The sequence below is a fragment of the Rothia nasimurium genome, from assembly GCF_928391935.1.
In the GTDB taxonomy this organism is placed as follows: Bacteria; Actinomycetota; Actinomycetes; order Actinomycetales; family Micrococcaceae; genus Rothia; species Rothia nasimurium_D.
Map to the genome: position 1 here is coordinate 1 of NZ_CAKMTD010000001.1, position 115343 is coordinate 115343.

At 57.5% G+C, this 115343-nt stretch carries 108 protein-coding genes (1 of these 108 running past the window's edge); 21 read left to right on the top strand and 87 right to left on the bottom strand.

All coding sequences use genetic code 11. From position 1 onward, the window contains the following. Positions 1-304 precede the first annotated feature (304 nt). The 5 genes from L7A15_RS00005 to L7A15_RS00025 all read right to left on the bottom strand — a co-directional run bounded on the left by L7A15_RS00005 (position 305) and on the right by L7A15_RS00025 (position 5365). Entirely contained in the window at positions 305-706 is a 402-nt protein-coding gene (locus L7A15_RS00005) for a cytochrome c oxidase subunit 4 (protein WP_237189154.1), read from the bottom strand. A 2-nt stretch (positions 707-708) separates the two neighbouring features. Beyond that, on the bottom strand, positions 709-2418 hold the full coding sequence (gene ctaD / locus L7A15_RS00010) for a cytochrome c oxidase subunit I (protein WP_237189153.1): 1710 nt from the start codon (positions 2416-2418) through the stop codon (positions 709-711). 10 nt (positions 2419-2428) lie between these two features. Continuing rightward, positions 2429-3304, bottom strand: a complete 876-nt coding sequence (gene coxB, locus L7A15_RS00015) for a cytochrome c oxidase subunit II (RefSeq protein WP_423816699.1) — start codon at positions 3302-3304, stop codon at positions 2429-2431. A 229-nt stretch (positions 3305-3533) separates the two neighbouring features. After that, the gene (locus L7A15_RS00020) at positions 3534-3887 is read right to left on the bottom strand and encodes a HesB/IscA family protein (protein ID WP_237189152.1); all 354 of its coding nucleotides are present in this window, start codon (positions 3885-3887) and stop codon (positions 3534-3536) included. 86 nt (positions 3888-3973) lie between these two features. Continuing rightward, positions 3974-5365 carry a M20/M25/M40 family metallo-hydrolase gene (locus L7A15_RS00025; RefSeq protein WP_237207818.1) on the bottom strand — a complete coding sequence of 464 codons (1392 nt, stop codon included), beginning with the start codon at positions 5363-5365 and terminating at the stop codon, positions 3974-3976. Here L7A15_RS00025 and L7A15_RS00030 point away from each other — a divergent pair. Then, positions 5356-6036, top strand: a complete 681-nt coding sequence (locus L7A15_RS00030) for a DUF3043 domain-containing protein (protein WP_237191691.1) — start codon at positions 5356-5358, stop codon at positions 6034-6036. The two genes, L7A15_RS00025 and L7A15_RS00030, sit on opposite strands and share 10 nt — an antisense overlap. Before the next feature lie 59 nt (positions 6037-6095). Here the strand turns inward: L7A15_RS00030 and L7A15_RS00035 are convergent, their stop codons facing one another. The 12 genes from L7A15_RS00035 to hrcA form a co-directional block, all read right to left on the bottom strand. Beyond that, the gene (locus tag L7A15_RS00035; protein ID WP_237207819.1) at positions 6096-7175 is read right to left on the bottom strand and encodes a quinone-dependent dihydroorotate dehydrogenase; all 1080 of its coding nucleotides are present in this window, start codon (positions 7173-7175) and stop codon (positions 6096-6098) included. A gap of 39 nt (positions 7176-7214) precedes the next feature. Beyond that, positions 7215-7994 (bottom strand): isoprenyl transferase, encoded by a 780-nt coding sequence (locus L7A15_RS00040; RefSeq protein WP_237207820.1) that lies wholly within the window; start codon positions 7992-7994, stop codon positions 7215-7217. Beyond that, entirely contained in the window at positions 7991-8770 is a 780-nt protein-coding gene (gene recO / locus L7A15_RS00045; RefSeq protein WP_237207821.1) for a DNA repair protein RecO, read from the bottom strand. Before recO ends, L7A15_RS00040 begins: the two co-directional genes overlap by 4 nt. 86 nt (positions 8771-8856) lie before the next feature. After that, a complete protein-coding gene (gene leuA, locus L7A15_RS00050) occupies positions 8857-10602 on the bottom strand; it encodes a 2-isopropylmalate synthase (RefSeq protein ID WP_237201239.1) in 1746 nt (581 codons plus the stop codon). A gap of 232 nt (positions 10603-10834) precedes the next feature. Beyond that, positions 10835-12325, bottom strand: coding sequence for an LCP family protein (locus L7A15_RS00055; protein WP_237207822.1), 1491 nt, complete (start codon positions 12323-12325; stop codon positions 10835-10837). 67 nt (positions 12326-12392) lie between these two features. After that, complete coding sequence (locus L7A15_RS00060; protein WP_237201241.1) at positions 12393-13475, bottom strand: GTPase Era; 1083 nt, start codon at positions 13473-13475, stop codon at positions 12393-12395. 202 nt (positions 13476-13677) lie between these two features. Further along, positions 13678-14961, bottom strand: a complete 1284-nt coding sequence (locus tag L7A15_RS00065; RefSeq protein WP_237207823.1) for a hemolysin family protein — start codon at positions 14959-14961, stop codon at positions 13678-13680. A 3-nt stretch (positions 14962-14964) separates the two neighbouring features. Continuing rightward, positions 14965-15471 carry an rRNA maturation RNase YbeY gene (gene ybeY, locus L7A15_RS00070; protein WP_237207824.1) on the bottom strand — a complete coding sequence of 169 codons (507 nt, stop codon included), beginning with the start codon at positions 15469-15471 and terminating at the stop codon, positions 14965-14967. Between the two features lie 2 nt (positions 15472-15473). Beyond that, positions 15474-16568, bottom strand: coding sequence for a PhoH family protein (locus tag L7A15_RS00075; protein ID WP_237207825.1), 1095 nt, complete (start codon positions 16566-16568; stop codon positions 15474-15476). Positions 16569-16765: 197 nt separating this feature from the next. Beyond that, entirely contained in the window at positions 16766-17527 is a 762-nt protein-coding gene (locus tag L7A15_RS00080) for a 16S rRNA (uracil(1498)-N(3))-methyltransferase (protein ID WP_237189556.1), read from the bottom strand. A gap of 23 nt (positions 17528-17550) precedes the next feature. Further along, a complete protein-coding gene (gene dnaJ, locus L7A15_RS00085) occupies positions 17551-18681 on the bottom strand; it encodes a molecular chaperone DnaJ (RefSeq protein ID WP_237207826.1) in 1131 nt (376 codons plus the stop codon). A 53-nt stretch (positions 18682-18734) separates the two neighbouring features. Then, on the bottom strand, positions 18735-19727 hold the full coding sequence (hrcA, locus tag L7A15_RS00090; protein WP_237189558.1) for a heat-inducible transcriptional repressor HrcA: 993 nt from the start codon (positions 19725-19727) through the stop codon (positions 18735-18737). Between the two features lie 167 nt (positions 19728-19894). On the opposite strand from hrcA, the gene L7A15_RS00095 reads away from it, so the two are divergent. Continuing rightward, positions 19895-20761, top strand: a complete 867-nt coding sequence (locus tag L7A15_RS00095) for a DUF3097 family protein (RefSeq protein WP_237212231.1) — start codon at positions 19895-19897, stop codon at positions 20759-20761. A 149-nt stretch (positions 20762-20910) separates the two neighbouring features. Then, positions 20911-21327 (top strand): DUF4870 domain-containing protein, encoded by a 417-nt coding sequence (locus L7A15_RS00100; RefSeq protein WP_237189560.1) that lies wholly within the window; start codon positions 20911-20913, stop codon positions 21325-21327. Between the two features lie 67 nt (positions 21328-21394). Here L7A15_RS00100 and hemW read toward each other — a convergent pair whose 3' ends face one another. Together hemW and lepA are read right to left on the bottom strand one after the other, a co-directional pair. Further along, a complete protein-coding gene (gene hemW, locus L7A15_RS00105) occupies positions 21395-22645 on the bottom strand; it encodes a radical SAM family heme chaperone HemW (RefSeq protein WP_237189561.1) in 1251 nt (416 codons plus the stop codon). Then, the gene (lepA, locus tag L7A15_RS00110; protein WP_237189562.1) at positions 22645-24501 is read right to left on the bottom strand and encodes a translation elongation factor 4; all 1857 of its coding nucleotides are present in this window, start codon (positions 24499-24501) and stop codon (positions 22645-22647) included. Before lepA ends, hemW begins: the two co-directional genes overlap by 1 nt. A gap of 155 nt (positions 24502-24656) precedes the next feature. Here lepA and L7A15_RS00115 point away from each other — a divergent pair, with 155 nt between their 5' ends. Together L7A15_RS00115 and rpsT are read left to right on the top strand one after the other, a co-directional pair. Next, the gene (locus tag L7A15_RS00115) at positions 24657-25355 is read left to right on the top strand and encodes a type II toxin-antitoxin system PemK/MazF family toxin (RefSeq protein ID WP_237189563.1); all 699 of its coding nucleotides are present in this window, start codon (positions 24657-24659) and stop codon (positions 25353-25355) included. Between the two features lie 183 nt (positions 25356-25538). Continuing rightward, the gene (gene rpsT, locus L7A15_RS00120; protein WP_185172890.1) at positions 25539-25802 is read left to right on the top strand and encodes a 30S ribosomal protein S20; all 264 of its coding nucleotides are present in this window, start codon (positions 25539-25541) and stop codon (positions 25800-25802) included. A gap of 90 nt (positions 25803-25892) precedes the next feature. Here the strand turns inward: rpsT and holA are convergent, their stop codons facing one another. From holA to leuS, 6 genes are all read right to left on the bottom strand, one after another. Further along, positions 25893-26906, bottom strand: coding sequence for a DNA polymerase III subunit delta (gene holA, locus L7A15_RS00125; RefSeq protein ID WP_237189564.1), 1014 nt, complete (start codon positions 26904-26906; stop codon positions 25893-25895). Positions 26907-26958: 52 nt separating this feature from the next. Beyond that, positions 26959-27909, bottom strand: coding sequence for a ComEC/Rec2 family competence protein (locus tag L7A15_RS00130; protein WP_237189565.1), 951 nt, complete (start codon positions 27907-27909; stop codon positions 26959-26961). Next, a complete protein-coding gene (locus L7A15_RS00135; RefSeq protein WP_237189566.1) occupies positions 27906-29489 on the bottom strand; it encodes a ComEC/Rec2 family competence protein in 1584 nt (527 codons plus the stop codon). The genes L7A15_RS00130 and L7A15_RS00135 overlap by 4 nt, the downstream gene beginning before the upstream one ends. Further along, entirely contained in the window at positions 29489-30472 is a 984-nt protein-coding gene (locus L7A15_RS10715) for a helix-hairpin-helix domain-containing protein (RefSeq protein WP_336603511.1), read from the bottom strand. Before L7A15_RS10715 ends, L7A15_RS00135 begins: the two co-directional genes overlap by 1 nt. Positions 30473-30627: 155 nt before the next feature. Continuing rightward, complete coding sequence (locus tag L7A15_RS00145; protein ID WP_237189568.1) at positions 30628-31536, bottom strand: DegV family protein; 909 nt, start codon at positions 31534-31536, stop codon at positions 30628-30630. A 105-nt stretch (positions 31537-31641) separates the two neighbouring features. Next, positions 31642-34080, bottom strand: a complete 2439-nt coding sequence (gene leuS / locus L7A15_RS00150) for a leucine--tRNA ligase (RefSeq protein ID WP_237189570.1) — start codon at positions 34078-34080, stop codon at positions 31642-31644. A gap of 261 nt (positions 34081-34341) precedes the next feature. On the opposite strand from leuS, the gene L7A15_RS00155 reads away from it, so the two are divergent. Together L7A15_RS00155 and L7A15_RS00160 are read left to right on the top strand one after the other, a co-directional pair. Further along, the gene (locus L7A15_RS00155; protein WP_237189569.1) at positions 34342-35235 is read left to right on the top strand and encodes an alpha/beta fold hydrolase; all 894 of its coding nucleotides are present in this window, start codon (positions 34342-34344) and stop codon (positions 35233-35235) included. Continuing rightward, positions 35232-36362, top strand: coding sequence for a glycosyltransferase family 4 protein (locus L7A15_RS00160; protein ID WP_237204452.1), 1131 nt, complete (start codon positions 35232-35234; stop codon positions 36360-36362). The genes L7A15_RS00155 and L7A15_RS00160 overlap by 4 nt, the downstream gene beginning before the upstream one ends. Here the strand turns inward: L7A15_RS00160 and L7A15_RS00165 are convergent. The 29 genes from L7A15_RS00165 to hisS all read right to left on the bottom strand — a co-directional run bounded on the left by L7A15_RS00165 (position 36348) and on the right by hisS (position 68563). After that, the gene (locus L7A15_RS00165; protein WP_237188219.1) at positions 36348-38435 is read right to left on the bottom strand and encodes a primosomal protein N'; all 2088 of its coding nucleotides are present in this window, start codon (positions 38433-38435) and stop codon (positions 36348-36350) included. The genes L7A15_RS00160 and L7A15_RS00165 overlap by 15 nt on opposite strands. 14 nt (positions 38436-38449) lie before the next feature. After that, positions 38450-39655 (bottom strand): methionine adenosyltransferase, encoded by a 1206-nt coding sequence (gene metK, locus L7A15_RS00170; protein ID WP_237188220.1) that lies wholly within the window; start codon positions 39653-39655, stop codon positions 38450-38452. A gap of 41 nt (positions 39656-39696) precedes the next feature. Then, positions 39697-40965: a bifunctional phosphopantothenoylcysteine decarboxylase/phosphopantothenate--cysteine ligase CoaBC gene (gene coaBC / locus L7A15_RS00175; RefSeq protein ID WP_237188221.1), complete on the bottom strand. Its 1269-nt coding sequence runs from the start codon at positions 40963-40965 to the stop codon at positions 39697-39699. Between the two features lie 12 nt (positions 40966-40977). Next, entirely contained in the window at positions 40978-41364 is a 387-nt protein-coding gene (rpoZ, locus tag L7A15_RS00180) for a DNA-directed RNA polymerase subunit omega (protein ID WP_237188222.1), read from the bottom strand. A gap of 166 nt (positions 41365-41530) precedes the next feature. Next, positions 41531-42103, bottom strand: a complete 573-nt coding sequence (gene gmk, locus L7A15_RS00185; RefSeq protein WP_237188223.1) for a guanylate kinase — start codon at positions 42101-42103, stop codon at positions 41531-41533. A gap of 9 nt (positions 42104-42112) precedes the next feature. Next, positions 42113-42427 carry an integration host factor, actinobacterial type gene (mihF, locus tag L7A15_RS00190; RefSeq protein ID WP_237188224.1) on the bottom strand — a complete coding sequence of 105 codons (315 nt, stop codon included), beginning with the start codon at positions 42425-42427 and terminating at the stop codon, positions 42113-42115. Between the two features lie 230 nt (positions 42428-42657). Then, on the bottom strand, positions 42658-43506 hold the full coding sequence (gene pyrF, locus L7A15_RS00195; protein WP_237188225.1) for an orotidine-5'-phosphate decarboxylase: 849 nt from the start codon (positions 43504-43506) through the stop codon (positions 42658-42660). A 2-nt stretch (positions 43507-43508) separates the two neighbouring features. After that, positions 43509-46814, bottom strand: coding sequence for a carbamoyl-phosphate synthase large subunit (gene carB, locus L7A15_RS00200; protein WP_237188226.1), 3306 nt, complete (start codon positions 46812-46814; stop codon positions 43509-43511). A 14-nt stretch (positions 46815-46828) separates the two neighbouring features. Beyond that, positions 46829-47992 (bottom strand): glutamine-hydrolyzing carbamoyl-phosphate synthase small subunit, encoded by a 1164-nt coding sequence (gene carA, locus L7A15_RS00205; RefSeq protein WP_237188227.1) that lies wholly within the window; start codon positions 47990-47992, stop codon positions 46829-46831. 55 nt (positions 47993-48047) lie between these two features. Continuing rightward, on the bottom strand, positions 48048-48572 hold the full coding sequence (locus L7A15_RS00210; RefSeq protein ID WP_237188229.1) for an ABC transporter permease: 525 nt from the start codon (positions 48570-48572) through the stop codon (positions 48048-48050). A 25-nt stretch (positions 48573-48597) separates the two neighbouring features. Next, positions 48598-49908 (bottom strand): dihydroorotase, encoded by a 1311-nt coding sequence (locus tag L7A15_RS00215; RefSeq protein ID WP_237188230.1) that lies wholly within the window; start codon positions 49906-49908, stop codon positions 48598-48600. Between the two features lie 18 nt (positions 49909-49926). Further along, positions 49927-50910 carry an aspartate carbamoyltransferase catalytic subunit gene (locus L7A15_RS00220; RefSeq protein ID WP_237188232.1) on the bottom strand — a complete coding sequence of 328 codons (984 nt, stop codon included), beginning with the start codon at positions 50908-50910 and terminating at the stop codon, positions 49927-49929. Positions 50911-50914: 4 nt separating this feature from the next. Then, entirely contained in the window at positions 50915-51526 is a 612-nt protein-coding gene (gene pyrR / locus L7A15_RS00225; protein WP_237207829.1) for a bifunctional pyr operon transcriptional regulator/uracil phosphoribosyltransferase PyrR, read from the bottom strand. A gap of 167 nt (positions 51527-51693) precedes the next feature. Beyond that, positions 51694-52104, bottom strand: coding sequence for a transcription antitermination factor NusB (gene nusB, locus L7A15_RS00230; RefSeq protein ID WP_237188236.1), 411 nt, complete (start codon positions 52102-52104; stop codon positions 51694-51696). Between the two features lie 5 nt (positions 52105-52109). Further along, positions 52110-52673, bottom strand: a complete 564-nt coding sequence (efp, locus tag L7A15_RS00235) for an elongation factor P (protein WP_237207830.1) — start codon at positions 52671-52673, stop codon at positions 52110-52112. 204 nt (positions 52674-52877) lie between these two features. Next, positions 52878-53972 carry a 3-dehydroquinate synthase gene (gene aroB / locus L7A15_RS00240; protein WP_237188240.1) on the bottom strand — a complete coding sequence of 365 codons (1095 nt, stop codon included), beginning with the start codon at positions 53970-53972 and terminating at the stop codon, positions 52878-52880. Next, complete coding sequence (locus L7A15_RS00245) at positions 53969-54589, bottom strand: shikimate kinase (RefSeq protein WP_237188242.1); 621 nt, start codon at positions 54587-54589, stop codon at positions 53969-53971. The genes aroB and L7A15_RS00245 overlap by 4 nt, the downstream gene beginning before the upstream one ends. A 2-nt stretch (positions 54590-54591) precedes the next feature. Further along, entirely contained in the window at positions 54592-55806 is a 1215-nt protein-coding gene (gene aroC, locus L7A15_RS00250; protein WP_237188243.1) for a chorismate synthase, read from the bottom strand. 102 nt (positions 55807-55908) lie between these two features. After that, the gene (locus tag L7A15_RS00255; protein WP_237188244.1) at positions 55909-56835 is read right to left on the bottom strand and encodes a shikimate dehydrogenase; all 927 of its coding nucleotides are present in this window, start codon (positions 56833-56835) and stop codon (positions 55909-55911) included. After that, entirely contained in the window at positions 56836-58056 is a 1221-nt protein-coding gene (gene mltG / locus L7A15_RS00260; RefSeq protein ID WP_237188245.1) for an endolytic transglycosylase MltG, read from the bottom strand. Next, positions 58046-58561, bottom strand: a complete 516-nt coding sequence (gene ruvX / locus L7A15_RS00265; RefSeq protein WP_237188276.1) for a Holliday junction resolvase RuvX — start codon at positions 58559-58561, stop codon at positions 58046-58048. The genes mltG and ruvX overlap by 11 nt, the downstream gene beginning before the upstream one ends. Positions 58562-58589: 28 nt before the next feature. After that, positions 58590-61277, bottom strand: a complete 2688-nt coding sequence (alaS, locus tag L7A15_RS00270; protein ID WP_237207831.1) for an alanine--tRNA ligase — start codon at positions 61275-61277, stop codon at positions 58590-58592. A 45-nt stretch (positions 61278-61322) separates the two neighbouring features. Next, a complete protein-coding gene (locus L7A15_RS00275) occupies positions 61323-61766 on the bottom strand; it encodes a peptide chain release factor 4 (RefSeq protein ID WP_237207832.1) in 444 nt (147 codons plus the stop codon). Next, positions 61754-62164 (bottom strand): DUF948 domain-containing protein, encoded by a 411-nt coding sequence (locus tag L7A15_RS00280; protein WP_237188248.1) that lies wholly within the window; start codon positions 62162-62164, stop codon positions 61754-61756. Before L7A15_RS00280 ends, L7A15_RS00275 begins: the two co-directional genes overlap by 13 nt. Positions 62165-62421: 257 nt before the next feature. Further along, complete coding sequence (rpsD, locus tag L7A15_RS00285; RefSeq protein WP_083091092.1) at positions 62422-63054, bottom strand: 30S ribosomal protein S4; 633 nt, start codon at positions 63052-63054, stop codon at positions 62422-62424. 279 nt (positions 63055-63333) lie between these two features. Further along, a complete protein-coding gene (locus L7A15_RS00290) occupies positions 63334-64737 on the bottom strand; it encodes a replication-associated recombination protein A (protein WP_423817285.1) in 1404 nt (467 codons plus the stop codon). A 10-nt stretch (positions 64738-64747) separates the two neighbouring features. Further along, positions 64748-65182 (bottom strand): D-aminoacyl-tRNA deacylase, encoded by a 435-nt coding sequence (dtd, locus tag L7A15_RS00295; protein WP_237207833.1) that lies wholly within the window; start codon positions 65180-65182, stop codon positions 64748-64750. Between the two features lie 136 nt (positions 65183-65318). Then, a complete protein-coding gene (gene aspS / locus L7A15_RS00300) occupies positions 65319-67091 on the bottom strand; it encodes an aspartate--tRNA ligase (RefSeq protein ID WP_237188250.1) in 1773 nt (590 codons plus the stop codon). A 119-nt stretch (positions 67092-67210) separates the two neighbouring features. Continuing rightward, a complete protein-coding gene (gene hisS, locus L7A15_RS00305; RefSeq protein ID WP_237188251.1) occupies positions 67211-68563 on the bottom strand; it encodes a histidine--tRNA ligase in 1353 nt (450 codons plus the stop codon). A gap of 312 nt (positions 68564-68875) precedes the next feature. On the opposite strand from hisS, the gene L7A15_RS00310 reads away from it, so the two are divergent. Then, complete coding sequence (locus L7A15_RS00310) at positions 68876-70162, top strand: DUF349 domain-containing protein (RefSeq protein WP_237188252.1); 1287 nt, start codon at positions 68876-68878, stop codon at positions 70160-70162. Positions 70163-70550: 388 nt separating this feature from the next. Continuing rightward, the gene (locus tag L7A15_RS00315) at positions 70551-71099 is read left to right on the top strand and encodes a type IV toxin-antitoxin system AbiEi family antitoxin (protein WP_237207834.1); all 549 of its coding nucleotides are present in this window, start codon (positions 70551-70553) and stop codon (positions 71097-71099) included. A 55-nt stretch (positions 71100-71154) separates the two neighbouring features. Here the strand turns inward: L7A15_RS00315 and L7A15_RS00320 are convergent, their stop codons facing one another. From L7A15_RS00320 to L7A15_RS00365, 10 genes are all read right to left on the bottom strand, one after another. Then, entirely contained in the window at positions 71155-73533 is a 2379-nt protein-coding gene (locus L7A15_RS00320) for a RelA/SpoT family protein (protein ID WP_423817286.1), read from the bottom strand. A 158-nt stretch (positions 73534-73691) separates the two neighbouring features. After that, positions 73692-74759 (bottom strand): protein translocase subunit SecF, encoded by a 1068-nt coding sequence (secF, locus tag L7A15_RS00325; protein WP_237207836.1) that lies wholly within the window; start codon positions 74757-74759, stop codon positions 73692-73694. Continuing rightward, positions 74752-76464, bottom strand: a complete 1713-nt coding sequence (secD, locus tag L7A15_RS00330) for a protein translocase subunit SecD (RefSeq protein ID WP_237207837.1) — start codon at positions 76462-76464, stop codon at positions 74752-74754. Before secD ends, secF begins: the two co-directional genes overlap by 8 nt. 82 nt (positions 76465-76546) lie before the next feature. Beyond that, entirely contained in the window at positions 76547-76882 is a 336-nt protein-coding gene (gene yajC, locus L7A15_RS00335; RefSeq protein ID WP_237201278.1) for a preprotein translocase subunit YajC, read from the bottom strand. A 120-nt stretch (positions 76883-77002) separates the two neighbouring features. Further along, positions 77003-78040 (bottom strand): Holliday junction branch migration DNA helicase RuvB, encoded by a 1038-nt coding sequence (ruvB, locus tag L7A15_RS00340; RefSeq protein ID WP_237207838.1) that lies wholly within the window; start codon positions 78038-78040, stop codon positions 77003-77005. A 39-nt stretch (positions 78041-78079) separates the two neighbouring features. After that, positions 78080-78685 carry a Holliday junction branch migration protein RuvA gene (gene ruvA / locus L7A15_RS00345; RefSeq protein WP_237201279.1) on the bottom strand — a complete coding sequence of 202 codons (606 nt, stop codon included), beginning with the start codon at positions 78683-78685 and terminating at the stop codon, positions 78080-78082. 49 nt (positions 78686-78734) lie between these two features. Continuing rightward, positions 78735-79406 (bottom strand): crossover junction endodeoxyribonuclease RuvC, encoded by a 672-nt coding sequence (ruvC, locus tag L7A15_RS00350; RefSeq protein ID WP_237188260.1) that lies wholly within the window; start codon positions 79404-79406, stop codon positions 78735-78737. Positions 79407-79433: 27 nt separating this feature from the next. Further along, on the bottom strand, positions 79434-80192 hold the full coding sequence (locus L7A15_RS00355) for a YebC/PmpR family DNA-binding transcriptional regulator (protein WP_237188261.1): 759 nt from the start codon (positions 80190-80192) through the stop codon (positions 79434-79436). 138 nt (positions 80193-80330) lie between these two features. Beyond that, entirely contained in the window at positions 80331-81110 is a 780-nt protein-coding gene (locus L7A15_RS00360; protein ID WP_423817287.1) for a type 1 glutamine amidotransferase, read from the bottom strand. Then, entirely contained in the window at positions 81107-82396 is a 1290-nt protein-coding gene (locus L7A15_RS00365) for a MurT ligase domain-containing protein (RefSeq protein ID WP_423816899.1), read from the bottom strand. Before L7A15_RS00365 ends, L7A15_RS00360 begins: the two co-directional genes overlap by 4 nt. Before the next feature lie 565 nt (positions 82397-82961). Here L7A15_RS00365 and L7A15_RS00370 point away from each other — a divergent pair. Then, positions 82962-83594, top strand: a complete 633-nt coding sequence (locus L7A15_RS00370; RefSeq protein WP_237207839.1) for a hypothetical protein — start codon at positions 82962-82964, stop codon at positions 83592-83594. Between the two features lie 16 nt (positions 83595-83610). Here the strand turns inward: L7A15_RS00370 and L7A15_RS00375 are convergent, their stop codons facing one another. The 3 genes from L7A15_RS00375 to L7A15_RS00385 form a co-directional block, all read right to left on the bottom strand. Next, the gene (locus tag L7A15_RS00375; protein WP_237201283.1) at positions 83611-84156 is read right to left on the bottom strand and encodes an HIT family protein; all 546 of its coding nucleotides are present in this window, start codon (positions 84154-84156) and stop codon (positions 83611-83613) included. Between the two features lie 114 nt (positions 84157-84270). Next, positions 84271-86130, bottom strand: coding sequence for a carboxylesterase family protein (locus L7A15_RS00380; protein WP_237212232.1), 1860 nt, complete (start codon positions 86128-86130; stop codon positions 84271-84273). Between the two features lie 214 nt (positions 86131-86344). Next, positions 86345-87430, bottom strand: coding sequence for an NADH:flavin oxidoreductase/NADH oxidase (locus tag L7A15_RS00385; protein ID WP_237207840.1), 1086 nt, complete (start codon positions 87428-87430; stop codon positions 86345-86347). Positions 87431-87531: 101 nt separating this feature from the next. Here L7A15_RS00385 and L7A15_RS00390 point away from each other — a divergent pair, with 101 nt between their 5' ends. Beyond that, positions 87532-88026, top strand: a complete 495-nt coding sequence (locus L7A15_RS00390; RefSeq protein WP_237207841.1) for an FBP domain-containing protein — start codon at positions 87532-87534, stop codon at positions 88024-88026. A 101-nt stretch (positions 88027-88127) separates the two neighbouring features. Then, on the top strand, positions 88128-88259 hold the full coding sequence (locus L7A15_RS10645) for a hypothetical protein (protein WP_272878634.1): 132 nt from the start codon (positions 88128-88130) through the stop codon (positions 88257-88259). A 118-nt stretch (positions 88260-88377) separates the two neighbouring features. Here L7A15_RS10645 and L7A15_RS00395 read toward each other — a convergent pair whose 3' ends face one another. From L7A15_RS00395 to L7A15_RS00410, 4 genes are all read right to left on the bottom strand, one after another. Then, positions 88378-88629 carry a type II toxin-antitoxin system prevent-host-death family antitoxin gene (locus tag L7A15_RS00395; protein ID WP_237207842.1) on the bottom strand — a complete coding sequence of 84 codons (252 nt, stop codon included), beginning with the start codon at positions 88627-88629 and terminating at the stop codon, positions 88378-88380. 99 nt (positions 88630-88728) lie between these two features. Further along, positions 88729-90012 carry a carboxylesterase family protein gene (locus L7A15_RS00400; protein WP_237207843.1) on the bottom strand — a complete coding sequence of 428 codons (1284 nt, stop codon included), beginning with the start codon at positions 90010-90012 and terminating at the stop codon, positions 88729-88731. Positions 90013-90076: 64 nt separating this feature from the next. Next, positions 90077-90628 (bottom strand): hypothetical protein, encoded by a 552-nt coding sequence (locus L7A15_RS00405; RefSeq protein WP_237207844.1) that lies wholly within the window; start codon positions 90626-90628, stop codon positions 90077-90079. 27 nt (positions 90629-90655) lie between these two features. Then, on the bottom strand, positions 90656-91150 hold the full coding sequence (locus L7A15_RS00410; RefSeq protein WP_237207845.1) for a hypothetical protein: 495 nt from the start codon (positions 91148-91150) through the stop codon (positions 90656-90658). Between the two features lie 445 nt (positions 91151-91595). Between L7A15_RS00410 and L7A15_RS00415 the strand changes: the two genes are divergently transcribed. Continuing rightward, a complete protein-coding gene (locus L7A15_RS00415; protein WP_237212233.1) occupies positions 91596-92357 on the top strand; it encodes a DEAD/DEAH box helicase in 762 nt (253 codons plus the stop codon). A gap of 148 nt (positions 92358-92505) precedes the next feature. Further along, entirely contained in the window at positions 92506-92676 is a 171-nt protein-coding gene (locus L7A15_RS00420) for a hypothetical protein (protein WP_237207847.1), read from the top strand. A 375-nt stretch (positions 92677-93051) separates the two neighbouring features. On the opposite strand, the gene L7A15_RS00425 is transcribed toward L7A15_RS00420, so the two are convergent. From L7A15_RS00425 to L7A15_RS00450, 6 genes are all read right to left on the bottom strand, one after another. Beyond that, positions 93052-95172, bottom strand: a complete 2121-nt coding sequence (locus tag L7A15_RS00425; protein ID WP_237207848.1) for an AAA family ATPase — start codon at positions 95170-95172, stop codon at positions 93052-93054. 47 nt (positions 95173-95219) lie between these two features. Further along, positions 95220-97229: a threonine--tRNA ligase gene (thrS, locus tag L7A15_RS00430; RefSeq protein ID WP_237207849.1), complete on the bottom strand. Its 2010-nt coding sequence runs from the start codon at positions 97227-97229 to the stop codon at positions 95220-95222. Between the two features lie 115 nt (positions 97230-97344). Next, a complete protein-coding gene (locus L7A15_RS00435) occupies positions 97345-97941 on the bottom strand; it encodes a DUF1648 domain-containing protein (protein ID WP_237201294.1) in 597 nt (198 codons plus the stop codon). 98 nt (positions 97942-98039) lie between these two features. Then, a complete protein-coding gene (locus L7A15_RS00440; RefSeq protein ID WP_237208116.1) occupies positions 98040-98945 on the bottom strand; it encodes a DNA-methyltransferase in 906 nt (301 codons plus the stop codon). Positions 98946-99618: 673 nt separating this feature from the next. Then, on the bottom strand, positions 99619-100593 hold the full coding sequence (locus L7A15_RS00445) for a hypothetical protein (RefSeq protein ID WP_237207850.1): 975 nt from the start codon (positions 100591-100593) through the stop codon (positions 99619-99621). Then, entirely contained in the window at positions 100594-101313 is a 720-nt protein-coding gene (locus L7A15_RS00450; protein WP_237201297.1) for a DUF6318 family protein, read from the bottom strand. A gap of 408 nt (positions 101314-101721) precedes the next feature. Here L7A15_RS00450 and L7A15_RS00455 point away from each other — a divergent pair, with 408 nt between their 5' ends. Both L7A15_RS00455 and L7A15_RS00460 read left to right on the top strand, forming a co-directional pair. Next, positions 101722-102027 (top strand): ArsR/SmtB family transcription factor, encoded by a 306-nt coding sequence (locus L7A15_RS00455; RefSeq protein WP_237201298.1) that lies wholly within the window; start codon positions 101722-101724, stop codon positions 102025-102027. After that, on the top strand, positions 102024-102347 hold the full coding sequence (locus tag L7A15_RS00460) for a hypothetical protein (protein WP_237189597.1): 324 nt from the start codon (positions 102024-102026) through the stop codon (positions 102345-102347). Before L7A15_RS00455 ends, L7A15_RS00460 begins: the two co-directional genes overlap by 4 nt. Positions 102348-102539: 192 nt before the next feature. Here the strand turns inward: L7A15_RS00460 and L7A15_RS00465 are convergent, their stop codons facing one another. Further along, on the bottom strand, positions 102540-103247 hold the full coding sequence (locus tag L7A15_RS00465) for a fumarylacetoacetate hydrolase family protein (protein WP_237207851.1): 708 nt from the start codon (positions 103245-103247) through the stop codon (positions 102540-102542). A gap of 303 nt (positions 103248-103550) precedes the next feature. Here L7A15_RS00465 and L7A15_RS00470 point away from each other — a divergent pair, with 303 nt between their 5' ends. After that, positions 103551-104054 (top strand): GNAT family N-acetyltransferase, encoded by a 504-nt coding sequence (locus L7A15_RS00470; RefSeq protein WP_237207852.1) that lies wholly within the window; start codon positions 103551-103553, stop codon positions 104052-104054. A gap of 53 nt (positions 104055-104107) precedes the next feature. On the opposite strand, the gene L7A15_RS00475 is transcribed toward L7A15_RS00470, so the two are convergent. The 3 genes from L7A15_RS00475 to L7A15_RS00485 are packed head-to-tail and all read right to left on the bottom strand — an operon-like array spanning position 104108 to position 106604. Then, positions 104108-105091 (bottom strand): SOS response-associated peptidase, encoded by a 984-nt coding sequence (locus tag L7A15_RS00475; protein WP_237207853.1) that lies wholly within the window; start codon positions 105089-105091, stop codon positions 104108-104110. After that, a complete protein-coding gene (locus L7A15_RS00480; protein ID WP_237201302.1) occupies positions 105091-105783 on the bottom strand; it encodes a lipoate--protein ligase family protein in 693 nt (230 codons plus the stop codon). The genes L7A15_RS00475 and L7A15_RS00480 overlap by 1 nt, the downstream gene beginning before the upstream one ends. After that, positions 105783-106604, bottom strand: a complete 822-nt coding sequence (locus tag L7A15_RS00485; protein ID WP_237207855.1) for a GNAT family N-acetyltransferase — start codon at positions 106602-106604, stop codon at positions 105783-105785. Before L7A15_RS00485 ends, L7A15_RS00480 begins: the two co-directional genes overlap by 1 nt. 227 nt (positions 106605-106831) lie before the next feature. On the opposite strand from L7A15_RS00485, the gene L7A15_RS00490 reads away from it, so the two are divergent. The 4 genes from L7A15_RS00490 to L7A15_RS00505 all read left to right on the top strand — a co-directional run bounded on the left by L7A15_RS00490 (position 106832) and on the right by L7A15_RS00505 (position 109780). Further along, positions 106832-107227 (top strand): hypothetical protein, encoded by a 396-nt coding sequence (locus tag L7A15_RS00490; RefSeq protein WP_237207856.1) that lies wholly within the window; start codon positions 106832-106834, stop codon positions 107225-107227. A gap of 724 nt (positions 107228-107951) precedes the next feature. After that, positions 107952-108191 (top strand): hypothetical protein, encoded by a 240-nt coding sequence (locus L7A15_RS00495; RefSeq protein ID WP_237207857.1) that lies wholly within the window; start codon positions 107952-107954, stop codon positions 108189-108191. Between the two features lie 519 nt (positions 108192-108710). Continuing rightward, a complete protein-coding gene (locus L7A15_RS00500; RefSeq protein ID WP_237207858.1) occupies positions 108711-108863 on the top strand; it encodes a hypothetical protein in 153 nt (50 codons plus the stop codon). Between the two features lie 683 nt (positions 108864-109546). Continuing rightward, entirely contained in the window at positions 109547-109780 is a 234-nt protein-coding gene (locus L7A15_RS00505) for a hypothetical protein (RefSeq protein ID WP_237207859.1), read from the top strand. Positions 109781-110067: 287 nt separating this feature from the next. Here the strand turns inward: L7A15_RS00505 and nrdF are convergent, their stop codons facing one another. The 6 genes from nrdF to L7A15_RS00535 all read right to left on the bottom strand — a co-directional run. After that, complete coding sequence (nrdF, locus tag L7A15_RS00510) at positions 110068-111042, bottom strand: class 1b ribonucleoside-diphosphate reductase subunit beta (protein ID WP_237207860.1); 975 nt, start codon at positions 111040-111042, stop codon at positions 110068-110070. A gap of 165 nt (positions 111043-111207) precedes the next feature. Further along, complete coding sequence (locus L7A15_RS00515; RefSeq protein WP_237207861.1) at positions 111208-111711, bottom strand: MarR family winged helix-turn-helix transcriptional regulator; 504 nt, start codon at positions 111709-111711, stop codon at positions 111208-111210. Between the two features lie 183 nt (positions 111712-111894). Further along, the gene (gene nrdE / locus L7A15_RS00520) at positions 111895-114075 is read right to left on the bottom strand and encodes a class 1b ribonucleoside-diphosphate reductase subunit alpha (protein ID WP_423817288.1); all 2181 of its coding nucleotides are present in this window, start codon (positions 114073-114075) and stop codon (positions 111895-111897) included. Then, on the bottom strand, positions 114039-114488 hold the full coding sequence (gene nrdI / locus L7A15_RS00525) for a class Ib ribonucleoside-diphosphate reductase assembly flavoprotein NrdI (protein ID WP_237189612.1): 450 nt from the start codon (positions 114486-114488) through the stop codon (positions 114039-114041). The genes nrdE and nrdI overlap by 37 nt, the downstream gene beginning before the upstream one ends. Positions 114489-114557: 69 nt before the next feature. Further along, positions 114558-114791, bottom strand: coding sequence for a glutaredoxin-like protein NrdH (gene nrdH, locus L7A15_RS00530; protein ID WP_237189613.1), 234 nt, complete (start codon positions 114789-114791; stop codon positions 114558-114560). Positions 114792-115291: 500 nt separating this feature from the next. Beyond that, positions 115292-115343 carry the 3' portion of an App1 family protein gene (locus L7A15_RS00535; protein WP_237207862.1) on the bottom strand. Its footprint extends 1034 nt past the window's final position, so the window shows 52 of its 1086 coding nt (coding positions 1035-1086); its start codon lies off the right edge, out of view; the stop codon is at positions 115292-115294.

Genomic DNA, 115343 nt, shown 5'->3' on the forward strand with positions numbered 1-115343 from the left:
GCCGTCCTGTGCCGTCCTGTGCCGTCCTGTGCCGTCCTGTGCCGTCCTGTGCCGTCCTGTGCCGTCCTGTGCCGTCCTGTGCCGTCCTGTGCCGTCCTGTGCCGTCCTGTGCCGTCCTGTGCCGTCCTGTGCCGTCCAGCGCTTCTCTCCCCCACCCCCCCCACAACCAGTCGAGGACGGCAGCCTGCCTCCTCGCTACCGCAGCTATCCACTCCCAAAAGTCAGTAATACAAAAAACTCCGGGCCACTGCTTCTTCAGCAATGGCCCGGAGCCTTATGTCACCCTTGGGTGATTCACTAGGTTTTAGTGGGCGTGATCCCCACGGTTGTATTCGTATACCCAACCCAGCACTGCTGCTGCAGCGAAGGGGATAGCAACCAGAACGATCCACCAGTCAATGGCAAGACCGACAACAACGATGGTGCATGCAACACCGATGAAGAGGGGCCACCAGGACCAGGGTGAGTAGAAACCGTAGTCGCCTGCTGCATCTGCGATTTCACCCTCAAGGTTTTCATAGGGCATATCGGGGTGCTTCTTATCTGTGAACTTCAAGAAGTAGTACAGGAAGAGGCACATAACTGCGGTAGCCAGGATTGCGGGGAAACCAGCCCACTCTTCAAAGTGAGTCATCAGGCCGTAAACAATCCCAACGGGAATCAGGAAGACTCCGATCAGGCCGAAGATGTTAGCAAGTAGTTTCATGCTTAGGCCTCCTTGCGGTTTGCTGCCTGACGAGCTGCCACAGCGATATCCAGGTTGGTGGACAGTTCGGGGTGGTGCAGGTCCAGGGCAGGACGCTCTGAACGGATACGGGGCAGGGCAGTGAAGTTGTGACGCGGGGGCGGGCAGGAGGTAGCCCATTCGAGGGAGCCACCGAAGCCCCAGGGGTCATCAACCTCAACGGTCTTGCCGTGGCGGGCAGTGATCCACAGGTTCCAGAACCAGGGAATCATGGAAACTGCCAACAGCATTGAGCCGAAGGTTGAGAGCTGATTCATCCAGGTGAAGCCATCCTCTGCCATGTAGTCAGCGTAGCGACGGGGCATACCATCGACACCGAGCCAGTGCTGGACCAGGAAGGTCATGTGGAAGCCGATGAAGAGAATCCAGAAGTGGATCTTGCCCAGACGCTCGTTCAGCATCTTGCCGGTGAACTTGGGCCACCAGAAGTAGAGAGCTGCGAACATACCGAAGACCAGAGTACCGAAAATGACGTAGTGGAAGTGGGCCACAACGAAGTAGGAATCTGACAGGTGGAAGTCCAGCGGCGGGGTTGCCAGGATAATACCGGTGATACCACCGAAGAGGAAGGTAATCAGGAAGCCGAATACCCACAGCATGGGGGTTTCAAAGGTGATGGAACCCTGCCACATGGTGCCGATCCAGTTGAAGAACTTCACACCGGTCGGGATACCAATCAGCATGGTCATGAAGGAGAAGAAGGGAAGCATGACCGCGCCGGTGACGTACATGTGGTGGGCCCACACGGTAACTGACAGAGCCGCAATCGAAATCGTTGCAAAAATCAGACCCTTGTAACCGAAGATGGGCTTACGGGAGAAAACGGGAATGATTTCAGAAACGATACCGAAGAAGGGCAGAGCCAGAACGTAAACCTCGGGGTGGCCGAAGAACCAGAAGAGGTGCTGCCAGAGGATGGCGCCACCGTTTTCAGGGTCAAAGATGTGGCCACCCAGGCGGCGGTCCATACCCAGAGCGAAGAGAGCTGATGCCAGCGGGGGGAAGATCATGATGATCAAGATCGCGGTGATCAGGGTGGTCCAGGTGAAGACGGACATACGCCACATGGTCATACCGGGGGCACGCATGCAGAGGATGGTGGTCAGGAAGTTGACGCCACCCATGATGGTGCCGAAGCCCTGAAGGGCAAGACCGAAGATCCAGAGATCGCCACCAACGCTGGGGCTGTAGGTGGTGCTATTCAGCGGTGCATAAGCGAACCAGCCGAAGGAAGCAGCACCCTGGGGGGTGATGAAGCCTGCGATTGCAACCAGGGATCCGAAAAGGAAGAACCAGAATGCAAGGGAGTTCAGGCGGGGGAAGGCAACGTCGGGGGCACCGATCTGGAGGGGTACGAGGACGTTAGCGAAACCGGTAAACAGAGGAGTACCGAACATCAGCAGCATCAAGGTGCCGTGCATGGTAAACAGCTGGTTGAACTGTTCCTTGGTTTCGAGGAACTGCATACCGGGGCTAAAGAGCTCGAGGCGCATAAGCAGAGCCATGACACCGGCGAAGCAGAAGAAAATAAACGCTGCAATCAGGTACATGTACCCGATTGTCTTGTGGTCGGTGGAGGTCAGCCAATTGACGATGATACGTCCCTTGGACTTAGGAACCACCCGCGGAACAACAGAATTGGTTGTTTCCGCTGTGTACTCAAGAGTAGTCACGGTCTACCTCTTACTGGTTGGTGTTCATGTTGGGGTTACGGTTGTACTCATCACCCAGGCGACCTTCCTGGCCTGCGTCGCGCAGTGACTGGATGTAAGCGTCATAGTCCTCCTGGCTGACAACTTCAACGTTGAACAGCATTTCGGAGTGGTACTCACCGCAAAGTTCAGCACACTTGCCGGCGTACATGCCGGGCTCAGAGCCGGTAGTGAAGTGCATGGTGTTGGTCATACCGGGAACGGTATCCCGCTTCTCAAGGAAGGCAGGGACCCAGAAGGAGTGGATGACGTCACGAGACTTCAGTTCCAGGGTGACAGTGGAGTCGGTGGGGAGGTAGAGGGTGGGAAGAGTCTCTTCGACGCCCTCGCGGCCTTCCTTATCGAGACGAGCCTGGACACCAGCGAAGTAGACGTTTTCGTCCAGGTAGTTGAAGTCCCAGGCCCACTGCTTGCCGTATACCTCGATGGTTACATCTGACTGGCCGTTCTCACCCTTAGGTGCAGTGATCTCTCGTTCTGCACGGTCTGAGAAGGTAAAGAAGCTGACAATCAGGATGATGGGGATTGCAGTGTAAAAAATTTCAAGGGGCAGGTGGTAATTGACCTGGCGGGGGTAGCCGGTTTCGTACTTGCGGCGACGGTAGGCGATGATGCACCACAGCATAAGACCCCAGGTGACCAGACCAACTGCCAATGCAGCGATCCAGGTACCAATCCAGAGGTCCATGATTGTATTTGCGTTATCGGTTACACCACGCTTTGTGGGCAGCCAGCCCACCGATGCCTGTTCTGAACAACCGGTCAATAGCAACGCAGAGACTGCGGTGACAGAGGCTGCTGCCTTGCCCTTTAGTCCCATGCTGCTGGTTCGATGCTGCGAACTCACAGACGGCCCTTCCTGTAGCGATGTGCGTGTCACCTGGTGCCGTGTGTGGACAGCATTAACCCAGGTGTTAAATCTTTCAATACGAGCTTACCCTCATTTGGGCTACTCCGCTGACAATCTGTCATCGAATTGACGTGTCATTACACAAGTATTTCATTTCTTCTTCCAAAACGAGAAGGGTGGGGTCAGCATGTGCTGATCCCACCCTTCTGGTGCTTGTTGATTGAGATTAGTGGAAGGAGTCTCCACAAGCGCATGATCCCTGAGCATTGGGGTTGTCGATGGAGAAACCCTGCTTGGAGATGGTGTCCTCGAAGTCGATGGTAGAGCCATCAAGGTAGGGGACGCTCATGCGGTCTACGATTACCTCGACGCCGTCAAAGTCGCGGACGGCGTCCCCGTCCAGGACACGCTCGTCGAAGTAGAGCTGGTAAATCAGGCCTGAGCAGCCACCGGGCTGGACGGCGATGCGCAGGCGCAGATCGGTGCGGCCCTCTTGTTCCAGGAGGGTGCGAACCTTGTTTGCTGCTACATCGGTGAGTTGGACGCCGTGGGTGGGCAGCTCTTCGCGGGTTTCAGTCATGTCTTTTCCCTTTCAGGTTGAGTATTGACTCCATCTTACGCTTGTTCGGTAGTGTGGTGCGACTTGTTCACCGTCACCTTAAAGCCCTAGGCGGTGTGGGCGGCAGCTAGCATGAGTGCCTCGGCGAGGATGGCTCGTTTGAAATCGGGGATGTAGAGGGACTCATTGGCGCTGTGGGCCCTGGTATCGGGATCCTCGATGCCAGTGATGAGGATGTGGGCGTCCGGGTAGACCTCGGTGAGGTTGGCGATGAATGGAATAGAACCTCCCATGCCGGTGGTTACGGGCTCCACTCCCCAGGCTTCTTCTAGGGCGGCAAGGGCCAGTTGGGCTCCTGAGCCAGAGAGGTCAGCTTGGTAGGGTTGGCCTGAGTCTACTGCCGTATAGGTGACTTCTGCCCCCATGGTGTTGTGCTGGGCCAGATGTTGTGCCAGGGCCTCATGTGCCTTCGCTGGGTCCTGCCCAGGTGCTAGTCGGACGCTGATTCGCGCCTTGGAGCGGGCGGCAATGGTGTTGGAGGATTCTGCAACCGAGGTGATATCCATGCCAATGACTGAAATTGCAGGCTGGGCCCAGAGACGCGAGGAGATAGATCCGCTACCTGCCAGCTTCATGCCGGGCAGGATTCCTGAATCAGCCCGGAAATCAGCTTCAGGGTATTCAACGTCAGGTGTAGGTGCAGATACCAATCCTTCAACTGTAACCGTACCTTCAGAGTTATGGAGGGTTGAGAGCAACCGGACGAGGACGGTGGGTGCGTCCATGAGGGGGCCACCGAACATACCTGAGTGGACGGAATGGCTACTGACCCTAACCTCAATATCTCCACTGGCTACCCCACGCAGGCCTGCGGTGAGGGCAGGTACCCCTGCCTTCCAGTTAGCCGAGTCTGCAACCACAATGTAGTCGCCGGCCAGCTTGTCGCGGTAGGTATGGAGGAAGGACTCAAAGCTGGGGGAACCTGCTTCCTCCTCCCCCTCAATAAAGAGGGTGACACCAACCTTGAAGTCGTCCCCTAGAACCTCTTGGACGGCCGAAAAGGCAGCGAGGTGGGCCACGATACCGGCCTTGTCGTCGGCTGCCCCTCGTCCGAACAGGCGATCGCCCTTGAGGGTGGCTTGGAAGGGTTCAGTCTCCCACAGGGAGAGGTCACCAGCAGGCTGGACGTCGTGGTGGGCGTAGAGCAGGAAGGTGGGGTAGCCTTCTGCGGCTTTCTTCTGGGCAACAACAGCAGGCATTCCTCGTTTGCCGTCGCCGTATTCTGCCGTCAAAATCTCAGCAGTCTCAAACCCTGCCTCAAGGGCTAGGTTCCTGACCAACTCGGCGCTCCGGTCTACCTGGGTCAAGTCAAAGGATTCCCAAGCCACTGATGGAATAGCGACGAGGTCAGTTAGGGTTTTTAGGTTTGCCTCGAAGCGTTCATCGATAAATTGGGCGAGGCTATCTTTTGCGTCAAAATTAAAACGTGATGTGGTCATACATCTCAGAATACGCCGTGACTTCTGTTCTATCCAGGTTCGCGGTTATCCTTAACACTGTGTTTGGACGAAATAAGAAATCAGTTGAGACTGAGGCGGCTTCAACTACCGTAGCTGCTGAATCAGTTGTAGAAACCCAGAACCATAAGGGGCACGGCTACACCGCCCCCAAGGGGCGCCCCACCCCCTCACGCAAGGAGCGGGAGGCTGCCCGTCGCACTCCCCTAGTTCCTGCAGACCGTAAGGCTGCTAAGGAGGCCCAGCGGGAGGCTGATCGGGAGTTCCGGGCTAAGCAGCAGATGGCCCTGCAGACCGGCGACGAACGCTACCTCCCTGTCAACGACCGGGGCCCCCAGCGTCGTTACATCCGTGACTATGTTGACGCCCGCTTTAATGTCGGTGACTTTATGCTGATTATCCTGCTGGCCATCTTTATTGTCGGCCTCTTTACCCGGGCTTTCCAGCAGTACACCGTCTTGGCTATGTGGGCCTTTATCCTGCTCTGGGTGATTGACTACTTCATCCTCTGGCGGGGCCTGAAGAAGAAGCTGACCGAGAAGTTCGGTTCTATTGAACCCCGTTCTGGTTTCTATGCCTTTAACCGGTCTATGATGATCCGTCGTTTCCGCCTGCCTAAGCCTCAGGTTAAGCGCGGCGAATACCCCCAGTAAGCTCCTTTTCCGCTTGTATCAGGGTGGGGCCAACAGAGGTTGGCCCCACCCTCAATGTTTTAACGGATCAGCTGCTTGAGCTTGCGGTTGATGTGGGCTGCCCAGAAGGGGCCCTCATAGATAAAGGCTGAGTAGCCCTGGACGAGGTCGGCCCCGGCTTCTAGACGTTCGAGCACGTCTTCTGCCGTGGTTACCCCACCTACAGAAATCAGAGCAAGACGACCCTCGATGATGGAGGAGAGGAGACGGAGCACTTCAAGGGAGCGGTCCTTGAGGGGGGCGCCGGAGAGCCCCCCGGCTCCGATACTTTCTACCTTGTCCTGGGAGCTGGTGAGGCCCAGCCCCTGGCGGGCAATGGTGGTGTTAGTGGCAATAATTCCGTCCAGTCCGAGGTCGAGGGCCATATGTGCAAGGTCGCGGATGTCCTCGTCGGCCAGGTCAGGGGCGATTTTGACGACCAGGGGTACCCGCCTGTCGGTCACTACCCTATCGGCTTCTTCGCGGACGGCTGTGAGCAGCGGACGGAGTGTTTCAATGGCCTGGAGGTCGCGGAGGCCGGGGGTGTTGGGGGAACTGACGTTGACGACGAGGTAGTCGGCCTGGGGGGCTAGGACCCGGGTGGAAATAAGGTAATCTTCAACTGCATGTTCAAGGTCTACGACCTTGGTTTTGCCGATATTAACACCGATAATAGGCCGAATCTTACCCTTATATTCAGCTTCAAGGTCTGCCCGGGCTGCCGCTACACGCGGCCCCACCGCGGCCGCCCCGTCGTTGTTGAAGCCCATCCGGTTGATGATGGCCTTGTCGTCTACCAGGCGGAAGAGACGGGGCTGGGGGTTGCCCGGCTGGGCCTGGCCTGTGACCGTCCCAATCTCAACATGCCCAAAACCGAGGTTGCCGAGGGCAGAAATGGCTGTGCCCCCCTTATCGAAACCGGCTGCAATCCCAAAGGGTGAGGGGAACTCCAACCCCATGACCTGCCGGGCTAGAGAGGGGTCAGGGGCAAAGAACTTCTGCCCCAGCCGGGTGAACCCGCTCGCACGCATGGCCTTGACCCCCCACATACCCAGGTGGTGGGCTTTTTCTGCGTCCATAGGTTTGAAAAAGAGATTGAAGAGGGTGGGATAGATTCTCATGGGTTGCACTTTCCGTGGGTTGATAGCGGGCAGGGAAAACTAGGGTTGGGCTACCTTATCGACGGCTCCACCGTACCTGCGATCACGGCGAGCATACTGCTCCACGGCCTCCCACAGAACGGTGCGATCAACGTCCGGCCACAAGACGTTCATAAAGACCATCTCAGCGTAGGCGCTTTGCCAGAGCAGGAAATTTGAGAAACGCTGCTCCCCCGAGGTTCGCAAGAAGAGATCAACATCGGGGAGGTCAGGTTCGTCCAGGTATTTCTGGAATAGCTTTTCAGTCACCTGCTTGGGCTTCAACCTGCCGGCTGCGACGTCCTCGGCAATCAGGGCCGCAGCATCAGCGATTTCGGCCCGACCCCCGTAGTTCACGCACATGGTCAAGGTACACAGGGTATTGCCCCGGGTCTCTTCCTCGCACCGTTCCAGCAGGTTAATGACTGACTTCCACAGTTTGGGCCGGCGGCCAGCCCAGCGGATACGAACCCCCCAGCTCTTGAGAGTTTCCAGCTGGCGTTCTAGAACTTCAGACGAAAAACGCATGAGGAAGGCTACCTCATCAGGGCTGCGGCGCCAGTTTTCCGTCGAAAAAGCGTAGGCAGAGACGTAGGGAATACCCATCTCTATAGCCCCGGCGACGACGTCCAGGAGGGCGGCCTCCCCCGCCCGGTGCCCCTCGTTGCGAGGCAGGCCCCTCTCATTTGCCCAGCGGCCGTTACCGTCCATCACCACTGCAACATGCTGGGGGATGAACTTAGCAGGGATAGCAGGGGCGGTGACACCACTGGGGTGGGGGTAGGGTTTGACCGGTTTCATACGGTAAGGGGTTCCTTTTCAAGGGTCGTCAGGGTCTTGAGGCGGCGTTCTAGCTGCCACTGTACATAGTCAATAATAAGGTGGGTTACCCGGACAGTTTTGGCAGAGGAGGGTTGCTGATCTATGTCAGGCCACCTGCCAGCAGCAAGATCAGCCAGGTAGGGAATAAAGTCCGGCTCGCAGGGGCCCAGGCCCCCGAACCGTCCCGTCCTGGCACAGGGACCACACATTACCCCGACCTCGGGGCTGAAATACTGGAGATCTCTAGTTTCACCACAGGAGCCGCAGGCGGTGATGGCCATACTCCACCCCGCCAGGTGCATAGCCCTCAGTAGGTAGGAATCAAGGACGCGGTAGGGGTGGTGGGTGCCCCGGGCCAGGGAAGAGAGGGCCCCGGCCAGCAAGGAAAACTGTTCCCGGGTGCGCTCCTGCTCATGGTTAAGAATCTGCTCAGCGGTTTCAGCAAGCACAGCGGCAATGGTGTATCTGGTGTAATCCCCCAGTATCGGTGCCAGATAGGCCCTCCGGGTGACCACCTGGTTGATGGTTGCAAGCTTCTGCCCCATTCTCGCAGAGACATCCACCAGCATAAAGGGCTCAAGCCTAGCCCCAATTTTTGAACTACTCTTTCGAACCCCCTTGGCCACAGCATGAACTATACCCAGGCTCGGCGTACACAGAATAATGATTCGATCGTGCTCCCCCAAATCCTGGGTTCTTAAGACAAGAGCGCTATCACGGAAGGACTTGTCCGTCGATAGCGCAGCAGGTGTCATAAGATATCGTGCCCTTGGGTCTTGAGTAACTCGTGTGGGTAAGCCCCGCAGGCTCCCAGTACGGGGCCTGCGAGGCTTATCAGGTGTTAGGCCTTCACCGAATCCCGCAGGGCTCGGTTGACGGCAGAAATCATTGCCTTGAGGGAGGCACGGGTCGTTGAACTATCGATGCCGATACCCCACAGAACCCGACTACCTACCGCTGCCTCAATGTAGGAGGCAGCCTGGGCATTTGCGGCCGAAGCCAGGGTGTGCTCCGAGTAGTCCAGGACGCGCACGTCCACGCCCTCCTGGGCCAGAATAGCCTGCAGGGCCTCAATGGGGCCGCTACCCTGGGCAACCCGGTTATAGGTGTGCCCATCAATATTGAGGCCTACCCGCATGGTAGTAGCGCCGTGCTCCTCAGAATCAATCGACAGGGACTCAATTCGGTACTTACCCCAACGGTTATCAGAAGAAGCAGAGGGCAGGTACTCGTCGGCAAAGATATCCCACAGGGCCTTGCTCTCGACCTCGCCGCCCTCGGCGTCCGTGCGGGCCTGAACAATGGCAGAGAACTCCTGCTGGGCCCGCTTGGGCAGATCCAGGCCAAAGTCCTTCTTGAGCAGGTAGGCAACGCCACCCTTACCTGACTGTGAATTCACACGAATCACAGCCTCGTAGGAGCGGCCCAGATCCTTGGGGTCAATCGGCAGGTAGGGAACAGCCCACACCAGCTCGTCCACGGTCTTACCCTGCTCAGCAGCGTCCTTTTCCATGCGCTCGAAGCCCTTCTTGATGGCGTCCTGGTGGGAGCCAGAGAAAGCAGTGAAGACCAGGTCTCCACCGTAGGGGGAACGCTCGTGGACGGGTAGCTGGTTGCAGTACTCAACCGTCCGACGGATCTCGTCGATGTTAGAAAAATCGATTTCGGGGTCGATGCCCTGGGTGTAGAGGTTCAGGCCCAGGGTCACCAGGTCGACGTTGCCGGTGCGCTCGCCATTACCAAAGAGGCAACCCTCAATGCGGTCTGCCCCGGCCAGGTAACCCAGCTCGGCTGCCGCAACTCCGGTACCGCGATCATTGTGCGGGTGCAGGGAGAGGACGACGTGTTCCCGGTTGGTCAGGTGACGGCTCATCCACTCCACGGAATCGGCGTAGACGTTGGGGGTGGCCATCTCGACGGTGGCGGGCAGGTTGATAATAACCTCTTTACCTTCGCCGATACCCAGTTCGTCGGTGACAGCATTGCAGACCCTTACCGCATACTCCAGCTCAGTGCCGGTGAAAGACTCTGGCGAGTACTCGTAGGTGATCTTGGTGTCGCCGGTCATCTGCTCTTCGTACTTCTTGCAGAGGCGGGCGCCGGTGAGGGCGATATCCAAAATGCCGTCCTGGTCCTGGTTGAAGACTACGCGGCGCTGGAGAACAGAGGTGGAGTTGTAGAAGTGGACGATGGCCCGAGGTGCCCCGTCAATGGCTTCAAAGGTCTTCTGAATCAGGTGCTCGCGGCACTGGACCAAGACCTGAATGGTGACGTCGTGAGGGATGTGGCCGTCTTCAATGAGGGTGCGAACAAAGTTAAAGTCAGTGGCAGAAGCTGAGGGGAAACCAACCTCAATCTCCTTGTACCCCATCTTGACCAGCAGTTTGAACATGGCCAGCTTACGTTCGGTATCCATGGGGTCAATGAGGGCCTGGTTGCCGTCACGCAAATCAACAGCACACCAGCGGGGGGCCTTAGTCATGGTCTTATCAGGCCAGGTGCGGTCCGGCAGGGAAACCTGAATCTGCTGCTCAAAGGGCAGATACTTGTGGAAGGGCATGGGTGAGGGCTTCTGATAATTTTTCATTGTTTTACCTTCGATACAAAAAGTGCATTTATCCAGCCGGGCAACACTAACCCGTAAGAGAGTTACACCCGGCAGGCTCCCTTACGGCAGATAAGTAGTTCTAGTGTCATCTCACTCATATCTTCAAAGTATCACGCTTACCCCGGCTCAGTGGTAAGAAAGCACGATAAGTCCATCATCTGAATGTATAGAGTGGCTGGGGTCACCGAAATGAGGTGACCCCAGCCTTGGTTTAGTAGCTGAAGAAAGCCTGTTGACAGGTTTCCTGGGCTGCTGTCTGGCCGCTTGCCCCACCAGTGATAGCGGTGTCGTTCTGGCTTTGAACAGTGTCAGATTCTGCCAGGTCTGAGCCGATCAGCAGTGAGATTCCGAATACCTGATCGGAAGGAATCAGCTGTTTGATTCCGAAGATATCTGCGATTGCCTGGGCCTCTGCTTCATAACCGTAGGGGTAGTACAGAAGGGATTCAGTGTATACAGTGCCCCCTTCTTCTGCAGTTACCTGAATGAACCCAGCCTGTTCAAGGACTTGCACCAGGTCGCTGGCCCGGCCATCGACTCCGCTGCCGTTGCTAAGAAGAACAGGCAGGCTGTATTCCAGGTGGGGTTCTTCGGTAGCAACCTCAGTTTCAGGTCCTGTAGCCTCTGCTTCCCCGCTGGGAGCTGGGGCTGGTTCCTCAACCAGGGACTGGTCGTTTTGCAGTTTCTCGAAGAAGGCATCAGCTTCGGCAGATAGTTGAAGCTTGTTAGCGTCGTAGATATAGGGCTCATGAGGGACGGTGGCAAAAACGACCTTACCCAGATCGGCTTGCGCAAAAACAGTGCCCAGACTGACCAAGTTGCTGAGCTTAGTCAGTTCCTTATCAATCGTTGCGTTCTGAGTGACTGCCTCAGCAATACTGTAAAGCTTAGCTGGGTTACTCAAAGTTCCTTCGGCTTTAACTTTGCGAAGCAAGGACGCAAGGAAGCTCTGCTGGGCCTGGATACGGGCGGTGTCGCTGCCGTCGCCAAAACCATGTCGAGAACGGAGGAAAGCTAGGGCCTGTTCACCTTCGACAGATGAAACACCTGCTGGGAGTTTCAGGCCGCTGTAGGGATCATCAATTTCCTGGTTAACACAGACCTGAACCCCACCTACTGCACTGGAGAGGGCCTTGACTGCATTGAAGTCAACCAGCATGAAGTGATCTACCGCAACACCGGTGATATTACTGATTGTGGACACGGTACACCCGGGCCCGCCGCGCCCGAGGGACTCATTAATTTGGGTGTCAGCCGAAGCGGGAAAGACCTCACCAGTTTCAGGATCTTTACAGCGAGGAATATCCACGATCAAGTCACGGGGAAAAGAGATGACGTTGATGTTAGATCTATCTTCACTGACCTGGACCAGCATCATCACATCGGACCGAGCACCAGCTGCCACGTCCTCAGCTGTGCCGTAGCTGCTGTTTGACCCCTGGCGGGTATCAGAACCAATGACCAGGATATCCAGGGGGCCATTAGCAAGGTCGGCTGAGAGCTCCCCAATATTCAGTTCAGCTGTCTGTACATTCGATCGGAGGCGGAGCAGGGCGAAGCCACCTAGGGCTATGGCAATCCCGAGTACAGCAATACAGGAAAGGGCAACCCATTTGAGAATGCGTGATTGAACGGGGCTATTTCGCAGGTGTTTTCCCTGAGGACGCAGGTGTTCTGGTGCGTCCTTGTATTGATCTGCCATCTCTGCAGTGTCTCCGAAATCTTAGGGGTGGATCCGGGCTGTCGAAATCCTGGGCTACGCCTGGTCGCTAGAAACCAAGTTTCCCAAGCGCCCTGGGATCCCTCTGCCAGTCTTTAGCTACTTTAACATGAATAGATAGGTAAACCTTAGTTCCCAGGAGGGCTTCGATGTTCTTCCGAGCTACTTGGCCAATTTCTTTCAGGCGGGCCCCGCGCTTGCCGATGATAATGCCCTTTTGGGAGTCACGCTCCACGAAAAGGTTGACGTGGATATCAAGCAGGGGGTTATCCTCGCTCCGGCCCTCCCTGAGTTCCATTTCCTCGACCGTCACGGCAACGGAGTGGGGAAGCTCGTCCTGGACTCCTTCCAGGGCTGCTTCGCGTACTAGCTCGGCGACGAGGGTGGCTTCGGGTTCGTCGGTCAGCTCACCGGTTGGGTAGAGCGGGGGCGAATCAGGCAGGTAGGAGGCTAAGAGCTTGGCGACCTCTTCTACCTGGTAGTCTTTCACGGCAGAGACGGGGATAATATCTGCCCAACCACCACGGCCGTCGTTCACGGGCGCTTGAGGGGAATTGTCCTTACCACGCTGGGCTGCAGGTCCACTCCCCTTCCTGAAGGGCAGGTCCTCACCAGCCTTTTTACGCTCCTGCCTCTCCCGACGCTGCTTACGGGCAGCCCGCTCGGCACTCATGATCTCATCACCAAGAACTGACACAGCAATCAGCTGTTCTGCCAACTGCTCATGGGACACCTTATCGGCTTTTGTCACAATAGCAACGATCGGCTTATTGCCTGAAGCAGCAAGCTGCTGGGCAATGTAGCGGTCACCCGGACCAATTTTTTCATCTGCAGGAATACAGAAACCAATGACATCAACCTCAGAGAGGGTTTGTGCCACCATATCGTTGAGTCGCTCCCCCAACAGGGTACGCGGACGGTGAAGGCCGGGGGTATCAACTAATACCAGCTGGAAATCGTCGCGATGGACAATACCACGAATGGTATGACGGGTAGTTTGCGGCCGATTCGAGGTGATAGCTACCTTCTGACCCACCAAAGCATTCGTCAGTGTGGATTTGCCAGCATTCGGCCGGCCAACAAGTACAGCAAAACCGGCGGTGTAGTTATCTGGGAAGGACGCAAATTCCACGCAACACTCCAGGGATCATAGGCAATATTTCGTTACGTTTACTCTACAGGGTAACACTGGAGCTCCCTATACTTGACGTGCCACCAGGGCTGTTCCGGGAGGTAACTCTCACTCAAGCCCACTCAGAAACTTCGTTGAATCAGGGACAGATAAAGAGCAAGCCCCCAAACCCTATCAGGTTCAGGGGCAAAGGACTCGGTGTTTAGTCCTGCTCTGAAAGTAGGGTGTCGGTACTAGACCTGGGCTCGGCCCACACCTGGAGGGTGCCGATCTTGTTCCGACGTCCACGGGATCCAATTGCCTTGATATGGATACCCTCTACCTCTACCTCACTACCGATGATGGGAACCCGACCCAGATGTTTGGCGAGCAGACCGCCTACCGTATCCACCTCGTCGTCCTCAAGCTCCCGGCCAAACAGCTCCCCGAGCTCCCAAATACCTAGGCGGGAGCTAATCTTGAAGGTGCCGTCCTCCTGCATAGAAATCTCAGGTTTTTCCTGGTCAAACTCATCAGAAATATCGCCAACCAGCTCCTCAATGAGGTCCTCAAGAGTGACCAGGCCAGCTGTGCCACCATATTCGTCAACCACGATGGCAACGTGGGTTGATTCCCGCTGCATTTCCTTGAGCAAATCCATGACCCGTTTCGACTCGGGCTCAAACCTGGCAGGACGCAACAACTGGGCGATGGTCGCTCCCCCGGGCTCAGCCCTCAAGGCCGCCATAGCGTCCTTCAGGTAGAGGAAGCCGCGCACGTCGTCAAAGGAATCCCCCAGCACCGGAACACGAGAATAACCAGACCGCAAAAAGAGGGAGACGGCGTCATCGACCGATTCATCGATATCCACGGTGACCATATCGGCCCGGGGCACCATGATGGAGCGGATCCTCGTTTCATCCAGCTCAAAAATGGACTGGACCATCTCGGCCTCGTCGTCCTCAATAGCCTCAGAGGAGCTCGCCCGATCCACAAACTCCAGGATCTCATCTTCCGTAAAAATGCCGGTCACCTGAACAGAGTCGCGGGGACTGAACTTGCGGGACAGGGAGGTCAGCACTGAGGAGAATGGACGAGTCAAAACACCCAAGCCGTAGACCAAACCAGCCATCCGGGAAAAGACCTGGACATGCCGGGTACGGCCCAGGAGCCTAGGGGCCACCCCAAAGAACACAAACACCAGCACCGTCATCACCACAAGAGTGGTCAAGACAGACAACCAGGTACGGTTAAAAATCCCCTGGATCACCAGGTAGAAGCAGACAATGGCAGAAACCTCAGCCAAGACCCGCCAGATACGCAAAGACCTAAAGTATGGCTCCGGATCAGACAAAACATCCCGGATCCCCCGCGACCCAGCCTCCTCAGCCAACCGCTGGGCCTCAGACCGAGGCAGGTAGGTATAGGAGGACTCCGTCGCCGTAAGCAAATAACCCAACAGGACTAACAGGAGAACGGCCAGCCCAAGCAAAACAGAAGTCAGCATGAACTAGTGCCTCGTCTCAACAGGAGCAGGGCGGCCCAAGAAGTCCTCCAAGATGGTGCGCTGGATCCCAAACATCTCAGCCTCCTCCTCGGCAGTAGCATGATCATAGCCCAGGCAATGCAAAATACCGTGGGTAGTCAGTAGACAGAGCTCATCTAAGGTGGAATGTCCCGCCTCAGCCCCTTGACGGGCCGCTACCGGAGGACACAGCACAATATCACCCAGGACGCCAACAGCCAACTCCTCATCCGTACCGGGAGTCAGCTCGTCCATCGGGAAACTCATCACATCCGTCGGACCGGGCAGGTCCATCCAGTCACGATGAATACGCTCCATCTCCTCCTCACCCACAACCGCAATCGACAGCTCAGTCTCAGGCGAAACTTTCATATGGGCAAAAGCATGGGCCACCAGCTTTTCAAGAACCTCAGTATCGACAGCCTCGAAAGAAGCCCGTACAACATCAGAAGCAGCGTCGCTCAGCTCTTCAATCTCAAACTCAATATTCATGCCTAAGCTTCCTTCTCCAACTCAATACCCGACTTCTGCAAAAGCTTCTCAGCAGCAGCCTCTATCGTCTGCTTCTTCACCTTACGCTGGCGGCGGCGCTCCATGGCAGACTTATCTTCATCCCACCGGTCATAGGCAGACACAATATCTGACACCAGGGAATGACGCACCACATCCTCAGCCTGCAGGAGGGCAAAGTGGATGTCATCAATACCGTCAAGAATCTGCCGGATCTGCTTCAAACCCGACGCCTGACCACCCGGCAAATCAACCTGGGTCACGTCCCCGGTAATCACCATCTTGGACCCAAAACCCAGGCGGGTCAGGAACATCTTCATCTGCTCCACCGTGGTGTTCTGCGCCTCGTCCAAAATAATAAAAGCGTCATTCAGAGTACGGCCGCGCATATAGGCCAGCGGGGCAACCTCAATGGTGCCAGCCTCCATCAGGCGCGGAATCGTCTCTGGATCCATCATGTCGTGCAGGGCGTCATAGAGGGGACGCAGGTAGGGGTCAATCTTTTCATTGAGGGACCCCGGCAAAAAGCCCAGGCGCTCGCCAGCCTCAACAGCAGGGCGGGTCAGAATAATGCGGTTGACCTCCTTAGCCTGAAGGGCCTGAACAGCCTTAGCCATCGCCAGATAGGTTTTACCGGTACCAGCTGGCCCGATACCAAATACCACGGTGTTGGCATCGATGGCGTCCACATAGGACTTCTGATTTATGGTCTTGGGTCGAATATTCTTACCCCGGGAGCTCAGAATATTCTGGCTAATTGCGGTAGCCGGGTGGCTCAGGCTGGCAGTCATCATGGCGATAATCCGCTTGACCACCTCAGCGGTTACCTGGGTATCTTTCTCGACCAGAATCGTCATTTCGGCCAGGAGTCGGACGGTGGTAGCCACGGTTTCTGACGGGCCCGTCACCACGACGTCCAGGCCCTTGGGCCGGATCGAAAGACCAGGGAAGGCCTGCTCAATCAGGCCAATATGGCCGTCGTGGGGGCCTAGGACAGCCACCATTTCCTGGGTGGAAGCGAATGAAAAAGTACGGGCAACAGACAGGGGACGGCTGCTGGCAGAAGTTGCTGTTGTCATAGGTGCCCTCTCGGGCTTTCAGAGCTCCTTGAATCAGTGCGCTAGTGCATTCCTGCACTACTTTACCCCTAGCCCTGCACCTTTGGGGCAACTTTTGCGGTCAGTGATATTGCCGCCCAGTGAAGTTCAGGTAAGCAGAACCGGCCCCGTCCTACCGGGGGGGGCAGGACGGGGCCGGTAGAGCTAAGTGCCTGGTGTTACCACCGGCCCAGGGCACAGTTGAGGGCTGAGAGGGCAGCGGCCCCGGCTGTTGAGCTGCGGAGTACTTCTGGGCCCAAAAGGACGGTCTTGGCCCCAGCCTGGGTGAGCACATCTAATTCGCGGGGACTAATCCCGCCCTCTGGGCCTACGAGAACATAGACCTCCTGCACGGCCGGGGAAAGATGGACCTGCAGGGCCTCGGTGAGGCGGTAGTCAGCGTCCTCATGCAAGACCAGGAAGAGAGCAGTATCTCCCAGCTCTTCTGCCAACTCAGCGAGGTCAGCTGTTGAGTGCTGGTCATAGACCGGGGGTAGGACGGCCCGGCGGGACTGCTTGGCCGCAGCCCTCACCGTATTCTGCCACTTGGTACGAGCCTTGACGGCCCGCTCCATCTTCCAGCGCACAATCGAACGGTCAGCGGACCAGGGGACAATACCGTGGGCCCCCAGCTCCGTGGCCATTTCAATCGCCTGAATATCCCTGTCCCCCTTCGCCAGCGCCTGCACTAGGTAAAAGGACACCCCCTGTTGGTCCTGGGTGAGAGACAGAACAGTCAGCACCAGCCCATCCGGGGTAATCTCCTGCACCTGGGAGACAGCCCGGTTGCCCAGGCCGTCCACCAGGTCGATTCCCTCGGCCACCTCAGCCCGCTTGACCGTCCGGGCATGGTGCCCTTCCTCCCCCACTAGGCAAAAAGTTGAACCTACCTCAAGGGAACCCATTTCATCGGGTTCAATGTAGTAGACAGGGTTGCTCATGGGTCTCCCTCGGGGAATCTAGGTTAGTTGCTGAGATGGTCTTTCAGGCGGGAGAAGAAGCCCCCCTGCTTGTGGGTGACGGTTTCGCTGACCTTGAGGTCTTCCCCGCGTAGTTCAGAGAACTGCTTGAGGAGGGCCTTCTGCTCGTCCGTCAGGTGGGTTGGGGTGCGTACTTCAACCTGCACCCGCAGGTCGCCGCGCCCGCCTCCCCGTAGTCGGTTCACACCGAGATCTTTGAGGGTAATCACATCACCTGACTGGGTGCCAGTAGGGATCTGAATCTCCTGGGGGCCGTCAAAGGTTTCCAGGGTAATGGTGGTACCCAGGGCCGCAGCTGTCATGGGTACGCCAACGGTAGCTACCAGGTCGTCGCCGTCGCGGCTGAAAGTGGGGTCAGGGTTCACACGCAACTCAACGTAGAGGTCGCCGTTGGGGCCACCTGCGGTACCGGCTTCGCCCTGACCAGCCAGGCGGATCCGGGCGCCGTTGGTGACGCCAGCAGGGATCTTAATGGTTAGGGGCTTGCGCTCCCGCACCCGGCCCTCCCCGTAGCACTCAGCACAGGGGTGCTTAATGACGGTGCCAAACCCACGACAGGTGGGGCACTCAACCGGCTGCACAACGGTGCCCAGAATCGACTGAACCTGACGCTGCATGTAGCCCTGCCCCTGGCAGGTATCACAGGTTTCGGGGTGGGTACCCTCAGCGGTGCCCTCCCCCTGACACAGGTCGCAGGTCACCGCCGTATCAACGGTGATGGGCTTATTGGTGCCAAAGACCGCGTCCTTCAGGTCAATCTTGACGTTGATCAGGGCGTCCTGGCCCTGGCGCATCCGGCTCTGGGGGCCACGGGGGGAAGCATTGAAGAAGGTATCAAAGATATCCTGGAAGCCTCCGAATCCGCTGAAGCCTGCTCCAGCTCCCCCGAAGCCACCTGCGGTTCCGTTCTCGTTGCCTGTCTGGTCGTAGATTCGACGCTTTTCAGGGTCAGAGAGAACGTCATGAGCCAGGGAAACCCGCTTAAACTCTTCTGCGGCCTCTTCTGAAGGATTAATATCGGGGTGAAGCTGCCGGGCCTTTTTACGGTAGGCCTTTTTGATCTCTTCAGGGCTGGCGTCGCGTGAAACGCCGAGTGTTTCGTAGTGGCTACTCACCGGGTCTTTTTCCTTTGGTTGATCGTTGGGTGTTGTCTTTTACGGTTGAAAATCTAGTGGGAGTCCAGCATCTTGGACAGGTAGCGGGCTACAGCGTTGACCTTAGAGAGGGTGCTGGTGTAGTCCATGCGGGTCGGGCCGACCACCCCGAGGTGGGCGGTACCACCGGGCCCGTAGCTACGGGCCACAACAGCTGCTTCTGCTAGGGATTCTTCCCTATTTTCTGACCCGATACTGACGGCGAATCCTCGCTCGTCGTGGTCGAGGTCGGCAAGCAGCTTGAGAAGCACAACCTGCTCTTCCAGGGCGTCGAGGACAGGCGCTATGCTCCCCCGGAAATCCACGGTTGCCTGGGCCAGGTAGGCGGTCCCGGAGACGAGTACCTGTGAGGAGGTGCCCTCCTGGGCCAGGTGGCGGAGGGCCGCAAGTACCTCCAGGGTCAGGACGGGCGCCCCAGCCGGGGCTTCTGCCTTGGCCAGGGAGGCTAGAGGCTGGTTCGCGTAAAGTTCTAATAGAACCGGCCTCATATCAAGGAGGTGATCTGGTTGGTGCTGGACTGTCACTGAGCGTTGGGTGACCCTGCCCGTGCTCGTAATCAGCACCACCAGCACCGTCTGGGACGACAAAGACACCAGTTCAATATGGCGGACTGACTCAGAGGGCCCGGACGGATACTGAACCATGGCCACTTGCTGGGTCAGGGAGGAGAGTAGGCGGACGCTGGTCCTCATCATCTCGTCGACGCTGTCAGCGCTCTCAAGCAGGGTATGAATCGCCCGTTTCTCAGCGGCGGAGAGGGGTTGCAGGGCAGAAATCTGATCAACGAAAAGCCGGTAACCCTGGTCTGTGGGGACGCGGCCTGCACTAGCATGAGGGGCCCTAATCAGGCCCTGTTCTTCGAGGGCAGCCATGTCATTGCGAACGGTAGCACTGGAAACACCGAGCTGGTGCCGTTCCAGGAGGGTCTTTGAACCAACCGGTTCGCGGGTGTGCACATACTCCTCCACGATGGCCTGCAAGACCTGCAATCGTCGTGGGTGGTTCATGGCACCTCCTCTTCTTCCGTTAGAACTCGCGAGGCCCAACCCGGCCTCATCCTTTAGCACTGTAGAACCACGAGTGCTAAGTCACCCCTTAACTCTAATACCACTACTCTAGAATCAGAACTCGGTACGCTCTAGGCTAATGAGACGACGAAAGGACCTACCCACAGATGGATTATCGGGATACCTGGGCACAGGCAGACCTCTCACGCCACCATCGGACGGAACTCCCCCGCGTCGCGGTCAAACCCGGCTTGGTTTTAGAAGACCTCGCCACAGGCTATGTCGGTGCCGTCATCCAGCTGGGAAGCGTCAACGGCCAGCGCGTCGTCGGGCTAGAAGACCGCCACGGCCGGGTCAAACGATTCCCCCTCGGCCCCGGCTTCCTACTCGACGGGCGTCCTATCAACCTGGTAGAACCACCCCGGCCCACCCGTACCCCCGACCGACAGGTATCCCGCTCCGGCTCCATCGCTGTCGCAGACGCCCCCGCCCGCACCGCCCGGGCCAGCCGAATCTGGGTTGAGGGTATCCACGACGCAGAGCTCATCGAAAAAGTCTGGGGCCACGACCTCCGCGTGGAGGGGATCGTCGTCGAACCCCTCCACGGTATCGACGACCTAGCCACAGCCGTCGCCTCATTCAACCCGGCCCCCCACCGCAAACTAGGGATCCTCGTAGACCACCTCACCCCCGGCAGCAAGGAAGAACGCCTGGCCCAGCAGGCCATGACCGTACCCGGGGCAGCTCAAAACGTCCTCATTGTGGGCCACCCCTTCGTTGACATCTGGCAGGCTGTTAAACCCCAGGTCCTCGGGCTCGACGCCTGGCCGACAGTACCCCGCGGCGAAGACTGGAAAACCGGTATTCTGCGCCGGTTCGGACGCCCAGCAGACAGCCCCGAAGACGTCCGCGCCGGCTGGGACTCTATACTCACGAGGGTCAATACCTACACCGATCTTGAACCAACCCTCCTCGGCCCCGTCGAACATCTCATCGACTTCGTTACCCTCGACCCGTGTACCCCAGCCCACTAAACAAGACATGTGACCAACACTAAGTTCACAGAACATTTTTTGTCCCTCAGAACTAGTGTGTCTCACCCGCCCGAGCACTAGAATTGAACAGAGTAGCCGGCAGCTACACCATCACTCGTCTTTTACACAACTCGAAGAGAAAAAACCCTTTGAAGACCGCAACGTCACCCAAAACCAGCTCCTACCGAGGAACCCCAGCAACCGCCTCCCACCTCTCTGTCACCGCTGACCGCAACATCGCAACGGCAGCCCACTTCGGCGGCGTCCTAGGGTGCGCCCCCGCCGCAGTCATCTACTACCTCTACCGAGGCCGCGGCCCCTTCACCGAACAGGAATCCCGGGAGGCCCTAGACTTTACCCTGCTCCCCACCCTGGTCATCGTCCTGGCTATTCTGCTCAGCAACCTGCCCGCCGTCGGTGGCTTCTTCGGCCTGCTCGCAGCCCTCACCTGGACCTACCTGGCTGTCTCAGCCCTCATGGCTGGCTTCCAGGTCACCCGCGGTAACCCCTACCAGTACCGCTTCAACACCCGCCTCTTCAGCACTATTCTTGCCCGTCGTAAGTAGGCTCACACCCAAGGGACGAGAAGGGCCCGGCTACCAGCTGGTAGCCGGGCCCTTATATTTCTTTAGCCTAGTCATCGATATCTGGGAGGAGCTCCCGGGTGACAGCGTCGCCCAGGAGCCTGCCTTGGAGGGTGAGCTGGACGCGGCCGTCCCGGCGGGCCTCGGGTTCAATGAGACCCTGCCCCTCCAGCCAGTCTAGGGAGGAGGTTAACCGGTTTTCATCTGCCCCCTGGGCCAGGCGGGAAATATCCAGGCCGTCAATGACCCGCACCTGCAGCATAATGTCCTCAAACCTGCGGGTCTGCTCCCCTAATACCTCGCGGGCAGCGGCCGGGCTTTGACCAGCCCGCACCCGGTTGGCATAGGGTACAGGGTGCTTGAGGTTCCACCAGCGGGTACCATCCACATGAGAGTGGGCGCCGGGGCCAATCCCCCACCAGTCCTGATTACGCCAGTAGGCATAGTTATGGCGGGAACGAAACTCCGGTGACCTGGCGTAGTTGGACACCTCATACCAGTGGTAGCCGGCCTCCGTGAAAATCTGCTCAGCCAGCAGGTACATATCTGCCATCAGGTCCTCATCGGGCATGGCGTAGTCGCCCCGCCGGATCTGGGCAGCTAACTTGGTGCCCTCTTCAACGATGAGTGAGTAGGCAGAAATATGGTCGGGGGCGTAGGATACCGCCGCCCGTACCGACTGCTCCCACTGGGATAGGCTCTCCCCCGGCGACCCGTAAATAAGGTCAACCGACACCTGCAGCCCAACCTCTTTAGCCCAGGCAACCACCTTGGGAACATTGGCCGGAGTATGGGTGCGGTCAAGTACCTCAAGCACCTCTGGGACAACAGACTGCATACCGAAAGATACCCGGGTAAAGCCCCCGGCCTTTAGCGTCTCAAGATCCTCACGGGTTACTGAGTCTGGGTTAGCCTCGGTCGTTACCTCAGTACCCTCTTCTAGGCCAAACAGGTCAACCGCTTCGCGCAGAATCTTCACCAGGTCAGCAGCGGGTAACTTCGTAGGGGTCCCGCCCCCAAAAAAGACCGAAAACAAGGCACGATCCGGAGCACCCGACTCCCGCAAAACCTGCCGGGCAAAACGCAACTCGGCGATGGCGTCCTCAGCATAGGTGCCCAAACCCACCCCGTTGCCGAAGTCCTCCGTGGCATAGGTATTGAAATCGCAGTAACCGCAGCGCACTGAACAAAAAGGCACATGCACATACAGGGAAAAATCACGCTCCAACAGGCGGACGGCAGAATCGAGAGGGATTCTGCCGTCCAAGGGTGCCGGAGCGCCTAAAGGCTGGGCAGGCATTACTTCTTAGACTTGTCCTTGCCTTCTTCACCGGAAGACAGGGCAGCAATGAAGGCTTCCTGGGGAACCTCAACACGGCCCACCATCTTCATACGCTTCTTACCTTCCTTCTGCTTCTCCAGCAGCTTACGCTTACGCGAAATATCGCCACCGTAGCACTTAGACAGAACGTCCTTACGCATAGCGCGGATATTCTCACGGGCAATAATGCGGGAGCCAATCGCAGCCTGAATCGGCACCTCGAACTGCTGACGAGGGATCAGCTCGCGCAGCTTACCGGTCATCATCACGCCGTAGGAGTAGGCCTTATCGCGGTGGGTAATGGCCGAGAAAGCGTCGACCTTCTCACCCTGCAACAGAATGTCGACCTTGACCAGATCGGCCTCTTCCTCACCGTCAAACTTCCAGTCCAGAGAAGCATAACCGCGGGTCTTGGACTTGAGCTGGTCGAAGAAGTCAAAGACAATTTCGGCCAGGGGCAGGCGGTAGCGCAGTTCAACACGATCCTGGGAGAGATAGTCCATGCCGCCCATGGTGCCACGGCGGGACTGACACAGCTCCATAATCGCACCCACAAACTCGTTCGGGGCAATGATGGTGCAGGCAACCATAGGCTCGCGAATGGTAGCGACCTTACCCTCGGGGAACTCGGAGGGGTTGGTGACTCGCTGGGCATTACCAGCTTCATCGACCACGTCATAAATAACGTTGGGGGCAGTAGAAATCAGGTCGAGGTTGAACTCGCGTTCCAGGCGCTCACGCACGATTTCAAGGTGGAGCAGGCCCAGGAAGCCACAGCGGAAACCAAAGCCCAGGGCCGCAGAAGTCTCGGGCTCATAAATCAGGGCGGCGTCGTTGAGCTGCAGCTTATCGAGGGCGTCACGCAGGGCCGGGTAGTCAGAGCCGTCAATCGGGAAGAGGCCCGAGAAAACCATGGGCTTGGGATCCTCATAGCCACCCAGCTCTTTTGCGGCAGGCTTGTGGGCACCGGTAACGGTATCACCCACGCGGGACAGGCGGACGTCCTTCACCCCGGTAATCAGGTAGCCCACCTCGCCCACGCCCAGGCCGTCCGTCGGCTTGGGCTCAGGGGAAATCACGCCAATCTCAAGCAGCTCATGCTCAGCACCGGTAGACATCATCTTAATCTTCTGGCGGGGCTCCAACTTGCCATCCACCACACGAACATAGGTGACCACACCACGGTAGGAGTCATAGACAGAGTCAAAAATCATGGCGCGAGCAGGGGCATCAGCCTGGCCCTCGGGTGCGGGCAGCAGTTCAACGATACGGTCAAGCAGCTCGGGTACACCCTCACCGGTCTTACCCGAAACTCGCAGAACGTCCTCGGGCTCAACGCCAATCAGGTTAGCCAGTTCCTCGGCGTACTTATCGGGCTGGGCTGCCGGAAGGTCAATCTTATTAAGCACCGGAATAATGGTCAGGTCATTTTCCATAGCCAGGTAGAGGTTAGCCAGGGTCTGAGCCTCAATGCCCTGAGCCGCGTCAACCAGCAGTAGGGCACCCTCACACGCAGCCAGAGAACGGGACACCTCATAGGTAAAGTCAACGTGGCCGGGGGTATCAATCATATTGAGGGCATAGTTAACCCCATCAACCTCCCAGGGCATACGCACAGCCTGAGACTTAATGGTGATACCGCGCTCACGCTCAATATCCATGCGATCCAGGTACTGGGCCTTCATCTCGCGCGGAGTAACTACCCCGGTAGCCTGCAACATGCGGTCTGCCAGGGTTGATTTGCCGTGGTCGATATGGGCAATTATGCAGAAATTGCGGATGACAGAAGGGTCAGTAGCCGACGGCTTGGGCGGGTTGGTCGCCAAGGGTGACACGTGTGTAAGGTCCTTTCACGACTGGCTCAAGCTCTCAACGAGCCCTACAAGTCTCTGACGATAGAAATCAGTTAACCAGTTTCTCATACTTCCCCGGTGCGTGTCTGCCCGCGCGCCGGGTCAAACCGTTTATTGTAGTGACCATGAAGATCAATATGCGTACAGTGACCCAGATTCTTAACCTGGGCGAGAGAATTTTCCGCGAATGGAATAAGTACCAGAAGCAAAAGGAACGCGACCAGCGAGCTGCCGGCCAGGCCTCCCATCGCACAGAACAAAAAACCCGAGGCAGCCGCACCACCCAGGACGGCAATTTCGGCACCTTCGGCAGGTCCTCCCAACCGACCTCGACCCCCCAGGGCGGCAGCCGTCCTACCCCTCCCTCCAACCCCTACGCCACCGGCTACCCGGCAGGCTTCCCCGGTTCCCAGACCGGTCAGGCCACCAGCGGAAGCTGGGAACAAGGGGGCTACCCCGGCGACTACTTCGGCTCCGTCGACTTCAGCTACTCCCCCTCCCTCGACGGCGACGCCGACCCCGGCGAAGTCGTCTGGGCCTGGGTACCCTTTGAAGAGGACTACAGCCAGGGCAAGGACCGGCCTGTACTTGTCATCGGCCGTGCCGGTGGCTATCTCCTGGGGCTCATGCTCACCAGCAAGGATCACTCCAACTCCCGCACAGCTGACCCCAACTACCTGGATATCGGCACCGGCGTCTGGGACAAGGAAGGGCGGGACTCAGAGGTCAAACTCAACCGGGTTATCCAACTCAGCCCCACCGGAATCCGCCGAGAAGGCGCCATTATGGAACGGGCAACCTTCGACTACATCGCCGAAGCCTACCGCCAACGCTAGGAAAATTGTTGCTTATATCTCTGCCCTAAGTCAGAGCTGAGCTGATAAAGTTAACCCTTGTGTGTCCGATGGTCATCGGGCACTGCTGATCCGGTTGCCATAGGCATCCCCACGCCGCTCAGTCGATGACCGGTCAGCGCAGCCCTCACCGACCAATTAGACAAAAACAGAAAGTTTTTAATCGTGGCTAACATCAAGTCCCAGAAGAAGCGCATCCTCACCAACGAGAAGGCTCGCCTGCGTAACAACGCAATCAAGTCAGATCTCAAGACCTCCATCCGTAAGGTCAACGAGGCAGTTGAAGCTCAGAACGTTGAAGCAGCAACTGAAGCTCTTCGTGTTGCGAACCGCAAGCTGGACAAGGCTGTTTCTAAGGGTGTTCTGCACAAGAAGAACGCAGCTAACAAGAAGTCCGGTCTGACCGTTCTCGTCAACAAGCTTTCCTAAGTTCTATATTCCGGCCCCTCTAGCCGGCGTCTAAGAGCGAAGTGACGCAAGGCCCCTCCTTTCTGTGAAGAATGGAGGGGCCTTGTGCTTTTAGTGGCTTCTGGAGGCCTGCGCTATAGACAGGACAGCCCGTTCAAGGGGATAGAGGGGGTCAAGGTTCTCTCCCTTGAGTTGGGCATCTGTATCAGCCAGTAGCCCTAACAGGTGGGCAAGGTCTTCTGGGGAGTAGCGCCTGGAATCCCGCTGGGCTGCCTCAACCTGCCAGGGGGCCATCTTGAGCTCTCCGGCCAGCTGGTTGGAGTTGCCCCGCGTGCCATGGACCTTCGCGATATTCCGAATTTTGAGGGCCAAGGCCCCCAGCAGAGGGATGGGGTCGCTCCCTGTATCCAGGGCCTGCCTCAGAAGTTTGATGGCCTCCCTGGCGTTACCTGCTACCGCGGCGTCTGACACCTTAAAGGCGGTGACCTCGGTCCGTCCTCCAAAGAAACGGTCAATGGTTTCCGGGGTTATCTCCCCCGACTCGTCCTCAGCCAACTGGCGGATAGCTGCAGCCAGTTCGGCCACGTCGCTACTAGCTGCAGAAAGGGCTGAAGCGGCCGACGGCTGCACAGTTCTACCTGCAGCCCTGAATTCGTGGATCACGAAATCAAGGCGATCACGCTCGTTTTTGAGAGCCTTACATTCAACGAGGGGGTATTGTTTTGACGCTTTGACGGCGTCGATCAGTTTCTTCCCTCGTGCACCACCGGTGTGGTGCAAGATGACGAGGGTAGAATCATGGGGGGAATCCAGATACTGCAGGGCGTCCTTGAGGAAGGCCTCGTTCATCGAGGCTACGTTTTCCACCTCAATGATTTTAGGCTCATCGAAAAGGGAGGGGCTGGCCATTACCTCAAGTTGCCCAGCACGATAGTCTTTTGCGTTGAGAGTTGATAGTTCAAAGGAACCAACTGCTTCTTGAAAGAGGTGACGTAGCCGGGTCTTTGCTCTCTGGGCAAAATACTCTTCAGGTCCGTGGAGCAGGATAAGGGGGGCCAGCTGTACCGTACGCCAGGCTGAACTGGAGGACGAGTTTGCTGTATTACGAGGTGAACGGGCTGCCATGGTACTCCTTCTTCGAGTTACCATCTTGTCAGATATTTTCGATTTCTGCAGGTTATGAGGAGGTGGAGACGCTCAGACCCCCTACCGTGTGAGTGACAGCGATATGGCCACTCTGGTCGGTTCGGACAGTAGGTATCTTCCGCTGAAGAAGATAATCTGTGATGTCGGGATGCGGGTGGCCGTAGCTGTTGTTCGCCCCCACTGGTATCAGGGCAAGGTCAGGACTGCTTGCAGAAATAATATCCGTACCGCTGCCGCTTGCACCGTGATGAGGAATCTTGAGTACATGTGCATCCAGGCTGTTCGATTTCCCTGTAAGGAGCCTGTGGGCAGCGTCTGCTTCAAGGTCACCTGTGCTCAAAACTGTCAGGGGAAGACTATCACCTACTACTGCAGGAATCTGCCAACGAATGACTAGGGAAGAGTTATTGATGTCCTGGTTGTCTTCAATGGGTAGGGCATGGTGTGGGGGCCATAAGACCTCCCCCAGAGCCTCAGAGTGACGACCAGCAATCCTGGTGGCTCCTTGGTCACCTGCAGAGAGTCTGGTGAGGTTGTTCTTTTCAGAAATACCAGGGGTTTTGGACGTATCAAACTGTTGAGTTACCACAACATGCTTGGGTTCATAGGTATCTAGCACGTATGTGTAGGCCCCGTAATGGTCAGCATGGGCGTGGGTGATGATGAGCGCCTCCACTGTGTCAACGCCTGCCCATTTCAGGCAGGACGCAAGGGCCTGGGCATCCTTACCCGTATCGAGCAGGTAGGCAGAGCGGTCCCCAGCACGAATGAGGTGGGCGTCACCCTGCCCAACATCGCAGGAAATCCACTGCCAGGTTGGCGGGGCCTCACCAGCTCGTCCAGGGAGTAAGGTACTACCCAGGAGGAGACAACACACCGCAAGAGCTACCACGGTACCCACCCAGAATAAACCTCGATGTGCCTGCCTTTTCAACGAGGCTTTCACCGCTCTTCTGCTACTGCGATACTGGCGATGTTTCATACAGATTCCCCCTGATACAGACGCGGCTGACGTTGGGGGCTCTGACGGCACATTCGTGCATCTGCCCACCAGATACAACAGCTCAAGACAATCACCAAGCTGGTGATCAAAAAAAGATTGACTGGACTAGCCTCTACTTCTACGGCACTGTTAGGTAGAGAAGAGACCCATGCAGCGATATTAATGAGGAGGGACGTCCCCCATTGACCTAGACCTAACATGAACTCAAGAACTGGTTCGGGCGCCTGGGCTGTGTAGCAGGCTAGAACCACGAGACCCACCAGGGTGATGGGGGCAACGAGTGGTGCGGCGAGGAGATTAGCCAGGACCGTATAGGCATAGATGGAATCTGAGAGCACCATAATGACAGGAGCGCACCAGAGCGAGGCTGCCAGAGGTATCGTGATGAGATCAGCTACAGCAGGAGGAAGAAGGCTGCACACTATCCGGGTCATGGCCGGGGCTAGGAGAAGTATGGATCCTGTTGCAACTGCAGAGAGGGAAAAACCGAGGTCACTTGCATACGAGGGGTCATAAAACAGAAGACCAAGAATGCATGTCGCTAGATAGCCTAGGCTGTTGGAACCATGACCGAAAAGGAGGCCAAGAGCTCCAACACTCCCCATGACCCAGGCTCTCAGGACGGACCCGTCCGGCCCAACCAAGACAATATAGGATGTTGAGGCCAAGGCACCCACCGCAATCAGAACATATCGCTGGTCAACCAGCCTGGACATGAGCCGGTAGGCTAAAACAAAAATGAGGGTGATATTTGCACCAGATACAGCGGTCAGATGAGTTAGTCCGGCTGTTCGCATCTCAGCTTTAGTTTGTTCAGTCATACTAGAGTCATCCCCGTAGGCGAGGCCCAAGATGAGGGCCGTATCATCTGCCCCGACAATTCTTTGGGCGTACCTGTTGAGGTCATCCTTAAGGTGAACTATAGGATCCGCAGAAGGGGCTGAGCTGATACTGAAGGCCTGGCCACTTACCGAATAATAGGTACCTTTCACAGCCAGCTTGCCCACTGCGCGAACCCTGTCACCCGGCATGAAGTTTTGGTGTGAGTACACAAAAATTCTGGCTTTTACATGGTGCTCGTCCTGCCCAGCAGTGAGTACCTGGGTGGTGAGTTCAGTCTTAAAGCTGCCATCTCGTGCTGGAGCAGAACCCTCCACAATCCCTGTGACCCGGACTGTACTCCCGTTCAGGGCATCCATGACCGTCCACAGGTAATGGTAGCCCCTGGAGTGAATTAGACTCCCTTGAAGCATCACCACAAGAATAGACAGCAGAAGGACACGGTTTATGTGCCCTATGAGGGTATGAGCGCGACCGTGACAGCACCAGAACTGGTAGCAGCAACACATCACCCAGAGGAGCAAGGTTATTCCAAGGACGAATAGGAATACCTTCAAGCCATATGTTATCCACACTAGGCAAGCTAACCACATGAAACATGCAGGAAGGATCAGTCTGATATCCAGGAAAAGAGTCTGGCTTCTAGCCCTTCTCATGCTGTCGTGTCTCAGGTCAGTCCACTGCTCCTGGGAGTGGGCCAACAATTCCGCGGCGTTCATCAGACTGTGACCTTGTCTCGAAGCTGGGCAAGCGTGGCAGGGCCAATACCTGAGACCTGATCAAGTTCATCAACATGCTGGAACCCTCCGTTTTCCTCCCGCCAGGAAATGATAGACGCTGCAAGAACAGGGCCGACTTTGGGAAGAGTTTGTAGCTCTTCACTAGAGGCAGTGTTGAGATTAACCAGCCCAGGAGGTGCCGCTGGATTCACTATCTCTGGTGCTGATACGGCCCCCACCCCTAAAGCCGGTTGAGAACCAGCTTCGCCCAGGGCAGGAATATAAATCTGAACCCCATCCTGCGCCGGCTCAGCAAGGTTGACAGCTGCCTGCTGAGCATCAGGCAACAAACCGCCTGCTAGCTCAACAGCGTCATTAACTCGGGCCCCTGCAGGAACCTGATAAATACCAGGATTTGCCACGGCCCCTGCAACGTGAACCACGATACTAGCTTGCTCAGATGATTCCGGGGAGGTTCCAGTACCTTTGACACTAGAATCAGTGCCAGGGCTCCCAGAAGCCATAAGTAGGGAAGGCTCTTCTGCCCTATCAGGACTATCTGCTCCTGCAGTCCCGGTACTATCAGAAACAGGAATAACGGTAGCTTGGGGATCTGAGGGTTTGAGCACACCCCATAGGGTCACACCGGCAAGTAACAGAGCAAGCACGAGAAGAGACCCTACAGGCACCCGCCACCGAACATGACGCTGATGAGGGGGCTCAGGCAGCGAAAAATCCTCCTGATGTTCACCCAGCACTGTATTGAGTAGCTGCCGATGCCTGGGCCTATCCCCCGAAGCATCCAGACCACTCAAGTCCCTGCGTCGGGTCACGTCTGAACCGCGAGAAGCTACCAGGTAAGAAACCTTGGAATCTCCCAGCTCATCAAGATGCAGATGATCTTCACCGGCCTGCCTCCTAGGCACCTCGCCCGCAGGAGAATCAACGTTCCGAGAATCACCACTATGATTTGAAAAGCTCATGGCCCCAGGCTACGTTCAGCCAGTATTAGCTACCACAGGGAGGAAGGGTTGTGGAAAGAGCTCCACGGCTCCCACCAGTACAAACAAGGTAATTCACTAAAAAATGGTGAACCTTTGAGCACCATTACGCGCTGGGAACAACAGGGCCGAGAAGGCTAGTACACAACAGTAGCTAAAGCTCCCAGACCAGCATGCGCTGCAAGCACAGGTGGCAGCGGGCTGAGGTAGGCTTCGTCCGCAATGTCACCTAAATCGGCCTTCAGCTGATGGGCCTGCTCGACATTCCCGCTGTAATGAATCGCCACTACACGGCCAGAACGGCGGAACAGCTCCTGCTGATCCCCAGAAGAAAAAACCACCTCCTCGGGAAGCTCACCATCTCTTGACCCCGATTCCTCAACCGTCAAAGAGATCAGCCGCTCAATCGCCCTAGGCGTCGTCCGGGGACGTTCCACATACATCAAACGCCCATCAACAACCGTGGCAACCGGACGGATCTGAAACATCTGACCCACCATAGCCAAAGCAGGATTAACCCGCCCTCCCCTTTTGAGGGCGTCCAGCGTCGGAATAAAAAAATATAGAGACGCACCGGCACAAAGCTCTTCAGCAAGTGCTGCAGCCCGCTCGAGATCGTCCTCAACAGAAAGCACCTGGTACAAACGGCGTACAGGCTCCCCCAAACCCATAGCCAGGCTCAAAGAGTCAACAACAGCCACAGGTATATCAACTGTCCGGGCTGCCAACCGAGCCGCTGAAACAGTGCCAGATAATTCACTAGAAAGGTGAATCGAAATAACAGCCTGAAAACCCTGGGCTGCCAATTCTTCATATGCATCAATTAAGACGCCAGGAGCAACACCGGAGGTTGAAACCTGTTCCCCCTGAATATGAGCCATCGCAATGGCCTCGTCAAGCTGCTCCCGGCTCAAATCATGGGTTGGGCGCTCGCCAATCATCACAGGGAGCTCAAGTTGCAGAAACCCCCCAGCTTGGGTCATCTGTTGAAGCAGGGAATCAGGTAAAGCTGAAGACGAATCGGTGACGATAGCAATAGTACGCACAGGGTTACTTTACCGTGAATTCACATCATTCACAGCGCATAAGACAAAGGCAAGGCCCAGCTCCTTGAGGGAACTGGGCCTTGTACTGGAAGTCAGTCTTGCAGACTAGATCACGATATTGACCAGCTTGGGGGCGCGGACGATTACCTTACGAATCTCAGCGCCACCCAGGGCCCGCTGTACGGCCTCGGAGCCCAGGGCCAGGGCCTCAAGGTCAGCCTCAGAGATATCCTTGGCTACTTCCAGACGGTCCTTGACCTTGCCCTTGATCTGCACAATCGCGGTGACGGTATCATCAACCAGCTGGGCAGGATCAACCGCTGGCCAGCCCGCAGTCAGTACGGGGGTGTCATGGCCTAGCAGGTGCCAGGCGTCCTCAGCGGTGTAGGGGGCGTAGAGGGAGAGCAGGATGGCAATGGCTTCAGCAGCTTCGCGGACGGCCGGGTCGGCAGCACCTGCCCCGGAGTCAATGACCTTGCGGGTTGCGTTGACCAGCTCCATGGTCTTAGCCACGGCAACGTTGAACTTGCCGTTTTCAACCAGGGTATCGACGTCGTGGACGGTGCGGTGTACCAGCTTGTGCAGGTCAGCATCGCCGCTTGCTCCGTCCACGCCCACCTCGCTAGTGACGTCCTGGGCAATGCGCCAGGCGCGGGCCAGGAACTTCTGCATACCTGCGGGGGAAACGTCAGCCCAGTCGACGTCGTCCTCGGGCGGGGAGGCGAAGACCATGACGGTGCGGACGGCATCGACACCGAACTTATCGAGCTGCTGGCCCAGGTCAACACCGTTACCCAGTGACTTGGACATAGCCTTACCCTGGTTGAGCACCTGGCCCTGGTTCATCAGGGCCTTGAAGGGCTCAGAGTGTTCAATCAGGCCCAGGTCGCGGATGACCTTGGTGAAGAAGCGGGCGTAGAGCAGGTGCAGAATCGCGTGCTCAACACCGCCGATGTACATGTCGACCTGGTTCCACTTCTTCATCTGCTCGGGGTCGAAGATAGCCTGGTCGTAATTTGGTGAGACGTAGCGCAGGAAGTACCAGGAGGAATCCACGAAGGTGTCCATGGTGTCTGAGTCGCGCTTGGCGTCCTGACCGCAGACGGGGCAGGGTACGGTATTCCACTCGGTAGCAGCGGCCAGGGGTGACTGTCCCTTGGGTGCCAGGTCTTCACCGGCCAGGTTGTCGGGAAGCAGGACGGGCAGCTGCTCTTCCGGAACCAGCTGTTCACCGTGCTCTTCACAGTGGATGACGGGGATGGGGCAGCCCCAGAAGCGCTGGCGGGAGAGCAGCCAGTCACGCAGGCGGAAGTTGACCTTGCCGGTGCCCACACCCTTTTCTTCCAGCAGCTCGATAGCCTTGGAAATACCCTCAGCCTTATTCAGGCCGTCCAGGGGGCCGGAGTTAATGTGGACGCCGTCGCCGGTGGTAGCGACACCAGTTTCTGCCGGGTCGTCCTCCCCGGTGTCGAGAACGGTGATGACGGGAATGTCGAACTTACGGGCGAAGTCCAGGTCACGCTGGTCGTGGGCGGGAACCGCCATCAGGGCGCCGGTTCCGTAGTCGGCCAGGGCGTAGTCAGAGGCCCACAGGGGCAGCTTATCGCCGGTCAGGGGGTTGATAGCGTAACGGCCCAGGAAGACGCCGGTCTTCTCACGGTCAGTGGACTGGCGATCAATCTCAGACAGGACCTTAATCTCTTCACGGTAAGCCTCCAGGGCTGCCCGCTGCTCGTCGGTTACCAGGTCAAGGGCCAGGTCAGCGTCAGCAGCAACAATGAAGAAAGTAGCACCGTACAGGGTATCGGGACGGGTAGTGAAGACATCCACGGTGGTGGCGGGCTTGTCACCTGCAGCCTCAACCTCAAAGGTCACCTCAGCACCCTCAGAGCGTCCAATCCAGTTGCGCTGCATAGCGAGCACGCGGTCGGGCCAGTGGCCCTCCAGCTCCTTCATGTCGTCCAGCAGTTCCTGGGCGTAGTCGGTGATCTTGAAATACCACTGGTTCAGGGACTTCTTGGTCACCGGGGTGTGGCAGCGCTCGCACTCGCCGTTGACTACCTGCTCGTTGGCCAGCACGGTCTGGTCCTTGGGGCACCAGTTGACCTGGGAGAACTTACGGTAGGCCAGGCCCTTCTTGTAGAACTGCTGGAAGAGCCACTGGGTCCACTTGTAGTATTCGGGGTCAGAGGTGTGCAGGCGGCGGGACCAGTCGGTCATTATGCCGTAGCGCTTGAAAGAGCCGGCCTGGGTCTCGATGTTCTTATAGGTCCATTCTTTGGGGTGGGTGTTGTTCTTGATCGCCGCGTTTTCTGCCGGTAGGCCGAAGGAGTCCCAGCCGATGGGGTGCAGCACATCAAAGCCCTTTTGCTTCCAGAAGCGGGCGGTGACATCGCCAATGGCGAAGGCCTCAGCGTGGCCCATGTGGAGGTCGCCGGAGGGATAGGGGAACATGTCCGCAACGTAGCGGGTTTCCTTGCCCTCCTCGTTGGTGGGTTCGAAGACCTTAGTTTCTTCCCAGTAGGGCTGCCACTTGGCTTCCATGGTGCGGAAGTCCCAGGTGGTCTCGTTCTGTTCGGTAGGTTCTACCTCTGCAGTCAAGGTGTTTCCTGTCTGTTGGTGAGCCGTGGCCGTGTGGTTGTGGGCGCACGGGTAGTTAAGTATCTGTAGTTTGCTACCATTTTACCCCGCTTCAGGGTTTCGTGCCTGTTGTAGATTGGTGGGTGAGAAGGACGCGGGGGCCTGGCCTTCCGGGGTATGGTGGGTAGGGCGTGACTTTTGTTCCGGTAGATTGTGGGAGTTTCTGTGGTTGAAAGTGTTTTTGAACCGGTGCCTGTTTCTTGGCCCTCTGGTGATATGCAGGAGGCCTGGGTGGGCGGTACCCGGGCCCGGTGGTGGGAATATGGCAGGCAGGACGGCGACGTCCTCGTCCTGGTGCATGGTTTCAGGGGGGACCACCACGGGCTTGAGCTCATTGCAGCCGGTCTACAGGACTACCGAGTTCTGATACCTGACCTGCCGGGTTTCGGGAAAACTGAACCTATTGCCGGCGCTGAGCACGGGATTTCAACCTATGCCGCCTGGCTTCTTGATTTTATGGAGCAGGTTGTCAACACCCCGGTTCACCTGGTGGGCCATTCCTTTGGGTCTATTGTGAGCTCTTATGCGAGCCTGGCACGGCCCCAGGCTGTAGAGCGGCTGACCCTCATTAACCCTATCTGCCAGCCTGCCCTGGAGGGTGATCAAAAGGTCATGAGTAAGTTAGCTGAAGCCTACTATGGGGCCGGAGCAGCCCTACCTGCCCGGCTGGGCTTCAGCCTGCTTCGCTCCCCTCTCATTACGCGCTTGACCAGCGAATTCATGATTAAAACCAAAGACCCCAAAACCCGGGATTTTATCAACGGCCAGCACGCAGCCTACTTTGGGGCCTTTGCAACCCGGGAGGCAGTGCTGCAAGCCTACCGGGCCTCAATCTCTTCAACGGCAGCCGACTACACCCCGTCCCTCCCCATGCCGGTACAGATGATTGTGGCTGAAAAAGATGATTTGGGTACCTTGGATCTCCAACGACAGATGGCGAGCCAACTGCAGAGAGGCCGGTTTGACCTTATCCCCGAGGTCGGCCACCTGATTCACTACGAGACTCCCCTCCGCGCTGCCCGCCTGATTATAGACTTCCACCACCAGGAGAACCTGTGAAACTCATCGTTGACGCCCGCTATACCCGTCTCGGCTTCCACGACGGAATCAGCCGGTACACTGCCTCCCTCCTCACCGCCCTCAAGAACCTCAAAGACAAGGGTCACCCCGAGCTACCGGCACACTTTGAGCTGGTCATGGCAATTCACAACGAACGCCAGCTGGATATGCTCCCCCGGCTCCCCCACGTCCTGATCTGCTCCCCCACCTCCCCCCAAGAACCTGGCGCAGCCCTGCAGCTCAACGCCTTTTCCCCGGACGTGGTCTTCTCACCCATGCAGACTCTGGGCTTAGGTGGGCTGGGCCGAAAGTTCAAGCTGATTCTGACCCTGCACGATTTGATTTACTACAGCCACCCCCAGCCCCCGGGCTTCCTCCCCCTCCCGGTGCGGGCAGGCTGGCGGGTCTTCCATACCACCTACGCCCCGCAGCGCTACCTGCTCAACCGGGCCGACGCCGTGGCTACCGTATCTGAAACCACCGCAGCCCTGATTCGGGAGAAGAACCTTACCACCAGGCCCCTTACCGTCATACCGAACGCCCCCCAGCCCGGCTCCCTCATGGAGCTCGAACAAGCTCTAGAAGGTGCCCCCCAGCGCAACAGGGACCTGCTCTACATGGGTTCCTTTATGCCCTATAAGAATGTAGAAACCCTACTCAGGGCCATGAAATACCTCCCTGACTACCGGCTTCACCTGCTATCAAAGATTGCTCCGGCCCGTGAGCAGGAACTGGCTCCTCTGCTCGGTGAGAACGTCCAGCTCCACCGGGGGGTATCTGAGCAGGAGTATCGGACCATGCTGGCCCAGGCGGCTGCCCTGCTCACGGCCTCCCGTGATGAGGGGTATGGCTTGCCTGTGGTTGAAGCCCAATCAGCTGGCTGCCCCGTCGTGCTCAGCGATATTCCAATTTTTAGGGAAATTGCCCCCTCGGCCCCCTACGCCCCGGCCGACGACGCCTACGCTTTCGCCCAGGCCGTCCGCGCCCTCGAAGATAGCCAGTACCAGCAGCAGGTCATCACCCAGGGCCTGCAGGACGCAGCCCGCTACAGCTGGGAGGCCAGCGCCCTGACCCTGATCCGCACAGCCCAGGGCTTGCTTGCCCCGGATACCTCAGAGAATATCTAGCCCGTCACACCGGATCTGCACCGGCTCGCTCTTTTTCAAGGCAGACAGGGAGGCCTTGACCGACCGCAGATGGCGGGTTAGCTGGTGGCCCTGGGTGTAGGTAAAGAATATGATTGCCCGATAGAGTTGGCCCTCGGCCTCCCCCTCATAAAAACCAGAGGGATCGATCAGGGGTACAGGCCCGCTGATGTGAATGTCCTCGGGTAGGTCTAGGGCCTCACAGAAGGTTGAGACAGCTGTCTCGCTTCCGGTAATGGCGGCGGTGCGGACGGCTGGGGGCAGTCCAATTTCATGACGTTCGTCCAACTCCCAGAGGGCATAGCCCATGGGGTCCCACCGAACTAAGGCTTCAAGGGTCGGGGACGGGCTGGCCGTGGTGACCACCTGCCCGCCCTGATGGAAGGGGCGGACGAGGGCGGCTGCGTTGAACCAGCGACGCAGGGCTGATTCTGGGGCACGCAGGGAATCGAACTGAAGCATGCGGTCAGCGTCCAAGAGCAGGGCCGCGGCGTACCCGCCCGGGGCGACCGGCTCCCCACCCGGGGTAGCAATGACCAGGGCAGGTTCGGGGCCGATGGTGGGCCTGATATTTTCACCGCTTGAAGTAATCACAGGTACATCGGGGAAGGCCCGCCCCAGTTCTTCTGCCGTCCGGAGGGCACCTACCATGCCGCTGCGCCAGCGGTCATAGTGGCACTCGGTGCAGTGCCAGGAGTGGGCCAGGTGGCCACACCAGCCACACTGGGGGGTGCTAGTACCTGATGTGAGAGTCAGGGGTCCGTGGCAGTCGTCGCAGCGGGCAGCGAATCGGCACCGCTGGCAGGACAGGGCCGGGATGTAACCGGCCCGGGCAACCTGGATAAGCACAGGGCCTCTGGTCAGGGCCTGCTGGGCTACGGTAAAGGCCTGGTGGGGAATACGGGCAATAGCAGCTAGCGGGTCACGGGCCAGCTGGTAGTCGTCGCCCGTAGGCAGGACGCGGGGTGAGTGGCTCCTGAGCGTAGTCCGGTCTGGACGCAGGTGGCTTGCCCAGCGGGTTCGTACCAGCCGTGCAGCCTCACTGGAGACAGCATGGCTCAGGAACAGGGCAGCGGTCTTCTCCTGGGTGGCCCTGAGCAGGAGGACGTCGCGCACCTGGCAGTAGGGGGCCCTCTGCTCAACTAGGTTAGAGTCCCCGTCGTCCCAGCAGGCAACCAAACCCAGGTTGGTGACCGGTGCGTAGGCTGCTGACCGGGTTCCAATAACAATACGGACGCGGCCGGTGAGGGCCTTGAGGAAGTTCTGGTACCTGGGTGTTGGCTTATCTGAGGCAGTGAGCCGGGCGTAGGCACCCGGCCCGACGACGGCGTCCAGGGCCTCACTGAGCCGGTTGAGGGCTTTATGATCAGGGACCACAGCCAGGGCACCTCGGCCTGTATGAGCCGTAGCGACCAGGGCCGCAGCCAGAAGTTTCTCCCAGGGCTGGGCCAGCCCCTGGGGTAGGGCTGTCAGGACGGCCCGGGCCTCGGCCCCGGCAAGGAGGTCATCGCAAAATTCGGGGCCGTTGATGTAATCCTGAAACCCCTCCAGCAAGGACTCGTCCAGAGGGTAGTCACATTCGACTTCACCATCGAGGGCCTGCTCACCCTCTTCAAGGCGGGCTACCCGGGGAGGGATAGCCAACCGCAGGACGTCCGGCACCAGCCCCGCATACCGGTCAGCCAGGGCGTCGGCCAGGTCAAAAATCTCAGGCCGAACAACCCGCACCGCAGAAACCACCTTATGCAAGGGCACAAGCCGGGCCGGAGAATCAGACCGCTCAACCCTTTCACGCAGCCAGCCGCCCACCTCGCGTCCGCCAAATTTCACCCGAACCCGAACCCCCGGCTGGGCCAACTCATCCCAGCGGGCAGGAACCGTGTAATCAAACAGACGGTCCAGGTGGGGCACATGAGAATCAATATGAACCCGGGCAATCGGCCTGACCACAGCAGCGTCCTCCTCAGCCGTAGAGCCCAGGAGGTGGGGGGCAGGTACGTCGAATCCCTGCAACAAATCAAGTTGCAGGGATTCGTCATCAGGTGCCATGGTCATAGGGCCATTGTAGCCTAGAGTCCAGCAGCCGCTTTCAGCTCGTTCACCCGGTTGGTCCGCTCCCAGGTGAAATCGTAGTCTTCACGACCAAAGTGGCCGTTAGCTGCAGTCTTAGCGTAGATAGGACGACGCAGCTCCAAATCACGAATAATCGCGAGGGGGCGCAGGTCAAAGACCTCCCGGATAGCGCTTTCAATGGCTGAAACCGCTACCTTTTCGGTGCCAAAAGTCTCAACATAGATACCCACAGGAGCTGCCTGGCCGATAGCGTAGGCAACCTGCACCTCAGCCCGGTCAGCCAGCCCAGCAGCCACGATGTTCTTAGCAACCCAGCGCATAGCGTAGGCTGCCGAACGGTCGACCTTAGACGGATCCTTACCTGAGAAAGCGCCACCACCGTGACGGGCCATACCACCGTAGGTATCCACAATAATCTTGCGCCCAGTCAGACCGGCGTCGCCCACCGGGCCACCCTGCACGAACTGGCCAGCAGGGTTGATAATGAACTTGGCCTGGGACGCATCAAAATCGAAGCTGGCAAGCACAGGTTCAATCACATACTGCCGGATATCAGCATCCAGCTGCGCCAGGTCGTAGTCAGCCGCATGCTGGGTCGAAACAACCACGGTGTCAATCATGACCGGCTTGAAATTCTCGTCGTAGCCCAAGGTGACCTGGGTCTTGCCATCCGGGCGCAGGCCGGGCAGGGTGCCGTCCTTACGAACCTTAGTCAGCTGCTCAGAAAGGCGGTGGGCGACATAAATCGGAGCAGGCATCAGCACATCGGTCTCATTGGTGGCATAACCAAACATGATGCCCTGGTCGCCCGCGCCCTGCTTATCGAGTTCGTCAGCAGCAGTACCCTGACGAACCTCAAGGGAGTTATAGACACCAGAATTGATGTCCGGTGACTGCTCACCGATAGAAATGGATACACCACAAAACTCGCCGTCAAAGCCCTGGGTAGAAGAATTGTAGCCAATACCCAGAATGGTTTGACGCACAATCTTAGGGATATCAACATAACCGCGGGTAGTTACCTCACCGGCAACCATCACCTGGCCTGTCGTCACCATAGTCTCCACAGCAACGTTTGAATGCGGATCCTCAGTGAGCAAGGCATCAAGAATTGCATCAGAAATCTGGTCGCAAATTTTGTCGGGGTGGCCTTCAGTCACTGATTCACTAGTGAAGAGGCGAAGGTTCTTGTATTCAGTCACGGTATTACTGTACTTCTCTCAGTCGGAAGGAGCCTAAAAGATTAAAGAGTATTGATTTGTTGCGCTATGTGAAGCAACACCCCGCGGGCAACTTCATACTTACTACCACTAAACTCGATAGCAGAGTCAGCTGTCCTCGATAGCAGGTGTATTGTGTTGTGATCCGTGCCGAAACCAACGGTTTCGCTCACAGTATTGACTGCCAGGAAGTCACACCCCTTCCGGGCAAGCTTTGCCTGCCCGTACTCTAGTGGCGACGATGTGTCGTCCCCGGTTTCCGCCGCAAATCCCACAATCGTATGGGGCGAAGAAGCAGGATTGACCTGACGGTGCTGCACGGAGTCCTTGAGAATATCCGGATTTCGCACCAGCCGTATGACGGGGTCCTGGCCAGGGTCCTCGGTTTTCTTAATTTTAGAAGCAAGATATTCAGCAGGCCTAAAGTCCGCAACAGCCGCCGCCATCACCAGGACGTCCGTCTCACCCATGTGGGCAAACACAGCTTGCTTGAGCTCGTCAGCACTAGAAACTCGTGTGACCTGATGGAGCCCCTGGGGAAGCTCTACCTCGATATGGGCCGCAATCACATGAACTTCAGCACCCAAATCAAGGGCAGCTTGAGCAAGGGCAATGCCCTGCTTACCCGAGGAACGGTTCCCCAGGAACCTGACAGGGTCCAAGGCTTCGCGGGTACCCCCAGCAGTAATCAAAAAATGTTGTGAAGCAAGCGGTTTAGTTTCTGCTTGAGCGACTGCAGAAGTTATCGCAGCATCCTGGCCCTGAAACCAGCCCAGCACCTCAAGCGCTTGAGCGTAAATGTCCTCAGGCTCCGGCAGGCGGCCAACTCCTGAATCAGGGCCCGTCAAACGACCGACCGCAGGTTCAATAATGTGATAGCCAAAACCCCGTAACGTCTCAACATTCTTCTGGGTCGCCGGGTGCTCCCACATCTGTGTGTGCATAGCAGGAGCCAGAATCACGGGTGCATGCGTGGTTAACACGGTTGCAGACAACAAATCGTCCGCTCGGCCCATCGCCAACCGGGCCATGAGGTCAGCAGTTGCAGGGGCAATCACTACAGCATCTGCTTCTTCGGCCTGGCGCACATGATTGACCTCAGGCACCCGCTCAAAAACGTCAACGGATACCGGGTTGCCGCTGAGGGCTTCAAGGGTCGGCTTCCCCACGAACTTTAGAGCTGCCTCCGTCGGGATCGCAATGACCTCGTGACCGGCCTTACCAAAAAGGCGAAGGAGCATCGCAGCCTTGTACGCTGCAATGCCCCCTCCAATACCTATGACTACTCGCATGGATAGACTAGGCTAAGCCTGTTCAACATCGTCTGCATCGACATACTCAACAAAGGGTTCGTCGATGTAGAAATCGCTGTCTGAGAGGAAGGCGCTTTGCTCTTCGTCATGGACGAGGGTTCCGTTTTCATCAAAGATGCCGTCCTTGATATGACGGGCCTCAATCAAACCTTCATTAATCTCACGCATTGCAACAGAAAGTGACTTTTCGTTGGGTTCAGCGTCTACCAAAGGACCTACGTGATCGTACAGATTCTCGTGAAGCTGAGAATAATAAGCATTGATCTGGCGGGCACGACGGGCACCAAAAATAACAAGACCGTACTTTGATTCAGCCTTTTCAATCAGGGCGTCTGCGCTGGGATTGATGATGCCTTCATCGTTGTATGCGTGTGCCACTTCTTCTCCATCTAAAAATTCTACTGTGTCACCGCCCAGCGGGCAGGCGGCATAAAACTCTATCTATACTATCTGGCAGGTCATTTTTTGTCACGCATAAGGCGGTGACGAACGGGTGCTTCACCCCTTCATCACCGCCTACAGACCTAATCAGGTTTTATGGATCTTAGTCAATCAGGCCCATCAAACGGACAATCTCCTGAGCTGCTTCTTCCACGGTTTCATTCACCACGGTGACATCAAATTCAGGCTCAGCGGCAAGCTCAACCTTAGCGGTCTCCAAGCGGGCTTCCTGTTCCTGCTTTGATTCGGTTCCTCGGCCCACCAAACGATTGACCAGCTCATCCCAAGAGGGAGGTGCCAAGAAAATCAACTGGGCTTCAGGCATCGCATTACGAATCTGGCGGGCACCTTGAAGATCAATCTCTAGAAAGACGTGCTTCCCTGCGTCAAGCTGCTTCTGAACCATCGACCGGATCGTCCCGTATTTGTAAGAATTATGGACAGTAGCCCATTCGAGCATCTTCCGGTTCTCAATCATGGAATCAAACTCTTCGTCAGAAACGAAGTAGTAGTGGACGCCGTCGACTTCACCTGGTCGAGGATCACGAGTCGTGGCTGACACAGAAAACCACACCTGGGGGTAGTTCTCCCGGATGTAGGCGGATACAGTTCCCTTTCCTACAGCAGTCGGGCCTGCGAGTACAGTGAGTTTAGGTGCAGTTTTCTGGTCTGCCATGGGTGTCCCCTATCGATCGAGCAGGTTAATCAGGGCCTTGCGCTGGTGGATGCCCAGACCGCGAAGGCGGCGTGATTCTGCAATGTTAAGTTCTTTAAGAATATTTTCAGTGCGGACCTCACCTACGCCGGGAAGGGAAGTAAGCAAATCAGTCACCTTTAGTCTAGCGACTGCTTCGTCGGCATCAGCGCGCTTAAGAACTTCAGCAATAGTGATTTTCTTATTTTTTACGGCGTCCTTGATTTCAGCACGGGTGACACGAGCTTTCTTTGCCTTTTCACGGGCTGCAGCGCGTTGTTCTTCGGTGAGGGGCTGGAGTGGCATGGTTCTATTCCTTCTGTGCGAGATGCCTGACGGCACAATAGGGTGGATTAGTCGAAGATTCGTCCGCATCTGAGGTGCGTCAGTGGGGGAAAGAAATGTGGACTTTTCTACGAACTAACAATTTCAAAATAGCATGTCAGACATGGTTAAGGAAGAGTATTACCTACTCATGACACCCCTGAATGTGGAAATTGGTGGGAAATCTAATGATTTCCCACCAATTTCATTCTTTAAAGCGTCCGCTGAGCCTGCATCAGCTGGTCACGGGCTTTTTCTGCGGCTGTTCTGAGACCGGTGGTGGTTGGTCCAGCAGCAAGAACTCCCCGGCTTGAATTGACCAGGATCTGCTTCTCTAATCCTTCAAAGACCCGATACAAGTCTTGGGCAGTTGCTCCTTGGGCCCCAAACCCAGGTGCCAGGATTGGCCCGTTGAAGGAGCCTAGGTCAATATGTAGTTCGTGCAGGGCGTCCTTGACAGTTGCGCCAACAACTAGACCGCAGGGTCCCATGTGGTCCCAGGTGCGTTCAGTGTTTTCAGCAATAGCGGAACGGACAATGGAACCTGCTACAGAGTCTTTTCCGCCAACGTGCTGGACGGTCTTACCCTCAGGATTAGAGGTGAGAGCCAGGACGAAGGTTCCCCTCCCCTGCTGGTCTGCAAGGTCGAGGGCCGGACGCAGGGACTCGAACCCGAGGTAGGGGCTTAGGGTCACAGAATCTGTAGCCAGGGGGGAGCTTGCTCCTAGCCAGGCGTCCGCATAGGCGGCCATAGTCGAGCCGATATCACCGCGCTTAGCGTCAGCTACTACCAGAATCCCTGCCTGGGCAGCGTCCTGGTGGAGTTTTTCCAAGACTGCAAGACCGGCCGAACCGTGGCGCTCAAAGAGGGCTACCTGGGGCTTGAGGGCGGCGGCAACGGGGCCGCAGGCCTCAAGCACAGTGTCAGCGAAGAATTGCAAGGACGCAGGCGTATCAGCTAGGCCCCAGCTGTCAAGGAGACTTGGGTGGGGGTCAATGCCCACGCAGAGGGGCCCCTTCTCCCCCATGGCCGCAGCAAGGCGGTCACCAAAGCCGGTCATGCTTAGGCCTCCCGAGCTTTCAGGGCTGCTTCAATCGAAGCGCCGTGTTCCTGCAGGCTCATGACGTCCCAGCTGTATTCGCGCAGGGCGTTGATACCCTGAACGGCTGCACCGAACTCAGAGACAGTGGTCATGATGGGGCAGCCCACTGAGGTGGCTGCAGCACGGATCTCGTAGCCATCGCCACGAGCCTGACCGCCGGAGGGGGTGTTGAAAATCAGGTCGATGTCGCCGTCGCGCACCATATCAACGATGGATCGCTCCCCGTCCTTGGTTTCCGCAATCTTGGGAACAACCAGGGACTCCACCCCATTGCGGCGCAGGACTTCTGCGGTACCGCCGGTGGAGACAATCTCGAAGCCCAGTTGCTGCAGCATCTTCACGTAGATGATGGAGTTGCGCTTATCGCGGTTAGCAACAGAGACGAAGACCTTACCCTCGGTCGGCAGCTTAGAACCGGCAGATGCTTCTGCCTTAGCGAAGGCAGTATCGAAGTGACGGTCCAGGCCCATGACCTCACCGGTTGAGCGCATTTCGGGGCCGAGCAGGGAGTCAACCACGATTCCCTCGGGGGTGCGGAAACGGCTGAAGGGCAGCACAGCTTCCTTGACCGCGATAGCAGTTTCAGCAGGCAGGGTGGCCCCGTCCATGTTTGCGGGCAGGTAGCCTTCGGCCTTGAGGTCGGCAATGGTCTTACCGGTTCCAATCAGAGCCGCAGCCTTAGCCATCTGCACGCCGGTTGCCTTAGAGACAAAAGGCACGGTACGAGAAGCGCGGGGGTTGGCTTCAATTACGTAGAGAATTTCAGAAGCTACAGCGAACTGAATATTGATCAGACCGCGTACACCAACACCGGCGGCAATCTTGTAGGTTGCCTCCTTGACCTGCTCGATGACGTCCGGGCCCAGGGTGATGGGAGGCAGGGTGCAGGCTGAGTCGCCAGAGTGAATGCCGGCCTCTTCGATGTGCTCCATGACGCCGCCCAGGTAGAGCTCTTCGCCGTCAAAGAGGGCGTCGACGTCGATTTCGACGGCGTCCTCAAGGAACTTATCGATCAGAGCGGGCTGGGAGGGTGAAACCTCGGTAGCGTTCTCCAGGTAGCGGGCCAGCTGGGCTTCGGAGTAGACAATCTCCATACCGCGTCCGCCCAGAACATAGGAGGGGCGCACCAGCACGGGGTAGCCGATTTCGTCCGCAATCTTCTTGGCGTTCTCGAAGGTGTAGGCGGTGCCGTTCTTGGGAGAAATCAGGCCAGCTTCTTCCAGCACGCGGGAGAATTCGCCGCGGTCTTCGGCCAGGTCAATCGCCTGGGGTGAGGTGCCCAGAATCGGGATGCCTGCTGCCTTGAGTTCCTGGGCCAGCTTGAGCGGGGTCTGGCCACCGAGCTGCACGAAGACGCCCAGCAGGCCACCGGTACGACGCTCAGCCTCAACAATTTCGAGCACGTCTTCCAGGGTAAGGGGTTCGAAGTAGAGGCGGGTGGAGATGTCGTAGTCGGTTGATACAGTCTCGGGGTTGCAGTTGACCATGACGGTCTCGTAACCGGCCTCGCGCAGCACCATGGAGGCATGGACACAGGAGTAGTCGAATTCGATACCCTGGCCGATGCGGTTGGGGCCGGAGCCCAGAATCATGATTGAGGGCTTATCGTGGTGTGCTACCTCGTCCTCCTGGTCGTAGGAAGAGTAGTGGTAGGGGGTGAAAGCCTCAAACTCGGCTGCACAGGTGTCGACGGTCTTGAAGACGGGGCGGATGTTCAGGGCGTGGCGGATACCGCGAACTACGGCCTCATTCATGCCGAGGATTTCACCGATCTGAGCGTCGGAGAAACCGTGACGCTTGGCCAGGCGCAGGGTGCGTTCATCGAGGGTCTTTGAGGCGGCGATTTCTGCGGCGACCTCGTTGAGGAGTACCAGCTGATCGAGGAACCAGGGGTCGATGGCGGTTGCCTCGTACATCTGCTCGACGGTAGCACCAGCCAGCAGGGCTCGCTGGACCTGGAAAATACGGTCGGTGGTAGCAGTCTTAGTCTGCTCAATCAGGGCGGCCAGTTCATCCGCACCCAGCTCAGGGTTATTAAAGCGGAACGTTGACCCCTTCTGCTCCATGGAGCGCATGGCCTTCTGTAGGGCCTCGGTGAAGTTGCGGCCCAGGGCCATGGCCTCGCCCACCGACTTCATGGTGGTGGTCAGGGTGGGGTCTGCTGCCGGGAACTTCTCAAAGGCAAAGCGGGGAACCTTGACCACGACGTAGTCGAGGGTGGGTTCGAAGGAGGCCGGGGTCTTCTGGGTGATATCGTTGGGGATTTCGTCCAGGGTGTAGCCCAGGGAGAGCTTGGTGGCGATTTTCGCAATCGGGAAGCCGGTTGCCTTAGACGCCAGGGCAGACGAACGAGACACGCGGGGGTTCATCTCGATGACAATGACGCGGCCGGTTGCCGGGTCGATGGCGAACTGGATGTTGCAGCCACCGGTATCTACACCGACCTCGCGAATAACGTTGATGGCGATGTCGCGCAGCTTTTGGTATTCGCGGTCGGTAAGGGTCAGGGCGGGGGCTACGGTGATGGAGTCGCCGGTGTGCACACCTACGGGGTCGAAGTTTTCGATGGAGCAGACGACAACCACGTTATCGTTCTTGTCTCGCATCATTTCCAGCTCGTATTCCTTCCAGCCCAGGATGGATTCTTCGAGCAGGACTTCGCTGGTGGGGCTGTACTGGATGCCGGCACCGGCAATTCGGTGCAGGTCTTCTTCGTTGTAGGCCATACCTGAGCCCAGGCCGCCCATGGTGAAGGAGGGACGTACGACCATGGGGTAGCCAAGTTCCTTGGCGGCTTCTAGGGCTTCTTCCATGGTGTGGACGATGACGGAGCGGGCTGATTCGCCACCCGCACGTTCAACGACGCCCTTGAAGGCCTCGCGGTCTTCACCCAGGTTGATAGCTTCGATATTGGCGCCGATCAGTTCTACGCCGTACTTGTCGAGAATGCCCTTTTCATCGAGGGCAATAGCGGCGTTGAGGGCGGTCTGGCCGCCGAGGGTAGGCAGAATTGCGTCTGGCTTTTCCTTGGCGATAATTTTTTCGATGACCTCGGGGGTAATCGGTTCGATGTAGGTGGCGTCGGCAAATTCGGGGTCGGTCATGATGGTGGCCGGGTTGGAATTGACCAGGATGACGCGCACGCCTTCTTCTTTCAGGACGCGCAGGGCCTGGGTGCCGGAGTAGTCGAACTCGGCGGCCTGACCGATGACGATCGGGCCGGAACCGATGACCAGGATTGAGTTGAGATCGTTACGCTTGGGCATGGTTGGTGAGTTCCTTAGTTCTTCTTCTCGAGCATGAGGTCGATAAAGCGGTCAAAGAGGTAGGCGGCGTCGTGGGGGCCGGCGGCAGCTTCGGGGTGGTACTGTACCGAGAAGGCGGGAATGTCCAGGCAGCGCAGGCCTTCGACCACCTGGTCGTTGAGGCCCACATGGGACACTTCGACCCGGCCGAACTCGGCGTTGGGGGCGGTGACGGCGCCGTCCAGGGGGGCGTCGACGGCGAAGCCGTGGTTCTGGGCGGTGATTTCTACCTTGCCGGTGGTGCGGTCCATGACGGGCTGGTTGATACCGCGGTGGCCGAAGGGCAGCTTGTAGGTGCCGAAGCCCAGGGCGCGGCCCAGCAGCTGGTTGCCGAAGCAGATACCGAAGAAGGGGGTTCCGGTACGCAGGACGGATTGCAGGAGCTGGACCTGGTCGTCCGCAGTTGCGGGGTCGCCGGGGCCGTTGGAGAAAAACACGCCGTCGGGGTTGAGGGCGGTGATGTCCTCCAGGGTTGCACTGGCGGGCAGCACATGGACGCGGACGCCGCGCTCAGCAAAGCGCTTGGGGGTCATGGCCTTGATACCCAGGTCGAGGGCGACCAGGGTTGCCTTAATCTCGCCTTCCCAGCCCAGGTCGGCTGGCTCAACAACGTAAGCCTCTTCAATAGAAACCGAGTCAGCCAGTTTCTGGCCCTTCATTTCGGCTGACGCCTGGACCTTAGCCACCAGGTCTGCCAGGGGGAGTTCGGCCTCGGCCCCCGTGAAGATACCGGCACGCATGGAACCGGCGCTCCGTAGGTGGCGGGTCAGGGCTCGGGTGTCAATACCCTGAATGCCCACAATTCCCTGCTCGACGAGTTCTTCATCAAGGGAACGCTCTGAACGCCAGTTGGAGGGGCGGCGGGCGGCGTCGCGCACAGCGTAGCCTGCAACCCAGATTTTGCGGGATTCGGCGTCCTCGGTGTTGACGCCGGTGTTGCCAATGTGGGGGGCGGTTTGGACGACGATCTGGCCGGCGTAGGAGGGGTCGGTGAGGGTTTCCTGGTAGCCGGTCATGCCGGTTGAGAAAACCGCTTCACCGAGGGCCTGGCCGTCGGCCCCGTAGCTTTCGCCACGGAAAACGGTTCCGTCTTCAAGGACGAGGACGGCTGCACGAGAGTTGAGTGCTTGGTGAGACATTCACACACTTCCTGTTGGTGGGTGGTCAGTTCCGGTGGGCCCGGTTGCTTGATGTTTATGGGGTTGCTGGTAGGTGGGTTTCAGCCTGGGGCGCAAGCTGCACCATGGTGTCGTGAAGGACCTTTTTGTCTGCCGCATACTGGGTTCTAAAACCGGTGTCCACAGCAGTGCCGTTGAGCGTCCAGGAGAGGACGAGCAGGCCGTCCTTTTCGACGAATTTTCCGCTCATTCCGGCTTCGGTGCGTACGGCGATGATATCGGTGGCGGGGATCCAGAGGTCCTGGGCCCCGTCGCGGGCGATAATGACGCCGTCCTCAAAGACGAAGAAGGTGCCGGTTGCCTTGACTCCCAGGGTGTTGGTGGCGATTCGGTCGAGCCAGTCGCCCATGACGGTGGTTGCAATGTAAACCCCGGGAACGGCGAGTAGGGATTCGGCGTCATCGTACTTGGCGGGGACTTCAGCAAGCTGCCCCACCCCGGCCTGGCGGGCCTGGCGCCTCGTCCAGCCTGCCCGCATAGCCCAAAATATGAGGACGCAGAGTAGGGCAAGAATCAGGGTGGGTATCAGCTTCTCAGTCACGGTCTTCTCCTACCAGTGTTCCGGGTTAGTCCTGGGAGACGGGGGTGTTGAGTTTACCCTCAAGCACCGTGGGGTGGCCACCGAAGAAGGTGGCGACGACGGCGCCGGGCACTTCCAGCCCCCGGTAGGGGTTGTTTTTGCCCTTGGTGGCCTGGCTTGCGGGGTCGATGACGCGGGTTGCAGCAGGGTCGACCAGGACCAGGTGGGCGGGTTCCCCCGCTGCCAGGGGGCGGCCCTGATCTTCTGCCAGACCGATTTCTGCCGGCTTGCTGGACATAATGCGGGCAACGTCGGCCCACGTAATGTAGCCGGTATCAACCAGGGTCTTCTGGATGATGGACAGGGCCTGTTCCAGGCCGGTCATACCGTTTGCGGCGCAAGCCCACTCACAGTCCTTGGACTCGGCCGGGTGGGGGGCGTGGTCGGTACCGATGATGTCGATAATGCCGTCGGCAACAGCCTGACGTAGGGCCAGGACGTCCTCTTCGGTACGCAGGGGCGGGTTGACCTTGTAGACGGGGTCGTAGGTACGGACCAGCTCATCGGTCAGCAGTAGGTGGTGGGGGGTGACTTCGGCGGTTACCTTAATGCCGCGTTCCTTGGCCCAGCGCACAATTTCTACCGAACCCTTGGTGGACAGGTGGCAGATATGCAGGCGGGAGCCGACGTGTTCAGCCAGCAGCACGTCACGGGCGATGATGGATTCTTCAGCAACCGCAGGCCAACCAGCCAGCCCGAGCTCTGCTGACACCTTACCCTCGTTCATCTGGGCGCCAACCGTCAGACGGGGCTCCTGGGCGTGCTGGGCAATGACGCCGTTAAAGGTCTTGACGTATTCCAGGGCCCGGCGCATGAGGGCCGGGTCCCAGACGCACATGCCGTCGTCTGAGAATACCCGCACCTGGGCGCGGGACTCAGCCATAGCCCCAATATCAGAGAGGCGCTCCCCCGCCAGACCAACAGTGACAGCGCCGATAGGCTGTACCTTAACCCAGCCGGAGTTCTTCCCCAGCTCATAAACCTGCTCCACCACACCGGCGGTATCAGCAACAGGGTTGGAGTTAGCCATGGCAAAGACGGCCGTGTAGCCGCCCAGGGCAGCGGCACGGGTGCCGGTTTCGACGGTTTCGGCGTCCTCCTGGCCGGGCTCCCGCAGATGGGTGTGCAGGTCAACCAGGCCCGGGAGGGCAATAAGCCCCTCGGCCTCAACAACCTGGGCGGCAGCGTCCTCAAGGTTCTGGCCAATCTCGGCAATCAGGCCGTCCCGAATGAGAATATCGGCGGTAGTCTCCCCCAGCAGGGAGGCACCCTTAATCAGGTAGGAAGTGGTAGTCATCATCTTCTCTTTCATCGCTTAATTGCCGGGGTAGAAGTCGTTGGCGGAGCCGCCGGTCATGAGCAGGTAGAGCACCGCCATGCGGACGGACACCCCGTTAGTGACCTGGCGGAGAACCCAGGATCGAGGGGAATCGGCCGCCTCAGCACAAATTTCCAGGCCACGGTTCATAGGGCCGGGGTGCAAGATAGCAGTTTCATGGGCCTGGGCATCAAGACGGGCAAACCGTTCCGGAGTCAGGCCCCACAGGCGGGAATATTCCTCAGAGGAGGGGAAGAAGGCCGCGTTCATACGTTCTTTTTGAATACGCAACATCATGACGGCATCAACCCCAGACTCAATCACGTCATCCAGGTTGTAGAAAACCTCTGCCGGCCAGTTATCAATATCTACCGGGAGCAGGGTGGGCGGGGCAACGAACTTGACGGTCGCCCCCAGAGTGGACAGCAACCAGAGGTTGGACCGGGCCACACGGGAATGCAGAATATCTCCCACAATGGCAACCCGCATACCCTCTAGGGTGAGCCCACGGGTAGCAACGCCCTCGACCTGGGCCTTGAACTGGCGCAGGGTCATGGCATCCAGCAGGGCCTGGGTGGGGTGGGCGTGGGTTCCATCGCCCGCATTGAGGACGGGAACATCAATCCAACCAGCCTCAGCTAGACGCTGGGGGGCCCCGGAGGCTGAGTGGCGGATCACGACAGCATCAGCGTTGATAGCTGCCAGGGTCTGGGCGGTGTCCTTGAGGGATTCGCCCTTAGAAACTGAAGACCCCTTTGCCGAAAAATTGATGATGTCTGCTGAGAGGCGCTTCTCTGCGGCCTCAAAGGACAGGCGGGTTCGGGTGGAATCTTCAAAGAAAAGGTTGACGACGGTTCGCCCCTGCAGGACGGGTAGTTTCTTGACTTCCCGCTGGCCAACTTCACCCATATAGTCGGCGGTATCGAGGATGTTCAGGGCGTCTTCTAGGGTGAGGTCCTTGGTGTCTAAGAGGTGACGCATGCGCCTACTCCCCCTTCTCGTTGCTTAGGTTAGCCGGGGCAATAACCACACGATCTGCAACCGCATCGGTTTTTTCAAGCAGGACCTGGACTGATTCATCAGAACTGGTAGGTAGGTTCTTGCCTACGTGGTCTGCCCGGATTGGGAGTTGGCGGTGGCCCCGATCAACGAGGACGGCCAGGCGGACGACGGCGGGCCGTCCGTAGTCCTTGAGGGCGTCCAGGGCTGCCCGGATGGTGCGGCCTGAGTAAAGGACGTCGTCGACCAGAACTACGTTTTTGCCGTCGATGCCGGTGGCTGGGAGCCGGGTAGGCTCCGGGGTTTTACCGGGCTTGGAACGCAGGTCGTCCCGGTACATGGTGATGTCCAGCTGGCCCAAGGAATAGGTGGGATTGAAGCCCGGATCTGTGTGGGCGATTTTTTCTGCCAACCGTTGGGCTAGGGGGAAGCCTCGGCGCGGAATACCCAGTAGAACCAGGTTCTCGCTGCCCTTGTTGGCTTCTAGAATTTCGTGAGCGATTCGGGTGAGGGCCCGATCGATGTCGGCTGCTTCAAGAATGACCCGCTGGGTCGCTTCAGCCGAGCTGGGTGTAGATACACCGGTGGTGTCGGTCATGTGCCGGCCTCCTTCCCCGCCTCACAGGACGGACTTAAAGGTTGCTGTCACACCTCAATGTATCATGTTCCGCCTCGCCCCGGTGGAATTTGAGACACATGTCAGTAGGTACCACTTAAAACAGAAAAACCCACCAGTTAGGTGGGTTTTTCCGATTTAGATGGTACCTAAGCGAGGAGGGTGGGCTTAACCTGACGGAGACGGTCCAGCAGACCATTGACGAACTTAGGAGAATCGTCAGTGGAGAGCAGACGCACCAGCCCGGTTGCCTCAGAGATGGCAACAGCGTCGGGAATCTCGTCGTTAAAGAGCAACTCCCAGGCGCCCAGCCGGAGGGCTACCCTATCAACACTAGGCATACGGTCCATCGTCCAGTCCTGCGCGTAGGTTTCAATGTACTCACGGATCTCTTCGTCGTGGTCGCGGACGCCACGCACAATCTGCTCCGAGTACAAGGAAATCTGGGCTGAGGTGTAGACCCGGCGACGGGTCAGGACGTCAATGACGTCCTCCCCCCGCTGGTCAGCCTCAAACAGGACCTCGAGGGCACGAAGTCGAGCTTTAGTTCTTGAATTCACGATACTTAGTCGTTGACGCGACCCAGGTAGTCACCGGTGCGGGTATCAACCTTCACCTTAGTACCGGTTTCCAGGAAGAGGGGAACCTGAATCTCAGCGCCAGTCTCAACGGTTGCAGGCTTGGTGCCACCGGTTGCGCGGTCGCCCTGCAGGCCGGGCTCGGTGTAGGTGATTTCCAGAACAACCGAAGCGGGAAGTTCAATGTAGAGGGGGGAACCCTCGTGCATAGCGATGGTTGCAGTCTGATTTTCGAGCATGTACTTGGCGGCGTCGCCAACGGTAACCTCGGGAACGTTGATCTGGTCGTAGGTCTTCATGTCCATGAAGACGTAATCGGTGCCGTCCTGGTAGAGGTACTGGTAGTCGGAACGGTCAACAGTTGCAGTCTCAACCTTGGCGCCAGCGTTAAAGGTCTTGTCGACGACCTTGCCGGAGGTTACGTTACGCAGCTTGGTGCGGACGAAAGCGCCACCCTTGCCGGGCTTGACGTGCTGGAATTCGATGACGGACCACAGGTTGCCGTCAATCTTGAGTACGACACCGTTCTTAATGTCTGCGGTAGTAGCCAAGAGAGTCTCCTCTAGAATGTTTAGTTTTCAATAAGCTTTTCGGGGTAAACCGTAGAACAGTCTACCGGGTTCTGGCAGGGTTTGGCAGATTAGTTGGCGTGTTTCACACCCTACCGGCTCCCCCCTCGTCCGCCCCTCTAAACAGGCAGGGGTTCCCACAGCGCGGTGGGAACCCCTGCTGGAAAAGTCGGTAGCCGGGTGAACCTAGTCAGCGATTTCCTGGTAGGTCATGAAGAGAATAGAGTCGTCTGGAACCTCGTAGATTCGAGGACGGCCCAGGCCCTCCAGGACCACGAACCGCAGCATATTGCCCCTGGCCTTCTTATCCCGACGCATGGTCTCAATGAGCTTAGGCCAGCGATCTGCCGGGTAGCTGGTGGGCAAATCCAGGGCGGCACAGATTGAACGGGTCCGCTCTACGGTAGCCTCATCAAGGTAGCCTGCTGCCAGGGAAAGCTCAGCTGCAAAGACCATGCCGACGGCAACAGCCGCCCCGTGACGCCACTGGTAGCGTTCAGCGTGCTCGATGGCGTGCCCCAGGGTGTGTCCATAGTTCAGGAACTCCCGGCGTCCGCTCTCCTTTAAATCATCGGATACGACCTCAGCCTTGACCCTGATGGATCGTTCGATCAATTCCCGCACCACAGCAGACTGGGAATCACGGATCTCCGTAGGGTTAGCCTCAATCAGATCAAGAATCACAGGGTCAGCTATGAAACCACATTTAATGACCTCAGCCATACCCGTCAGCAGCTCATGCTGGGGTAAGGTCCGCAGAACACCCAGTTCGCACAGAACCGCAGCAGGAGGGTGGAAAGCCCCAACCAGGTTCTTCCCCTCGGCAGTGTTAATGCCGGTCTTACCGCCCACAGCAGCGTCCACCATGCCCAGCAGGGTGGTCGGAATGTGAATCACCTTCACGCCCCGAAGCCAGGTTGCTGCGACAAAGCCGGCCAGGTCAGTGACAGCTCCGCCACCCACCGAAATGATGGCGTCGGTGCGGGTAAAGTCGTTCTGGCCTAAGACCTGCCAACAGAAGGCGGCAACCTGAATGTGCTTGCCCTCCTCCGCGTCAGGAATCTCTGCCGAATAGGCCTCATAGCCGGCAGTTTTCATCTGATCCATGACCAGCTCACCGGTTGATCGCAGGGCCCGGGGGTGAATCACGAGGATCCGCTGGGTTCGATTACCCAGGATCCCGGGAATTTCACCCAGCAGGTTATGCCCCACAAGAACGTCGTAGTTCTCGCTGGGCTGGGTGCCGGTTACAGAAATGACGGTATTGGCTACGTCAGTCACGCTTGCTCTTTCCGTTGGGAGATAATGAAGTTCTGAATTTCTGCGGCCATATCAGCAATACCCCGGCCCCCACAGGCATTGAGGGTGTAGCTTGCTAAGGACTCGTACCGCTCCTTGCGGGTTTCGAAGATTGCTGTCCATCGTTCAACCGGGTTCGGCTGAAGTAGGGGGCGGGTTTTGCTGTTTTGAATACGCGGGGCTACGGTTTCAGCGTCCACCTGAATGTAGATCACCGTTTCACCCTTCAGCATGTCCGCAACAGCAGGTGTCATGGGTGCTCCCCCACCCAGTGAAAAAATGGTGTTGCGGCGGGCCGGGGAGGTGAGGACGTCCTGAATCACCTCGGCTTCAATTCGACGAAACTCTGCCTCACCCAGGTCTGAAAAAAGTTGGGCAACTTCACCGTATTTCTCGACGATGAGGTGGTCAGAGTCTAAGAATTCATAGCCGTAAAAGCGGGCCAGGTGGGAACCTATATAGGACTTACCAGCTGCCATGGGGCCGATGATGACCACTGGCCTGGTTCGTTCTATATAGGTTTCCTGCACCTCGCGCACCTGGTTGGGCCCCAGGGCCTCCGTCATATCGATCGCGTGGTGACGAGATCGGGCGGGCATGGTTAGGCATCCCACCCAGCGACGTTTGACTCCCAGGCTAGGGAGGCGGGGATAGCCTCTAGGTAGGAATCCATGTTACGGCGGGTCTCGGTGATGGAGTCGCCACCAAATTTTTCAAGGGCGGCTTCTGCCAGGACCAGGGCAACCATTGCTTCTGCGACAACACCTGCAGCCGGTACAGCGCACACGTCGGACCGCTGGTGGTGGGCGCGGGCGACCTCACCGGTTGAGGTATCAATGGTGGCTAGGGCCTTGGGGACGGTTGCAATCGGCTTCATGGCTGCACGAACCCGGAGCAGATCACCGATAGTCATGCCGCCTTCAATGCCACCGGCCCGGTTGGATACACGCTGGACGCCGTTTTCTCCGGGGACGATTTCGTCGTGGGCCTGGGTGCCGGGGCGCTTGGCGGTTTCGAAACCATCGCCCACTTCAACACCCTTAATAGCCTGAATACCCATGAGGGCAGCGGCCAGTCGGGCGTCGAGACGGCGGTCCCAGTGGACGTAGGAGCCAAGTCCAGGGGGCAGGCCGTAGGCCAGGACCTCAACAACACCACCGAGGGTTTCACCGTCCTTGTGGGCCTTATCGACGGTAGCGACCATAGCCTCTGAGGTGGCTGAATCGAAGCAGCGCAGGGGATCGGCGTCGAGGTAGGCGACATCCTTGGGGGTAGGACGGGGGGCGTCGGCAGGAGCAGCGGTTCCGGCAATGGCGGTGGTATGGCTAACGAGCTGAACGCCCAGGGCCTTAAGAATCTGGGCCGCTACTACACCTAGGGCGACGCGGGTGGCAGTCTCACGGGCACTTGCACGCTCAAGCACAGGCCGGGACTCATCAAATCCATACTTCTGCATACCGGCAAAATCAGCGTGACCAGGACGCGGGCGGGTCAGTGCAGCGTTTCGGGCCCGGCCTTCAATCAGGGCAGGATCTACAGGGTCAGATGACATGACATCAACCCACTTAGGCCACTCAGTATTGGCGATCTCAATAGCAACAGGGCCGCCCTGGGTCTTGCCGTGACGGACACCCCCGAGAATGCGGACGCGGTCCTCTTCAAACTTCATTCGCGCCCCACGGCCGTAACCTAGTCGGCGGCGGGCCAGGGCGTCACGAACCATCTCGCTAGTTAGTTCTACACCGGCAGGTACACCTTCAATGATTCCGACTAGTGCTTCGCCGTGTGATTCACCGGCTGTAAGCCATCGCAGCATCTCAAACCTCTTAACAGTCTCAGGAGTCTTCTCTTATCCCTTAGATTTCCAAAAATACACCCTGATAGCAAACCAGGGGTTCATCATTCGGGAGGAAATTTTTTATATGGTGAGCAGGCTAGGGTCCCAAATCATCTGGGGTACATAATCTGTAGCAGGTAAGCCGACTGCCTCCCTCATAGCCTGCAGAACAAGCTCCTGGCGAGGGAGCGGCTCATGGACCGGGTGGTTCACAAAGAGTTTTACCTGGTCTACCGCCTGGTACATCAACATTTCAAGACCGCTAGTGATCCTCCCGCCACGGGATTCCCAGTCCAGGGCAAGAGCTGAGGGCCAGGGGTCATAGGAAACATCAAGGAGGGTCCCAGCTGTTTCCCCAGCTGCTTCTTCCATCAGATGGTCAGCTGCCCCCGAGGGAAGCGTAGAAACAGTGACATCATGGCGGGTATAGCAACTACCGAAATCATCAAGATGGCGGAAATGGAGAACCACTCCCAAACGGTCTGCAGCGGCACGGACAGAAGCAGCTCGGCTAGCATCCCGGACATACACCGTGACGCTTGTTGCCCCCAAGCAACGCAAAGCAGCCAAGGCCGCAGTGGCCGTCCCTCCCCCACCTAAAATAGCCGGGTGCTCAACGGCACCCGAAAAGCCAGCATTACCCAAGGCATTGACGATACCTGAGACGTCCGTATTATGCCCCTGGGCCGAAACCTGGCCTTCACCAGAAGAAACCCAGTAAACGGTATTCACTACCCCCACAGCTTCAGCGAAAGGGGTCAGGGCATCAAGGTATGAGATAACAGCACTTTTCAGCGGCATCGTCACAGAAAAGCCCTGAGTTGAAGGATCAGAACCCTGCTTCCTAAAAACTTCAGAAAGCTGCTCTTCAGTAGTATCAAGGGCAGAGTAAGACATCTCAAGCCCCAAGGCCTGATAGGCGGCCTGATGCAAAAGCGGCGATTTACTGTGCTTAATGGGATGCCCCAAGACATAGGCCTTGGGGCAAACCGGAGAATGATGACTCATTTACTGGCAGACTTCCTTATGATCCTCGCAGAACTGCTCATACACCTTAACATTCTTCTGATGCTCAGCGTAGGTCTCGGCAAAGAGGGTTTCACCGGTGAACAAATCTACAGTAACCCAGAAGTAGTAGTCGTTGTCCTCCGGATCAGCTGCTGCCTTAATTGCTGCTGCACCCGGCGAACCGATGGGGCCAGCAGGCAGACCCTTGTAGTAGAAAGTGTTGTATTTGTTGGACTTATCATTCTTTTGCTCTGTTGAGATGTGATAGCTCTGGATACCCAGGCCGTAGGCAACAGTAGCGTCCGACTGCAAGTAACCGCTAGTTTCACCGTCGGGGTTGTTGAGACGGTTCTCGATAGCACCAGCAATGGGGCCGTAGTCCTTTTCCATGCCTTCAAACTCAAGAATTGAAGCAACGGTCAGAACATGGAAGATACGGTCGTCGCCGAATACCCCGTCAGCTTCAAGTTGCTTCTTGGTGTTATCCACCATCATCTGAAGAATTTCATGGGCGGTAGCGTCCTTGGGGAACCTGTATTCACCAGGGTAAAGGAAACCTTCAATGGTGGGGAACTGGGAAGGAATCCCAAAACTTTCAACATCCGTTGACAGGGTCTTGAATTCCTGGGAGCTGATGCCTGTACCAGTGGCTAGGGCTTCAAAGGTCTTGTCCATACGCCAGGTACGGGCCACAGCAACGTAGTTAGTGTTGGCCTCATCGAAGCGCAAGAGTTCTTCCAAGACCGCCTGGCTACTCATTTCTTCCTGAAGCTTGTACTCACCAGGCTGGAAGAAAACATCAGGGGCAGTTTCATTGTAGGCCTTCAGGAACCGTTCGGCGTTAGCAATGATTCCCTGTTCCTCCAGGGAATTTGCAATGGTACCGACAGCAGCGCCATCGGGAATGGTGAAGGTTACCTCAGTTCCGTTCCCCGAACCAGCATAGTCCTTGCGTTCAAACCAGCCGAGGCGAGGGCTAATAATTGCGACCACGAGCACCAGGGCTACGAGGAAAACTAAGCCAGCTGACACGACGAAGTTGCGACTACGGCGACGGGTGCGCTCCCGCTCTTCCTTTGTGAAAGTTTCGTCAGGGTCGGCAGCGAAGAAACCGTCGAAACCTTCGGCTTCCGGTGCCCCGAACAGACCCTCAAGGTCAGTTTGCTGGTTCTGGGTTCGGGGTTTGCGCGGCGGGCGGCTAGAACTCGAGTTACTTGTCATTCGGGTTCTCCGTTTCGTCGGTTGAAAGTGTGGGGGCTGCGATGGTGGGAGCAAGAACGACCTGTTCCCCAGCAAGATGTTGACCGGCCTTGAGGGTGTCGAGAGCATGTTGGAGGATGTTGACCGCGGCAACCTGGTCAACCATAGTCTTAAAGTCCTTGCTAGAGACTCCTGCTTCATGCAGGGAACGATGGGCGCTTACCGTGGTGAGGCGCTCATCGATGAGCCAGACCGGGATAGGGGTTCCTTCGGCGGCTAGTTCTTCAGCCAGGGCCTGGGCATACTCACGTGCCATATGGGTTGAGGGGCTGTCTCCCCCGCGCATGGTTTTGGGAAGCCCAACAAATACTTCAGTGACTTCGTTGACTTCTAGGAGCTTGCGAAGCACCCGCCGGTCGGAGTTCTTTTTCAGATCACGACGGAGGGTTTTGAGGGGGGTTGCGAGTATGCCGTCGGGGTCGCACAGGGCCAGGCCGACGCGGGCATTACCCACGTCGACCCCCATGCGGCGGCCTCTGGTGAAGGTCACTGGGTTAGGCTCCCAGGTCAGAAATCGCTGAGCGGATAGCGGTGAAGGCTTCGTCAATCTTGGTGGCGTCCTGGCCGCCGCCCTGGGCGACGTCGTCCTTACCGCCGCCACCGCCGCCGAGCACACCAGCAGCGACGCGGACGAGGGCACCTGCCTTAACACCGGCGTCACGGGCGGCCTGGTTGGTGGCAACCAGAATAACCGGGCGGCCGTTGTTAACACCGGCAACAGCTACGGTAGCAGCGTCCTCACCCAGGCGGGAACGAAGGTCAAGAGCAAGTTCGCGTACGGCATTGGCGTCCAGCTCACCAGCATTGTGCAGCAGGGTGCGGACGGCACCGACCATTTCTGCGGTTTCGGTCAGCTTACCGGCCTCAGCCTGCAGCTTCTCCTTGCGGAGCTTAGCCAGTTCCTTTTCTGCTTCCTTGAGCTTGGCCAGGGTCTGGTTGATCTTCTCGGGCAGGTCAGCAGATGACTGGACCTTCATCAGGCCCGTCAGCTGGTTAACCAGGGTACGTTCTGCTGCCAGGTGGTTGAAGGAGTCCAGGCCAACCAGGGCTTCAACACGGCGGTTGCCTGAACCCACGGAGGCTTCAGTGAGCAGGGTCAGGGAGCCAATCTGGGCGGTTGAACCGACGTGGGTACCACCGCAGAGTTCGCGGGAGAAGTCCCCGCCCATCTCAACGACGCGGACGGTGTCGCCGTACTTCTCGCCGAAGAGGCTCATTGCGCCCAGCTTCTGGGCTTCTGCCAGGGGCATTTCGCGGGTGATGGTTTCAAAGTTATCGCGAATGGCGACGTTGGCGACCTCTTCAACTTCCTGCTTGGCAGCCTCTGAGAGGCCCTCGCCCCAGGCGAAGTCGAAGCGCAGGTAGCCTTCCTTGTTGAAGGAGCCGCGCTGGGTTGCTTCCTTGCCCAGAACCTGGTGCAGGGCAGCGTGGATGATATGGGTACCGGAGTGGGCCTTTTCGCCGTCCTGACGGCGCTGGACGTCCACCTGGGCGACGACGGGAGTGCCAGCAACCACTTCACCCTCGCGCACGACAGCACGGTGGACGGACAGGCCCTTGACGGGCTGCTGGACGTCTGAAACGTCAATGGTGAAGCCGTTACCAGTAATAACGCCGGTATCAGCTGCCTGGCCACCTGCTTCAGCGTAGAAAGGAGTCTCGTCTAGGACGATCTCTACCTTCTGGCCAGCAGAAGCTGCAGGTACAGAGACGCCGTCAACCAGGATGGCTCGCAGGGTGGTTTCGGTCCGCAGTTCGTCGTAGCCGGTAAAGACGGAGCCGCGTTCGTCGGCCAGTTCGCGGAAGACGGAGAGGTCGGCCATGCCGCCCTTCTTGGCCTTGGCGTCGGCCTGGGCACGGTGGCGCTGTTCTTCCATGAGGGCACGGAACTGGGCCTCATCCACCTTGACGCCGGCCTCTTCTGCCATTTCCAGGGTCAGGTCGATGGGGAAGCCGTAGGTGTCGTGCAGGGCAAAGGCGTCTGCACCAGAAACCTCTGACTTACCGGCAGCCTTAGCTGAGGCGACGGCCTCTTCCAGGCGGGCGGTGCCAGATTCGATGGTCTTGAGGAAGGCCTTTTCTTCGGCGTAGGCAATGCGGGAGATGCGCTCGAAGTCTTCGGCAACGTAGGGGTAGGCGCCGGCCATGGCGTCCTTAGATGCCGGGAAGAGGACGGGCAGGCAGGGCTCGGTAACGCCCAGCAGGCGCATTGCGCGGATAGCTCGGCGCATAAGGCGGCGCAGGATGTAGCCGCGACCCTCGTTGGAGGGGGTTACACCGTCAGCAATGAGCATGAGGGAGGAGCGGATGTGGTCGGCTACCACACGCATCCGGACGTCGTCCTCGTAGCCTTCGTCGTTTGCATTTTCGGAGCCGTGGTACTTCTTGCCGGAGAGCTTGGCTGCGGCATCGAGCACGGGGCGTACCTGGTCGGTTTCGTAGAAGTTCTCTACACCCTGCAGGAGCATAGCCAGGCGCTCTACACCTAGGCCGGTGTCGATGTTCTTCTTAGGCAGGTCGCCGAGGATTTCGAAGCTGTCCTTGCCGGTGCCTTCGCCACGCTGGTACTGCATAAAGACCAGGTTCCAGATTTCGATGTAGCGGTCATCGTCAGCAGCCGGGCCGCCTTCCTTGCCGTACTCGGGGCCACGGTCGTAGAAGATTTCAGAGTCGGGGCCAGCAGGGCCGGGCTGGCCGGTAGACCAGTAGTTCTCGGCCATGCCCATCTTCTGAATACGCTCGGCGGGGAACTTAACGTCATTGACCCAAATGTCGTAGGCCTCGTCGTCGCCCTCGTAGACGGTCACCCAGAGACGCTCAGGGTCCAGACCGTAGCCTCCGTCTTCGATGGAGGAGGTCAGCAGCTCGTAGGCCCAGGGAATAACTTCCTTCTTGAAGTAGTCGCCGAAGGAGAAGTTGCCTGCCATCTGGAAGAAGGTACCGTGACGGGCGGTCTTGCCGACCTCGTCGATATCAAGGGTACGAATACACTTCTGGACGCTCACAGCACGGGAGAACTCAGGGGTTTCACGGCCCAGGAAGTAGGGAATGAAAGGAACCATGCCCGCGATGGTGAACATGGCGCCGGGCTCGTTTGAAACGAGTGAAGCTGAGGGTACAACGGTGTGCCCGCGCTTTTCGAAGAATTCGATCCAGCGCTTTGAGATTTCCTGTGAGAGCATCGAGGCTTTCTTCCTTCGGTTGGTGTTTAAATCTAGTGGTCTCGCCTAGGCGAAAAAGTCTTTTCCAAGCTCAGCATCACGTTGGAGCCTGTGGTGGGTTGGTGAGGTTGATTCTGGGGTGTTACGGGCCTCAAGGACGGGTCCGGAGTCATGAGCCTCCAGGGGAGTCCAGGTATCGAGGGAACCGGGCCGGTCCTCCTGGGCCTGCTGATCGAAGCGGGCTCTCAGCTCTTCCTCTTTTTCATCCATCCCGGCCTTGACCGTTGCCGCAAAGCCAAGGGCCTTGAGGGCTACCCCCTTGAGGGGCTGGCCGTACTTGGAATCAAAGAATTGAGCCATGGGTCCGTCTTCTGCCACAAATTTTTGCATGGTGCCCGGTTGTTTGAGGGCCAAATCTGAACCGGGTTCTTGTACCACCCGGGCCCGGGAGGCAAGGTAGCCTACCGCCACTCCCCCGGCAATCAAGGCCAGATTTTTTAGGAGTCCCATGTGGAGCCCTCCTGACGGGTCGGGGCTGCACCCTGGGACCCGGTGGACTGGGAACCTGACCCCTTCACAGCCTGCCTCAAACCGTGGGAGAAGGCCGCAACCTTAATGAGGGGCTGGCCAACAGTTGAGGTAACAAGCGACGACAGGGCCGAGACATTAGCCGAGGCATCAGAAACATTGCTGGTGATGGTATCGACCTTATCAATCTGAGCATTAGTGCTCGCAACGGTCTTCGTGACTTCTTCCAGCAAGGGCTGGGTCTCCTGATTAAGTGACCTGATCGTGACCGTCAGCTCATCAAAAACCTTGCCGAGCTTAAGGATGGGAACAGCCAGAAGGGCAACCAAAATAGCGAATACACCGGCCGCGATAAGGCCCGCAATGTCTGCACCGCTCACTGGTACCTGCTCTCTGGCGGGCATAACCCACCTCTCAAAGGACACGATTTGATAACAATCTTACTTCACCCAGGGGCTATAAGGGGATTTTTTGGGGCCACTTTCCCCGGTCTGCCCTATCACACACACCCCCGGGGCAGTCCAAGCAGGCGATCCGCTGGCGTCCTGGCCCAAGACCTGACCCTTAAAAGGGCGACCCGCCCACCCGAAACCACCGGAGGTGGCAGGGGTGAACGGGTCGACTAAGCTTGGCGGGATTAGGCCAGGCGTGAGTAGTATTCAACGACCAGCTGCTCTTCGCAGGTGACGGGGATTTCTTCACGCTTGGGGGCGCGCTCAAGCTTAGCGTGGAGCTTCTCGATCTCTACGTTCAGGTAAGCAGGAGTGTCGGGCAGGACGTCCTGGTGTGCGCCGGTGGCTGCAACCTGGAAGGGTGCCATCTTCTCGCTCTTGGGGTGAACGTGGATCAGCTGGCCGGGCTTGACGCGGAAGGAGGGGCGGTCAACGCGGATGCCGTCTACCATGATGTGGCGGTGGACAACGAGCTGACGTGCCTGAGCAATGGTGCGAGCGAAACCTGAGCGCAGGACGAGGGCGTCCAGGCGGGTTTCCAGAATCTCGACCAGGTTCTTACCGGTCTGGCCCTCGATGCGCTTGGCTTCGAGGTAGGCGCGACGCATCTGAGCTTCACGGATGTTGTACTGTGCGCGCAGACGCTGCTTCTCGCGCAGCTGTACCGCGTAGTTGGAGTCAGCCTTCTTGCGGCTGCGGCCGTGCTGGCCGGGGCCGTAAGGACGACGCTCGAGGTACTTTTCTGCCTTGGGGGTCAGTGCAATGCCGAGGGCGCGTGACTGACGCACGGTACGGCGGGTACGGTTGTGGTTTGCCACAGTTCGTATTCCTTTTCTTTAGCGGTTGGCACGGTCCTGCGTGGAACCTTCACCTTCTGGTGCTGTGCCATTCTTCTGGTGGACTGGCCTCCGGTGGGCCGCCCACGGTTTGGGCGGTGGAGAGTGTAGAGCAGCCGCACTCTAGTCACTACGAGCTACCCGGTGATCAGGGGGACCTGCGTTTTGGGTAGTCTGCCAGCCAACTGTCTAGCCTACCGGGCTTGGGCGGTTTTGTCAGTATTCTGTTTCAAGGCTGGTGGTGGGCTTGGGCACAGGGCTCTAGCCGTCGGGGGTTTCGCGGAGGGTACGAATGCGCCTGAGCCTCTCCCCTAGCTCTTTTTCTGCGCCGAAAACGGTGGGCCGGTAGTAGACGGTTCCACGGAGTTTGTCGGGGGCGTAGGTTTGGCGGGCGACCCCGTTTTTCTCGTCGTGGGGGTAGATGTAGCCTTTCCCGTGTCCCAGGGCTGAGGCGCCGGGGTAGTGGGCGTCGCGCAGGTGGAGGGGTACGGGGCTGGCCTTGCCTGCCCGGACGTCGGTCAGGGCCTGGTCGATGGCCCGGTAGACGGCATTGGATTTGGGGGCGGACGCCAGGTGGATGGTTGCCTGGGCTAGGTTGAGTCTGGCTTCGGGCAGGCCGACGAGCTGGACGGCCTGGGCGGCATTGACCGCAGCGGTGAGGGCGGTGGGGTCGGCCAGGCCGATGTCTTCACTGGCGTGGACGATGAGGCGGCGGGCGATAAACCTTGGGTCTTCACCTGCTTCGAGCATGCGGGCCAGGTAGTGCAGGGCCGCGTCTACGTCCGACCCCCGAATCGACTTAATAAAGGCGCTGGTGACGTCGTAGTGCTGGTCGCCTTTTTTGTCGTACCGCAGCAGGGCCTGATTGAGGGCCTGTTGGGCGTGGTCTGCTGTCACCGGCAGGGGCTGGTGGACAGAATACTCCACACCAGCTGCTTCAGCCTCCCCAAAAGCTACAGCTGCTGCTGCCTCCAGGGAGGTCAGGGCCTTACGGGCGTCCCCGGCTGCGAGTTTGACCAGGTGCTCTGCGGCTTCTTCTTCGAGATCGATATACCCGGCAAAGCCCCGGGAGTCGGTGACGGCCCGAGCAACCAGCTGGGCGATATCAGCGTCCGTGAGGCCCTGGAGGGTCAGCAGGATAGAGCGTGACAGCAGGGGGGAGATGACCGAAAAGGAAGGGTTTTCGGTGGTTGCCGCTACCAGCACCACCCACCGGTTTTCGACTCCCGGAAGCAGGGCGTCCTGCTGGGCCTTGGTAAAGCGGTGAATCTCGTCGAGGAAAAGGACGGTCGTCAGCCCGCGCAAGTCCCGGTCCTCCAGGGCCTGTTCCATGACCGCACGGACGTCCTTCACCCCGGCTGTAATAGCAGAGAGCTCTACGAACTTGCGACCGGCTCCCCCGGCAATCACGTTAGCCAGGGTGGTTTTGCCCGTTCCAGGCGGCCCCCACAGAATGACGGACGAGGGCCCAGCCAATCCCCCGCTCTCCCCGGCAAGCACCCGCAGGGGGGAACCAGGGGTCAGCAGGTGCTTCTGCCCCACGACCTCATCGAGGGTACGCGGACGTAAGCGGACCGCCAGGGGGGCCCGCTCCCTGCGGGTTCTCACCTCCTGGTTTTCGGCGTCAGGGGCAGTATCGTCCAGGTAAAAAAGGGAGGGTTCCACGGCCACCACGCTAGAGGGAATCGGTATCGAGAATCAGGGTGACAGGACCGTCATTGGTCAGGCTCACCTGCATATTGGCGCCGAACCTACCTGTTTCCACGGTAACTCCCAAGTCACGCATGGCCTGCACATAGTCGTTGAAGAGGGGCTCACTCACGGGGCCGGGGGCTGCCGCAGACCAGGACGGACGCCGCCCCCGCTTGGCGTCCCCGTAGAGGGTAAACTGGCTCACCGCCAGCACCGGGGCCCCCTCGTCCAGCACCGACCGCTCCCCCGGCAAGAGCCGCAGGTTGGCGGTCTTTTCTGCCAGTTTGGCAACCTGGGCGGGCCCGTCAGTATGGGTTATACCCACCAGCACCAGCAGGCCGGGCCGGTCAATGGCCCCCACCGTTTCGCCGTCCACGGTGACGGACGCTGAGGTGACCCGTTGAAGAACTGCGCGCATGGGTGCTCCTGATATCTTGAACCTGAAACCTGTTGTCTAGCCTACCAACTAGACCAGAAAAGACCATCTAAATCAGAAATACCCACGAGCCTCGTGGGTATTTCTGATTTAGATGGTACCTACCGGGAAGGGGTGGTTACTTGTCGCCGTCCTTCTTGGGCTTGAAGTCCACACCGGCTTCTTTACGCTGCTGGGCAGTGATAGGTGCAGGTGCTGCGGTCAGCGGGTCGTACCCGCCACCGGTCTTGGGGAAGGCAATGACGTCACGGATAGAATCAGTGCCGCCAATCAACTGCAGGACGCGGTCCCAACCGAAGGCAATACCGCCCATGGGGGGCGCACCGAAGCTGAAGGCCTCCAGCAGAAAGCCGAACTTCTCCTGGGCCTCTTCCTCGGTAATACCCATGACCTTGAAGACACGTTCCTGCACATCACGCTGGTGGATACGGATTGAACCGCCACCGATTTCGTTACCGTTGCAGACGATGTCGTAGGCGTAGGCCAGGGCCTCGCCGGGGTTCTCGTCGAAGGAGTCCAGGTACTCAGGCTTGGGTGAGGTGAAGGCGTGGTGCACGGCAGTCCAGGCGGAGTGGCCCAGGGCGACGTCGCCGGACGCGGTGGCGTCAGCAGCTGACTCGAACATGGGGGCGTCCACAACCCAGACGAAGGACCAGTCGCCGTCCTTAATCAGGCCGGTACGGTGGCCAATCTCAACGCGGGCAGCACCCAGCAGGGCGCGGGAGGCCTTGGCCTCACCGGCTGCGAAGAAGATGCAGTCACCGGGCTTGGCACCAGTTGCCTCAGCCAGGCCCTCACGCTCAGCGTCGGTGATGTTCTTGGCGACGGGGCCGGTCAGCTCGCCGTCCTCCTGGATCAGGACGTAGGCAAGACCCTTGGCACCGCGCTGCTTGGCCCATTCCTGCCAGGCATCCAGGGTGCGGCGGGCCTGGGAGGCGCCGCCGGGCATCACAACGGCACCGACGTAAGGAGCCTTAAAGACGCGGAAGGTGGTGTCCTTAAAGTAGTCGGTCAGCTCGGTCAGCTCCAGGCCGAAGCGAAGGTCGGGCTTGTCAGAGCCGTACTTCTCCATGGCGTCCTTGTAGGTAATACGCTCGATGGGGCGGGGCACCTTGACGTCAATCAGGTTCCAGACGGCCTCAACGATACGCTCGCCCAGGTCGATGATGTCTTCCTGGTCAACGAAGGAAGCCTCGATATCCAGCTGGGTGAATTCGGGCTGACGGTCAGCGCGGAAGTCCTCGTCGCGGTAGCAGCGGGCGATCTGGTAGTACTTCTCAATGCCACCCACCTGCAGCAGCTGCTTGAAGAGCTGGGGTGACTGGGGCAGGGCGTACCAGGAGCCGGGTGCCAGGCGGGCGGGAACCAGGAAGTCACGAGCACCTTCGGGGGTGGAGCGGGTCAGAGTCGGGGTCTCAACCTCAGTGAAGTTCTGACCGTGCAGGACCTCGCGGGCGGCCCGGTTAGCCTCTGAGCGCAGGCGCATGAGGCGGGCAGGCTCGGGACGACGCAGGTCGAGGTAACGATACTTGAGACGGGCTTCTTCGCCCACCTCAACGTGCTCGTCAATCTGGAAGGGCAGGGGCGCTGAAGTATTCAGGACCTTGGTTTCCTTGACCATGACCTCCACCTCGCCGGTGGTCAGGTTCGGGTTCTCATTGCCCTCGGGGCGGCGGGTTACTTCACCTACAACCTGCAGGACGTATTCGTTGCGCAGGTGCTCGAAGTCAGCCTCATTGTGGAAGACCACCTGGGTGACGCCTTCGCGGTCACGCAGATCGACGAAAGCAACACCACCGTGGTCGCGGCGACGGGCAACCCAGCCAGCCAGGGTGACGGTTTCTCCAATGTTCTCAGCGGTCAGTTCGCCAAGGGTATGAGTGCGTAGCACTGATTTCCTTTCGATGGGATACGGGGCCTTACTCTGGCACCGTACGTCATGGTGTTCCCGATTTTACCGTGTTTCTGCCGGGCAGAACTGGTGGTCCGGGTGTGAGTTTTTGGACGCCTTTAGGCGGTGGGCAGGATTCGAACGGTGAGATCTTCTGCCGGAGGAGCCCAGGAGGACGGGTCGGCGGCTACCTGTTCGCCGCTGCGGATGTCCTTCACCTCGTGGGCCAGATGGCCGTTCTCCCCTGCTGAAGTGAACCAGACAAAGGGGATGCCGCGCTTTTCGGCGTACTTGATCTGCTTGCCGAACTTGGCGGCGCTGGCTGATACCTCACAGGCAATACCGCGGGCACGCAGGGCGTCGGCAACGTCCTGGGCGCCAGACCACATCTCGTCGTTGGTCAGGGCAATCAGGACGGCGGTGGGCACCTTACGGGTGGGGGCAGCAAAACCCTGGGACAGGATTCGGGCGACCAGGCGGGTCACACCGATGGACAGGCCAACGCCCGGGTAGGTCTTGTTGCCCTTGAAGGCTAGGGACTCATAGCGGCCACCTGAGCAGATGGAACCCAGCTGTTCGTGGCCCACCAGTACGGTTTCGTAGACGGTACCGGTGTAGTAGTCCAGGCCGCGGGCGATGGAAAGGTCAGCAACCACCTTGCCGGGGGCCCGCTTGGCTGCCTCACCGATGACCTCGGTCAGCTCAGCCAGGCCCTCCTCCAGCAGCTCGTGGGTGACGCCCAGGGCCCGCACCTGATCAGCAAAGGAGGTATCTTCTGCGCGGATACTGGCCAGTTTCAGGGCGGCAGCAGCCTGCTCGTCCGTGGCGCCAACCTCGTCCTTAAGGAGCTGGGCAACGGCGTCCGGACCAATCTTCTCCAACTTGTCGATGTTACGCAGCACCCCAGCGGTATCGGTCAAACCCAAGCCCAGGTAGAAACCCTCGGACAGCTTGCGGTTGTTGACCCGCAGCTTGAATTCAGGAATGGGAAGCTGGGAGAGGGCGTCCACAATCACCAGGGCCAGCTCCACGTCATAGCGGAAGGGCAGGGCGCCGTCGCCGACGACGTCGACGTCCGCCTGGGTGAACTCACGGGCCCGGCCCTCCTGGGGACGCTCACCGCGCCAGACCTTCTGAATCTGATAGCGCATAAAGGGGAAGGACAGGTACCCAGCGTTCTCCACCACATAGCGGGCAAAGGGCACGGTCAGATCGAAGTGCAGGGCCAGCTTTTCCTTCTTGCCGCCCCGGGCCTCGTCCGCATCATCCAGCAGACGGGAAACCGCATACACCTCTTTATCAATCTCGCCCTTACGGAGCAACTGCTCAATCGTTTCAACCGACCGAGTCTCAATCGACGAAAAACCGTGAAGTTCAAAAGTCTTCCGCAGGGTATCTAGAACGTAATTCTCAACCAGACGCTCCTCCGGCAGGTGCTCCGGAAAACCAGACAAAGATTGCTTGCGAGCCATACGCTCCCCCAGATCAAATAAGTAACAGTCACGGGTGCCTCAGATAAAGCACAGTCCCCGCTATTCTACCGCCCCACCCTGGCAGCCAAAAATTTTTCAACCCACACAGCCCATCACACACCGGGTTCACCCCACCCAAACACCCCACGAGCTACAAAAAACGGTATGATAGGAGGGCACCAACTGAGCACGATAGATTATTGCCCCACCCAAAGAAGGCAACCAGCCCTATCAGATACGCCCAGCCTTGGTGCGCTTTTCATTACTTAAAGGGGAGAACCCCCAACACCTGACGCGAAAAGAGTTATAGCGGTGACTACACAATCCGACGACACCCTCAACGTCAATCTTGACAAGGCACGCCAGTTCGGCCGTGTCGACGAAGACGGCCACGTTTTCGTTATCGTCGACGGCGAGGAATACGCTGTAGGCCAGGTCCCCGGCGCCTCCGCCGACGAAGCCCTCGCCTACTTTGCCCGCAAGTTTGAAAACATTGAAGCCCAGGTTGCCCTGCTCGAGGAACGAGTAGAGCGCAAGGCCAAGGCCGCAGACCTGCAGAAGGCTGCCGCCCACCTGGGCCAGCAGGTTGCTGTACGCAACATGGTGGGCGACTACGCTGCCCTGCAGGAGCGCCTGGTTGCCCTCGTCAGCAAGATCAACGAACGCGAAGAAGCCGAAAAAACTGAATCAGCTGAAGCCCGTGAAGCTGCCCTGGCCGCCCGTGAGGCTATTGTTTCTGAGGCTGAGACGATCGCAGCCCAGGACGACGCTAAGATTCACTGGAAGAACTCCCACGCCCGCATGAACGACCTCTTCGAGGAGTGGAAGAAGACCCAGCGTGAGCGTCACCTGGCTAAGAGCATTGAGGACGAGCTGTGGAAGCGTTTCCGCGCTGCACGCACCACCTTTGACCGCCGCCGTCGGGCCCACTTCTCCCAGCTGGACGAGAACAATGCCAAGTCCAAGCGTATTAAGGAAGCCCTAATCGCTGAGGCTGAGTCCCTGCAGAACTCCACCGACTGGGCCGCAACCGCCGCCAAGTACCGCGACCTGATGGACCAGTGGAAGGCAGCCCCCCGCTCCACCCGCAAGGAAGACGACGCCCTCTGGGCCCGTTTCCGCGCCGCTCAGGACGTCTTCTTCGACGCCCGCACCGCAGTAAACGCAGAACTGGACAAGGAATTCGAGGCCAACCTGGTTGCCAAGGAAGCCCTGTTGGAAGAGGCCCGAGGCATTCTGCCCGTCACCGACATTGCAGCAGCCAAGAAGGCCCTTGAGGGAATCCTGGACCGCTGGGAAGAGATCGGACGGGTTCCCCGCAACTCCGTGCGTCGCGTCGAGCAGGAACTGCGGAAGGTTCAGGACGAAATCCACCGCGCCGAAAACGCAAAGTGGCAGAAGACCGACCCCGAAAAGAAGGCCCGCGCCAACTCCATGCTGACCCAGCTGGAAGACGCCATTGCTGGCCTGGAAGCTGACCTGGCCAAGGCTGAGGCAAGCGGTAACGCCGGCAAGATCAAGAAGGCCCAGGAAGCCCTGGACGCCCGCAAGCAGTGGCTGGAGACCCTCAAGGCCTCATCTGCTGAACTCAGCTCCTAATTGAGAGCTCCCTTTCGGATTCAGGGAAAAATGACTCCTGATGACGACAAAAATCCCCCGGTTTCACCAGAAACCGGGGGATTTTTGTGGATAAGGGTCAGGGTTATCCACAGATTTCAGAAATGGGAGAAGCACAAGGGGGAATCTTTGGTAAAACGTTGTTATGGTCACATTGCAGAATTTACATTACCTCGCAGAGCTGCCCCTCCAGCAGCCAGATCCACGTCAATCACCGGGGCAATCCCCTCAGGCTGCAGCCCAGAAACAGTCTGACTCGCCCCACCGATATCACCTCCAGGCGGAAGTAACAGGCCTCGGTCCCGGCCAGGTACCTCTGCTGGGGCCAGCCTACGAACCCAACTGCTTCATCACAGAAGATTCAGCCTCAGTGCCACCCAACATGTGGGAACTCATGGTGTACCGGGGCGATCTCGTATACCTCCACCACGGTATCTATACCCACCGCACAACACAGATCACCCCTTTATTCAAGGCTCAAAGCCTGGCCCTCATTTCACCAGCGGACTACCTGTACCGACTCCGTTTTTCGCGCCATGCTGCGGCCTGGATCCTTGGCTACCTCGATACCCTTCCAGAAACACGAGTTGATGTTGACTATGACCGCAACCGCCGACTCAACATACCCCGCACCTACCGGTCGTCCTTCGCGGCCCACGTTGCAACCCTGAACCCACATGACACCATGAGCCTGGGCCCCATCTCCTTGACTACCCCCTTGAAAACAGCCCTTGACCTGGTCACCTACTGCAAGGATGACGATGCAAACAATGCCATTGTGAACATTCTGACCGCACCCGGAAACCGGGCCACACCAGCCAGCTTCTTAGAAGCTGTTGCCACCTCCCCCGCCGTCAGAGAATCAGCCTACCGGCGGGCCCAATTCCTGGTGGATATCGCCACCATCAAGGCAACATGAGTCATGCCCTACACGAACCAGCCCGGGCCGATCAAGGACCCGGGCTAGTCAATGGCTACTGGGTGACCTGCTGGGGCTTAGACCCCGTCAGCCTGTAGGCCCGGAAAATTCCGGGTACATTTTGAATCTGGTTAATCAGGTGCTCCAGCATGAAACGGTCAGAAATCTCCACCGTATACCGGTTGACAACAAACCTGTCATCACTGGTGTGGACCTTAGCATCAACAATATTGCAACCGGCCTCTGAAATAACCCGGATCGTGTCAGACAAGAGCGCCTTTCGGTCAATACCTTCAACCTGGAGAGAAACCCTGTAGGTTGAGTTCGTTCGGGGTGCCCAGGCAACCGTCGTTTGGCGGGGGTCGTCCTGTTGGTTCAAAACGTTGGTGCAGTCGGTTCGGTGAACAGAAATACCTTGAAGCTTTGTCACAATGCCTACGATGTCATCTGGGGGGACGGGCGTGCAGCAGCGAGCAATTTTAGTCAAAATACCCTCAGCGCCGGGTACCACCACGCCGTTGTCATCCCCAACCGTGCTTCGGGTGGTGAGCAAAGAGGCGTCAAAAGCATCAATTTCGAGGGTGTTATCAACGTCCTCCTCACCATAGTAGAGGCTGATGAGGGAGTTAATGACGGTCTGGGTCTCCACCTCATTCTCGCCCAGGGCGTGGTAGAGGGTTGCGACATCATGCTTATGGAGCTCCTGGGCAACCTGCAACATCAGCTCAGGAGACATCATCTTGGTCAGGGGGAGCTCATGCTGACGCATGGCCTTAGTCAACCGTTCACGGCCACGATTAACAGCCTCAAGTCGACGACCCTTCGCATAATGCTGGCGGATCTTGGTGCGGGCCTTGGAGGTGCGGACGAATTTGAGCCAGTCCTCGCTCGGCGCGTGGTTCTCGTCCTTGGTCGTCATGATCTCGACCGTGGAGCCGGTTTCAAGCTCAGTATGCAAGGGCACCAGCTTACCGTTGACCTTAGCGCCAACAGTCCGGTCCCCTACCTGGGTATGAATCGCGTAGGCAAAATCCACCGGAGTCGCCCCAGTAGGCAAAGGAATTGGCTTTCCTTGAGGCGTCAGGACAACAATCTCATCCGTTTCCAGGGTCTCAGCCAGCTGGTCGTAGAACTGCTGAGATTCGGGGTTGGAGCTAGAGATTTCCGAAATGGATTGCAGGATACCGATATTGAAGGACGAGGTTTGGGTACCCGGTTCCTTCGCAACGGGGTTCTCAACCTTCTCCCCGCGAGAAGCTGCCTTGTACCGCCAGTGGGCCGCAACCCCGTACTCAGCCTCTTCATGCATCGAGTAGGTACGAATCTGGATTTCCAGGGGCAAGCCACCGGGGCCATCAACCGTCAGGTGCAGAGACTGGTAATGGTTATTTTTGGGCTGCTTAATGTAGTCCTTGAAACGGCCAGGGACTGTCGTCCATAGGGACATGACATGCCCCAAAGCTGTGTAGCACTCAGCTTCAGTATCCACCAGGATACGGACGGCCAAGATATCGTTGATCTCGTCAAAGCCCTTGCCCTTGGTCTTCATCTTCTGGTGGATGGAATAGTAGTGTTTGGGGCGGCCAGTAACCGTAGCCTTAATGCCCACGGATTCCATTCGATCTTGTATGACCGTTTTAGCTTCAATTAGATATTTATCCAGCTTGGGCGAACGCTCCCCCACCATCCGTACGATTTCAGCATAAATATCGGGGCTCATAGCTGAGAACGATAGGTCCTCGAGCTCCCACTTGATGGTGTTCAGACCCAGGCGGTGGGCCAGGGGGGCATAAATTTGCAGGGTTTCCTCGGCCTTTTTTGCCGCTGACGCACCTGAAACAAACCGCCAGGTGCGGGCATTATGGAGGCGGTCAGCCAGTTTGATCAGCAAGACCCGGATATCCTTGCTCATCGACAGAACCAGCTTACGAATCGTCTCAATGGGGGCGTTCTCCCCGTAAGAGACCTTATCTAGCTTGGTGACACCATCAACCAGGCGGGCAACTTCTTCCCCGAAATCAGCGGTCAGCTGCTCCTGGGTGTATTCGGTGTCCTCCACCGTATCGTGCAAGAGACCAGCAACCAGCACAGGACCAGTTGCTCCGATTTCAGCCAGAATCGTCGTGACGGCTACCGGGTGGGTGATATAGGGATCCCCGCTTTTGCGCTTCTGGCCCTTATGGTATTTGTTTGCCACCTGAAAGGCCCGCTGCAGGACCTCAAGGTCCTCATCCGGGTGATATCGCTTGACAGTCCGGATTACTGGTGCCAGCACCGGAGAAAATCGGGGGGCAGGTCCCTGCTGAGTCTCTCGACCAAACACAAGACGGGTGGGAACTCGGCCTGATGCAGACATTACCCGGTGCGACCCCCGCACAGGACCAGGCGTTGGAACCTGCTCACGTTCAGCAGCTACTAACTCGGTACGGTCCATGACAGTCCCCTTTAATCGATCCTCATATATATGTGCTTTGGGTTTATCTTAGATGAAATAAATGAAGGCACAAGACAATATGTCTGACAGAACAAAAGACGCGGCGGGTTCAGGCACTAAGCCCAACCGCCGCGTCCGTCCGAACCGGAATTCAGAATTTATTGAAGGTTGACAGGATTAACCTGAATGCTCACTGGCTGAACGGCCTGGGGCTGTTCAGCTTCACTCGTTTCATCCACCAGTTCGCCCGCACGGTACCGGGCAACTGTCTCCTCGTGCTCCTTGATATTCTTCTCCCCCAGACGCAGGGCAGCGTAGGCAGGAGCCGCTACGAATAGAGTACCCAGGGTGCCGATGATGATACCGACGAAAAGGGCCAGGGAGAGATCCTTCAAGGTACCGGCGCCCAGGAGCAGGGAACCGATGAAAAGAATCGAGCCCACCGGCAAGATGCCAACGATAGAGGTATTAATGGAGCGGACCAGGGTCTGGTTGACCGCAAGGTTAACCTGTTCACCGAAGGTCGAATCATACCGGTTGGCAAGGCCGGCTGTGTTTTCCCGAATCTTGTCAAAAACAACGACGGTATCGTACAGGGAGTAGCTGAGCACCGTAAGGAAGCCAATAATTGCGCTGGGGGTAATTTCGAAGCCAACCAGTGCATACAGGCCCACTGTAGTGATGATGGTGAACAGCAAACCTGCAATAGCCGATACTGACATCTTCCAGGTCCGGAAATACAGGGCCATACCAATCATGACAAGCACAATAAACCAGACCAGGCCAATGAGTGCCTGCTGGGTAACACCAGCACCCCAGGTGGGGCCAACGAAGGACGAAGTCACCTGGTCTGCCGTGACTGCATAGGCATCCTGCAAGGCCTGGCCAACAGCCAGGGTCTGGTCATCGTTGAGCTGGCCCATCTGGGCACGAATCGTACCTTCGGCGATATTGGTGACGCGGACGTCGCTCGCTTCAGGAGCAGCCTCAATAATGGCTTTTTCACCGACTGCAATATCAGCATTTGCCACCTGGGAGACGGTAAATTCTGAGCCACCCCGGAATTCAATGCCTAGGTTAAAGCCACCCTTGACTACCGGGACAAGAACAGCCAGGACAACCAGGAGTAGGGCAAAACTTAGAAGACGGGCCCTGAGGGCGACGAACCCAAAGGACTTCCGCCCTGAATGTAGGTCGTTACCAAATTGAGCTAATGCGTTAGCCACGGTTGGCCTCCTCTAAGTTGATGGGTGAGGCAGTAGCTGCGAGTTCAGCCTGTTCAGCTGCAAGACGTTCCCGTCGTTTCTTCTCGGCTAGGCTAATAACCTCTTCAGTCTCTTCAGGGGTGCGGACGCGGCCTGCTCCCCGGTACAGCGGGGTGGAACCAAGAGCTACCGGATCCATGCCAGAGAAACGACCACCGTTCTTGAAGTATTCACGCTGACCCAGCAGAACCATCATGGGATGAATCAAGAGGAAGGTGATGATGAGGTCGGCAATTGCCGTCAACCCCAGCGTAAAGGCAAAACCGCGAACGTTACCGACAGATGCAAAATACAGGACGACAGCTGCCAGGAGGTTCACAGCCTTCGACGCGATAATAGTCTGTTTTGCCCGCTTCCACCCGTGATCGATTGCCGCAGGAATGGTGCGGCCGGTGCGGATTTCATCTCGGATTCGTTCAAAGTAAACGATAAAGGAGTCAGCCATCAAACCAATGGAGACAATCAGACCGGCAACACCGGCCAGGGACAGGCGGTAGTTCATTGCCTGACCCAGAAGGACGATAACACCGTAAGAGAAGAGGCCAGCAACGATAATCGAAACGATATTAACCAGGCCCACCAGACGGTACTGGAAGATGGAGTAGATAAAGACCAGCAAAAGGCCAATCAAACCCGCAATCAGACCCATCTTCAGCTGATCAGCACCCAGGGTTGCAGAAATCTGCTGTTCTGACTGGATCGAGAAGGTGATAGGTAGGGCCCCGTATTTGAGCTGTTCAGCGAGGTTTGCGGCCTCCTGCTCGGTGAAATTACCGGTGATCTGTGGCTTGCCGTCAGAAATCACAGCCTGGGTAACGGGAGAGGAAAGAACCTTCCCGTCCAGCATGATGGCAAAACGGGCGCGGGGGTCGCTGGGGTTGGCTCCACGGATGGAGTTCAGGCGGGTCGTGACGTCCTGGAAGGTTTTGGTGGCTGCGTCATTGAAGTCGATATTGACGCCCCACATGCCCGTTGAGTAACCAGTGGAACTGGAAACCTGGGAGTGGCTGGCAGTATCAATATCAGTACCTGAAATTTCAATGGGGCCCAGGATGTACTTTTCCGTTCCATCGGATGCACAGGCGACGATGGCGCTGTTAGGGTCCTGGCCGTCAATTGCGACATTCGCGGGATTGGTGCAGTCCAGGGCCTCATATTCCCGCCAAATTTCCGGGGTGACCCAGTTGTAGTCTGAACCGTCAGTGGGGTCAGCGGTGGGCTGAGGCAACTGGTCGTCAGGTGTTACCTGGTCACCGGTAACAGCCTGCGGGGAGCCAGAGTTAATGACCGCTCGGAAGCTCATCTGGGCTGAAGTCTGAATCAGAGCTCGAGTTTCAGGGCTCAAGGTTCCCGGGATTGAAACGACGACGTTTTTGCCTGACTGGGTGGTGACCTCAGCTTCAGCAACGCCAGAGCCGTCAACTCGTTGGCGGATAATTTCTACGGCCTGGTCGAGCTGTTCGGAGGTCACTTGACCCCCGCCAGCATCATTTACCTGGGGTGAAAGAATAAGCTGGGTGCCGCCTGAGAGGTCTAGAGCCAGCTTGGGGAGCCAGTTTCCACCGGCGAATGTGGAGCCGAAGATACCTCCGGCTAGGATAAGCATCACTACAGCCATGGAGACGAGTGCTCCCTTTGCTTTAGTGACCGGGGCTTTATAGGCCATGGGTAACCCTTCTCATGGTGGGTGACATGGTAGTAAACATGAAAAGGCGCGCCACCAGCTGCATGGGTGGCGCACCTAGGCTTTAGTTCTTGGGGTCTTCCGCGACCTCACCGTTGATGACGGGGGTGGCGGCCTCTGCGTCCTGGCCTTCTTCGATGGTAGTGACAGTCATGAGGTGGACTTTCACCACGGTGCCGGGAGCAATTTCTAGCTGGGCGGTGGTGTCTTCCTTATTGATGGAGACGATACTGCCGTAGAGACCAAAGTTAGTCATGACTTTGGTGCCGGGCACCATGGAGTCCTGACGTTCCTGGAGCTGCTGCTGGGCCTTTTTTGCTCGCCTGGCTGGGAGCACGATAAGGACGAGCATCATGATGGCGAGCAGGGCAAGCATAAAGACTGGTGAACCGGGTTCCACAGTATTCCTTTGGAGTAGAGAACAAATCTAATCTTTCATTCTAGGCTACCGGCCCCGCTCCTGCCTGGGCATTACGCTGAGGGAATGGTATTTCTGCCCTCACCCTTGCCGCTACCCGGACTAGGGCAGCTCAGGAGCCTGGAGCCCCAGGTGCTCCCAGGCGGCCGGCAGGGCGACCCGGCCCCGGGGCGTCCTGCCTATGAGGCCCTCCCGCACCAGGTAGGGTTCAGCGACTGTTTCTACGGTTTCGGTTTCTTCTCCGACGGCTATTGCCAGGGTGGAAAGCCCTACTGGCCCTCCCCCAAACTTGGTAATCAGGGCGGTCAGAACGGCCCGGTCGAGGCGGTCTAGGCCGCGTTCGTCGACCTCATACATGTTGAGGGCAGCAGCCGCTGAACTAGCCTCGATCCGGTCTACCCCGTGAACCAGAGCCCAGTCCCGCACACGGCGCAGGAGCCGGTTGGCGATACGGGGGGTACCCCGGGAGCGGCTGGCGATTTCGCTAAAGCCCTCGGGACTGATGGACAGCTCCATAAGCCCGGCAGAGCGGCGAATGACGCTCTCGAGTTCGGCCACAGAATAGAACTCAAGATGGCCGGTAAAGCCAAAACGATCCCGCAGGGGGCCAGGCAACAAGCCAGCCCGCGTCGTTGCCCCCACCAGGGTGAAAGGGGGAAGTTCCAGGGGAATTGAGGTTGCACCAGCGCCCTTGCCCACGACAATATCCACCCGGAAGTCTTCCATAGCCATGTAGAGCATCTCTTCCGCCGGTCGGCTCATACGGTGAATTTCATCGAGAAAGAGAACTTCCCCCGGGGTCAGAGAGGAAAGGATCGCAGCGAGGTCCCCCGAATGCTGAATAGCTGGGCCAGAAGTAATCCTCAAGGGGGCATCCATTTCAGCGGCAATAATCATGGCCAGGGTGGTCTTACCTAGGCCGGGTGGACCCGAAAGCAGGACGTGGTCAGCCGGCCTCCCCCTCAGCTTAGAGGCTTCCAAGACCAGGGATAGCTGCTGCCGCACCCGCTGCTGGCCCACGAAATCGTCCAGGGATTTAGGGCGCAGGGCAGCCTCAATCATCCGTTCTTCTGGTTCTTCGTCCATGGACACCAGGCGCTGGCCGGGGAACTGGCCGTCGGCGTGGGGTAACTGACTCATACTCTACTTACCTTGTCTTGAAGGGCAGGAAACGGGGCACTACTTGGCAGACCCAAGGCTTGCAAGAACCAGACGGAGGGCCTCAGCAACCCCCATCGTCTCAGCAGCAGGATTGGTTTCCAGGAAAGAATCGATAGCACCGGTGGCGTCTTTTTCCGTCCAGCCTAGGGAGGTGAGGGCGTCCTGGACCTGGGGCCTCCAGGAGACCCCCTGACTGATGGGGAGTTCGTCCGTAGCCCCATCGGCAAGAATCAGTTTGCCCGCAAGCTCCAGGACGATTCGGCGGGCCCCCTTGGGCCCGATACCGGGCACCTTAGTAAAAGCCTTGTCATCGCCAGTTGCCACAGCCCGCTCAACCTCAGCCGGGGTATGGACCCCCAGGACGGCCAGGGCAATGCGGGGGCCGATTCCCGATACTGACATCATCATGTCAAAGACCTCCCTCTCAGCCGGTTCAGCAAAACCGTAGAGGGTCATGGAATCTTCTCGAACGATCATGGTGGTCAGGACGGTAGCCTGCTCCCCCAGGCGCAGCTTGGCAGCCGTGCGGGCATTGAGGTGAACCAACATGCCAAAACCATTGACATCAACAACGGCCGTCTCTAACCCCAGATGGGTGACAGTACCGGTTAGTGAGCTAATCATGCAACCAATTCTATTCGAATATATGTACTAATACAAGAGGGGCCCTCCCCTATCTTTTAGCCCTTGCCTCAGCCTCCAACCAGGCCCGCTGGGCGGGGGTGAGCTGGGCTGTACGACGAGCTGCCGCCGGGTTCGAGCCCTGGTGGGTCTGGGTCGTCGCTGCCATATTGATCCCTGACCCAATACCACCACCCCGCCAGCCGTGACAGATAGCAAGGGCCAGGGCGTCGGCCGCGTCAGCTGGCTTAGGCATGGCGTCCAACCCCAGAATACGAGTGACCATGCGCCCTACAGAGGCCTTATCTGCCCGCCCTGAGCCCGTGACTGCCGCCTTGACCTCAGACGGGGTGTGAAAATGCACCGGAACACCACGAGCAGCAGCCGCAGCAATCACCACACCTGAGGCGTGGGCTGTACCAATGACCGTATTAACCTGTTCCTGGGCAAAAACCCGCTCAATCGCCAGGGCGTCGGGCTGGTAGGTATCCAGCCAGGCCTCAGCGGCCCGGAAAATCTTGAGGATACGGGCGTCCAGGCTTTCCGAGGCTGCGGTGCCCGCCACCCCCACATTCACAAAATGAGCCTTACGGTTGGCCGTCATATCAACGAGCCCGAAACCACACCGGGTGAGGCCCGGATCAACCCCTAGAATGCGGGCAGCGCCCGGAACTCGCGGGGCGGGTTCCGGGCGCTGGTGTGAGGTGCCGTGAACGAGCGTCACGAGCCCCTCCTTTCCCTCTTGTTGGGCTTATTCAGCCTCAAGCTCAGCCATGACAGCTTCGCTGATATCTGCGTTGGAGTAGACGTTCTGAACGTCATCCAGTTCTTCAATAGCGTCAGCTAGCTTAAGGAACTTCTTGGCACCTTCGGCATCCAGGTCTACCTGCATGGTCGGACGGAAAACCGGGTCGTCATTGTTGTACTCAAGCTCAGCTTCCTCCAGGGCCTTACGGATGGCCGGGAGGTCGGTGGCCTCAGAGACAACGGTGAAGATATCGCCTTCGTCGATGACCTCTTCAGCACCGGCGTCGAGCACTGCCATAAGGACGTCGTCCTCAGTCAGGCCCTCAGCCTTGGCAACTTCGGCAACACCCTTGCGCTCAAAGAGGAAGGCGACGGAACCGGAGTCGGCCATGGTGCCACCGTTACGGGTCACGGCGGTGCGAACCTCAGCTGCCGCACGGTTGCGGTTGTCGGTCAGACACTCAATGTAGAGGGCGGTACCCTGGGGGCCACGGGCCTCGTACATGATTTCGGTGTAGTCGATGGTTTCACCGGTCAGGCCTGCACCGCGCTTGATCGCACGATCGACGTTGTCGTTGGGCACTGAGTTCTTCTTGGCCTTAGAAATCGCCAGGTCCAGGGCGGGGTTACCGGCGGGGTCGGGGCCACCCATACGAGCTGCTACTTCGATAGCCTTGATGTACTTGGCGAACATCTTGGCGCGTTTTGCGTCAATTGCGGCTTTCTTGTGCTTCGTGGTGGCCCATTTGGAGTGACCTGCCATGATTCTCCTTGTTTGTGTTATCGCGACGCCCACCAGGGGCATCTAGTCCGCAGTCTATTCTAGCGAGTTCGGCCCGCCCGTGCAGGGCCGGGGAGGTTCGGGGGCTGACGTGTCCAGGTGAACCGGGCCCCTGCGTCCTTACCGGGGACGGGCAGCAGCCGAGGCCCTGGCTTTCTCCACCAGGGAATCGTCGATACTGGCGGGGGTGAATTCACCGTACTTTTTCAGGGCAGCCTGCTTGATGAGGTAGTCAGATATTGCTGGGTTCTTGGGTAGCAGGGAGCCGTGCAGGTAGGTTCCGATGACGTTGTGGACGCGGGCGCCCTCCCCCTGGTCGTCGCGGTTGTTCCCCTCACCCTTGGTCACTGTGGCCAGGGGCTTGGAAGCTCCTGAGAGGTAGGTGAGGCCGGAGTGGTTCTCAAACCCGATGATGGTGCCGAACTCCTCAGATTCCTCGACGATATTACCGATCAGGCGTTCTTCGCCACCCCGGGTAACAGCCTCAAAAATCCCAATGCCCTTGAGAGTCTCCCCGGCTACGGTCTTGAACTCCTGGCCGAAGAGCTGGTAGAGGCCACAAATGACGAGCATGGGGGTGCCCGCCTCAGCCAGGGAACGGAGGATATCAGCGCGGGCCAGCAGGTCGTCCTGGATAACAGATTGGCCTGAGTCCTGGCCACCGCCACCCACAAAAATGTCACCGTCCAGGGGGAAGTCGTCGCCGGGGTTGTAGTCCACAATCTCAGTGACAAAACCGTGAGCCTGGGCGCGGCGGGAGAGGGAAAGGGTGTTGCCCCAGTCCCCGTAAATGTTCATGTCTTTGGGGAAGAGCTGCACAATTTTGAGGCTCTTCTGGTTGCCTGCCTGGCTCTCAGCCTGCTCACCAGCTGACTGAGGGGTGTTCCCGAGTTCACTCACGATACAGTCTCCACATCGGTAATCTTGGATAGTTCTTTTCGAATGGCCAGCATGGCGGTGTAGGTGCAGAAGATCCGCATGGGGCGGCCGGCTGACTCCTGAATAAAGGTTGCCAGGGCTGCTTCGAGGTCTTCAGTGACTGCCTCGACAGGGACGTCGTCGTGTTCTAGCCGCAGGGCCATGTCGTAGGCGCGGACGCCTGACACCATGGCCACTCCCCCCGGGGTGAGGGAGTGGAAGTCAACATCCCAGAGCCAGGAGACGTCTCGGCCGTCGGCGTAGGCATCGTTGATGGTGATCATGGTGGCGTAGTCCCGGGAGTCGGCTGAGGCCAGGGAGAGACGGAAGCCGCTGGGGTTTTTAACCAGAAGTAACTGGAGGGACTGCCCATTGACCGTCAGGGTTTCACCTCGGCCGAAGGCGGGGGCAATATGTTCTAGCTCGTCTAACAGTTTCTGCTGATTGAGCTGGCTGCCCATGACTTCACGAGTCAGGGCCATGGCTGCTGCCGCGTTGAAGATGTTGTAGACCCCGTAGAGGTTAATGGTTCCCGTTCGCTCTTCTCCGCTGATAGTGAAGGTAGCCTTGGTTCCCTTGAAATCGGTGAGAATGACACCAGCTGCGGGCAACTGGGGGGCCAGGACGGGGTCAGCGGCACCAGCCCCTGTGCGGAGGTCGTCATCGGACGGGAAGAGGGCGCGTAGCTTATCGGACAGACCGAAGTAGCTGACTGCGGTTCCGGACGGCACCTGGTCGGCCAGGGAGCGGATTCGGGGGTCTTCCCGGTTGAGCACCACGGTTCCGGTGGTAGCTGAGGCGACGGTGGCCAGCATGCGGCGGGTGGTGTCGATTTCACCGAAGCGGTCAAGCTGGTCGCGCAGGACGTTCAGAAGCAGGGAGTAGCGGGGCTTAACCATGCGGACGAAGTGGACGGCGTGGGCTTCGTCCAGTTCCAGGACGGCGATATCAGCCTCTAGCTTGCCGGTGAGGGTCATTTCCCCCAGGAGGGCCGCTGCTACACCGCGCACAAAGTTGGATCCGGTGCGGTTGGTAAAGACTTTGAGACCCTGGGCCTCAAGGAGTTGCACGACCATCTTAGTTGTGGTGGTCTTCCCGTTGGTGCCGGAGACAACGACGACGCCACGGGGCAGTTTGGCCAGTTCTTCGGCCACAAAGTTGGGGTGCAGTTTTTCCATGACCAGGCCGGGGAAGGCGGAACCGCCACCGCGGAGCTTGGTTGCATATCGAATGCCTTGGCCAACAAGGCGAACTAGGGGTCTAGACATGCACCCTATCTTACCGAGTGGCAGGCCCTGTGCCCGCTTGATTCTTTACGCTCAGAGGTAAGAGGCCCGTGAGAGCTACCACCTGGCAGGTTTGATTTTTTGGCTTGGACGGACGCTGCCCCGGTAGCTTGGGCACTGAGGGGCTGGCGGGTGGCTGGTAGTCTTAGAGCCGACTGCCCCCCTAACTTCTTGGCAAGGAACGAACGTGAACATTCTTGAGCAGCCCCTGGCCGGTGCGGATTTTATTTGGCGTGACATGTCCTGGCAGAACAGGCAGCCAGTTCTTAAAGTTGAACCATTACTTGATGGTAAACCTACAGGTGAGGTCCACACTGTTCAGCTCACCCCAGGAGCCCTCCTCGGGGTCGAGGCCCTCCCCGCTGAAACCCCAGGCTCTGGGGTGCATTGCTCCGGTTATGCTGTTTCTAGCCCTGATCCTGACCACCCTGGCTTTACCCAACAGGCCTGCCCCAGACAGGAGGTTATCCTCAAGGGAAAGCAGTGCCCTACCTGCCTGGCTAGGGACGAGTTCGCTCCGATCCACCGGATCCACCAGGGCTCTCGTATGTCTGAAGCAGCCCTAGCCTACGTTAACCTTGAGCATTACCTTTATATTGCGACCTTCCCGGACGGCACCTCCAAGGTGGGTACGACCTCCCTCCACTCCAATCCCCGACGGCTAGATAACCAGGCCGTTGCTGCTGCCACCTTTGTAGCCCGGGCTGACAACGGGATTATCGTTCGCCAGCTTGAAGACCTTGTATCAGAAGAGGCCAACCTGACCCAGTTCAAACGGTCCTCGACCAAGTACAAGGCCTGGCTAGACCCAGCCAGCCCTGCTGAACTTACCTCCGCCCACTTCATGGCGGTTGAAGCAGCTACCTGGGCCCTAGAAGACGCAGAAGATACCGTGTCTGGCTTCGACATTACCGCCCACCGCTGGGAGCCCTCTCTGGCCATGAGCCGGGCCTATGCGTCCTTACGGGCCAGCAACCCGGAGCCCCTACTGGCCTACCCCAGCCTGACCCAGGGTGCCCACGGTTTTTATCTCACCGGCGGCACCGGGCCCTTCCTGACCACCCACTTCGGGGACCCCGAACAGACCTTCCTAGTCAATACTGCTGAACTCAGCAACCGGGGGTGCAGGCTGGTTTCGGGCCTCACCGACCAGCCCACCGTCCAGACCTCCCTCTTCTAAGCTGTAACCCGGCTCTTTACCCAGCCCAGCCATCTGCAAGGAGTTCACGCACCTCACCCAGGGTCTGGGTCATGGTCTTGGTGCCCGCAACAATGGGCAGGAAGTTGGTGTCGCCGCTCCACCGGGGAATAATGTGCTGGTGCAGGTGGGCAGCAACTCCGGCCCCGCCAACCTTGCCCTGGTTCATGCCGATATTGAAGCCATCCGCCCGGCTCACCCGCCGCAAGACCCCCATAGCCTGCTGGGTCAGCTCAGCAATCTCTGCCGTTTCCTCAGCTGTTGCGTCATCGTAGTTGGGAATATGACGGTAGGGGCAGACCAGCAGGTGGCCTGGATTGTAGGGGTAGAGATTGAGCACTAGGTAGGCCAGCTTGCCCCGGTGGACGATGAGGGAGTCAGTATCGTCTCGACCTGGGGCTTCGCAAAAGGGGCAGGTATGTTCCGTATAGTCTTTTTGCCCGCCTTTGACATAGGCGCGACGGTGGGGCGTCCACAGACGCTGGAAGGAATCCGGCACACCGGGCAGTTCATAGTCGTCGGTGGTGTGGTCAGGTATCTGCATGATGAGTCACTCTCCGTCAAAGCTGGCAAAAGTATAGGGGCTCGCGGAAACTGCCGTCAATCACTTCCCGTAGCTGGCGCCCAAGCCCAGCCTAGCCCATGCTCCTCCCAGCCACTAGAACTTTCTAGGTTGTACCGGGATTTCCTTGAAACGAGCCCGCCGGTAGAACCTGCGGTCAAGAATCCCCTCGCGCATAAACCCGGCAAGGATGGTTCTAAAGGCCAGGCCCTGCTCCTCCCATTCCTTCTCGGGCACCCTGGGCAGGAGGCCAGCATCCCGCCAGGGTCCGGCCCCGAAGAAAAGTCCGAGGTCGGTGCTGTGGGCTGACTCCCGGTAATCGCCGACCTCCCCAGTTTCAAGCTGGAAGCAGGTAGCTGAACCCCCGGTGCCCTGATAGCGGGCCACGAACCGGCGGGCAGGTCCGGCATAAACCTTCTCGGTGAACCAATCCATCACAGGGTCAAGTAGCCGGCGGACAGGAAGCCCCAGCCAGTCGGGCAAGGAAGGGAGTAGGCCGGCAACTTCTCGGGGAAGATACCCCACCAGCACCGGCACTCGGGAGGCTATCTCGCGAATCCGGGCGTCCTCGTCCTGCTCTGCAGGAAGGGGGAAGTGACCGTACTGGCATCCCAGGGGCAGCAGGGCAGGCCAGCCAAATTTAAGGGGATTGGCCAGAAGATATCGGCCCGAGGCCTTAGCCCAGATGGTGGCAGGGGCCTGGGTGTTGAGGTCAGCAGTGCTGGCCAACACGTGCTTGGTCAGCTTCTGCCTACCGTAGCTCAAGTCCAAGGGGGCACTTTGAATGATCGCCCGGTGGAAGAGCATGTCCTCCTGGGCCCCATCAACAGCGCCCTCAGCCAGCAGGAGCTTAGCGACGAGGTCGCCACCAGCAGACTGGCCGTAGACGCTCACCCGGTTGGGGTCACCACCAAACTGCTCAATATTGGCCTTGACCCAGCGCAGGGCGCAGAGGGCGTCCTGAAGTCCCAGGTTAGCCGGGCGCACCCCGTCACCACCCAAGAAACCCAACAGGCCCAGCCGGTAGTTTACCTTGACCACCAAGAAGTTGTAGTTGGCGAGGAAAGCCGCCGGGTCGTACCCCGGCGCATCCGCGCCCCCGGTCACATAGGAGCCCCCATGAAAAAAGACCACCACCGGCAGCAAATTTTTTGTCGCCAGCTTCTGCCTACTGATGGAAAGCCGCAGGGGCCCTTCCTCACAGCGGGTAGGGACGCCCGGGTTCGGCCCACCCCATGCCCTCGGCTGGGGCAGGCCCGGGGCAGGAGTGTGCTGGTACTCAGAAAAAGGCAGGCTCTCAAGGGGAATCAGGCGAGGGGCATCAAAACGGTTGGCCTCGGCGTAGGGTATGCCAAGCCAGTTCCGGGTCGACCCAATTTCAAGCGGACGCAAATACAGGGGTTTTCTGGCGGTAATACCGGGGTTCGGGGGCAAGATATACTCCTCCATGCCAGGCTCCAACCAATAGCCCCGGCTTGCCACCGTATGCAGCCAGGTCTCCTCATCGTAGGTGGTCAGCACCAGCATTTTGAAGATTTCTCGGGTGTTGTCGTGGGCCTTGGACTTATGGTGTTTCCAGTCCTTAAAGGCCCCAATTAGCAGGGATACTGTCTCGGGATCCTCCCGGTGCTCAAAGCAGGCGGCATCGAAGAGCTCCTTGAGCTGCAGGTTGCTCAGCCGCATGGGTAGCTGACGGCTGGGGTGCTTGGGTTTCGGCTCGAAAGTGGGAGTAGAGCGTCTGAAATGTTGGCCCCACCTCTCCCAGCTGGTCAGGTGGAAGTCCTTACAGGCTGGGCAGCGGTAGACGCGGACGGGCAGGGTTCGGCCGGGTGCCAAGAGGACGGGGTTCATGGCCTGGATAGTGGACATCACAAGCTTGGCGGCAGTTTCGGTGACATAGCGCCTTTTACCGCTCGCCCGGCACTTTCCCCGGGTTCTGATGAGCCCGTTTGCCATGATTCCACCACCTTCCTCGCTGGCTTAGATACTCTCTTTTTACTGTATTAGGCTCTGGTGTCCAGGTAAAGGTGGACCCATTTATTACAGGATGACAAGGCCCTTCAGCCTAACCTTCTGCCCCCTAGCCCCTAGGGCCGCCCCCTTGAGGAAGCCTGGGCAATTCCGTCCTGGGCCTGGCCCCGGGTAGCCCCGGGACCAGACCGGCGCTTTTTTAGCGACGGGTGCGCCAGGCCCGGTGGTATTGGGCAGGAGCATAGTCGATATCGACCTTGAGCTCATCAGCCCAGTGCAGGGCGAAGGCGGGGTTACGCAGGGCCTCCCGGCCTACCAGCACCACATCGGCCTGCCCCGACCCCACAATGAACTCAGCCAGACGCGGTGAGTTAATCATGCCAACAGCCCCTACCGGCAGACCGCTCTCGCGCTTGATCTGAGCAGCCATAGGAACCTGGTAACCCGCATACACCTTAATCTTTGCCGGGTAGTTACCGCTGGTGGAGATATCGGCGAAGTCCACGCCGTCCTCAGCCAGCCAGCGCACCACCTGTGAGGTTTCCTCAACGGTAATACCACCGTCTACGAACTCGGTAGCCGACAGACGCACAATCAGGGGCATCTCGGCGGGCATGACATCGCGCATGGCACGGGCAACTCTGCGCGCGAAGCGGGCCCGGTTTTCCAGGGAACCACCGTAGGAATCCTTTCGCTGATTCGAGAGGGGCGACAGGAACTGGGTGATCAGGTAGCCATGGGCCCCGTGAATCTCAATAAAGTCAAAGCCAGCAGCTACCGCACGGGCGGCCGCCGCGGCAAAAGCCTGAACCAGATCGTCAATTTTCTCTTCGGTCAGTTCCTCGGGTTCTTTCAAGCCCGGGTAGGCAAGGGCCGACGGGGCCAAGGTGACCCAGCCACCCTCGTCCTCGCCCAGGGAACCACCATCGTTCGGTACCAGATCGCCGGGGGTCGAGGCCTTTCGCCCCGCGTGGGCAATCTGGATACCTGCCTTGGCTCCCCCAGCGTGAATTGCTTCAACGACCGGTTTGAAAGCCTCGGTGTGCTCGTCGCTCCAAAGGCCCAGACAATAGGGGCTGATGCGGGCGGCGGGCTCAACGCCGGTCATTTCGACAATGACGGCACCGGCCCCACCCCGGGCCAGGGCCCCGTAATGGGAAATATGGTAGGCGGTGGGCTTGCCGTCCTGCTGTTCAACCGAGTACTGGCACATGGGCGGAACCCAAAGACGGTTACGGGTGGTCATGGAACGCAGGGTAAAGGGTTCAAAGAGGGGCGACGTCATGTTCATTCGGCCTTTCAGGTGGTGTTATTCACCTGTTTCAACCGGTTATGGGGCCGAGATATTCCCGTTGTGCTCAAGCGATGAGGGGTAAACTTGCAGGTATGCAAGAACTGACCGAAGCTGCCGTCCGCTCGTCTTTTATTAACTGCTCTAAGGGCGAGGCTAAACGCCTCAACCTACCCAGCCTCAAGGAGCAGAATTGGGACGACCTGATTTTCCTCTCCTGGCTCGACCCAAAAAGCCCGCTCAAGGGCTGCCTGGTCGTAGAAAATGAGGGGCAGGTGCAGGGCGTGCTACTGCAAAAGTCTAAGGCCCAGAGTAAGGCCGCTCAGATGTGCCAGTTCTGCCTGACTCTGCACCCGGGGTCAGGGATCTCGCTGTATACGGCGGCCCGGCCGGGCGAATCGGGGCGACGCGGCAACACCATCGGCACCTACCTATGCTCCAACCTGGCCTGCACCGACTATGTACGGGGCAAGAAAAAGCCGGCGGGTATTCGCCAGATGGACGAGACCCTGTCCCTCGAAGAGCGCATAGCTCGCACCCACGATAATGCGGTCAGGTTTATTGAGCGACTGGTGGAGGGGGGCGCATAATTGGGCAGGCGCGAGGACGCGGGGTGGGCCGGGCCCTGCACGACGCCTACTTGGGTGCGGTTCGGCAGTGCTCACATATCAGCACCTTACGTTTGGGAATTGTGGCAACTAACGCCGAGGTCGCCGAACCTTTCTGGCGGGCCCTAGGCTACACCCCTAGTGGCGAGGTTAAGGACTTTTCCCAGGGTGATGTGGTTTCAACGGTGGAGGTTTTTACTCGGCCGGCCAACTAGCTTGACCTCATAACAAGCTGGTCAGAGTACTCCTGCTCAAGCCATCGCTGCACCGCAGGGTTTTTCTTGGCTGGTGCCTTGCGAGTCTCACTGACAAGGTTGGTGTCTAGTACATACATCAGAACTCAGCAGGGCGAGGCTCGAAGATAAGACGCTCGAAGCCGAAGTCGATATCTTCTTGCATAGATATCTTTTGCAGAAACTGAGCCCCATCTGGTTGGTCGTAGTCCTCATAGGTCATCAGCACAAATGAGGGAGTACCCCTATCGGTGATAATGACAGGGCCTATTGAAGCTGCGCGTTTTGCCGCGCTGACATCTTGATTCAGTTGCCTCGAGGTAAGAATTGTTGAGGGTTTGATACCAGTCATAATATCCACCTTTCATGTAGGTACTTAACAACAATCATGACTTGAAGCTGAGCCGTGTCAAGGGATTCTTTCTACTGCAGCCTCTGTCCCCTAGTTCTCTTACACCACCTCTTGCAGCCTAGCTACCTCAAAACACTCCCGGGCATACTCCCCCGTGCGGGCGAAGCCAGCCCAGATAGACCGAAGAGCTGCGCCCTGCTTCTCCTGATTCTGCCTACTAGCCCCCGCCCACAGCCGACTACTTTCCCAAATAGGGTTATCAAAGAGCAGGGCAAGGTCAGTGCAGTGGACAGACTCGAAAGGGTCCCCCGCCGCCCCCGTTACTAGCCGGTAGGCAAGGGCCTGCCCACCGGCGTCCTGATGCCGCTGGGCAAAGACCCGCGCCGGGTCTGCGTACAGCCGCTGGGAAAATGAACGAATCTGCTTTTCTAGCAGAGCCCGTTGCGCTCGCCCGGCCCTACCGGTCAGCGGCGGGGTGAAGTAGCCCGATTCCCGCTCCAGGAACCCCACCAGAACTTTGACATGGGGCGCAACCGCCCGGTAGGCGGCGTCCTCATGCTCTTCGGCAGGCAGGGGGTAGTGCCCGTAGTGGCAGCCAAAGGGCATCATGGCGCGGTCAAGCCCAAACCGGAAAGGGTTAGCCATCACGTGCCGGTGGGACGCCCGCGCCCACACTTCGGCAGGTGCGTCCAGGGGTATCTGGGAGGTGACGGTCAGCAGGTGGCGGGTCATTGCGTCCTTGCCGTGAATCAGATGCAAGGGGGCGCTTTGAATGATGACCTGCTGGAAGAGATTTTCCTCCGCCACACCGTCTGCGATCATGAGGCGGGCAACCAGATCGCCACCCGCTGACTGCCCAAAGGCGGTGACACGGTCAGGGTCTCCCCCGAAGCCCGCGATATGTCGGCGGACCCAGCGCAGGGCCTGGCGGGCATCGAGCAACCCGAGATTAGCAGGACGTCCGGACGCACCACCCATAAAGCCCAGGTAGCCCAGCCGATGCGTTACCTTGACCACGATCAGACGATGCTCAGTAACCAGCAGGTAGGGGTCGTAGCGTTGCCCGTCCCCGGAACCGTAGACGTAGGAGCCGCCGTGGAAGTAAACCATGACAGGCAGGCACTCGCCGGTGCGGACGTCCGCCGGGGTGACGATGGTGAGGTTTTGGCAGTCTTCGCTCATGAGCGGGGCCTGCCGCATTCCTTTTTTGCCGGGGCGGACATACTGGGGTGCAGCGGGGGCAAGGTCGGTGGCGGTGAAACTGGCGGGTAGGTCGTCGAGGCTGAGCGGACGCGGCGCAGCAAACCTGGCCGCCCGCGCATAGGGAATACCGCGATAGTAGTGGGCTGCGCCGACTCTTTCACCAAGACTAGCGATGTTCATGGGAGTCCTTGCTTGTAGAAAGGTGGTTATTCCCAACCTAGCACTAAGGACTGCTCTCTTGATTTTAAGAATCTTCTACTGTGGGTTGGTTCAAAGCTCTATCGCGGTAGCCTCTCATGACTGCTGCCAGGTCTTCTATGTTCATCCCATCGGGTAGCTTCATAGCCATCGTTGAGATAGTGATGGTTGAGTTTGCTGCGCCTTCGTGGGTCACTCGGGTTAACGCGCAAATACCGGTTAAGGTCCAGTTATAAGCGTGGGTATCGGCGATGACAGCCCTGATTTCCTTACCCTGCTGATCGGCGGTGATGTCTCCGATGACGCTCCACGGAATCAGGTGGTTGCCGTGGTCAAGAACCGTTGAGTGGTTGTAGAAACCCTCGGGCGTGAGAATCAGGGCGTACCTGCGGCGGTAGTAGTAGATAAAGGTGAAGATGCCGGCGACAATGCACCCCACGCCGGATGCCAGGACGCGGTGGTACCTCCAGTCCGGTGGGTTATGGATAAACCACAGACCCACAGCTATCCAGCCCGTGCCAATCAGGAAGCTCATGCCGAGTTTCTTGGGGATGCGGAGGGTTTCTTCCGTGTTCAGTAAATCGACATTTTTGGACATGTTCGGTTTAGAGGTTCTATTGCAGACCTATCGGCTGGTATTTATGACTGCAACTTTGGCTTCACCATGCGCGGAATCCCGACGGTCCTCGATAGCTTGTATGAGATCGCGCTTTTTCATTCCAGAAGGTAGCGTGAGGTGCTGGGTCATAATGGCCTGGTTCCGCGGGGTTATGTGACGTTCTGAACCTGCATGGGAGCTGGGGTAAATCTTGATTCCGCCTAGCTCATTGGAGACTCCACCAACAGCTTCCCAGGGAATGAGAGTTGATGACCTTGCTGAGATAGTCGTTCTATTCAGAATTCCTTCTGCTGTGATGGCGAGGGCCTTACGACCCGTGGCTAGGTAGATTGCTAGTCCAATAGCAGCGGTGGCAAAGAAGAGAGCGCCTACCCATAGCAGCACTCCAAAGAACCCCGAGCGCTCCATCGCAGATGAAGCAGAAAGAAGCGCAATGACTAGGCAGAGCACCGCATTCAGGCCAACCTTGGCTGGACTTTTCTTGGCGTAAATGTCCTTCATGGTTCCTCCTCATTGAGAGCTACTTGCATCCACAATTTTACCAAGCAGACTTATTTATCTCAAAGCAAGCAGGAACGAAGCCGAGTGGCTAATTGCTACTACAGACGAAGAGCAGATTATTGCTGAGAAGGTACGTTTCAAGAACACTCCCGAGTATATGGACAGATGCTGGGAGCAGGCCGCCTCGTTAACGCATTGTATTGTGATGACCGCTTTCCAGGTTACGTGATACTTCAAGCTGTATGCACCGTAGGGCGAACCTGACAACTTTGAAGTAGAACGATTTGGCTCTGAGACCGATTAAGGTATTGCCGAGGCGCATGAGCTGGGTTGGCGTTGGGATTCTATAAAGAAATACGGTCTGACGTCTTCTCACTCTTCTTCCCTTATGCTGGCAGCGACTCAGTCTTCTAACTGGGTGTATAGCGCGAAGAACTATCCTGGTTTGTTCCTGTCTGAGCATTTTAGGTGCCATACAGACATTATCGAGTACTGCAATGATTTGCTCTATGACGGCTTGCTTGTTCCTTCGCGTCCCCTCAAGGGCTACAAGTTTGAGGGCAAAACGCCCGGAGCTTTCCTTTTCCAGTTAGTTGAGAATTCTCAGGATCGCCGGAACGGTTCTAGCCGGGTAAACAGCCAGGAAGCTGAGGCAATTACTAACTGGATTATCGGCAATTTTGAGTACTTCCATGCCATCTACAACCCCGATGCTGATGCTGCAAAAGATAAATCTCTGTTTGCTGTGGTGACCCCGTTTGCCGCTCAGGCACGGGAAGTACGGAAGACCTTAAGGATGAAGAGTGAGGACCTAGCCAGCAAGGTAACCATCGGCACCGCCCACACTTTGCAGGGTGCTGAGCGTCAGGTTGTGTTGTTCTCGCCTGTTTACGGTGATAATTCTGATAAGGCTTCTTTCGTGGACGGCACTCTTGAGCTGATGAATGTTGCTGTTTCCTGTGCTAAGGATTTGTTTATTGTCTTCTGTGGTCAGCGACGCTGGGAGGATACCGGCCCTGTCTTTGGGCTAGTGCGCCAGCGCGCGGTTATTGGCTCGCACTGGTTTGGCTACGGTCGTTCACAGGGTTTGGCATTTGAAGCACCTGTCAGCCTGCGGAGGAGAGGACGCCGCAACCCACACCCTTGCACCTGCGCCTGTACCTGCACCCACGCCGGTGCAGCAAGCACCATGGGCCCGGCAGGCTGAACCCCCAATGAGAGTTTCGCAACCAGCACCTTCTCACCCACTTGCACCCGAGCCGAAGATGGTTGACCGGTATGAGCCAGATTATCTGATTGCTTCTGAGCTCATTGACATATGGAAAGAAAACGGTGTTTTGCCTAAGGACTCGAAAGTGAAAGCCCAGCAGTTCAACGCTACAATGGATGCGGCTGGTTTGCTGATCAAGGTAGATGGTACCTGGTGCCCAACTGCTGAGGGTATTGCTATTGGTATTGCCAAATATCAGGGCGGTTCAGGAGACGGTTCCTATACCAGCCCAATTTACTCCCTACAGACCCGATAAACTCTATCGCAAATGATTCGGACAAAAACGATTAGTTATCTGGATAGATGGTTCTTTTTCTAGTTACACCGCTCGTAATGAGTATTACCAGTGCAAAAGGGGGGTGATTTAGGCGTTTTGAAAATACTCATATGAAAAATATGTGCATGAGAATTCAATGAACATACCTGCCATATTTATTACCAAATTTAAATGAATAAAAATACCAAATATTTATAAAGTTTTCAAATAACTATCGATGAGGCTTATTTATTTGGGTCGGCTAAGCAGGCTCATATTGAAGCCGCTAGCCCGGTGACTGGCGTGAATCGTCTAGTAGGCGGAGCGAATCAGCTAGAGAGACAACCATGAGAATAACACTGCGTAACCCATATATTAATTAGCCTCTATTTTTTTCAAGGTTTTCTGCAGATTTTCATCCCTTAGACTTGAGGTATGAACTATTAGTTTCTTGGGCTCAAGGTTACTGAATCTATAAGCAAGTGAAAATAATTCTTTCCCGCGCCTGTAGGATTCAGGGTCCGATTCAAATAATTTCTCCGCTTTTTCTTTATTTACTTTTCGATCTTGCATAATTTTATTAATCATATCTTTTTTAAACTTACGCTCACCAGTCATTTGATTAATTTCCTGCAGGTATTTTTCTTCGTCAAAATCTTTAATCACATTTTTCAGGTGCTCTGGAGTCGAAAAGTAACATTCTAAGTCTGGATATTTAGTAACAAAAGAGTATGCATGAGATTCATTGCACATCGTAATAAACTTATTGACTCCATCCTGATCTAGAAAATCCCTATCACGATGTATCAATACTTTAACTTGCGGTGATAGTGTAGATATAATTTCTGACATAGCGGAGGCAATTTCTTTATTACTAGCTCCCCTATATGATAAAATCTCATATTTCAAATCTTTATTGTGTAGATTATATTCAATGAGTGTTCTGATAAAATCACGATTTTTTGTAGGCTTGTAACGACCAGCATGACTTAACGAGGTATCCTCTGTCAGCAAAATGAAATCTAAATCAGAACTCGAAATTTTATTATAGGCGTCCAGAGCCCCCAAATTCATTAGGACCCTAAACCTGTTATAGTCTTCTACAATTCTCACATCATTATTCATACTCGAATCAGTTATAAAGATTTTACCTCCAATGTTTTCGATTGCATCTAGAATATAGATGGAATGTGTTGAAATAACTAATTGGAAGCTTCGATCTTCTGCTAATTCAGCCAAAACTTCAATTAGCTTTTTTTGAAGATTAGGATGTAGATGCGAGTCTGGTTCATCAAGTATTAAAATACGAGGTTTATATACAAAAATATATATTAAAATTTGTAGAATTTGCAAAAACCCTGTGCCAGCCGAATGGAGCGGAATCTTCAAATTTTTTTCGCCATTTCGGTCAGGATATTCGATATTGGTTTTAATTAAATAACCTTTTTGGGTTTTCTTTAAAGAAACATCTATAAAATATTCTGTTCCATAGATCTGACCCAAATAATCAAGCAGTATCAGCCATTCATCTTCTAGCTGCTTAGCCATGTATAAAATATTAGAAAATACAAGGTTTGAATTTCCTTTGGCTGCTATTTCATCAACTTCTGGCTTAACTAAAAGGTACTCTTCATCAGAAATTCCAGAAAGACCTGTAACAAAAACAGTAGAAAGATCTCTCTCTGAAAATTTATGCTCTATCAGTGGTATACTTTCAGTATCAATTCGAGTGTCTATACAATCATCAAAATAGGAACAGTCAAACTGAATTTTATCGCCGGATGAATAAAGAATAGAAAATCTGGATGGAACAGGACTTTCTGGGTCTCCTAGTTGATTATACCTTTTTGTTGCTATCCCTGAGATACTACCCGGAGGGAAGTAGTTCAAATTATTTCGGTTCAATTTCATTTCAGTCTCCGCACCAAAATTGTCTATGGTGTTTAAGACTGTGTTAGAGAAGTGAATCGCTTGCAATATACTAGATTTACCCGAATTATTAGGACCTACTAAACAGTTTAATCTATCAAGTTCAAGGCTGGCATGGTGAATTTTTTTGAATTTTTCAATTGTAATTTCTTTAACAAAATCAAGGGAATGAATTGAAGAATCTTTTAGTTCTAGTTCACCCTCACTCAGCTCAGACCTTTCTTCCTCCTCAATTTCACTTCCCCTGCCATCAAATTTTCTAATATTTTTTTTGACAAAATTTTTTAAATCTTCAAACCCTAAGCTTGTTCCACTAAACTTATTTCTATTGCTGGCTTCTACTTCAATCCAAAGACGTATGCATTCAATTAAGTCGTTTTCAGAGATACTAAAATCTCGAAGTTCCTTTAAATTCCCGATATTCTTACCATTATCGGCGGGCAAACCGTATTTATTAAGTTCACTCGATATTGAATAAATTTCATATTCTTTATTGATACCCGTAATTGGTATTCCAAGAACATGATACAAGTAGATTTTGCGTGCTGGAGAATAATATTTTTTCATAAAACTATACAGTAAATTAATTATACTTCAGAAATATTGCACATAAATTAAATGTTATTTTCTTTAGGGTCTTCATTCACCCGCTCTTCAATATGCTTCACGATTCGCTCCACGGCCTCGTCCACGGGCACGCCGTTTTCCTGGGAGCCGTCGCGGAAACGGAAGGAGACCGCGCCATTCTCGGCGTCCTCGCCACCGGCAATCAAGATGAAGGGCACCTTCTCCTTTGACGCGGTACGGATTTTCTTGGGGAAGCGGTCGGTACCGTAATCCACCTCGACGCGCACGCCGCGGGCCTTGAGCTTGGCAGCAACCTCACCCATGTAATCATTGAAAGCCTCAGCAACGGGCACACCAATCACCTGAACAGGAGCCAGCCAGGCGGGGAAAGCACCGGCATAGTGCTCGATCAGCACGCCCATGAAACGCTCAAAGGAACCGAACTTGGCCGAGTGAATCATGACCGGCTCCTGGCGGGTGCCGTCAGATGCCTGATACTCCAAGCCGAAGCGGGCAGGCTGGTTGAAGTCATACTGCACGGTCGACATCTGCCAGGTGCGGCCAATTGCGTCCTTAGCCTGAACAGAAATCTTGGGGCCGTAGAAGGCAGCGCCACCCGGGTCAGCCACCAGTTCAAGACCGGTCTCAGCGGCAACCTTTTCCAGCACAGCGGTTGCTTCTTCCCACTGCTCGTCCGTACCGATGAACTTGTCCTTCTTATCGCCCTCGGTATCGCGGGTGGAGAGTTCCAGGTAGAAGTCGGTCATGCCAAAGTCCTCCAGCAGGGACAGCATGAACTTGAGCAGGTGGGCAACCTCAGCAGGTGCCTGCTCCTTGGTCACGTAGGAGTGGGAGTCGTCCTGGGTAATCATGCGAACGCGGGTCAGGCCGGAGAGCACGCCAGACTTCTCATCGCGGTAGACCGAACCGAACTCAAAGAGTCGCAGGGGCAGTTCGCGGTAGGAGCGGCCACGGGAGCGGAAAATCTCGTTGTGCATGGGGCAGTTCATGGCCTTGAGGCGGTAGGCCTGGCCTTCGTCCTCCATAGCCGGGAACATGCCGTCCGCATAATAGGGCAGGTGGCCGGAGGTGTAGAAGAGATCTTCCTTAGAGATGTGGGGGGTCTTGACGTACTCGAAGCCCTCTTCAATGTGGCGGGCGCGCACGTAGTCTTCCATGGCACGCAGAATGACGCCACCCTTGGGGTGAATCACGGGCAGGCCGGGGCCAACGGTCTTGGGGAAGGAGAAGAGGTCGAGCTCTTCGCCCAGACGGCGGTGGTCGCGGCGCTCAGCCTCAGCAATGCGCTCCTTGTAGGCAACCAGCTCTTCCTTAGAAGGCCAGGCGGTGCCGTAGATACGCTGAAGCATGGGGTTCTTCTCAGAACCGCGCCAGTAAGCGCCACCGGAACGCATCAGCGCATAACCGTTAGCAATCAGCTTGGTATTGGGCACGTGGGGGCCGCGGCAGAGGTCCTTCCAGACGGTCTCCCCCTTCTTGTCCACGTTGTCGTAGATGGTGATTTCACCGGCGCCAACCTCAACGGAGGCCCCCTCGGCGGCGTCCGCACCGGAGCCTGGGCCCTGGGAGAGGGTCAACAGTTCCAGCTTGTAGGGCTCGTTTGCCATCTCAGCCTCAGCCTCAGCCTGGGTGACCACACGGCGGCGGAAGGTCTGACCGCTCTTGATAATCTTCACCATGTCCTTCTCAATCTTCTTGAGATCCTCAGGGGTGAAGGGCTCTTCAACATCGAAGTCGAAGTAGAAACCGTCGGTGATGTAGGGGCCGATGCCGAGCTTAGCGTCCTTGCGGTAGTTCTGCACAGCCTGGGCCATGACGTGGGCGGCCGAGTGACGCAGGACGTTCAGGCCGTCTTCTTCGTGGACAGAAACGGGCTCAACGGCGTCGCCGTCAGTCAGTTCGGTGGAGAGGTCAACCAGGGTGCCGTTGATACGGGCAACGACGATCTCAGGGTTCTCTGCGAACAGGTCGGCTGCGGTGGCACCGGCCTCAACCTGCTGGGCGGCACCTGCGACGGTAATGGAAAGAGCGGACAAATTTGTCTCCTAGGTTTGTGCCCACCCCTACAACGGGTGAGCTGTCGTTACATCTGCACGGTACGAGGGTACAGAACAAACCTTATTTTACCGCCTGGCGGGCCGGGCCGCGTCCTTACCCACCTAGTGATTGGTTGAACTTTTTACCGGCCCGCAGGGAGGTCAGGGTCAGTAGGGCACAGGCCCCGAGGGGCAGGAGCGGGGCCACCGTGACGGCCAGGGGGCTACCCCAGCCAGCAAGGACGGACGACAACAAAACATCCATCACGGCCAAGCTCACAGCCAGGAGGCCAAAGCCGGGCATGGCAGCTACCGTTTGAGCGTAGAGTTTCCGGGCAGAATAGACGGACGCGGCCAACCCGGCCTGCTCTGCCAGGGCGGCTTCCCGGGGCTTCAGCCGAGCCGCGTGGGGCGAAAAGGCGTCGTGACGCGGGGCGGCAGCGTCCTGGGCTACCTGCTTCCCCAGATACCTGGCGCACCACCACACCCCAACAATCAGGGCAAGACAGATAGCTGGCACAGCAAAGACGGTCACTAAGGATTTGTCAGCCAGACTCAAGACCTGCCCCTGCAGGTCATAGTAGAGGGGCACAGATTCTGGCAGGGTCGGGTAGATCAAGGCCAGGTAGACTACCTGCCCCAGGGCCAGCCCCACAGCCACCACAAACCCAAGCCGGGGAACAGGTATCTGAGGGTAGCTCTTCTGTGTCATGTCAGCTCCTTATGCCTCATTGCATGTATGGAAATCAGGGCCCAGCAAGGACGCACGACCCTACCTACCTCGGGCATGGACGGACGCACGTGCTCACCTTAAGCGGAAGAACCCTGCTTTTTCTTGCCGGTAGCCTGGGCCAATTTTGCAGCAGCCAGGGAAGATTTAGCGCGAGATTTCTTGTAGGTAACCTCTAGGCCATCCACGGCTTTGAGGCGCTTACGCATGACCTTAATAGCCTCGGGGTTCTGGTCAATCATCAGGAAGTTGCGGTCAAGTTGGGCGCAGGCGTGGCCGGTGGTGCCGGAGCCGCCGAAGAAGTCCAGCACCCAGTCGCCGGGCGCACTCGACGCCTGCACAATGCGACGCAGAATACCCAGGGGCTTCTGCGTGGCATAGCCAGTTTTCTCCTTGCCGCTGGGCGAAACAATGGTGTGCCACCAGACGTCCGTCGGCAACTTACCGATCTCAGCCTTCTCAGGGGTAACCAGCCCGGGCGCCATGTAGGGCTCGCGGTCAACCGCCTCAGAATTGAAGTAGTAGTTCTCGGGGTCTTTCACATAGACCAGGATGTTATCGTGCTTGGCCGGCCACTTCTTCTTAGACTTAGCGCCATAATCGTAGGCCCAAATAATCTCGTTCAAGAAGGACTCGCGGCCAAACAGGGCGTCCAGCACCACCTTGGCGTAGTGGACCTCGCGGTAGTCCAGGTGCAGGTAGAGGGTTCCGGTGGGCTTGAGCAGGCGCCAGGCCTGCATGAGACGGGGTTCTAGAAACTCCCAGTAGTTCTCAAAGGAATCTGAATACCCGTAGATATCGCCCTTAATTGTCTCGTAGGTGTGCCCCTTGTAGCCGACCCGGCTACCGCCCTCGGTACGCACGGTCTTAATGCTCTGGCGCTTCTGGGTCTTCCCGGTGTTGAAGGGAGGGTCAATGTAAATCAGCTGGAAACTCTCGCTCGGCAGGTTTTTGAGCACGGCAAGATTATCGCCATGAATCACCATGCTGGAGCTGTCTGCTGACCACAAAGAACGTTTTGACACAAGGTACAGAATACCGCACCTCCTCCCCCACCTGCCTACCTGACAGGTGAGGGTTAAACCACCCTCCCAGGCTACGGTGGTCAGGTGTGGGCTTACGGGTGTTCCCAGGAGTTGCCGCAGCTTCAAGCAGTGGTGCTGGGGCACTAGGAGGCAAGCTCTGCCAGTAAGGACGGCCCCGCCCCAAGACGTGGAGCAGAGAATCAGGTTCCCCAGGGGGCGAGACTGTGCCCCAGAGGTAGGCCTTTATGCTAAGCGGCAAGCTCTATCAGTAAGGATGACCCCGCCCCAGAAAACGAGCCAGGGCTCAAGATAGCGGAGCGGGTTCCTCGGAAAAAGAGCCCGGCGCCCCGGGTTCCTCCCATGAGTTGTCATAGCCCCAAACCGTGGGACTACGGCACTAGGAGGCAAGCTCTGCCAGTAAGGACGGCCCCGCCCCAGGACGTGGTGCAGAGAATCAGGTTCCCCAGGGGACGAGACTGAGCCCCAGAGGTAGGACTCTGCGCTAGACGACAAGCTCTGCCAGTGAGGACGGCCCCGCCCAAGGAAGGCGAGACAGGACTCAAGATTGCAGGGCGGGGCCCAAGGAAACAGAGCATGATCCTCGGCGGAAGAGCCCGGGCACCCCGGGCTTCACCTAGGAGCTACCACAACCCCAAGCGTCCGGATTAGCAGCACAATCATCAGCGACCAAACCCACCTTCACCCGCCACACATTCACCAGCTGAGGCTCACTCGTCCGCTGAACTGTCCCCTCAATGACCTGCCAGGGCCCACCATTGACCGAATACTCACCCCGGTACTCAGTAACCAAAGTGAACCAGTATTCACCGGTTTGCTCATATCGGTGGCTCGTTGGAGTCTCTTCATCCCAGATATGTTCTCCCAGTTGGTAGCCGGGGTAGGTGACCGGTCCTAGGGTGGTGCCGTCGCCGTAGTGGTAGGTGTAGCTGATGGGGGTGGCCTTGAGGGTGACGTTTTGGCCGTTGATGGTTTGGGTGAATTCTTGGGGGTTGGGGTTGGCCCAGAAGTTGGTGTTGTAGTTTTTGAGGGTGTGGGGTGCTCGGTCTTGGTGGGGTGTGGCTGCTTGGATGGGGAAGGTGTTGAAGTCGTGGGTGGTGAGGGTGATGCGGGTGGTGCGGAGGACGGGTTGGCCGTTTTCTTCGGTGAGTTCTAGGCCGGCGTCGGCTAGTTCGGTGGGTGTGAGGGGTATGCAGCCGATGGTGCCTTGGGGTGTGTTGTAGGGGGTGTCTGATCCGTCGGACCAGTCGGGTGGGACGAGTCCGAGGGTGCCGAGGGTGCCGTTGGTGGCGAGGCAGTAGGTGCCTGGGGTGGGGGCTGCGCCCACCTGGAGGGCTGCGCGGTTGGGATTGGTGGGGGTGTCGAAGTAGATGAGACGGACAGCTACAGAAAAATCCTCACCGTAGCTTTCTGGATGGCTTGTTTCTGGAGCATTATCAGCGCCCTCGATATTATCGAAAAAGTGGCTCTTTACAGAATCAATCGAAAAACCATCTTCAGTTGTACCTCCGGTGGTTTCAGCAAAAGCAACAGTATTGCTCAGAAGTGCTATTGAAAGAGCTACAGTCGTCACAGCTTTTGTTGTTTTCATTTAGTTAACAACCTCAGCAACCTCAACTGTCCAGCGGCTTGATTGCTGGTTGAACATCAAATGTATCTCAATGCCGTTGTACATGAAATCTTTGCTGTCCTTATAGGTTGCTTCTCCTTGATACCAAAGTACTGAATCTTTTACATCAAAGTTTGCTCCGAGGGAGTAGCTCCCATTGCCGTGCGATAACAGAAGGTCGTGATTTGCAATGATTTCACGGGTGCCACCAACTACCCAGCCACCTGATGTATATATTTCAGCGAGGGAATTGTAAAAATTATTTTCAGATTCCCAAGAATCTGATACGAGCTGCTGGATGGCGTCAGTATCTCCCGTTTGAATTGCGTAGTTCCTCAGCTCATTCCAGTAATCAATAAAAAGGAACAATGCCTCTGGCGACTCCACATTCATCCCTGCCGGCTCTACGGGCTTGGGGACATTCTGGGCTGGGCCAAATTCATCAGCTGGCCGATACTCGCCTTCAGGTGCCTTGGAGCCGCCCGAGTAGGCCTGGCTAGGTGAGGCGCTTGCCTGGGCCGGGTCTGTGGTGGCGGTACTAGTTGCCGTGTCTGTTGCCGTTGCTGTGGGGGCAGCTGTTGCACTGCTACTGGTTTCTGGTGTCGGCAGGTTTGCTGCTTGTTGGGAAGATCCGCAAGCGGTCAAGAACAAGGTGGTGATTGCCAGGGAAGCAAGCAGGGTGTGGGGTTTGGGAATATTCATTGGGTTGGGTGCCCTTTCCTGTGACGTCTTTGTTCAGGGGTTTGGTTAAGACCCGGTGGTAGCCCTAGCGTGTGGGGTGCGCCTGTGGCTTGGGTCTTTAGTTCTTAGTTTTATCGGGTTGGGGTGAGGTGTGCAAGTGGTTGGTGGTTTGTGTCTGGGTGTTACGGGCACCCCAGGTAGGTTATCCACAGGCCCAAACCGGCACCCGTCCCGACCTGTCATACCCACCAAACCGGCAGCATCCGCACCGGGCCCGCTCAGGCAGACCCGAAATTCACCCCGTCCGCCCGAAGTACATATCAAACGATATGCACTTCGGGTGAAAGACATGAACACCCGCACAAACCCGGCTGCAACACGCCCCCACCCCCTTGACTCATAAACCATTCTTTATATAAAGTTTTCTTTATGGAAACCACTGGCTCACCAACCCCCGAAGAACTCGAACCCTCCATCGCGCTCTTCTCGGCCCTCGCCCACCCCCTACGGTTGGCGATCTGCCACCACCTCGCGGGGCAACCCCACACCGTCAGTGAAATCCACACCTGCCTAGGAGTCTCACAACCCCTAGCCAGCCACCACCTCAAACTCCTCAAAGAGGCCCACGTCGTCACCAGCACCCAGGAAGGCCGCAAAACCTTCTACTCCCTGGCCGACAACCACATCAAACACATCATTGCCGATGTGCACCAACACACAAAGGAACAATCATGAGCACCGCAACCCTGCACCGCGAATCAGAAACCCACGCCCACACCCACGGCCCCGACTGCGGCCACCAGGCCATCATCCACCTGGACCACGTCGACTACCTCCACGACGGCCACGCCCACCGTGAGCACGAAGGCCACTACGACGAATGCACCACCTGCGAATGCAAGGACTGCAACGACCTCTGCGTCACCTGCACCTGCTCAGACTGCACCTGCGCCACCTGCAACCACAACACCTGCCAGTGCGCCGACTGCTCAGACGTCTGCGCCTCCTGCGCCTGCGACAACTGCACTTGCTCAACCTGCCAGCACGCTGCATAATACAGTCCACAATTTGGTGAACCACAGGTTTGGGCCGCTATTCCGCTCGGAATAGTAGTTCACTCACACAAAGCCCGCCCGCCAGAGAGCAAACATCGGCTCCTGGTCGGCGGGCTCTTTTTACCCCCTGGGGGCAAGCCCCACCCCTGTCTGACAGGTCAGGACGACCGGGCGGCAGTAACCGAGTACAGGCTAGCTGGGCTCGGAACAGGTATTCGTTAGGGTGCCAATACCCTCGATTGCAGTCTGCACCACCTGGCCGGGGGCCAGCCAGCGTCGGGGCCGCAGGGACAAGCCCACCCCGGCAGGGGTACCCAGGGCAATCAGGTCGCCGGGTTCCAGGGTCATAAAGGTTGAGAGGTAGGCCAGCACCTGCTCAGGCCCAAAAATCAGATTGGCTGTAGACCCCTGCTGGCGCACCTCCCCATCGACAGAGCAGGTCATGGCCAGGCCGCCCGTAATATCCAGTTCTTCCGGGCTCACAATCACCGGCCCAAAGGGGGTCATCGAATCCCAGTTCTTCCCCTGGAACCACTCACTGGTGCGTCCCTGCCAGTCACGCACAGAGACGTCGTTCATGACGGTGTACCCCAGCAGGTAATCAGCCGCCTCCTGCTCCGTGACCCGGCGGGCACGTCGTCCTACCACGGCACACAGCTCAACCTCCCAGTCAATCTTGCTGCTTTCCAGGGGCAACCGGATCTGCTCCCCAGGCCCAATCAGAGCATTACCAAACTTGGTGAAAATCGTGGGGTAGGTGGGCAGCTCAGCCCCTACCTCCTCAGCGTGGTCCGTAAAGTTCAGGCCTACGCACAGCACCCGCTTCACCTTGGTCAGCGGGGCAACGAGGTCAGCTTCAGTCACCTGGGCCTCCTGGGCCCCCAGCTGATCTGGACTCACCGACCGAAGATCACTTGACCCCAAATACTTATGCAGCGGCTTCGGGAGACGGTACCACACTCCCCCGCTCTCAATCACAGCACGGGCCTTACCTTCGTGACGAATCTGCCCAAACTTCATTGCCTACTTCCCCCTTCTATGACACGCCATTTTCACCGAACAAGGCCCTGCTCAGTACACTGAAATATGACATAACTTTGTAGTGGCTAGGTGAATTCTTGGTAAAACGGTAGGAATTCGTCAGCCAACAGATTATTCTATACATCACAGTGTAAATCAGACCCAGACCTAAGGAGGCCTCCAATGAGCGGCTTGATTACCCTCATTTCACAAACCTCACCGGCTACCAAGCCTCTGACCGTGGCAACCCGCCCTGCCCAGGTCGAGGACGCTGAAGCCCTGGCCCGCCTCTACTTCGCCTCATACGAGGACGAAAGGTTCAGCAGCCAGGAGGACGCGACCGCTGAGATGGAGAGAATCCTCAAGGGTGAGCACGGCGAGTTCTACGCTGACGCCTCCCCGGTCGTCGTCGATGAGCACGACCGAATCGTGGCCGCCTCCCTCTGTCTCAAGCACCGCGTCGTCACTGAGCCTAAGAGCATTCCGACCATTTACGAGCTGTTCACGGCGGCCTCCCGTCGCCGTGAGGGCCTGGCGGAGCAGCTGATTCGTCGCAGTATTGACCAAATGCATGAGGACGGTTACGAGCAGGTGTCCGTGCGGATTAGCGAAAACAATGCCGCCGCCCTGGCCCTCTACCTGACCCTGGACTTCAACCGTTGGTTCCCTGAAACAGATTTCATCTAGTCCTACACTCCCAGCCACAACAGGCCTACCCTCCCGGGTGGGCCTGTTGGCCTTTAGGGGGTGAGCCCGCTGAGGAGGTCTTGGTCGGCTTCTAGAAGATAGCGGCCGTTGTTTCGCACGTTGCCGACGTCGCGGTGGGTGGGGGTCAGCTGCCAGCCGGTGGTTTGGGCAAAGGCCTGGCCCCTAATGTGCTCTAGGGCCTCGGCGGCTGAGGCCCGGTAGGTGCGGGTTTGTTCAGGGGTGGACTTGGGTGCTCCGGCTGGACGGCCCGCCCGCAGCCAGAGGGTGAGGGTATCGTCATTGCCCGCCCGGGTATCGTCCTCAACGCTAAGGGGTACAGGCAGGCGGTTATGAAGCTGGCCCAACTGCTCTTCCACCGGGCTGGCATAGACCTGCTCCCCCAGGTCGGCCAGGTTTCCCGGCTCAAACTCCCCGTTGCCCGGCGAGTCCATGGTGATGATAGAGCAAGACAGCAGCCACTGCCCCTCCTGGCCGGGGAAGGGCCCCTCAACCCCAGCAAACTCAGCAGGGATCTTCCACCAGGCGTAAAGGCCAGCGAAATAGATGGGGCGGCCGTCGGCCCGGTGAACATAGTAGGGGGTTTTGAGGCTCTTGCCCCCGGCGGTGGTTTCTGTTTTCCACTCGTAGTAGCCGCTGACCGGAATAGCACAGTGGCCTGAAACTGCGGCCTCCCGGAAGGTCGGCTTCTCAAAGATCGTTTCGCTGCGGGCGTTGAAGGCCCGGGAGGAAAAGGCTGGGTCCTTAGCCCAGGTCGGGAGCAGCCCCCAGCGGGCTGAGTGTAGCTCCCTGGTGAAGGCGGGTGAGGACGGCCCCGCCCCGCCCTCTGGCCCGCCTGGGGCGCCCGGGTGGGCGGCGGCGTCCTGAACCGTCTCCTCTGTTGCGAGCAGCCGGTCCACCAGAATCGGCACCGTGCTCGTGGGGGCCACGTTGTAGTGGGTGATGGGCTCGGTGAGCTCCACCCCGGCCAGGTACTGAGGGTGTTCCATGGCTAGTTCAAGTGCGTAGCGGCCGCACATTAGAAGCCCTCCTCGGCGTAGGCGGTGAGCACGGCATCCTCAAGATCATCAACGGTGATCAGGGGCTCAATATCGTTGGCTGCCCCCACGGTTGCCGGGTCAAGGGGCAGGCCCAGGGCCCGGTAGACGTCCCTGGTTACCGCTCGCAGCTCGTCCGCGCCTGTCACCACAATCCCTGATGAAAACCACCAGGCACCAGCGACCACCCGCTGGGCTGTACCAATCAGTTTCACCTTGTCCCCCGTAGGTTTCTGCCCCCATACCGAGTACTCACCAGGGCAGTACTCGCCGGGCAGCTCCCCCACCCCAGCCGGAACGCCCAGGTCACTCAAGGCACCGGCGAACATCTGGCCGAAAATGCTGTACCGTTCGTGGTTGCCGCTCACGGCGTCGGCGTCCTGCTGGAAGTGATCCACCACCAGGCACCCCGGGTGGTAGGCCGCCGCATGCCCGCCGACCCGCCGCACCAGGGTTTGGTACCCGTGGGCCCGGGCAGCGTCAAGGGCGCGGGGAAAGTTAGGGTTCAGCTCGTCCCGCCGCCCAAAAGCAACCACCCGCTCAGGCCGGTACAGGCGCAAGGACGACGCCGCCCCACCAGACCCCACCAGGCGGACAGTAGCCATAGCTGACTCAATCATCTCAGCCATCACCGGCGACGCTTCACCCGCAGAAAACCGTTGAACCTCTAGCATTAGCCCACCGAAATTTCGTTCAGGCTCGTGGACACGAACTCCCACCAAGCCGGTCGGAAGCCCGCGTTCAGGGCAACCTGCTGGCTCGTGATGTGGGAGGGGCTCGTGCCGTAGAAGGGTACGAAACCCTCAGCCAGCACCGCCTGGGCAAGCTCAGAGACAAGGTAGGACGCCAGACCCCGGCCCCGGTAGGCAGGCAGAACGTCTATGCCGATTTGGCGGCACCAGTCGGAGTCTTCACTGGCACCGGCCAGGGCAACTAACTGGGTGCCTGCGAAGGCCCCGAGCACCTGCACGTCCGGGCGGAGTTCCTTGAAACCGAGGGCATTTTCAAAGTCAGGATTACCCCGGTAGGCTTCGCACTCTGCCGGGGTGAGCCACCGGTACTCAAAGCCGGAGGGCGCAACTGGCCGGGCGGGGGCGTCCCAAAAATCCTTGCCCGGGGTGTAGAAAAGGGAGGTCCCTGAGAGTTGGAGGGCGTAGGGGGTGAGATAGTCGTTGAGTTTGCGGAGCTCAGAGTAATCCCCCACCCAGTTGCCGTTGTCGCCAGCCAGTAGGTTATCGGCGGCTTCACGGACGCGCGGGTGCTGGGCACAGATGACGGTGAGGCCCCGGTAGTTGATGAGGCGTAGTTCCCAGTGGTCCCGATAGCGGCGGCGGGCTGGGTGCATGTCGTCCAGGGGGAGGCGGGGGGCGGAGAGCTGGGTGGAGCCGTGCTGCCTGGCTATGCTAATGGCCTGTTCAGGCAGGCAGAGATCGATGGACAGCTGGGCTGCCAGGATGTCTTCTGCCTGGGTGTAGCTGGTGACGGGGGCGGGCATGGCTCTCTTTCTGCTGGGGTTGTCTGTATCTAGGGTACTCTGTTTGCCGCCCCGGCGGAGGTGCTGGTTCGTGCCGGGTGCGGCTTCGTCGGGCTGCCCCGTCCTGTGTCGCTTGGCCCCGGCCCGGGCGGTAGGCTGTGGCTATGAAGATTGTTGTTTTAGGTTTAAGCGGTGCGGGAAAATCGACGTGGGCTCGACGGCTGGCTGCCGGGTATGGGGTTCCGTTGATGCACCTTGATAGTGTTCACTGGTTGCCGGGGTGGGTTGAGAGGGAGCTGGCGGACGAACTTGCTCTGGTGGGTGAGTTTTTGGATGAGAATGACTCCTGGGTGGTTGAGGGCGGTTATTCTGATGTGCATTTTGAGCGGCGGTTGGCGGAGGCTGACCGGATCTATGTGCTCTTAGCGCCCCGCCTGGTGCGCCTGTGGAGGGTAGGACGCCGTTGGCTCACCTACCGCGGGACCAACCGGCCGGACATGACCGAAGGCTGCCCTGAGAAGCTGGATCTTGAATTTGCGAAATGGGTTTTGTGGGACGGCCCCAGCCACGCCCGCATGAAGGCCCTGGCGGACGTCCGCCACACCTACCCCGAAAAAACAGTGTGGAAGAAGTGGTGGAGATAAGCAGCTGATAGGTGATTGTAGTGGCTTCTGGGTGAGGACGACCAGCAGTGAGTCTCCGGGGGAGATAGCGTTAATATTGTTGCGACAGATAGTTCTACGACATCAATTCTAATTCCACACCAAGCGAGAAGGGTCCCCAATGTCTACGCATAGTGCCTCAGACGAGGATCGTATACATACAGCTACAGAAGAGATGTTTAATCTCGTCCATCCACTGTTGGATAGCTCAACACAAGATTTCGTAAGGGAACTACTGTTTGTCGGAGAGGCAGGCATCGCTATTGATGTCATGGTTCCATATTATGTTGCTTCCACAGCGAAGCTTTCCCCAACTTCATCAGCCATCATCGAAGAGCTGCACGAGCTGAAACTCTGAATTGTGAGAAAGCGCCTTTGCCTATCTTGCATGGCGACCGCAACGGCGGAGGGCACCTGCACACTGCTACAAAGAAAGGCAAGACCCGTTTCCCACGCTGGTGGAGTGCAGAAAATGTACTTGAAGCTATCGTAGATGCGCAGTTTCAAAGCCGGGCTACTAAAGATAGAAGACGGATCAATAAAATTCGAGGGGTTCTCTAGAGGTAAGCTCTTGAGAATAAGTATTAGAGACGGCAAGGTAGGCACAAAATACCCGGTGAAAGGAAATGGGGTAGAAGACTACTTCCCGGTAGGTAATGTAAAAAACCACTGTTAAAGTTTTCTTCATCAGAGTATCCTGATAAATATGCAGACAGATTACGTTGACACCATTGCTTTAGAAGATGTTGCACTTGAACTTTTACGTGCTCTTCGAGATGTAATGTCCCCCGAAGATCAAAGCAGGCTGCACGTCGATGAGCTTGATGCTCAACAAGCACCTGGATTGACGTTGGAAATACTTGAGGGACTTGCTAAGAAGTACAGCCCCCACATTCAAAATGAATACAAGTCAATAATTCAAGAAGAATTTGGCTACTCTTTCTAGAAATAAGATATCGCGGGAAGCGCCTCTGCCTACCAGGGGCGCTTTTTGCACCCTAAAACACCTAGATTTCACCCCGCACGCCCCGGGGACAACAGGGACTGGTGCCCAGTCCACGCCAAATCATGGCGGCGGATGAAGCCTCGACTGATGAAGATCCATTTCTCAATGGCTGCACCAGTTGCTGTCTTGGGTGTTGCAAGGGGTCTCGCTAATAGCCTCTAATTTTTCGACGGGCTAGGTATATTGCCCGTTTGGGGGGGTGTTCCCTGACCGCCTTTTTGACCGCCATTAACCCAAACACAGCGCAAAGGAGGGTAAGAAGCCAGCAACAGGCGTAACCTCCACTACCCTTCCCACAGAATAAGCTAGCCTTTAGGACACGACAGAAAGCTACAGTGAACCACGGTAAGCCACAGTAGGCAACAGTGACCAACTGTCATTATTGAACAACCTCAGCCTGTAGCAGGCACCCGGGCACCCTTGGAGGTGCCAGGATGCAGAAAGGAGCCATGAATCGAGATGACCCACGATGCATCAGAATCCCAAGCACTCGCCACCAGCATTGGCGAACACAGCGTAATCCACTTCGGCAAGGACAACCTCGAAAACCTCCTCGTCGAATACAACTCCGCTGCGGAGCAAACTACCGCTTACGTTGCCCTGCACGATTAGTCAAATGAAGCCATGAAGCATATTTTCCAACAGTACACAGAGGCAATAGTCCCCCTGTACATCGGTGAAACCATGCTCGGCCTACGCTTCTTTGCAGCGGATTCCCCAACTTCAACGAAGCCGGGAGCAGCAGCAAGAGCAAAACTGACGCGATGGCATAACCCCTGCTGACCCAATGGTCCACCACAGCGGACGCCATAACAGAGGCCACGGTATCGGGCAGAATCAGGTTGTGCAAGCCCTTTATCGATCTGAAGTATTTGCCTACGATTGGTTGCATTAGACTTAAAACGAGGGGCTGATTCGCATGTGCCGTGTATCAGCCCCACATTGCATATTTGGGATGGGGATGAGCATGCTGGCGGCCTTTCTTATGGGCTTGGCAAACCAGGCACAACAGAGTTCCCAGAAAGCTGGAACAGCCTGACTGTTGAAGTAGTGACTCGGGAGCGATTTTCTACGGGTAAGCAGTCTATTCCAAAGGTGATTTTTCAAATTTAAAGCTGGAAGGGCTACACCAAGATGTGATTACCCGACCTTGGATAAACGATTCAGGGACCGTCACAGAACGTTTGGGGACTGTGTATCCAATCAGAGGAGCTGGAATCTTTATAAACCCTACAGTTGAAATAAAGGAATCCAAACCTCTTCAATCCATGATAAGAATAGGTATAATGAACTAAATGGAAGTTACCATTGATAATGTGATGAATCTTTTCGAAGACGTGAAACACCTCTTGCCTGAAGATATGATTGAAGACGCATTTGATCTAATAGATGTAGGTGAACCAATCATGGCAGTAGACTTCATCAAAAATGCATTGTTAATCGCTAAAGCGGTTCCGCCTGAAAAGTATCGTGAATTCATTGATTCATGGGAGAATCGAGTTTTTACTCCTGTATCACCACTCTCGTAAGAATATTCAGATGTAGCCCCTTCATTGCCTTGAGCAAAGAAGGGGGTTTTGTTACCCCAAAATATTAGTATTCACCCCGCACGCACAGGGGGCAACAGAGCGGGTACCCAACCCACGCCACATCACGGCGGCGGACGAAACCTCAACTGCTGAAGATCCATAGCCCAACGGCTGCACCAGTTATTGTCATGGGTGTTGCAAATAGCCTCGCAGTTAGAAAAGGCCCCTCACCACTCCCCTAGTTCGGGGCGCGGCGAGGGGCCAGTTTCTAGCTTTGACTAGGGCGTTTAGAAGTCCCAGTCTTCGTCTTCCGTGTTCACGGCCTTACCGATTACGTAGGAGGAGCCGGAGCCGGAGAAGAAGTCGTGGTTCTCGTCGGCGTTGGGTGAGAGGGCTGAGAGGATCGCGGGTGACACGTTGGTGACGGTCGCCGGGAACATGGCCTCATAGCCCAGGTTGTTCAGGGCCTTGTTGGCGTTGTAGTGCAGGAACTTCTTGACGTCCTCACTCAGGCCCACGCCGTCGTAGAGGGAGTGGGTGTAGGCGACCTCGTTCTCGTACAGCTCGTAGAGCAGGTTGAAGGTGTATTCCTTGAGCTCTTCCTGGCGCTGGGGGGTTTCCTTTTCCAGGGCCCGCTGGAACTTGTAGCCAATGTAGTAGCCGTGAACGGCCTCGTCGCGAATGATCAAGCGGATCAGGTCAGCGGTGTTGGTGAGCTTGGCGCGGGATGACCAGTACATGGGCAGGTAGAAGCCCGAGTAGAAGAGGAAGCTTTCCAGCAGGGTGGAGGCAACCTTCTTCTTGAGGGGGTCGTCGCCCTTGTAGTAGTCCATGACGATCCGGGCCTTCTTCTGCAGGTGCTCGTTCTCGGTGGACCAGCGGAAGACCTCGTCGATCTCCTTGGTGGAGCAGAGGGTGGAGAAGATAGAGGAGTAGGACTTAGCGTGTACTGACTCCATGAAGGCGATGTTGGTGTAGACGGCTTCTTCGTGGGCGGTGACGGCGTCGGGCAGCAGGGAGACAGCGCCGACGGTGCCCTGGATGGTGTCGAGCAGGGTCAGGCCGGTGAAGACGCGCATGGTCAGCTGCTTTTCTTCTTCGGTCAGGGTGTTCCACGACTGGATGTCGTTGGACAGGGGCACCTTTTCGGGTAGCCAGAAGTTGGCGGTCAGTCGGTCCCAGACCTCAAGGTCCTTTTCGTCTTCAATTCGGTTCCAGTTGATTGCTTCAACGTGGTTAACCAGTTTGACCTTTTCGCTCATTGCGGGGGCTCTCCTTGGTTTTTGGTGGGTAGCGCACGGGCGCATTGGTTTCTATTGTCCCACCCTTGGGTTGGTTTTGCACGGGGGTGAGGGGGCGGTGCTTATCTCAGTTCTTGCCCCGGCTCCTTGTCAGGGGCTGGGCTGGTGGTTTTTGCTGTGGGCCGGTTAAGACGCGGCCGCCCCGCTCCCCTGCCCCGAGCTGGTGGGGTTGGGGTCGGCTGGGGTTTCGTAGCGGCTTTCGCGGTCTGCTAGGCGACGGAGGAGGGGAAGGGCTTCTGAGAGGCGGGCGGCTTCGTCCTCGTTGAAGATCTCGGCAGCCCGCTCAACGAGCCAGGCGTCCCGGCGGTCAATGAGGGCTGTGATAGTGGCCCTGCCGTGCTCGGTCAGGTAGAGCTCCTTGCGTCGTTTATCGTGCAGGTTCTTACCCGAGGCCAGGTAGCCCCGGTGCAGGAGGGAAGCCACAATCTTATTCATGGACTGCGGGGTCATGCGCTGGAACCGGGCCAGCTCGGCCCCCGTCTGGCGAGGGGTGACCCTGAGCTGGTCCAGCACAGTCTCTTCAGCGAAAGACAGGGGTGAGTGGGAGGCGGTTTCGTTTCTCAGGCGTCGGTGCATTCTAAAAACCGCATACCGTAAGGTACCCGCCTGCTCCTGTAAAAAATTTTCCAAGGGCGCCAACCTAAAATAATCAGCTTAACTTATCAGTTATATAGACTATCTGACCCTATCCACCCAGAGCAAGCACCCCGGGGACAGGCAAGGGGGCCTCCCCTCCCCGCAGGGAAGATGGAAAGCCCCCTCACCAGGGCTGGGCGCGTCCGCTCATCTACAAGCTCGCACCCACCCACAGGCCTAGAGCATGCAGCTGACGCAGCCCTCGACCTCGGTACCCTCAAGAGCCATCTGACGAATACGTGAGTAGTAGATGGTCTTGATACCCTTACGCCAAGCGTAAATCTGGGCCTTGTTGACGTCACGGGTGGTGGCGGTGTCCTTGAAGAAGAGGGTCAATGACAGGCCCTGATCGACGTGCTGGGTAGCAACGGCGTAGGTGTCAATGATCTTCTCATACCCGATCTCATAAGAATCCTGGTAGTAATCCAGGTTGTCGTTATCCATGAAGGGTGCCGGGTAGTAGACACGGCCCAGCTTGCCCTCCTTGCGGATTTCGATCTTAGAAGCAATGGGGTGAATGGAGGAGGTAGAACCGTTGATGTAGGAGATAGAACCGGTGGGCGGAACAGCCTGCAGGTTCTGGTTGTACATACCGTGCTCGGCAACCTCAGCAGCTAGCTGCTTCCAGTCCTCAGCAGTGGGCACAAAGTGGCCAGCAAAGAGCTCCCGGGCGCGTTCGGTTTCGAAGTCCCAGGTGCCGTTGATGTACTTCTCAAAGTACTCACCGGAGGCGTACTTGGACTTCTCGAACCCTACGAAAGTCTCCTTGCGTTCGCGGGCAATCTCCATGGAGGCGCGAATTGCGTGGTAGGTGACGGTGTAGAAGTAGATGTTAGTGAAGTCCAGGGCAACGTCAGAGCCGTAGTAGACGTGCTCGCGGGCCAGGTAGCCGTGCAGATTCATCTGGCCCAGACCAACAGCGTGGCTCATGGAGTTACCGCGCTCAATGGAGGGAACAGAGGTGATATCGGACTGGTCAGACACAGCGGTCAGGGCGCGAATCGCTGCCCCAACAGTCGCGCCCAGGTCGCCGCCGTCCATCGCCAGGGCAATGTTCATGGAGCCCAGGTTGCAGGAGATGTCCTTACCAATAGTCTCGTAGCCCAGGTCAGCGTTGTAGACGGAGGGCTCAGACACCTGCAGAATCTCAGAGCAGAGGTTAGACATGATGATCTTGCCGTCAATGGGGTTGGCCTTATTGACGGTGTCTTCAAACATGACGTAGGGGTAGCCCGACTCGAACTGAATCTCAGCCAGGGTCTGGAAGAACTCGCGGGCGTTGATCTTGGTCTTCTTAATACGAGCGTCATCGACCATCTCGTAGTACTTCTCGGTGACGTTGATGTCTGAGAAGGGAACGCCGTAAATACGCTCAACGTCGTAGGGCGAGAAGAGGTACATGTCCTCGTTCTTCTTGGCCAGCTCAAAGGTGATATCGGGAATCACGACGCCCAGGGAGAGGGTCTTGATACGGATCTTCTCGTCGGCATTTTCGCGCTTGGTGTCGAGGAAGGAGTAGATGTCGGGGTGGTGGGCATGCAGGTAAACCGCACCTGCACCCTGGCGGGCACCGAGCTGGTTGGCGTAGGAGAAGGAGTCTTCCAGCAGCTTCATGACGGGGATGACGCCTGAGGACTGGTTCTCAATCTTCTTGATGGGGGCCCCGGCCTCACGCAGGTTGGTGAGGGCAAAGGCGACGCCGCCGCCGCGCTTGGAGAGCTGCAGGGCTGAGTTGATGGAGCGGCCGATGGACTCCATGTTGTCTTCGATACGCAGCAGGAAGCAGGAAACCAGCTCGCCGCGCTGCTTCTTACCGGCGTTGAGGAAGGTGGGGGTAGCAGGCTGGAAACGGCCGGAGATCACTTCTTCAACGATCTTCACTGCCAGATCCTCGTTACCCTCAGCCAGCAGCAGGGCAACCATTACAACGCGGTCTTCGAAACGCTCCAGGTAGCGCTGGCCGTCAAAGGTTTTGAGCGCGTAGGAGGTGTAGAACTTGAAGGCACCCAGGAAGGTGGGGAAACGGAACTTCTTGGAGTAGGCCAGCTTGGAGAGGGACTTGACGAAGTCAAAGGAGTACTTCTCAAAGACCTCGGGCTCGTAGTACTGGTGCTTAATCAGGTAGTCAATCTTCTCTTCCAGATCGTGGAAGAAGACGGTGTTGTTGTTGACGTGCTGCAGGAAGTACTGGCGGGCGGCCTGGCGGTCAGCCTCGAACTGGATCTTACCGTTCTCGTCGTAGAGGTTGAGCAGGGCGTTGAGCTCGTGGTAGCTCATGCCCCGGTATTTCTCAGGGGTGCTGGGGTCCTCGTGGCCGGGCTCTACGCTGGCTCCGGGTACAGGGAGTTTTGAATCCAAAATTCTTTGATTCCTTCTTGAACGGTTGCTACATCTTCTTCTGTGCCCATGAGCTCAAATTTGTAGAGGACGGGCACATGGCATTTTGCGGCGATTTTGTCGGCTGCTACACAGAACAGTTCGCCGAAGTTTGTGTTTCCAGCCCCGATGACGCCCTTGAGGAGGGCCCGGTTTGCTGGGTTGTTGAGGAATTTGATGGCCTGGGGCGGAACTGATCCTGCTCCCCCGGGCCGCCCATAGCTGGGGACGCAGAGCACGAACGGCTCGCTGACCTGGGGTGGTTCCTCGCTGGTTCGCAGGGGCAGGCGGAGGTTTTTGATGCCTGTCTTCTGGACGAACCTGTGGGTGTTCTCTGAGACGGATGAGAAGTAGACGATGGTGGGTTCACCGGTTGCGTCTGGTGTGGGTTCCATGAGGTTTACCTCAATGCTCAGGTGGCGCTGCTGCGCCTAACTCAGGGTTCGGGGAAGGACGGCGGCGGCTTAGGCTGCCTGGGTTGCCAGGGAGTTGATGCGGTCGGGCTGGAAGCCTGACCAGTGCTCTTCACCGGCGATGACGACGGGGGCCTGCAGGTAGCCGAGGTCCTTGATCATGGACAGGGCTGCGGCGTCCTCAGTGATGTCAACGGTGTTGTATTCGACGCCGGCCTTTTCGAGGGCCTTGTAGGTCATGTTGCACTGGACGCAGGCGGGCTTGGTGTACACCGTTACGGTCATGGTGGGGTTTCTCCTTGGTAAGCGTGAGTGGCAGTATTTCTCAGGCTGTATAGGGCTCGTTGCGAGGTTCGTCAGCTGTTCCTGGAGGTTTTGCCTCTAGGGCTCGGAACCGAGATTTAATACTACATCTAGTGTTTCAAGAGCGCACCTAACCCTACATAGTGTGGTCTGTTACGAATTTTCTTTAAATCAGAGAGCTATCCACAGCCCTTCCGCGCGTTTACGGGCTTTAAGGGAGTTATCCACATTAAGGTCTTTTTGGGGTGGGGCCGGAGGCGGTTGTGTGACCTTAAGCCTGGGGCCATCTCAACCTCCTGGGGCTTAAGACCAGACCTCCCGCGAGATATCAAGGCTGGGGCTTTCAACCCTAAATTGAGCCTTGAGTTTTAAGGGCTAGGTGGGCCTGTTTTTTAAGGTTTTTTACCGGTGGCGTGTCGCGTGAAGGGGCACCCTGGTCAGGCTTGACAAGGGTGCCCCTTAAGGTGTTTAAGCGCGGTTCTTTAGACGAGCCCGCGGCCTTTGAGCTGCTCGTAGAGGGCGGTTCCGTCGTTG

Bases quoted from the DNA above. Each gene is read 5' to 3' on its own strand.
- L7A15_RS00005 (WP_237189154.1), bottom strand. From the start codon at position 706: ATGAAACTACTTGCTAACATCTTCGGCCTGATCGGAGTCTTCCTGATT.
- L7A15_RS00020 (WP_237189152.1), bottom strand. From the start codon at position 3,887: ATGACTGAAACCCGCGAAGAGCTGCCCACCCACGGCGTCCAACTCACC.
- L7A15_RS00030 (WP_237191691.1), top strand. From the start codon at position 5,356: ATGTGGTCATACATCTCAGAATACGCCGTGACTTCTGTTCTATCCAGG.
- L7A15_RS00025 (WP_237207818.1), bottom strand. From the start codon at position 5,365: ATGACCACATCACGTTTTAATTTTGACGCAAAAGATAGCCTCGCCCAA.
- L7A15_RS00035 (WP_237207819.1), bottom strand. From the start codon at position 7,175: ATGAGAATCTATCCCACCCTCTTCAATCTCTTTTTCAAACCTATGGAC.
- L7A15_RS00040 (WP_237207820.1), bottom strand. From the start codon at position 7,994: ATGAAACCGGTCAAACCCTACCCCCACCCCAGTGGTGTCACCGCCCCT.
- recO (WP_237207821.1), bottom strand. From the start codon at position 8,770: ATGACACCTGCTGCGCTATCGACGGACAAGTCCTTCCGTGATAGCGCT.
- leuA (WP_237201239.1), bottom strand. From the start codon at position 10,602: ATGAAAAATTATCAGAAGCCCTCACCCATGCCCTTCCACAAGTATCTG.
- L7A15_RS00055 (WP_237207822.1), bottom strand. From the start codon at position 12,325: ATGGCAGATCAATACAAGGACGCACCAGAACACCTGCGTCCTCAGGGA.
- L7A15_RS00065 (WP_237207823.1), bottom strand. From the start codon at position 14,961: ATGCTGACTTCTGTTTTGCTTGGGCTGGCCGTTCTCCTGTTAGTCCTG.
- ybeY (WP_237207824.1), bottom strand. From the start codon at position 15,471: ATGAATATTGAGTTTGAGATTGAAGAGCTGAGCGACGCTGCTTCTGAT.
- L7A15_RS00075 (WP_237207825.1), bottom strand. From the start codon at position 16,568: ATGACAACAGCAACTTCTGCCAGCAGCCGTCCCCTGTCTGTTGCCCGT.
- L7A15_RS00080 (WP_237189556.1), bottom strand. From the start codon at position 17,527: ATGAGCAACCCTGTCTACTACATTGAACCCGATGAAATGGGTTCCCTT.
- hrcA (WP_237189558.1), bottom strand. From the start codon at position 19,727: ATGAACCACCCACGACGATTGCAGGTCTTGCAGGCCATCGTGGAGGAG.
- L7A15_RS00095 (WP_237212231.1), top strand. From the start codon at position 19,895: ATGGATTATCGGGATACCTGGGCACAGGCAGACCTCTCACGCCACCAT.
- hemW (WP_237189561.1), bottom strand. From the start codon at position 22,645: ATGCCTGCCCAGCCTTTAGGCGCTCCGGCACCCTTGGACGGCAGAATC.
- L7A15_RS00115 (WP_237189563.1), top strand. From the start codon at position 24,657: ATGCGTACAGTGACCCAGATTCTTAACCTGGGCGAGAGAATTTTCCGC.
- holA (WP_237189564.1), bottom strand. From the start codon at position 26,906: ATGGCAGCCCGTTCACCTCGTAATACAGCAAACTCGTCCTCCAGTTCA.
- L7A15_RS00130 (WP_237189565.1), bottom strand. From the start codon at position 27,909: ATGAAACATCGCCAGTATCGCAGTAGCAGAAGAGCGGTGAAAGCCTCG.
- L7A15_RS00135 (WP_237189566.1), bottom strand. From the start codon at position 29,489: ATGAACGCCGCGGAATTGTTGGCCCACTCCCAGGAGCAGTGGACTGAC.
- L7A15_RS10715 (WP_336603511.1), bottom strand. From the start codon at position 30,472: ATGAGCTTTTCAAATCATAGTGGTGATTCTCGGAACGTTGATTCTCCT.
- leuS (WP_237189570.1), bottom strand. From the start codon at position 34,080: ATGGAAGCCAAGTGGCAGCCCTACTGGGAAGAAACTAAGGTCTTCGAA.
- L7A15_RS00165 (WP_237188219.1), bottom strand. From the start codon at position 38,435: ATGACCATGGCACCTGATGACGAATCCCTGCAACTTGATTTGTTGCAG.
- coaBC (WP_237188221.1), bottom strand. From the start codon at position 40,965: ATGCGAGTAGTCATAGGTATTGGAGGGGGCATTGCAGCGTACAAGGCT.
- gmk (WP_237188223.1), bottom strand. From the start codon at position 42,103: ATGGCAGACCAGAAAACTGCACCTAAACTCACTGTACTCGCAGGCCCG.
- mihF (WP_237188224.1), bottom strand. From the start codon at position 42,427: ATGCCACTCCAGCCCCTCACCGAAGAACAACGCGCTGCAGCCCGTGAA.
- pyrF (WP_237188225.1), bottom strand. From the start codon at position 43,506: ATGACCGGCTTTGGTGACCGCCTTGCTGCGGCCATGGGGGAGAAGGGG.
- carB (WP_237188226.1), bottom strand. From the start codon at position 46,814: ATGCCCAAGCGTAACGATCTCAACTCAATCCTGGTCATCGGTTCCGGC.
- carA (WP_237188227.1), bottom strand. From the start codon at position 47,992: ATGTCTCACCAAGCACTCAACTCTCGTGCAGCCGTCCTCGTCCTTGAA.
- L7A15_RS00215 (WP_237188230.1), bottom strand. From the start codon at position 49,908: ATGACTACCACTTCCTACCTGATTAAGGGTGCCTCCCTGCTGGGGGAG.
- L7A15_RS00220 (WP_237188232.1), bottom strand. From the start codon at position 50,910: ATGCGTCACCTCTTAGACACCAAGGACCTCACCCTAGAAGACGCCCTG.
- pyrR (WP_237207829.1), bottom strand. From the start codon at position 51,526: ATGACCGACACCACCGGTGTATCTACACCCAGCTCGGCTGAAGCGACC.
- L7A15_RS00245 (WP_237188242.1), bottom strand. From the start codon at position 54,589: ATGCCCGCCCGATCTCGTCACCACGCGATCGATATGACGGAGGCCCTG.
- aroC (WP_237188243.1), bottom strand. From the start codon at position 55,806: ATGCTGCGATGGCTTACAGCCGGTGAATCACACGGCGAAGCACTAGTC.
- L7A15_RS00255 (WP_237188244.1), bottom strand. From the start codon at position 56,835: ATGAGTCATCATTCTCCGGTTTGCCCCAAGGCCTATGTCTTGGGGCAT.
- mltG (WP_237188245.1), bottom strand. From the start codon at position 58,056: ATGACAAGTAACTCGAGTTCTAGCCGCCCGCCGCGCAAACCCCGAACC.
- ruvX (WP_237188276.1), bottom strand. From the start codon at position 58,561: ATGGGGGTCGACGTGGGTAATGCCCGCGTCGGCCTGGCCCTGTGCGAC.
- alaS (WP_237207831.1), bottom strand. From the start codon at position 61,277: ATGCTCTCACAGGAAATCTCAAAGCGCTGGATCGAATTCTTCGAAAAG.
- L7A15_RS00275 (WP_237207832.1), bottom strand. From the start codon at position 61,766: ATGGGACTCCTAAAAAATCTGGCCTTGATTGCCGGGGGAGTGGCGGTA.
- dtd (WP_237207833.1), bottom strand. From the start codon at position 65,182: ATGCGCGCAGTTCTTCAACGGGTCACCTCAGCGTCCGTCACCGTGGAC.
- hisS (WP_237188251.1), bottom strand. From the start codon at position 68,563: ATGGCTCGCAAGCAATCTTTGTCTGGTTTTCCGGAGCACCTGCCGGAG.
- L7A15_RS00320 (WP_423817286.1), bottom strand. From the start codon at position 73,533: ATGGACCGTACCGAGTTAGTAGCTGCTGAACGTGAGCAGGTTCCAACG.
- secD (WP_237207837.1), bottom strand. From the start codon at position 76,464: ATGGCCTATAAAGCCCCGGTCACTAAAGCAAAGGGAGCACTCGTCTCC.
- ruvB (WP_237207838.1), bottom strand. From the start codon at position 78,040: ATGAGTCAGTTACCCCACGCCGACGGCCAGTTCCCCGGCCAGCGCCTG.
- ruvA (WP_237201279.1), bottom strand. From the start codon at position 78,685: ATGATTAGCTCACTAACCGGTACTGTCACCCATCTGGGGTTAGAGACG.
- L7A15_RS00355 (WP_237188261.1), bottom strand. From the start codon at position 80,192: ATGGCAGGTCACTCCAAATGGGCCACCACGAAGCACAAGAAAGCCGCA.
- L7A15_RS00365 (WP_423816899.1), bottom strand. From the start codon at position 82,396: ATGTCTAGACCCCTAGTTCGCCTTGTTGGCCAAGGCATTCGATATGCA.
- L7A15_RS00370 (WP_237207839.1), top strand. From the start codon at position 82,962: ATGTCTGAAGCAGCCCTAGCCTACGTTAACCTTGAGCATTACCTTTAT.
- L7A15_RS00375 (WP_237201283.1), bottom strand. From the start codon at position 84,156: ATGCAGATACCTGACCACACCACCGACGACTATGAACTGCCCGGTGTG.
- L7A15_RS00380 (WP_237212232.1), bottom strand. From the start codon at position 86,130: ATGGCAAACGGGCTCATCAGAACCCGGGGAAAGTGCCGGGCGAGCGGT.
- L7A15_RS00385 (WP_237207840.1), bottom strand. From the start codon at position 87,430: ATGACGTCGCCCCTCTTTGAACCCTTTACCCTGCGTTCCATGACCACC.
- L7A15_RS00390 (WP_237207841.1), top strand. From the start codon at position 87,532: ATGCAAGAACTGACCGAAGCTGCCGTCCGCTCGTCTTTTATTAACTGC.
- L7A15_RS00395 (WP_237207842.1), bottom strand. From the start codon at position 88,629: ATGACTGGTATCAAACCCTCAACAATTCTTACCTCGAGGCAACTGAAT.
- L7A15_RS00400 (WP_237207843.1), bottom strand. From the start codon at position 90,012: ATGAACATCGCTAGTCTTGGTGAAAGAGTCGGCGCAGCCCACTACTAT.
- L7A15_RS00405 (WP_237207844.1), bottom strand. From the start codon at position 90,628: ATGTCCAAAAATGTCGATTTACTGAACACGGAAGAAACCCTCCGCATC.
- L7A15_RS00410 (WP_237207845.1), bottom strand. From the start codon at position 91,150: ATGAAGGACATTTACGCCAAGAAAAGTCCAGCCAAGGTTGGCCTGAAT.
- L7A15_RS00425 (WP_237207848.1), bottom strand. From the start codon at position 95,172: ATGAAAAAATATTATTCTCCAGCACGCAAAATCTACTTGTATCATGTT.
- L7A15_RS00435 (WP_237201294.1), bottom strand. From the start codon at position 97,941: ATGACACAGAAGAGCTACCCTCAGATACCTGTTCCCCGGCTTGGGTTT.
- L7A15_RS00440 (WP_237208116.1), bottom strand. From the start codon at position 98,945: ATGGTGATTCATGGCGATAATCTTGCCGTGCTCAAAAACCTGCCGAGC.
- L7A15_RS00445 (WP_237207850.1), bottom strand. From the start codon at position 100,593: ATGAAAACAACAAAAGCTGTGACGACTGTAGCTCTTTCAATAGCACTT.
- L7A15_RS00450 (WP_237201297.1), bottom strand. From the start codon at position 101,313: ATGAATATTCCCAAACCCCACACCCTGCTTGCTTCCCTGGCAATCACC.
- L7A15_RS00455 (WP_237201298.1), top strand. From the start codon at position 101,722: ATGGAAACCACTGGCTCACCAACCCCCGAAGAACTCGAACCCTCCATC.
- L7A15_RS00460 (WP_237189597.1), top strand. From the start codon at position 102,024: ATGAGCACCGCAACCCTGCACCGCGAATCAGAAACCCACGCCCACACC.
- L7A15_RS00470 (WP_237207852.1), top strand. From the start codon at position 103,551: ATGAGCGGCTTGATTACCCTCATTTCACAAACCTCACCGGCTACCAAG.
- L7A15_RS00475 (WP_237207853.1), bottom strand. From the start codon at position 105,091: ATGTGCGGCCGCTACGCACTTGAACTAGCCATGGAACACCCTCAGTAC.
- L7A15_RS00480 (WP_237201302.1), bottom strand. From the start codon at position 105,783: ATGCTAGAGGTTCAACGGTTTTCTGCGGGTGAAGCGTCGCCGGTGATG.
- L7A15_RS00485 (WP_237207855.1), bottom strand. From the start codon at position 106,604: ATGCCCGCCCCCGTCACCAGCTACACCCAGGCAGAAGACATCCTGGCA.
- L7A15_RS00490 (WP_237207856.1), top strand. From the start codon at position 106,832: ATGCACCTTGATAGTGTTCACTGGTTGCCGGGGTGGGTTGAGAGGGAG.
- L7A15_RS00495 (WP_237207857.1), top strand. From the start codon at position 107,952: ATGCAGACAGATTACGTTGACACCATTGCTTTAGAAGATGTTGCACTT.
- L7A15_RS00500 (WP_237207858.1), top strand. From the start codon at position 108,711: ATGACCCACGATGCATCAGAATCCCAAGCACTCGCCACCAGCATTGGC.
- L7A15_RS00505 (WP_237207859.1), top strand. From the start codon at position 109,547: ATGGAAGTTACCATTGATAATGTGATGAATCTTTTCGAAGACGTGAAA.
- nrdF (WP_237207860.1), bottom strand. From the start codon at position 111,042: ATGAGCGAAAAGGTCAAACTGGTTAACCACGTTGAAGCAATCAACTGG.
- nrdI (WP_237189612.1), bottom strand. From the start codon at position 114,488: ATGGAACCCACACCAGACGCAACCGGTGAACCCACCATCGTCTACTTC.
- nrdH (WP_237189613.1), bottom strand. From the start codon at position 114,791: ATGACCGTAACGGTGTACACCAAGCCCGCCTGCGTCCAGTGCAACATG.